The 110276-nt window shown below is 62.5% G+C and carries 120 protein-coding genes, 3 tRNA genes and 1 pseudogene (1 of these 124 running past the window's edge); 71 read left to right on the forward strand and 53 right to left on the reverse strand.

What is annotated here, in order from left to right; all coding sequences use genetic code 11:
- Window positions 1-140: 140 nt before the first annotated feature.
- The 4 genes from FHS54_RS00005 to FHS54_RS00020 are packed head-to-tail and all read right to left on the reverse strand — an operon-like array spanning window position 141 to window position 1634.
- Window positions 141-740: an SOS response-associated peptidase gene (locus tag FHS54_RS00005; RefSeq protein WP_167301754.1), complete on the reverse strand. Its 600-nt coding sequence runs from the start codon at window positions 738-740 to the stop codon at window positions 141-143.
- Window positions 741-748: 8 nt separating this feature from the next.
- On the reverse strand, window positions 749-1111 hold the full coding sequence (locus FHS54_RS00010) for a hypothetical protein (RefSeq protein ID WP_243855532.1): 363 nt from the start codon (window positions 1109-1111) through the stop codon (window positions 749-751).
- 4 nt (window positions 1112-1115) lie between these two features.
- Window positions 1116-1439, reverse strand: coding sequence for a hypothetical protein (locus FHS54_RS00015; RefSeq protein ID WP_167301755.1), 324 nt, complete (start codon window positions 1437-1439; stop codon window positions 1116-1118).
- Window positions 1440-1442: 3 nt separating this feature from the next.
- Window positions 1443-1634, reverse strand: a complete 192-nt coding sequence (locus FHS54_RS00020) for a hypothetical protein (protein ID WP_007683897.1) — start codon at window positions 1632-1634, stop codon at window positions 1443-1445.
- 212 nt (window positions 1635-1846) lie between these two features.
- Here FHS54_RS00020 and FHS54_RS00025 point away from each other — a divergent pair, with 212 nt between their 5' ends.
- Entirely contained in the window at window positions 1847-2044 is a 198-nt protein-coding gene (locus FHS54_RS00025) for a hypothetical protein (protein ID WP_167301756.1), read from the forward strand.
- A 632-nt stretch (window positions 2045-2676) separates the two neighbouring features.
- Here the strand turns inward: FHS54_RS00025 and FHS54_RS00030 are convergent.
- The 3 genes from FHS54_RS00030 to FHS54_RS00040 form a co-directional block, all read right to left on the reverse strand.
- Window positions 2677-3441, reverse strand: a complete 765-nt coding sequence (locus FHS54_RS00030; RefSeq protein ID WP_167301757.1) for a 3'-5' exonuclease family protein — start codon at window positions 3439-3441, stop codon at window positions 2677-2679.
- 174 nt (window positions 3442-3615) lie between these two features.
- Window positions 3616-4161: a hypothetical protein gene (locus tag FHS54_RS00035; protein ID WP_243855534.1), complete on the reverse strand. Its 546-nt coding sequence runs from the start codon at window positions 4159-4161 to the stop codon at window positions 3616-3618.
- Window positions 4162-4284: 123 nt separating this feature from the next.
- A complete protein-coding gene (locus FHS54_RS00040) occupies window positions 4285-5178 on the reverse strand; it encodes a 3'-5' exonuclease (protein ID WP_167301758.1) in 894 nt (297 codons plus the stop codon).
- 168 nt (window positions 5179-5346) lie between these two features.
- Between FHS54_RS00040 and FHS54_RS16490 the strand changes: the two genes are divergently transcribed.
- From FHS54_RS16490 to FHS54_RS00045, 3 genes are all read left to right on the forward strand, one after another.
- Window positions 5347-5481 (forward strand): hypothetical protein, encoded by a 135-nt coding sequence (locus FHS54_RS16490; protein WP_279589077.1) that lies wholly within the window; start codon window positions 5347-5349, stop codon window positions 5479-5481.
- 63 nt (window positions 5482-5544) lie between these two features.
- A complete protein-coding gene (locus tag FHS54_RS16495; RefSeq protein WP_279589078.1) occupies window positions 5545-5676 on the forward strand; it encodes a hypothetical protein in 132 nt (43 codons plus the stop codon).
- 109 nt (window positions 5677-5785) lie between these two features.
- Complete coding sequence (locus FHS54_RS00045) at window positions 5786-6283, forward strand: hypothetical protein (RefSeq protein ID WP_167301759.1); 498 nt, start codon at window positions 5786-5788, stop codon at window positions 6281-6283.
- 10 nt (window positions 6284-6293) lie between these two features.
- Here the strand turns inward: FHS54_RS00045 and FHS54_RS00050 are convergent, their stop codons facing one another.
- Complete coding sequence (locus tag FHS54_RS00050; protein WP_167301760.1) at window positions 6294-8768, reverse strand: MobA/MobL family protein; 2475 nt, start codon at window positions 8766-8768, stop codon at window positions 6294-6296.
- A gap of 287 nt (window positions 8769-9055) precedes the next feature.
- On the opposite strand from FHS54_RS00050, the gene FHS54_RS00055 reads away from it, so the two are divergent.
- The 4 genes and pseudogenes from FHS54_RS00055 to FHS54_RS16615 form a co-directional block, all read left to right on the forward strand.
- Complete coding sequence (locus FHS54_RS00055) at window positions 9056-9766, forward strand: BAR domain-containing protein (protein WP_167301761.1); 711 nt, start codon at window positions 9056-9058, stop codon at window positions 9764-9766.
- Entirely contained in the window at window positions 9763-10086 is a 324-nt protein-coding gene (locus FHS54_RS00060) for a hypothetical protein (protein ID WP_167301762.1), read from the forward strand. Before FHS54_RS00055 ends, FHS54_RS00060 begins: the two co-directional genes overlap by 4 nt.
- Window positions 10086-11834 carry a hypothetical protein gene (locus tag FHS54_RS00065; RefSeq protein WP_167301763.1) on the forward strand — a complete coding sequence of 583 codons (1749 nt, stop codon included), beginning with the start codon at window positions 10086-10088 and terminating at the stop codon, window positions 11832-11834. Before FHS54_RS00060 ends, FHS54_RS00065 begins: the two co-directional genes overlap by 1 nt.
- Window positions 11835-12062: 228 nt before the next feature.
- Window positions 12063-12473 (forward strand): annotated as a pseudogene (locus FHS54_RS16615) (recombinase family protein); the annotation flags it as partial.
- A gap of 84 nt (window positions 12474-12557) precedes the next feature.
- Here the strand turns inward: FHS54_RS16615 and FHS54_RS00075 are convergent.
- Complete coding sequence (locus FHS54_RS00075) at window positions 12558-12761, reverse strand: hypothetical protein (RefSeq protein WP_167301764.1); 204 nt, start codon at window positions 12759-12761, stop codon at window positions 12558-12560.
- Between FHS54_RS00075 and FHS54_RS16620 the strand changes: the two genes are divergently transcribed.
- Complete coding sequence (locus FHS54_RS16620) at window positions 12666-13712, forward strand: recombinase family protein (protein ID WP_425057294.1); 1047 nt, start codon at window positions 12666-12668, stop codon at window positions 13710-13712. The genes FHS54_RS00075 and FHS54_RS16620 overlap by 96 nt on opposite strands.
- Here FHS54_RS16620 and FHS54_RS00085 read toward each other — a convergent pair.
- The 5 genes from FHS54_RS00085 to FHS54_RS00105 form a co-directional block, all read right to left on the reverse strand.
- Window positions 13671-13747, reverse strand: a tRNA-Arg gene (locus tag FHS54_RS00085). The genes FHS54_RS16620 and FHS54_RS00085 overlap by 42 nt on opposite strands.
- A gap of 34 nt (window positions 13748-13781) precedes the next feature.
- Entirely contained in the window at window positions 13782-14258 is a 477-nt protein-coding gene (locus FHS54_RS00090; RefSeq protein WP_167301765.1) for a DUF1178 family protein, read from the reverse strand.
- Entirely contained in the window at window positions 14255-15085 is an 831-nt protein-coding gene (locus FHS54_RS00095; protein ID WP_167301766.1) for a carbon-nitrogen hydrolase family protein, read from the reverse strand. The genes FHS54_RS00090 and FHS54_RS00095 overlap by 4 nt, the downstream gene beginning before the upstream one ends.
- Window positions 15086-15090: 5 nt before the next feature.
- The gene (grxC, locus tag FHS54_RS00100) at window positions 15091-15348 is read right to left on the reverse strand and encodes a glutaredoxin 3 (protein WP_167301767.1); all 258 of its coding nucleotides are present in this window, start codon (window positions 15346-15348) and stop codon (window positions 15091-15093) included.
- 49 nt (window positions 15349-15397) lie between these two features.
- Window positions 15398-16147 (reverse strand): ComF family protein, encoded by a 750-nt coding sequence (locus FHS54_RS00105; protein WP_208404695.1) that lies wholly within the window; start codon window positions 16145-16147, stop codon window positions 15398-15400.
- Window positions 16148-16191: 44 nt separating this feature from the next.
- Between FHS54_RS00105 and FHS54_RS00110 the strand changes: the two genes are divergently transcribed.
- Window positions 16192-17040, forward strand: a complete 849-nt coding sequence (locus FHS54_RS00110; RefSeq protein ID WP_167301768.1) for a methyltransferase domain-containing protein — start codon at window positions 16192-16194, stop codon at window positions 17038-17040.
- 26 nt (window positions 17041-17066) lie between these two features.
- The gene (locus FHS54_RS00115; protein ID WP_167301769.1) at window positions 17067-17438 is read left to right on the forward strand and encodes a hypothetical protein; all 372 of its coding nucleotides are present in this window, start codon (window positions 17067-17069) and stop codon (window positions 17436-17438) included.
- A 53-nt stretch (window positions 17439-17491) separates the two neighbouring features.
- Here the strand turns inward: FHS54_RS00115 and FHS54_RS00120 are convergent, their stop codons facing one another.
- Both FHS54_RS00120 and FHS54_RS00125 read right to left on the reverse strand, forming a co-directional pair.
- Window positions 17492-18460, reverse strand: a complete 969-nt coding sequence (locus tag FHS54_RS00120) for a diacylglycerol/lipid kinase family protein (protein WP_167301770.1) — start codon at window positions 18458-18460, stop codon at window positions 17492-17494.
- Between the two features lie 6 nt (window positions 18461-18466).
- Window positions 18467-18958: a DUF2141 domain-containing protein gene (locus FHS54_RS00125; RefSeq protein WP_167301771.1), complete on the reverse strand. Its 492-nt coding sequence runs from the start codon at window positions 18956-18958 to the stop codon at window positions 18467-18469.
- Window positions 18959-19093: 135 nt separating this feature from the next.
- Here FHS54_RS00125 and lptF point away from each other — a divergent pair, with 135 nt between their 5' ends.
- On the forward strand, window positions 19094-20314 hold the full coding sequence (gene lptF, locus FHS54_RS00130; protein WP_167301772.1) for an LPS export ABC transporter permease LptF: 1221 nt from the start codon (window positions 19094-19096) through the stop codon (window positions 20312-20314).
- Window positions 20315-20319: 5 nt separating this feature from the next.
- The gene (gene lptG / locus FHS54_RS00135) at window positions 20320-21420 is read left to right on the forward strand and encodes an LPS export ABC transporter permease LptG (protein ID WP_167301773.1); all 1101 of its coding nucleotides are present in this window, start codon (window positions 20320-20322) and stop codon (window positions 21418-21420) included.
- Window positions 21421-21607: 187 nt separating this feature from the next.
- Here the strand turns inward: lptG and FHS54_RS00140 are convergent, their stop codons facing one another.
- Entirely contained in the window at window positions 21608-22675 is a 1068-nt protein-coding gene (locus tag FHS54_RS00140; protein ID WP_167301774.1) for a fatty acid desaturase family protein, read from the reverse strand.
- 129 nt (window positions 22676-22804) lie between these two features.
- On the opposite strand from FHS54_RS00140, the gene FHS54_RS00145 reads away from it, so the two are divergent.
- Window positions 22805-23962, forward strand: a complete 1158-nt coding sequence (locus FHS54_RS00145) for a GNAT family protein (RefSeq protein WP_167301775.1) — start codon at window positions 22805-22807, stop codon at window positions 23960-23962.
- Between the two features lie 19 nt (window positions 23963-23981).
- On the opposite strand, the gene FHS54_RS00150 is transcribed toward FHS54_RS00145, so the two are convergent.
- The gene (locus FHS54_RS00150) at window positions 23982-24884 is read right to left on the reverse strand and encodes a diacylglycerol/lipid kinase family protein (protein ID WP_167301776.1); all 903 of its coding nucleotides are present in this window, start codon (window positions 24882-24884) and stop codon (window positions 23982-23984) included.
- 72 nt (window positions 24885-24956) lie between these two features.
- Between FHS54_RS00150 and FHS54_RS00155 the strand changes: the two genes are divergently transcribed.
- A complete protein-coding gene (locus FHS54_RS00155; RefSeq protein ID WP_167301777.1) occupies window positions 24957-25841 on the forward strand; it encodes a metallophosphoesterase family protein in 885 nt (294 codons plus the stop codon).
- A 21-nt stretch (window positions 25842-25862) separates the two neighbouring features.
- Here FHS54_RS00155 and xth read toward each other — a convergent pair whose 3' ends face one another.
- From xth to FHS54_RS00185, 6 genes are all read right to left on the reverse strand, one after another.
- Window positions 25863-26636, reverse strand: a complete 774-nt coding sequence (xth, locus tag FHS54_RS00160; RefSeq protein ID WP_167301778.1) for an exodeoxyribonuclease III — start codon at window positions 26634-26636, stop codon at window positions 25863-25865.
- Between the two features lie 66 nt (window positions 26637-26702).
- Window positions 26703-27029 carry an iron-sulfur cluster insertion protein ErpA gene (gene erpA / locus FHS54_RS00165; protein ID WP_167301779.1) on the reverse strand — a complete coding sequence of 109 codons (327 nt, stop codon included), beginning with the start codon at window positions 27027-27029 and terminating at the stop codon, window positions 26703-26705.
- An 84-nt stretch (window positions 27030-27113) separates the two neighbouring features.
- Window positions 27114-27836, reverse strand: coding sequence for a M23 family metallopeptidase (locus FHS54_RS00170; RefSeq protein ID WP_167301780.1), 723 nt, complete (start codon window positions 27834-27836; stop codon window positions 27114-27116).
- 105 nt (window positions 27837-27941) lie between these two features.
- On the reverse strand, window positions 27942-28751 hold the full coding sequence (locus tag FHS54_RS00175; protein ID WP_167301781.1) for a ferritin-like domain-containing protein: 810 nt from the start codon (window positions 28749-28751) through the stop codon (window positions 27942-27944).
- Window positions 28748-29209, reverse strand: a complete 462-nt coding sequence (bcp, locus tag FHS54_RS00180) for a thioredoxin-dependent thiol peroxidase (protein ID WP_167302625.1) — start codon at window positions 29207-29209, stop codon at window positions 28748-28750. The genes FHS54_RS00175 and bcp overlap by 4 nt, the downstream gene beginning before the upstream one ends.
- A 2-nt stretch (window positions 29210-29211) precedes the next feature.
- Window positions 29212-31911, reverse strand: coding sequence for a bifunctional [glutamine synthetase] adenylyltransferase/[glutamine synthetase]-adenylyl-L-tyrosine phosphorylase (locus tag FHS54_RS00185; protein WP_208404696.1), 2700 nt, complete (start codon window positions 31909-31911; stop codon window positions 29212-29214).
- Between the two features lie 114 nt (window positions 31912-32025).
- Here FHS54_RS00185 and FHS54_RS00190 point away from each other — a divergent pair, with 114 nt between their 5' ends.
- Window positions 32026-32175, forward strand: a complete 150-nt coding sequence (locus tag FHS54_RS00190; protein WP_243855662.1) for a hypothetical protein — start codon at window positions 32026-32028, stop codon at window positions 32173-32175.
- On the opposite strand, the gene ypfJ is transcribed toward FHS54_RS00190, so the two are convergent.
- Window positions 32172-33095, reverse strand: coding sequence for a KPN_02809 family neutral zinc metallopeptidase (ypfJ, locus tag FHS54_RS00195; RefSeq protein ID WP_167301784.1), 924 nt, complete (start codon window positions 33093-33095; stop codon window positions 32172-32174). The two genes, FHS54_RS00190 and ypfJ, sit on opposite strands and share 4 nt — an antisense overlap.
- A gap of 146 nt (window positions 33096-33241) precedes the next feature.
- On the opposite strand from ypfJ, the gene FHS54_RS00200 reads away from it, so the two are divergent.
- From FHS54_RS00200 to FHS54_RS00215, 4 genes are all read left to right on the forward strand, one after another.
- Window positions 33242-34420: a DUF3734 domain-containing protein gene (locus FHS54_RS00200; RefSeq protein WP_167301785.1), complete on the forward strand. Its 1179-nt coding sequence runs from the start codon at window positions 33242-33244 to the stop codon at window positions 34418-34420.
- The gene (locus FHS54_RS00205) at window positions 34417-35208 is read left to right on the forward strand and encodes a 3-hydroxybutyrate dehydrogenase (protein ID WP_167301786.1); all 792 of its coding nucleotides are present in this window, start codon (window positions 34417-34419) and stop codon (window positions 35206-35208) included. Before FHS54_RS00200 ends, FHS54_RS00205 begins: the two co-directional genes overlap by 4 nt.
- 187 nt (window positions 35209-35395) lie before the next feature.
- A complete protein-coding gene (locus FHS54_RS00210) occupies window positions 35396-35950 on the forward strand; it encodes an opacity protein (protein ID WP_167301787.1) in 555 nt (184 codons plus the stop codon).
- A 152-nt stretch (window positions 35951-36102) separates the two neighbouring features.
- On the forward strand, window positions 36103-37455 hold the full coding sequence (locus FHS54_RS00215) for an amidohydrolase (protein WP_167301788.1): 1353 nt from the start codon (window positions 36103-36105) through the stop codon (window positions 37453-37455).
- A gap of 36 nt (window positions 37456-37491) precedes the next feature.
- Here the strand turns inward: FHS54_RS00215 and FHS54_RS00220 are convergent, their stop codons facing one another.
- The 4 genes from FHS54_RS00220 to FHS54_RS00235 all read right to left on the reverse strand — a co-directional run bounded on the left by FHS54_RS00220 (window position 37492) and on the right by FHS54_RS00235 (window position 40115).
- The gene (locus FHS54_RS00220; protein WP_167301789.1) at window positions 37492-38484 is read right to left on the reverse strand and encodes a nucleotidyltransferase domain-containing protein; all 993 of its coding nucleotides are present in this window, start codon (window positions 38482-38484) and stop codon (window positions 37492-37494) included.
- Complete coding sequence (locus tag FHS54_RS00225; RefSeq protein ID WP_167301790.1) at window positions 38481-39344, reverse strand: HprK-related kinase A; 864 nt, start codon at window positions 39342-39344, stop codon at window positions 38481-38483. The genes FHS54_RS00220 and FHS54_RS00225 overlap by 4 nt, the downstream gene beginning before the upstream one ends.
- Complete coding sequence (locus tag FHS54_RS00230; RefSeq protein WP_167301791.1) at window positions 39341-39628, reverse strand: HPr-rel-A system PqqD family peptide chaperone; 288 nt, start codon at window positions 39626-39628, stop codon at window positions 39341-39343. The genes FHS54_RS00225 and FHS54_RS00230 overlap by 4 nt, the downstream gene beginning before the upstream one ends.
- Window positions 39629-39689: 61 nt before the next feature.
- Window positions 39690-40115, reverse strand: a complete 426-nt coding sequence (locus FHS54_RS00235) for a hypothetical protein (RefSeq protein WP_208404697.1) — start codon at window positions 40113-40115, stop codon at window positions 39690-39692.
- Between the two features lie 98 nt (window positions 40116-40213).
- On the opposite strand from FHS54_RS00235, the gene FHS54_RS00240 reads away from it, so the two are divergent.
- From FHS54_RS00240 to phoB, 7 genes are all read left to right on the forward strand, one after another.
- Window positions 40214-41476 (forward strand): ATP-binding protein, encoded by a 1263-nt coding sequence (locus tag FHS54_RS00240; RefSeq protein ID WP_167301792.1) that lies wholly within the window; start codon window positions 40214-40216, stop codon window positions 41474-41476.
- 142 nt (window positions 41477-41618) lie between these two features.
- Window positions 41619-42674 carry a substrate-binding domain-containing protein gene (locus tag FHS54_RS00245; protein ID WP_167301793.1) on the forward strand — a complete coding sequence of 352 codons (1056 nt, stop codon included), beginning with the start codon at window positions 41619-41621 and terminating at the stop codon, window positions 42672-42674.
- A gap of 9 nt (window positions 42675-42683) precedes the next feature.
- The gene (pstC, locus tag FHS54_RS00250; RefSeq protein ID WP_167301794.1) at window positions 42684-44078 is read left to right on the forward strand and encodes a phosphate ABC transporter permease subunit PstC; all 1395 of its coding nucleotides are present in this window, start codon (window positions 42684-42686) and stop codon (window positions 44076-44078) included.
- On the forward strand, window positions 44075-45319 hold the full coding sequence (gene pstA / locus FHS54_RS00255) for a phosphate ABC transporter permease PstA (protein WP_167301795.1): 1245 nt from the start codon (window positions 44075-44077) through the stop codon (window positions 45317-45319). Before pstC ends, pstA begins: the two co-directional genes overlap by 4 nt.
- A 2-nt stretch (window positions 45320-45321) precedes the next feature.
- Window positions 45322-46116, forward strand: a complete 795-nt coding sequence (pstB, locus tag FHS54_RS00260; protein ID WP_167301796.1) for a phosphate ABC transporter ATP-binding protein PstB — start codon at window positions 45322-45324, stop codon at window positions 46114-46116.
- 18 nt (window positions 46117-46134) lie between these two features.
- Window positions 46135-46830, forward strand: coding sequence for a phosphate signaling complex protein PhoU (phoU, locus tag FHS54_RS00265; protein WP_167301797.1), 696 nt, complete (start codon window positions 46135-46137; stop codon window positions 46828-46830).
- Window positions 46831-46832: 2 nt separating this feature from the next.
- A complete protein-coding gene (gene phoB / locus FHS54_RS00270) occupies window positions 46833-47534 on the forward strand; it encodes a phosphate regulon transcriptional regulator PhoB (RefSeq protein ID WP_167301798.1) in 702 nt (233 codons plus the stop codon).
- A gap of 198 nt (window positions 47535-47732) precedes the next feature.
- Here the strand turns inward: phoB and FHS54_RS00275 are convergent, their stop codons facing one another.
- The 3 genes from FHS54_RS00275 to recR form a co-directional block, all read right to left on the reverse strand.
- Entirely contained in the window at window positions 47733-48167 is a 435-nt protein-coding gene (locus FHS54_RS00275) for a hypothetical protein (RefSeq protein WP_167301799.1), read from the reverse strand.
- Window positions 48168-48358: 191 nt separating this feature from the next.
- Window positions 48359-48889, reverse strand: coding sequence for a peptide deformylase (gene def, locus FHS54_RS00280; protein WP_167301800.1), 531 nt, complete (start codon window positions 48887-48889; stop codon window positions 48359-48361).
- A gap of 31 nt (window positions 48890-48920) precedes the next feature.
- Window positions 48921-49517: a recombination mediator RecR gene (gene recR / locus FHS54_RS00285; RefSeq protein WP_167301801.1), complete on the reverse strand. Its 597-nt coding sequence runs from the start codon at window positions 49515-49517 to the stop codon at window positions 48921-48923.
- Between the two features lie 54 nt (window positions 49518-49571).
- Here recR and fmt point away from each other — a divergent pair, with 54 nt between their 5' ends.
- Window positions 49572-50480 carry a methionyl-tRNA formyltransferase gene (fmt, locus tag FHS54_RS00290; RefSeq protein ID WP_167301802.1) on the forward strand — a complete coding sequence of 303 codons (909 nt, stop codon included), beginning with the start codon at window positions 49572-49574 and terminating at the stop codon, window positions 50478-50480.
- A gap of 102 nt (window positions 50481-50582) precedes the next feature.
- Window positions 50583-51338 (forward strand): tRNA pseudouridine(38-40) synthase TruA, encoded by a 756-nt coding sequence (gene truA / locus FHS54_RS00295; RefSeq protein ID WP_167301803.1) that lies wholly within the window; start codon window positions 50583-50585, stop codon window positions 51336-51338.
- Between the two features lie 84 nt (window positions 51339-51422).
- Here the strand turns inward: truA and FHS54_RS00300 are convergent, their stop codons facing one another.
- Complete coding sequence (locus FHS54_RS00300) at window positions 51423-52142, reverse strand: queuosine precursor transporter (protein ID WP_167301804.1); 720 nt, start codon at window positions 52140-52142, stop codon at window positions 51423-51425.
- 87 nt (window positions 52143-52229) lie between these two features.
- Between FHS54_RS00300 and FHS54_RS00305 the strand changes: the two genes are divergently transcribed.
- A tRNA-Arg gene (locus FHS54_RS00305) sits at window positions 52230-52306 on the forward strand.
- Window positions 52307-52346: 40 nt separating this feature from the next.
- Here the strand turns inward: FHS54_RS00305 and FHS54_RS00310 are convergent.
- Both FHS54_RS00310 and fsa read right to left on the reverse strand, forming a co-directional pair.
- The gene (locus tag FHS54_RS00310; protein WP_167301805.1) at window positions 52347-52697 is read right to left on the reverse strand and encodes an antibiotic biosynthesis monooxygenase family protein; all 351 of its coding nucleotides are present in this window, start codon (window positions 52695-52697) and stop codon (window positions 52347-52349) included.
- A gap of 132 nt (window positions 52698-52829) precedes the next feature.
- Window positions 52830-53483: a fructose-6-phosphate aldolase gene (gene fsa / locus FHS54_RS00315; protein ID WP_167301806.1), complete on the reverse strand. Its 654-nt coding sequence runs from the start codon at window positions 53481-53483 to the stop codon at window positions 52830-52832.
- Between the two features lie 139 nt (window positions 53484-53622).
- Between fsa and FHS54_RS00320 the strand changes: the two genes are divergently transcribed.
- The gene (locus FHS54_RS00320; RefSeq protein ID WP_167301807.1) at window positions 53623-54288 is read left to right on the forward strand and encodes a DUF2490 domain-containing protein; all 666 of its coding nucleotides are present in this window, start codon (window positions 53623-53625) and stop codon (window positions 54286-54288) included.
- Between the two features lie 51 nt (window positions 54289-54339).
- Complete coding sequence (locus FHS54_RS00325; RefSeq protein ID WP_167301808.1) at window positions 54340-56511, forward strand: primosomal protein N'; 2172 nt, start codon at window positions 54340-54342, stop codon at window positions 56509-56511.
- Between the two features lie 236 nt (window positions 56512-56747).
- On the opposite strand, the gene ada is transcribed toward FHS54_RS00325, so the two are convergent.
- Window positions 56748-57812, reverse strand: coding sequence for a bifunctional DNA-binding transcriptional regulator/O6-methylguanine-DNA methyltransferase Ada (ada, locus tag FHS54_RS00330; RefSeq protein WP_167301809.1), 1065 nt, complete (start codon window positions 57810-57812; stop codon window positions 56748-56750).
- A 104-nt stretch (window positions 57813-57916) separates the two neighbouring features.
- Here ada and FHS54_RS00335 point away from each other — a divergent pair, with 104 nt between their 5' ends.
- The 9 genes from FHS54_RS00335 to FHS54_RS00375 all read left to right on the forward strand — a co-directional run bounded on the left by FHS54_RS00335 (window position 57917) and on the right by FHS54_RS00375 (window position 68483).
- Window positions 57917-59464, forward strand: a complete 1548-nt coding sequence (locus FHS54_RS00335) for a S1C family serine protease (protein WP_167301810.1) — start codon at window positions 57917-57919, stop codon at window positions 59462-59464.
- Window positions 59465-59665: 201 nt separating this feature from the next.
- A complete protein-coding gene (locus FHS54_RS00340) occupies window positions 59666-60220 on the forward strand; it encodes a F0F1 ATP synthase subunit delta (protein ID WP_167302627.1) in 555 nt (184 codons plus the stop codon).
- Between the two features lie 31 nt (window positions 60221-60251).
- Window positions 60252-61781 carry a F0F1 ATP synthase subunit alpha gene (atpA, locus tag FHS54_RS00345; RefSeq protein WP_167301811.1) on the forward strand — a complete coding sequence of 510 codons (1530 nt, stop codon included), beginning with the start codon at window positions 60252-60254 and terminating at the stop codon, window positions 61779-61781.
- A gap of 114 nt (window positions 61782-61895) precedes the next feature.
- Complete coding sequence (locus FHS54_RS00350) at window positions 61896-62780, forward strand: F0F1 ATP synthase subunit gamma (protein ID WP_167301812.1); 885 nt, start codon at window positions 61896-61898, stop codon at window positions 62778-62780.
- Window positions 62781-62805: 25 nt separating this feature from the next.
- Window positions 62806-64251 carry a F0F1 ATP synthase subunit beta gene (atpD, locus tag FHS54_RS00355; protein WP_167301813.1) on the forward strand — a complete coding sequence of 482 codons (1446 nt, stop codon included), beginning with the start codon at window positions 62806-62808 and terminating at the stop codon, window positions 64249-64251.
- A gap of 155 nt (window positions 64252-64406) precedes the next feature.
- The gene (locus tag FHS54_RS00360; protein WP_167301814.1) at window positions 64407-64661 is read left to right on the forward strand and encodes an ATP synthase F1 subunit epsilon; all 255 of its coding nucleotides are present in this window, start codon (window positions 64407-64409) and stop codon (window positions 64659-64661) included.
- Window positions 64662-64908: 247 nt separating this feature from the next.
- Window positions 64909-66453, forward strand: coding sequence for a TadA family conjugal transfer-associated ATPase (locus FHS54_RS00365; protein WP_167301815.1), 1545 nt, complete (start codon window positions 64909-64911; stop codon window positions 66451-66453).
- 59 nt (window positions 66454-66512) lie between these two features.
- A complete protein-coding gene (locus FHS54_RS00370; protein ID WP_167301816.1) occupies window positions 66513-67331 on the forward strand; it encodes a class I SAM-dependent methyltransferase in 819 nt (272 codons plus the stop codon).
- 246 nt (window positions 67332-67577) lie between these two features.
- Window positions 67578-68483: a DMT family transporter gene (locus FHS54_RS00375; protein WP_167301817.1), complete on the forward strand. Its 906-nt coding sequence runs from the start codon at window positions 67578-67580 to the stop codon at window positions 68481-68483.
- Here the strand turns inward: FHS54_RS00375 and FHS54_RS00380 are convergent.
- A complete protein-coding gene (locus FHS54_RS00380) occupies window positions 68475-68906 on the reverse strand; it encodes an OsmC family peroxiredoxin (RefSeq protein ID WP_167301818.1) in 432 nt (143 codons plus the stop codon). The genes FHS54_RS00375 and FHS54_RS00380 overlap by 9 nt on opposite strands.
- A gap of 87 nt (window positions 68907-68993) precedes the next feature.
- Here FHS54_RS00380 and FHS54_RS00385 point away from each other — a divergent pair, with 87 nt between their 5' ends.
- The 11 genes from FHS54_RS00385 to FHS54_RS00435 all read left to right on the forward strand — a co-directional run bounded on the left by FHS54_RS00385 (window position 68994) and on the right by FHS54_RS00435 (window position 79555).
- Window positions 68994-69359, forward strand: a complete 366-nt coding sequence (locus FHS54_RS00385; RefSeq protein ID WP_167301819.1) for a PRC-barrel domain-containing protein — start codon at window positions 68994-68996, stop codon at window positions 69357-69359.
- 174 nt (window positions 69360-69533) lie between these two features.
- The gene (locus tag FHS54_RS00390; RefSeq protein WP_167301820.1) at window positions 69534-70202 is read left to right on the forward strand and encodes an RBBP9/YdeN family alpha/beta hydrolase; all 669 of its coding nucleotides are present in this window, start codon (window positions 69534-69536) and stop codon (window positions 70200-70202) included.
- Window positions 70203-70293: 91 nt separating this feature from the next.
- Window positions 70294-70485 (forward strand): YezD family protein, encoded by a 192-nt coding sequence (locus FHS54_RS00395; protein WP_167301821.1) that lies wholly within the window; start codon window positions 70294-70296, stop codon window positions 70483-70485.
- 171 nt (window positions 70486-70656) lie between these two features.
- The gene (locus FHS54_RS00400) at window positions 70657-73131 is read left to right on the forward strand and encodes a TonB-dependent receptor (RefSeq protein ID WP_167301822.1); all 2475 of its coding nucleotides are present in this window, start codon (window positions 70657-70659) and stop codon (window positions 73129-73131) included.
- A 114-nt stretch (window positions 73132-73245) separates the two neighbouring features.
- Window positions 73246-74118 carry a 3-methyl-2-oxobutanoate hydroxymethyltransferase gene (gene panB, locus FHS54_RS00405; RefSeq protein ID WP_167301823.1) on the forward strand — a complete coding sequence of 291 codons (873 nt, stop codon included), beginning with the start codon at window positions 73246-73248 and terminating at the stop codon, window positions 74116-74118.
- A 72-nt stretch (window positions 74119-74190) separates the two neighbouring features.
- Window positions 74191-74889 (forward strand): tetratricopeptide repeat protein, encoded by a 699-nt coding sequence (locus FHS54_RS00410; RefSeq protein WP_167301824.1) that lies wholly within the window; start codon window positions 74191-74193, stop codon window positions 74887-74889.
- 11 nt (window positions 74890-74900) lie between these two features.
- Window positions 74901-76250 carry an outer membrane protein assembly factor BamB family protein gene (locus FHS54_RS00415; protein WP_167301825.1) on the forward strand — a complete coding sequence of 450 codons (1350 nt, stop codon included), beginning with the start codon at window positions 74901-74903 and terminating at the stop codon, window positions 76248-76250.
- A gap of 146 nt (window positions 76251-76396) precedes the next feature.
- Window positions 76397-77767 carry a ribosome biogenesis GTPase Der gene (gene der, locus FHS54_RS00420; protein WP_167301826.1) on the forward strand — a complete coding sequence of 457 codons (1371 nt, stop codon included), beginning with the start codon at window positions 76397-76399 and terminating at the stop codon, window positions 77765-77767.
- Window positions 77754-77969, forward strand: a complete 216-nt coding sequence (locus FHS54_RS00425) for a sulfurtransferase TusA family protein (RefSeq protein ID WP_167301827.1) — start codon at window positions 77754-77756, stop codon at window positions 77967-77969. Before der ends, FHS54_RS00425 begins: the two co-directional genes overlap by 14 nt.
- 94 nt (window positions 77970-78063) lie before the next feature.
- Window positions 78064-78504: an Hpt domain-containing protein gene (locus tag FHS54_RS00430; RefSeq protein ID WP_167301828.1), complete on the forward strand. Its 441-nt coding sequence runs from the start codon at window positions 78064-78066 to the stop codon at window positions 78502-78504.
- A gap of 55 nt (window positions 78505-78559) precedes the next feature.
- Window positions 78560-79555 carry an LLM class flavin-dependent oxidoreductase gene (locus FHS54_RS00435; protein ID WP_167302628.1) on the forward strand — a complete coding sequence of 332 codons (996 nt, stop codon included), beginning with the start codon at window positions 78560-78562 and terminating at the stop codon, window positions 79553-79555.
- Window positions 79556-79561: 6 nt separating this feature from the next.
- Here FHS54_RS00435 and FHS54_RS00440 read toward each other — a convergent pair whose 3' ends face one another.
- On the reverse strand, window positions 79562-80629 hold the full coding sequence (locus tag FHS54_RS00440) for an acyltransferase family protein (RefSeq protein ID WP_208404699.1): 1068 nt from the start codon (window positions 80627-80629) through the stop codon (window positions 79562-79564).
- A 262-nt stretch (window positions 80630-80891) separates the two neighbouring features.
- Between FHS54_RS00440 and FHS54_RS00445 the strand changes: the two genes are divergently transcribed.
- Window positions 80892-82502: an ATP-binding protein gene (locus FHS54_RS00445; RefSeq protein WP_243855615.1), complete on the forward strand. Its 1611-nt coding sequence runs from the start codon at window positions 80892-80894 to the stop codon at window positions 82500-82502.
- A gap of 15 nt (window positions 82503-82517) precedes the next feature.
- On the opposite strand, the gene FHS54_RS00450 is transcribed toward FHS54_RS00445, so the two are convergent.
- The 5 genes from FHS54_RS00450 to FHS54_RS00470 are packed head-to-tail and all read right to left on the reverse strand — an operon-like array spanning window position 82518 to window position 89601.
- Window positions 82518-83960 (reverse strand): MATE family efflux transporter, encoded by a 1443-nt coding sequence (locus FHS54_RS00450; protein ID WP_341785915.1) that lies wholly within the window; start codon window positions 83958-83960, stop codon window positions 82518-82520.
- A gap of 39 nt (window positions 83961-83999) precedes the next feature.
- Entirely contained in the window at window positions 84000-86927 is a 2928-nt protein-coding gene (locus tag FHS54_RS00455; protein ID WP_167301831.1) for a valine--tRNA ligase, read from the reverse strand.
- A gap of 47 nt (window positions 86928-86974) precedes the next feature.
- Window positions 86975-87448: a PopZ family protein gene (locus FHS54_RS00460; protein ID WP_167301832.1), complete on the reverse strand. Its 474-nt coding sequence runs from the start codon at window positions 87446-87448 to the stop codon at window positions 86975-86977.
- A gap of 18 nt (window positions 87449-87466) precedes the next feature.
- A complete protein-coding gene (locus tag FHS54_RS00465) occupies window positions 87467-88954 on the reverse strand; it encodes a TolC family outer membrane protein (RefSeq protein WP_167301833.1) in 1488 nt (495 codons plus the stop codon).
- 14 nt (window positions 88955-88968) lie between these two features.
- On the reverse strand, window positions 88969-89601 hold the full coding sequence (locus FHS54_RS00470) for a protein-L-isoaspartate O-methyltransferase (protein ID WP_167301834.1): 633 nt from the start codon (window positions 89599-89601) through the stop codon (window positions 88969-88971).
- A gap of 190 nt (window positions 89602-89791) precedes the next feature.
- Between FHS54_RS00470 and FHS54_RS00475 the strand changes: the two genes are divergently transcribed.
- The 4 genes from FHS54_RS00475 (at window position 89792) to FHS54_RS00490 (ending at window position 91452) form a co-directional block, all read left to right on the forward strand.
- Window positions 89792-89865: transfer RNA gene (locus FHS54_RS00475), tRNA-Cys, on the forward strand.
- A gap of 120 nt (window positions 89866-89985) precedes the next feature.
- Window positions 89986-90309 carry a hypothetical protein gene (locus tag FHS54_RS00480; RefSeq protein ID WP_167301835.1) on the forward strand — a complete coding sequence of 108 codons (324 nt, stop codon included), beginning with the start codon at window positions 89986-89988 and terminating at the stop codon, window positions 90307-90309.
- Window positions 90310-90426: 117 nt separating this feature from the next.
- The gene (locus FHS54_RS00485) at window positions 90427-91101 is read left to right on the forward strand and encodes a glutathione S-transferase family protein (RefSeq protein WP_208404701.1); all 675 of its coding nucleotides are present in this window, start codon (window positions 90427-90429) and stop codon (window positions 91099-91101) included.
- A 60-nt stretch (window positions 91102-91161) separates the two neighbouring features.
- On the forward strand, window positions 91162-91452 hold the full coding sequence (locus FHS54_RS00490) for a hypothetical protein (RefSeq protein WP_167301836.1): 291 nt from the start codon (window positions 91162-91164) through the stop codon (window positions 91450-91452).
- A 40-nt stretch (window positions 91453-91492) separates the two neighbouring features.
- On the opposite strand, the gene FHS54_RS00495 is transcribed toward FHS54_RS00490, so the two are convergent.
- The 4 genes from FHS54_RS00495 to FHS54_RS00510 form a co-directional block, all read right to left on the reverse strand.
- Window positions 91493-91681, reverse strand: a complete 189-nt coding sequence (locus FHS54_RS00495) for a hypothetical protein (protein ID WP_167301837.1) — start codon at window positions 91679-91681, stop codon at window positions 91493-91495.
- 158 nt (window positions 91682-91839) lie between these two features.
- Window positions 91840-92388: a hypothetical protein gene (locus FHS54_RS00500; protein WP_167301838.1), complete on the reverse strand. Its 549-nt coding sequence runs from the start codon at window positions 92386-92388 to the stop codon at window positions 91840-91842.
- Window positions 92389-92621: 233 nt separating this feature from the next.
- A complete protein-coding gene (locus tag FHS54_RS00505; RefSeq protein WP_167301839.1) occupies window positions 92622-92873 on the reverse strand; it encodes a hypothetical protein in 252 nt (83 codons plus the stop codon).
- Window positions 92874-92973: 100 nt separating this feature from the next.
- Window positions 92974-93189 carry a hypothetical protein gene (locus FHS54_RS00510; protein ID WP_167301840.1) on the reverse strand — a complete coding sequence of 72 codons (216 nt, stop codon included), beginning with the start codon at window positions 93187-93189 and terminating at the stop codon, window positions 92974-92976.
- A 163-nt stretch (window positions 93190-93352) separates the two neighbouring features.
- Here FHS54_RS00510 and uvrA point away from each other — a divergent pair, with 163 nt between their 5' ends.
- The 10 genes from uvrA to FHS54_RS00555 all read left to right on the forward strand — a co-directional run bounded on the left by uvrA (window position 93353) and on the right by FHS54_RS00555 (window position 101629).
- Entirely contained in the window at window positions 93353-96331 is a 2979-nt protein-coding gene (uvrA, locus tag FHS54_RS00515; protein ID WP_167301841.1) for an excinuclease ABC subunit UvrA, read from the forward strand.
- 26 nt (window positions 96332-96357) lie between these two features.
- Complete coding sequence (locus FHS54_RS00520; protein ID WP_167301842.1) at window positions 96358-97986, forward strand: hypothetical protein; 1629 nt, start codon at window positions 96358-96360, stop codon at window positions 97984-97986.
- A 47-nt stretch (window positions 97987-98033) separates the two neighbouring features.
- Window positions 98034-98225 (forward strand): type II toxin-antitoxin system RelB family antitoxin, encoded by a 192-nt coding sequence (relB, locus tag FHS54_RS16375; RefSeq protein ID WP_243855538.1) that lies wholly within the window; start codon window positions 98034-98036, stop codon window positions 98223-98225.
- Complete coding sequence (locus FHS54_RS00525) at window positions 98177-98782, forward strand: hypothetical protein (protein ID WP_208404702.1); 606 nt, start codon at window positions 98177-98179, stop codon at window positions 98780-98782. Before relB ends, FHS54_RS00525 begins: the two co-directional genes overlap by 49 nt.
- Window positions 98760-98954, forward strand: coding sequence for a hypothetical protein (locus tag FHS54_RS00530; RefSeq protein WP_167301843.1), 195 nt, complete (start codon window positions 98760-98762; stop codon window positions 98952-98954). Before FHS54_RS00525 ends, FHS54_RS00530 begins: the two co-directional genes overlap by 23 nt.
- 96 nt (window positions 98955-99050) lie before the next feature.
- On the forward strand, window positions 99051-100049 hold the full coding sequence (locus FHS54_RS00535) for a hypothetical protein (RefSeq protein WP_167301844.1): 999 nt from the start codon (window positions 99051-99053) through the stop codon (window positions 100047-100049).
- 179 nt (window positions 100050-100228) lie between these two features.
- Window positions 100229-100441 (forward strand): cold-shock protein, encoded by a 213-nt coding sequence (locus FHS54_RS00540; RefSeq protein WP_167301845.1) that lies wholly within the window; start codon window positions 100229-100231, stop codon window positions 100439-100441.
- Window positions 100442-100511: 70 nt separating this feature from the next.
- Window positions 100512-100721 (forward strand): hypothetical protein, encoded by a 210-nt coding sequence (locus FHS54_RS00545; RefSeq protein ID WP_167301846.1) that lies wholly within the window; start codon window positions 100512-100514, stop codon window positions 100719-100721.
- Between the two features lie 153 nt (window positions 100722-100874).
- Window positions 100875-101090 carry a hypothetical protein gene (locus tag FHS54_RS00550; RefSeq protein WP_167301847.1) on the forward strand — a complete coding sequence of 72 codons (216 nt, stop codon included), beginning with the start codon at window positions 100875-100877 and terminating at the stop codon, window positions 101088-101090.
- A 197-nt stretch (window positions 101091-101287) separates the two neighbouring features.
- Entirely contained in the window at window positions 101288-101629 is a 342-nt protein-coding gene (locus tag FHS54_RS00555; RefSeq protein WP_167301848.1) for a glycine zipper 2TM domain-containing protein, read from the forward strand.
- Window positions 101630-101683: 54 nt separating this feature from the next.
- Here FHS54_RS00555 and FHS54_RS00560 read toward each other — a convergent pair whose 3' ends face one another.
- From FHS54_RS00560 to FHS54_RS00580, 5 genes are all read right to left on the reverse strand, one after another.
- Window positions 101684-102613 (reverse strand): electron transfer flavoprotein subunit alpha/FixB family protein, encoded by a 930-nt coding sequence (locus FHS54_RS00560; RefSeq protein WP_167301849.1) that lies wholly within the window; start codon window positions 102611-102613, stop codon window positions 101684-101686.
- A gap of 108 nt (window positions 102614-102721) precedes the next feature.
- Window positions 102722-103471 (reverse strand): electron transfer flavoprotein subunit beta/FixA family protein, encoded by a 750-nt coding sequence (locus tag FHS54_RS00565; protein WP_167301850.1) that lies wholly within the window; start codon window positions 103469-103471, stop codon window positions 102722-102724.
- A 111-nt stretch (window positions 103472-103582) separates the two neighbouring features.
- On the reverse strand, window positions 103583-104782 hold the full coding sequence (gene sucC / locus FHS54_RS00570) for an ADP-forming succinate--CoA ligase subunit beta (RefSeq protein ID WP_167301851.1): 1200 nt from the start codon (window positions 104780-104782) through the stop codon (window positions 103583-103585).
- Window positions 104783-104922: 140 nt separating this feature from the next.
- Window positions 104923-105255 carry a hypothetical protein gene (locus FHS54_RS00575; RefSeq protein WP_167301852.1) on the reverse strand — a complete coding sequence of 111 codons (333 nt, stop codon included), beginning with the start codon at window positions 105253-105255 and terminating at the stop codon, window positions 104923-104925.
- An 87-nt stretch (window positions 105256-105342) separates the two neighbouring features.
- The gene (locus FHS54_RS00580; protein ID WP_167301853.1) at window positions 105343-105522 is read right to left on the reverse strand and encodes a hypothetical protein; all 180 of its coding nucleotides are present in this window, start codon (window positions 105520-105522) and stop codon (window positions 105343-105345) included.
- Between the two features lie 337 nt (window positions 105523-105859).
- Here FHS54_RS00580 and FHS54_RS00585 point away from each other — a divergent pair, with 337 nt between their 5' ends.
- The 4 genes from FHS54_RS00585 (at window position 105860) to FHS54_RS00600 (ending at window position 110027) form a co-directional block, all read left to right on the forward strand.
- Window positions 105860-107245, forward strand: coding sequence for a glycosyl transferase family protein (locus FHS54_RS00585; protein WP_167302632.1), 1386 nt, complete (start codon window positions 105860-105862; stop codon window positions 107243-107245).
- Window positions 107246-107759: 514 nt separating this feature from the next.
- Window positions 107760-108293 carry a hypothetical protein gene (locus FHS54_RS16380; RefSeq protein WP_243855540.1) on the forward strand — a complete coding sequence of 178 codons (534 nt, stop codon included), beginning with the start codon at window positions 107760-107762 and terminating at the stop codon, window positions 108291-108293.
- Between the two features lie 58 nt (window positions 108294-108351).
- A complete protein-coding gene (locus FHS54_RS00595; RefSeq protein ID WP_167301855.1) occupies window positions 108352-109266 on the forward strand; it encodes a sulfite exporter TauE/SafE family protein in 915 nt (304 codons plus the stop codon).
- Entirely contained in the window at window positions 109263-110027 is a 765-nt protein-coding gene (locus FHS54_RS00600) for a TIGR02186 family protein (RefSeq protein ID WP_208404703.1), read from the forward strand. The genes FHS54_RS00595 and FHS54_RS00600 overlap by 4 nt, the downstream gene beginning before the upstream one ends.
- Window positions 110028-110049: 22 nt before the next feature.
- Here the strand turns inward: FHS54_RS00600 and FHS54_RS00605 are convergent, their stop codons facing one another.
- Window positions 110050-110276, reverse strand: the 3' portion of a protein-coding gene (locus tag FHS54_RS00605; RefSeq protein WP_167301856.1) for a DUF488 domain-containing protein. 205 nt of this gene lie beyond the right edge of the window; 227 of the gene's 432 nt are visible here — the last part of the coding sequence; its start codon lies beyond the right edge, outside the window — the gene reads right to left on this strand; the stop codon is at window positions 110050-110052.

A 110276-nucleotide genomic window follows, 5' to 3' on the forward strand; every position in this document is an offset into this window, starting at 1 on the left:
GAGCGAGGCGAGTCCTCCGGCGATGCCGATGATGGCGAAGCTTGCCAGCATGACAGGCGAACGGGGCGCCTTTTTGCGGCGGCGGAATTTGACGACATTAGACATTGGATGGGATTAGGGCCTTAGCTTCGTTACGTAAATCAAACGTCACCGACGGCCATCAGCTGACTGGGGTAGGCGCAGGCGAGCGACAGCGCATCGTCAAGATCCGCCTGAAGCCAACGATCATAGTCCTCCGGGTGAAGGATGACAGGACAGGCTTTGGGATGGATCGCGCCGACCACGTGGGTGGCAGCATCGCCATCATATCCGCAGGTCAGGAAGGAGTATACCGGGACGCTTTCTGTTGGCCGCCAAATTCCAGCGAAGGCGAAAACCGGTTGGCTGGGGACGCGAAACCAGAAGGGCTTCTTCTTGCCTGTGTCGGGCATCGGCTCGACCGACCATTCCTGGAACTCAGTGACCGGCACCAGGCAGCGCCGAGTCGGATTGGCCAATGCGGATTTCCAGATCGGGCTGGTGTAGTTACGCACGTTGGTGACGGGCCGACCCTGAAACGGAAATCCCCAGCTCATCGCCGACAAAATGCGCTGGCCTTCCTGCTCCCGCACAACATGGCCGGGCTTGCTCGGAGCGACATAATCCTTTTCGACCGCGATCTGGTCGGCTGGATCAGGAAGCGCGCCGAACAGACGGGCAAGCTCTTCGGCGCTGCTCCGGGCTTTATAAAGATTGCACATGGTCGCTCCTAATTGAGCTTGGTCGGCATCACCCCCAACATATCCAGCAGCTGACTGCCTGTCCTGTCCTCGCCATCGTGCAGGATCGTGGCAAATCCGCCGATCAGCTTGCCAAAATGTTCACCCGCCAGGCGGATGTCGCGCGGCGTTCGCTTGGACATGTCGGCGGTGATCAGCATGGCGATACCCATAGCGAGCGCTTCGGCCAGCATCGGCATCGCGATGGAGGCATGGCCTTCCTTCACCTCGCGCGAACCCATGGCATAGGTAACAGCCTGAAGGGCCACCTGCGCACAGACATGGCGATATTCCCCGGGTGACAGATTGTCGGGAATGTCGAACAGTTCTTCTGGGACAGCTTTGTAGCTCATGATCCTATCCTCTGAAGCGGTTCACCGCGCGCTTCCATTCCCGCTCATCCGGCAGTGGAAAGCAATAGCGCGGTGTCTCTCTGCTTGTTTCGATGACAGCTGGACGCACCTTCCGGCCGTGCCGTTCCATACAGGCCTTGCAGTAGAAGCGTCGCCTGGCGTCCCGGAAGTCATCGCTCCAGCCTTTCCGTTGAAACTTCCACCAAAGCCCGTGAGCGTCAAAGAATTCCTCGCTGCCGCATTGGCAGGCAACCCTCACCGAATAGTGCCAGGCCGCGCCTTCGAAGATGCAAGTCGCCACCTTCAGCCCATCGCGATAGCGGGCCATGAATCACAACAGCGCGCCTTGCTCGACCGGCTGAAAATAGCGGGCAGCGGCGATGGCGTTGCGATAGTGGACGGTTTGAAGGCGCTCAGCCTCATCGAAGGGCACCGGCGTCCATTCCGACGAGGGATATACGGTGTCGTAGATCGCCTTGGCCGCACTGCGAAGTGGCGCCTGATTGGGGGTCTGCTCTGCCATCGCAGAATCACCTTTCCTACACGAGAACAAATGTGGAACATGCCTCACAGGAAAGGAGTCGGCAATGATGAATATCGATGGCGCGTTCCTGATGGGCGTGGCGGCAATTCTAACGAGCGTGGCAAACTTATGGAGAGCGGCGCGGTCTGGTGGGGCGGAGGAACCTTGGCATGGCTCATGCGCTCATCTCAGGCAAATTGGAGAAACGACGAATGAGAAATCTGATCGGAACAGCAGTTGGAGCAGCGATCGACCGGCGGGACGGTGACAGCGGCGTGAAGGGAGCAATCCTTGGCTATGCGGCGTCGGGTGCGTTGAAGACCGTGGCAAAGCTGGGGCTGCTGGCGGCCGTCGCTGCTGGAGCCTACCGCTTGGTGCGCAAGTCAGACAAACCGCTGGCTACCTACTGACGCAGTCGCTGGCCGGGTCATTGCGCAGTCATGATCGCGACCTAATATTGGATCTGCCGCCTGTTCCCCTTGGGCGGTCCTGAACCTCGGCCTCGTCGTTGAGCTTGCTCCGACGGGGCCATTTTCTTTTCGAGCGACCAAATTGTCTAGGGGGATCATACCGAAAGAAGATCGACTATCAGATTGCGGCTCCACGCTCATAACTGGCTTGGAATACAATCCCCCAATGCGTTGTTTCAGGGAACGAGTACCCACGCAATGAATGCGCGGGCAGTCGTCACCATGAGCGGTGCTCCAACTCAGCCTGTGGTAGACCCATGACTGGCATCCATATTGCCCAAAGGAATTTCACTGGGTCTCGTTGATTGCCTGCCGGAGGTTGGTTCAAACGTCGCCCCGTCCAAGCCAAGGCAGTCTGTCGCCGCGGCATAGTCAGGCCTAACCGCCACGTCATTCGCGCAGGCGGACCCGCGCGAAGGCCAGGAACAGACGCGGCTCTATGCCGATTGCCTAGAGGCGGAGTCCGGCCAGCGCCCGGTGACGGGAGAGCACGCGTCTTCCCCACTCTTTCTCGAGGAACTAGGGAGGCAAGCAAGTCAATGACATGCAGGTGCTGCGCTGGGTCATCTTCGTTACGCCGCGCTTAAATAACTTTCCTCGACCAGTCCGATGAGCGTTGAACAGGACGTCGCAATCTTGTCAGTCATGCTGGCAGTCATATGCCCGTTGCGGCGGATCCAATCCAAAACGGCGATCATCATTGTCGTCGGCTGAAGGCACGCCTGCCCCTGCGTCCTTAGCCATGCCAGCATAACGATCCCTACCAGTGCGGCGTCCAGTTCTACATGCGCCCGCACCTCCTGCCATTGATCGGCGGTCCGCGGAAAATCGACCCGCGCTTTTGTATCGAGCAGATCGACAGGCAATCCCAAGCGCAAAGCCACCTCGGCCATATGATGCCAGGTTTTGCCACCGCCCTTCAGCACGAGACCGACATCGGTATGCGGATGCAGCGCGGACCTCGAAAAGGAACGCCGCTCGATGAATTGGGACGGCAGGACGATACCATGTTGCATGGCAGCTGCCAGAAGCAGGGGAACATCGGCGGCAATGCTGCCATAGCCAACTGCTACGCGGTCCGGCCGGGCCCTAAGGTGATCGAAAAGCCCGGACACCACCGCCTCCTCGTCTCCATGGTCATGCTCCGTCCAGCTGTGGACGGCGTCGCACGAAATCTGCCCATTGTCGGTTAGGGTAAGGTCGAGGGCAGCGGCAGCGAAAATGCGTTTCGAGCCCAAGCGGTGATGTGGCTGCACTTTGGGATCGATGCGACGATAGGCCTCGTGCAGATCTTCATCCCAAGCGGATTCAGTGTCAAAGAACGTAAAGGCGGCCATAATGGACTGCTCCAGATGCGCCGAAGGCCGCACAGGGGCGGCCTTCGGCATAATAAAAAGAGTGGCAAGCGGAATGCGAAACGGCCTTGCCGCATCGTCAGCGGAAGTCGATGGCCGTCTTGCGATGGGGCAGGTGGCGTCCAGTTCCCACCAATAAAGTTGAGGCGGTGCGGTTTAGGCGAACTGGACCACGGTCTCGACCAGCGTCACAGGCTCGACGATTTCACCGCCTGTCGGCACCCACATGTTGTCAGCGAGCAAGACGTCATCCATTTGCGCCGCAGTCGCGCGGATGCGCTTGAGGGCGAGCTTCCTTCCCCGACCGATACTCTTGGGCTTGCCTGCGATACGCGCCATCGAACCACGCGCATCCACAGCAAACTGTTCGTCCCCGCGCGTGGAGACGAAGATGATGGGCGCTGCCTCATCCGCAGCAAACGGCACGCAGCGGTCAAAGACGTCCACCGTCAGCATCTGCCGGTGGACGATTGTGAACCCATCTGGCTCGACGGATGTGGCGTTGGCCCAGCTGCTGTAGACCGCGTCCTTGCGCAGGGTTTGCACGATCCGCGCCAGCTCCATGCCGGCCTCGAAGTCCATCGTCCTGCCGGCACAGAATAGGATAGCGTCATTGGCCGGCTTGAACAGCGGCCAGCCCATCTCGCGGCGGACTGCCAGCATGAAGTTCTGACGGCGCAGTTGTATCATCGTTATATTCATTTTTGCATTCCTTCTGTTGGTGACGGCCCGTGGACCGGAGCCTTTTTTCCGCTCTCCCCGGAGGCTCATTTCTTCTCTCTTCGATGGTGGATGGCGCGCCGCTATGCGGCGCGCCAAAGGCGATCAGCGATGGCGCTGCCGCCATGTGATGGCGCGTGCGCGTGGCGATGGTCCCCACGGCGTCACCGCCCGGCCCAACCAAAGGCGTTCGGCCTCCACCTGGTCTGGCTGTAGTTCGATCCACCAGACCTTTGCCTGTGCGTCCCAGCCATAGCCGCGGGCTTTGAGCTCGAAGCGCTTCTCGAACGGCGCGCCAGTCGCTTCGACCCGGACTGTCTCCCGCTCCGCGTTGGCAAGCAGCCGGCCCATCACCGTGCCGCCATCCGACAGCCGGTGCGCAAGCAGGTGGATGAGCGCGATCACGTCAGCCATCGCCCGATGCGCTTCGCTGAAAAACCCAATCTGCATGAGCAGATGCCCGAGCGATCGGCCGTCGAGCCCCGCATCAACCAGCCAGTCGAAATCGCGCGCGCTGCAGGCCCAGGCGATCTCGGCCGTGGCCGGCAGCAGGTGACGCAGGAACGCCGCGTCGAACTGGCAGTTGTGGGCAACGCACACGTCCACGTCGGACAGCACCCCCTGGACCTTGTCCAAGTCGAACGTCAGCCCCGCGACATGGGCATCGGTGAGCCCCGTCAGTCGGCTGATGCGCTCCGGGATCGGCATGCCGGGATCGCGCAGCGCCTGTGCCTCCCGCTCGATACCGACGATCTCGCCGCGCCCGTCGACCAGCAACACCACATAGGCAAGGTCGATGATCTCGTCATGCAGCGGATCGGTGCCGGTGGTCTCGGTGTCGATGACGGCGACCCGCCGGATTTCACCGTGTGGCGCGTCGCCGACCGGGATGTCGGCAAGGTCGCCGACCTTGCGCAGGATGCGGATGTCCCAGTCGCCGGTGTCTTGGCGGGAAGGTTGGCTGCCGGTGCTTTCGCCTGCTGGATTGTAGATGGTCATAGTCGATACTCCTGTTGGACCGACCGGGACGAGAAGAAGGCTTTTCCTCTCTATCACCCCGATCGCAAGAGCCCTTCAGGGTCCGGCCGTTTCCAATGCGACTGCATGCCAATGCATTCCGGCGTGCACGTAAGCAGTTCCTTAACGCGGTAGTGCCAAGTCACGGCCATGACCGATGATGATATGGACCGGCTGGACGACGCGCGCACATGGCTGGGGCCGACCCTTCTGGGCGCCTTCTATCTCGTGGAGGAGATGGCCCGGCTGCCAGACTGCGCGATCTTCCCGGCCGGGCAGTGGTAGCTACCTCAAGCGCCTGCCGACGATACGGAGCAGCTCGAGTGCTTCTGCACGCAGTTCCGGGCTGTGATGTTCAAGCACGGCATGCTCTCTATCCTCGCCTTTCTGAACCTCGCCGGCTCGCAGTATGCCAACGCGTTCGGCCGCCACGCGGAAATCGAGCGGCTGATCGACATCTGGCGGCCGCTGAACGACTAGGGCCGCTCTCCGCGTTCTGCGGATCGCGGCCTTCAACAGCACAAGACAGTCACTGAGCCGGTGGCGCGGAGTTTCGCGCCATCGGTCCCCTGGCGCGCGAGGACGAACCATGACCCATGAAGACCGCGAAATGCTCGAGACCGGATATCACCATATCGGCCCTGTCCTCCGCAGTGCGCTGCCGCTCTTGAAAGACATGCCCAGGGTTCCAGTCTGTGCAGCATGCCCCGCCGCCCAATGGTATAAGTTCGGTGACAACCTGCTGGAATGTCACTGCACCGAATTCCGATCGGTCATGTATGAGCGAGGCAGCAAAGTCGTCATCGACTGTGATGCGCGGCGGTATCTGATCTCCGGCAAGCCGCCGCATCCGGATCCCGACGTGACGCGCCCCGCGGTCCTCGATGCGCCTGCAGCACAGCGCAAGGTCGCCGAGCAATCGCTCTGCGAAAGCTGTCCCGCTTCACGCTGGTATCGCTTCGCTGACGAGACCCTCGGCAGCTACTGCACACAATATCGTGGCAGGATGTTCGGCGCGGGGCGCGACGAGGTGAAAGCCTGCGACGCGCGCGAGGATGAGATCGCGCGGATAGGCAGCGATGACTAATCAGATGCTATCATCGTTCTGTATCGCGTCCCAATCGCGTGGGGTCGAAGCGTGGCCCCTGCGCCGGCTGCCTGCGGATATTTTCAGGCGCGCTCCCCGTGCCGTCAAACGACCTGCCGGGCCGAGCCAGCCCGCGGTCGTCGCGCTGTTGCGCCACGTCCCAGTCCCGCATTGCGCGTTCACGGACCGTGCGCACTGCAGCCCAGTCCGATGGGGGCGGAACGGCCTCGACCGCAACCTCTCGTCGTTCATCATCCTGGCACTTCCTCGTCGATACAGTTTGCGCCAGCGCAAGGGATGCAGACGATACCAAGACCTCACGGCCAAGCGATGCAATCCGTTCCGCCTCGACGCGTTGCCGGGCACGTTCGCGCTGCCGGGCAGCATCCTGCTCGCGATCCCGGCGGATCCGCTCGCCCAAGGCGTCGATACACGACTGCCGATCCATGGCTCGGATGAGCGCCGACTGTGCCTCAGTCATGCGCGAGAGATCGAGCATGACCTTCCCGTCGCGAGTGGCATACGGCGGACGCTCGGCCTCAAGCAACAAGCGCCGGGCTTCCTGCCGATCGTCTACCACACGCATTTCCTGATATCCGGCAAGGGTGGCCCGGACATTGGCGAGCGACGTAGCGATCGACGTGTGATGAGCGCGGCGGGATGCGTCATGCATGCCCTTGCCGCGCATCTTTGCAGCTATAGTCCGGATGGCTGCAGCCGTGGCAGAGCGCACCGGAAGGCGCACGCACGACGCAGGCTCAGCCATGCGCGCTGGGATAGCCCGAGCAGCCTTCGCAATGCGATCGATAGCGACCGTAACCTGGACCAATGTGTGCCAACGCGATCCATCAAGCGACACCTTGGCCCGCTCCGCAATGCGGCGCACCAACACGTGAATCGCAACGACACCGCGTCTATCGCTGGCGGTCCGCTCGCGCTGTGCAAGCAAATGCTCAAGTCGTGCAGCGGCATCCCGCTGTCCCTGGATACGGCCCTTGATGGTGCGAACCCAGGTCAAGGTCGCTATACGTCTAGTTTCCACAAGATCGTGATGCTGGCGACGGGCAGCCATCGCGCGCCCGATGGCGAGAATCGATGCGGCCTTTTCCCGTTGTTCGGCATTGACTGCCCTCACAGGGCTGTCCGTCATCCCCGCGACAATCTTACGCGACCGCGCCGCGACAGCCGTTGCAGCAGATATGGACGTCATCCCGATACGTCCGTCGAGGCCACGGCCGACCGCCTTGATGTGATCGCGGATCTGTCCGACATGCCGCGACACTTCAACGATGCGGCGCCGCTGGTCGATCACCTTCAGGCTGGCCCCGGTGAAATCCATGAGCCGCTCGGTCAGGCGAGCGACATGGGCGGTGTCGTCCGCAACCCGCGCCGCCTCGTTGCGTTCAACGATCCGGGCGTTTTGCTCGATCACGGCGACTGCCTCGCCGCGATCATGCGCAGCCATGCGCTCAGGACCAACGTGCGCCTGGCGCTCGGCATTCAGCCCACGCTCCTGATAGCTCTGATGCGTGAACCTCATTTCCAGCTCAGCCTTGCGGCAAGCCCGATTCATATGCGCTGCCGCCTCAGCGCGGAGACGCTTCAGGCCAGCCTCATCGGTAAGGCCGTTCACTTTCTCCTGTGCGATCGCCCACTGATGATCGCCGATGCGTTCGCACGGGCGCGTCGAGAAGCAGACATGGGCGTGATAATTGCGCTCGTCACCGCTTTCGTCCGGCCTGTGGACGGCCGCGACCCAAGGCAGCCCCAGGCGCCCGATGTTACGCTCGCAGAAGTCCCTCACGAGATCATGCCGCTGGGCAGGCGTCAGTTGATGCGGGAGGTTCCAGACGATGCGATACTGGACCTTTGCATTGGCGCGGTAGCCTTCTTCCACAGCCTCCAGGGCGCGCCAGCAGGCAGCAATTTCCTCGACGGTTTTGCCCATGTTGGTGAGCGACACGGCATTCTGATCGACGCCATCAGTTTCCAGCGCCGCTTCGCGCAGGATGTAGATGACATGGTCTGCCGATATTCCAGGTCGCCATTTCTTCGATTTCAGCCCCATGTATCGCACGCGGAGATAAAGCGCGACGCGGCCACGCCCATCAACCAGTGGCGCCTTATATTTGCGAATGGCGCGCGGCTGCACCTGAGCCTTGCGGGCTGCACGGCCAGGCGTGCCCGACCTTCTCTTAGCATCCGTCCTCTGGGGCGCAGCTTCGCGCGCACGCGGCATGCGAATGTGGAGCGCCTTGCCCCAGGCGCTGGACATCGACCGCTCGACCTCCTGTTCAGCGCCGGCATGATCGATGGCGCCCCGTCTTGCACGCAACTTGCGCAATACCTCGCACCTCCGCCGCGCCCCTTCAATCGTGCGGTCAGTGGCCAGCATCCGCCGTGCGGTGCGATCGCCCGCCATGAAGATGCGGCAGATCGCAGCGTCCGCTTGCGCCCAGATTTCTGTTTCCGTCTTCAGCAGCACGCCATGCTGTCCTTTGCGCCGCATGCATGGGGGGTGGGATCATCGAGCAAAAGCGAGGTTGACCGGGGTCAACGTTTCTTTCGCATTCCCACCCCCCACTGCCTTCCTTCCTGTCTGGAACTGGTTTGGCGTGTTCGCTTCAAATGGTCTGCGGGCCATACTCGTCCTTGCGCGGTCGCGGCGGCCGTCGGCGCCCTACCGGGCAGACGATCTGGAGTAATCCCCGCAGCCACATCCAGCCAGATCGCGATGATGACCATGTTCGACACCGAGCATGGAGAATGAGAATGGATTTCAACTCAGAAGAGCTTCGCCGTCGCCGCGCCTTCGAAGGTGCTCGCGACGCCAAGGCAAAGGCCGACGCAAGGGCAGCGCAGGCCAGGCAGAAGGTCCGGGCCGCCAAGGCCCGCCTAAACGCGACCACGCGCAGCGAGCAGTGGCACCGGATGAGCCTTGGCTGGCTCGACCGCGAGGCTGGGTACACGGGTGAGATGGCATCGGCGCGCGTCTATCTGCGCACCCTCCCGATCCGTGAATATGTCGAGTTGCTGTCGCCCTATGCCGACAAAATGCCGGACTCCACCACCAACATCCAGATGGAGGCGACGGCGGTACGCGATAATCTCGACGTCTGGACGAAGAAGGGTGATGCGCTCCTCCTCGAACGCGCGAAGGCCGACTATGCCGTCGAATGCGCCAGCTTCGACGAATGGGAGCGCGACAATCCGGACAAGGGCGGCTGGCGCGGACAGAAATCGACCCGGGCGCAGTGGCTCCTCATGCTGCGCACCGCCGACGCGCTGGCTGTCGCCCCGCCTAAGAGCGCCAATCGCGGTGAAGCGCATGACTGGCTGCGGGCGCACGGCGGCAACCTCCGTCTCGCTGCCGCCAACAGGGGCACTACCGACGACATGCCGCCCGCTCTGGATCACCCTGACGATACTGGTGCTCCTGCTCCCAGCATTGACGCCGCTCAGGACGGGGGAGAGATATCGTGAGCGGGGTGCTCGACACGCCGCGCACGGTGACGATCGGCGGCCGCACGGAGACGTTCCGCAATTACGCGCACCTCGCCGAGCGGGCGGACATCTTCATCGAGGCAATTCAGAGGATGGAGGCGGGGATGAGTGCCGGTGGGTCGAGCGACGACTGGGCAAGGCTCGCTGACGCTGCCGAGGCGGTGGAGCAGATTTGCAACATCCAGACCGAGTGGCTCGCCGAACATGATGCGCAGATCGCGGCGGCCATCGAGCAGGTCCGCCGCGACATTCGTGATCTCCCCCTCTCATCCAACACCGTCGAGACCGGAGAACAATAGTGGGCTTTATCGGCGACATCGAGACTGCATTGCACATGGCCGGGATCGCTCATACGAGCGGCCCCGGTTCGCCGCTCCGGCGCGGCTGGGATTATTGGATCCCTGACAAGCCTGAGATGCGCCGGCTCCAGGCGACGGATGGCCGCGGTATCGCGCGCACGCCGCATCCCCATATCCTGCACAACGAACGGCTGCCTGATGGAGCCAGCCCCATTCTCGATGTCGATATGGACGGCATGGCCCTGCACGGCGGTATCTGGCGGCAATGCCTGATCCGGCCGGGCGATGCCAATGCCAACAATCGTGTTGATCCGTTTGCGGTCAGCGCCATCACCGCCTTCTGCAGCCGCGCAGACCGGTTGGTTGCTCTCATCGGTCACCAGCCGCGTGATCTCGCGCTTTATCTCGTGGACGTCAAAAAGCGCGACAAGAAACTCTTCAGGTTGCTGCTCGCCAAGGATTTCCAGGGTGCGCTGGCGCATAATTATGGCGTGCTGAACGACCCATGGCCGGCCTCGGTCCAACGCCTGTGGCAAGGACGGGAGCGGGATTATCTTCCGCCGTTCCTTGTCGCGGCGCTTTATGCCGAACTACCCCGCGCTGCGATGAATCAGGCCGGCCTGATCGAGATGTCGGTGGATGGCGAGACATTGACCATCAAGCGTATGGCCGACCGCCTACCTATGGCCGGCTCCGAATTGGAGCCAATGGCCATTCAACGCCTGATCGACCATCTTCCGTTTCAGTCCTTCGCATTGGATGTGCCGGATGAGTTACGCGCAGAAGGCAGTCTTTCAGCGGCTTGCGATTGGATTCAGACTGAGGCTGCCCATGCTGCGCTGGTGCACGGCGTCCACAACGCCATCGACATGCGACCCAGTTCGCCAGCGGAAGCCAAACACCTGCAGACATTGTTCATGCGGCATCCGACGTCTGCCAAGATGCATCGAAAGGGTCATGGCGAAGCGTTTCCACGATACGATGCCGTCTCCTTCTGGGGACTGACATGGCGCAAGAACGCGGCGGTCCGCTTGTTGGAGATCGCGACGACGGCGCGACAGTGGAACCGCATGCGCCGGTCCCACGGTCCTGATCTTGGCGCCATGCCACGTCATCTTCTCGCCAAGGCGATTGCGGTCATCAGCTATGGCTGGGTCGCAGAACAGGATCGGCGCGTGGCATTGTCAGTGCTTGGGGAGATGCTCTCGAAGGAAGTAAAGGCTGAACTCGGCTTTGAAAAGTGGCACCCGTTCGCGGCTGGCCCGATGGCCATTGATGACCATCTGGGCGCACGGTCTGGAGAAGACATGCTCGGCGAAGCTGAAGCATTGCTCCCCGCGCTCCCGCAGCCTTTTGAATATGGCTACACCGCGCGAAGCCAGGCAGAACTATGGCTGAATAACCATGGCGATGACATTGAGCAGTATGACCGGCTTCAAACCATGGCTCTTGAGCAGCATGCGCTTGCGACCGCCAGGCTATCCCAAACTTCTATTGGACAAGCTGCGCGCGTGCCGGACAATGTCGTCACGCTGATCGGACGGGAATATGGTATCGCGCCAAAGTCCGAACACGGGCAACCGGGCCACAACCAGCCGCCGATCCCGCCGATGACGGATGATCCCGATGCCGCCAGGGCGGCGCAGCTTATAGGCCAGCAGATTTCTGCGCTATCGACCGAACCGATACATGCGAAGCATATCCGCGATCGGCAGAAGCGCATCAGGAAGGACCGCAAAAGCGAGTAACCCCCGCAGCCTCCATATGGTGATCCTGCGATGCCCGGCTGATGAGCCGGGACAAGCCCTCTTCCAGGCGTAACGCAAAACACCGTTCCAGGGTGGACCACACCCAGGAGCCGTTGGGGCTTGTCAGCGCCCGGTTCGATGATTCATGGTCGACCCTTGAGGATGAGGCAACCCTGATCGACCGTTTGTTCGGAGCAGACATTGCCTCTCTTTTTGGAGATTCTGATCATGGCCGGTGATGGGTTAGAGGGAAAACGCGTCGTCATCTACGCACGCGTGTCAACATCTCGCCAAGAGAAGAACGATCTTTCGTTGCCGGACCAGATTGGAACAAACGAGCGCTGGATCGAAGACAATGGCGCGATCCAGACCCGGACCTACTCCGAATTCGGCAGCGCGATGGACGACAGTCGTCCTAAATTCCAGGAAATGATCGCATGGGCTGAGAGTGAGGAGCATCCAGTCGATATCGTCCTCGTGCATTCACTCTCGCGCCTGTTCCGCAACGCCCTCCACTTCATGCAATATCGTGATCGGCTGCGCTGCCGGAAGGTCAGGATCGTCTCCGTCACTCAGAATTTCGGCGATGATCCCGCGTCCGACATGGCTATCGGCATGCTGGCTATTTCTGACGAATACCATTCCGCTGAGAACGCCAAGCATGTGAAGCGGACGATGATCGCAAATGCAGCGGCAGGCTTTTGGAACGGGCAGACGCCCCCACTAGGTTTCCGCACCTACGCAGTGCCCCAGCCGCGCGGCAAGGATCGCACGAAGCTCGAACACGATCCCGAAACCGTTAATCTCGTCCGCTATATGTTCAAGACCTATCTGGAGGGCACGGCTGACGGTCCCGTAGGTGTTACAACGCTTGCCGCACACCTCAACCAACGCGGCGAACGCATCGGCGGCAAGAAGTTCAGCCACTCCAGGGTCCACGATATCCTCACTAACACCGCTTACATCGGCTACGTTCTCTATAACCGGCGCTGCTCACGAACCGGCGAGTTGAGGCCCGAAACAGAGTGGATCCCCATCCCGGTGCCGCCCGTCGTCAGCGAAGAGACATTCTACGCTGTCCGCAAGCAGATGGCAGATCGCGATCCGAAAATGGGAGTCGATGCGGAGAAGACAAATACCAGCCTCCTCACCAAACGCGCTGTCTGTGGCTGTGGAGGAGATGGTTGCGGATCAACGATGGGAGCCCGCACCGGTAAATCCGGCAACCACAGCTATTATGCCTGCTTGGGCAGGGCGAATAAGGGATCGACGAAATGCCCAGGCAGATGGGTTCCGAGAATGGAGCTCGATACGATCGTCACTGAAGCCGTGGCCGACCATCTCACGCAGCCCGAACGGCTGAACGCACTTCTCCAGACCTGGCTTGATCGCTCTGCCAGTGCAGTGACAGAGCGTAAGGCGGAGTTGAAACGCTTACGCGCGCGCGTCACAGCATTGGATGGCGAAAGCGCGCTGGTGATCAAGCTCGTGCGCAACAAGACCTTCAGTCCAGACGATCCTCACATTGCCAGTGAGATCGCCAACATCCGAGCTCAGCGAATCAGCGCTCAAGCCGATATTGATGTTATTGAACGCCAGCTCGAGGCTGGGGATCGCCGCATCACACCGGAGATCATCGCCAACTTCGGCGATCTCCTTCGGCGGAAGCTGCGGGGTCCAGACCCGCAGGCGCGTCGCGAATATGTCCAGCTTCTGGTTGAACGCGTCGAAGTGGGAAACCGGGCGATCCGTATCACCGGTAAAAATACCGCCCTAGAAAGGGCAGTCATCGCATCTCAAAACTCGGGCGCTGCGGTGCCCAAAGCTGACCGGAAATGGTGCACCCGACGGGATTCGAACCCATGGCCCTCAGATTAGGAATCTGATGCTCTATCCTGCTGAGCTACGGGTGCCCGCGGACGGCTCTATTCTGCGCGAGCCGCGTGGTCAATTCTTCGCTTCGGGCGGGACGACCGGAAATGGCAAAGCCGCCACGTCCACCCCCTCGGCGATCAGGGCGCGGGCTTCTTCGGGGGCTACTTCGCCATGGATGCTGGTGCTGTCCTGCTCGCCATAATGCATCGCGCGCGCCTGTTCGGCAAAGCCGCGCCCGACCCATTTCGATCCCTCCAGCACCTTGGCCTGCGCCTGCGCCAGATTGACCATCAATTCCCGCATGCGCGCTTCATCGCCGGTGACAGCGACTGCGGTAGGTTGATCCTGCGGCTCACGGGCGACGGGGGTGCGGCTGTTACCCTTGCGCGGGACGGCGGGTGCCATCAGCGCCTTTGCCACCTGGGTATCACCACATAGTGGGCAGACAAGCAGGCCACGCGCCACCTGATCCTCATAATCGGCGCTGGATCCGAACCAAGCTTCGAACACATGGCCTTGGGCGCTGCACTTCAAATCGAAAACTATCACGACACTATCACGTCCTGAGCTATGGTCCGCCGGTTGGCGAGCGCGGGTACTTTCGCGCGGACATCCTCTATGCGGCCAAAATCGATTTCGGCAAGGACCATGCCCGATTCCGTCCCCATGTCCAGCAACACGTCGCCCCATGGATCGACGATCAGGCTATGGCCATAGGTTTCGCGCCCATCGGCGTGGCGACCGGTCTGCGCGGCGGCGATGACGAAGCATCCGGCCTCGATCGCGCGCGCGCGCAACAATATGTGCCAGTGGGCCTGCCCCGTCGGTACGGTGAAGGCGGCAGGCATCAACAGCACCGACGCTCCCGCGTTGGTCAGTGCGCGGTAAAGGTCGGGAAAGCGCATGTCGTAACAGACGGTCATCCCCATGCGCGCCCAGGGCGTGTCGACCGCCACCACCCTGTCGCCGGGGCCATAGACAGCGGATTCCCGCCAGCGTTCGCCCGTATCCAGATCGACATCGAACAGGTGGATCTTGTCATATCGCGCACGGACCTGTCCTGCGGCGTCGATCATGAAGCTGCGATTGGTCCACCGCCCGTCGGCCCGTTCATCCTTGAGCGGCAGCGATCCTATATGCACCCACAGGCCATGTTTCGCCGCCGCCTCTCGCACCCGCGCCAGCACGAGGTCATCCGCTTCGGACTTCAGGGTCCCCGCCGCGCGCTGCCGGTCACGGTCCAGATAGCCTGCCATTTCGGGCGTGAAGACCATATCCGCACCCTCTCCCGCTGCCCGTGCGATCATGTCCGTCATCGCATCGGCATTGGCGGCGGGATCGATCCCGCTCGTCATCTGGAAGATCGCGGCGCGCATCGGGTTCACATGCCCAGCAGAGGGTCTAGCTGACCCCGCCGGTCCAGCGCCGCCATGTCGTCGCTACCGCCGATATGCCGTCCATCGATGAAAATCTGGGGCACCGTGGTCCCGCCATTGGCGCGTTCCAGCATCTCCGTGCGCTTTGGCCCGCCCATCGTGATGTCATATTCTTCAAAGCCGACGCCCTTGCCCTGGAGCAGCGCCTTGGCCCGCGCGCAATAGCCGCACCACGCCTTGGTATAGATTTCGACTTTCGCCATAGGTTTCAAAACTCCTTGCCGGCTGAAATTGTGGCTGGGCGCAGCTTTGTCAATCGGTCGCCTCTTCCCGGCCTGGCAAGGCGCGCGTCCAGCATAGAAGGTGAACGCTGGACGCTCCGCCGCGTTTCAAAGCGCGGGAGCAGGCGGCAGCCGTCGCACCGCTGGTATGCACGTCGTCGACCAATATGACGCTCCGCCCCTTGAACCTGTGCCCTTGCGCCAGCCCGAAAGCGCCGCGCACCATCTTTGCCCGCTGCCGGGGGTCAGCCCCGCGCAATGGCTGCGTCGCACGGATGCGCAGCAGGCCATGCTTGTCGACATCCAGCCCCATCAACCGGCCAAGATGGTCGGCGATCAGCGCCGACTGGTTGAACCCCCGCCACCATAATCGCCAGCGATGCAGCGGCACCGGCACGATCAGCGGAGGCGGATCGCTGACGCGGACATGCCGCGCCATGTGCCGCGCGATCAGCCGGGACAGGCCGATGCGCCGCCCATATTTCAGCCGCAGCGCCACTTTGCGCGCCACGTCATCATAGGCCAGCACCGCGCGAGCACTATCGAAAGGCGGCGGATCGGCGAGGCATGAACCACAAGTGCCGCCGTCGCCCATGTCATGGTCGAACGGCAGGCCGCAGCGTACGCAGCACGGCTCGCCCAGAAACCGCATTGCGCTCCAGCAATTGAGGCAAAAGGCATCGTCGGCATCCACGATCACCCCACAGCCCGGACAGCGCGGCGGCAGGGCATAGTCGATGACGGGACGCGATACGCGCTTGAGAAAGGTCGGGAATGGCATGATCTCCCTTGTTCCCGCTCGGTCGGCGATGCACAAGGCTTGCCATGACCCAACCCGACATATTCGACCGCGCTTTAAGGGCGAGACGCCGGGACCGGATGATGGACGGGTTTACCGATCATGACTTCCTCTATCGCGCGATGCTGGATGAGCTGCTGGATCGGCTGGCCGACGTAAAGCGCGACCTTCCCGAAGTGCTGCTGATCGGCTGTCCCGATGGCAGCGGCCGGGCAGCACTGGAAGCGATGGGCAAGCGCGTCACCTGTGCCGACCCCGGCTTTACCGCCGCCCGCAATCAGGGCGGCGTGCAGGTGGACGAAGACGCCCTGCCCTTTGCCGACGACAGTTTCGATCTGGTGATCGCCTGCGGAACGCTGGACAGCGTCAACGACCTTCCCGGCGCGCTGATCCTGATGCGCCGCATCCTGCGTCCTGACGGGTTGATGCTGGCGGCCTTCACCGGCGCGGGCACCCTGCCCCGCCTGCGCGCCGCGCTGATGGCGGGCGAAGGCGACCGCCCCGCCCAGCACATCCACCCGCAGGTCGATGTCCGCGCCGCCGGGGACCTTTTGGGCCGCGCGGGTTACGCCATGCCGGTCGCGGACGGCGAGACGCTCACCGTGCGCTATGGCGATATGTTACGCCTGATGCACGACCTGCGCGGAATGGGTGCGGGCAATGTGCTGACATCGCAGCCACCCGCCCTGCGGCGCGACGCGCTCATCGGCGCGGCTGAGCATTTCGCCGCCGCCGCCGACAGCGACGGGCGCACCGCCGAACAGATGGCGATAATATATCTGAGCGGGTGGAAACCCCACCCAAGCCAAGCCCAACCCGCCCGTCGTGGCAGTGCAACAGTATCGCTGGCGGAGGCGCTCAAGCCGAAAGGGTGACGTTGAAGAAAGGAACAGACGGTCGCATGTCGGAAGATAAGTTCCAGATCATAACAGGGCAAAGGCCCAAGTCGGTACGCATCATCTTTAGAGGCTTCTGGGATGACGGGACCATGCAGAGCTATCTAGCCGCTCTGCGGCAGCACACCGCCACGTCCGCAGACGCCGTGCCATTCGACAAGGTTCTGCTGGATATGCGGGAATGCACTGTTCAGTGTCAGTCCGTGATGGAGGGTTTTGCGAAGATCGTCTCAAAGCGCACCCCTCACATCATCGAATATGGCATTCTGTTGCCGCAATCCCCGCTCCTGAAGCTGCAGGCGAAAAGGTTGATGCAGCAGACATCATCCCAGTTTTTCGAAGAAGAAGAACGCGCCTTCCAATGGCTGGAATCGTAAAGGGCGGGACAGTCCCGCAGATGCTAGCAATCTGAGCCGAACCGATACAGGCTTCAGGCCGCCAGTCGCAGGAACGGCACCGGCTGGGTGGAACGCAATATAATGGGTTTGCCCTCCGACGCCTGGAACAATTCGCCGTCCAGGATGACGCTGCTATGGTCGCCCTCGATACGGATGATGTCGCCCTGTTCCAGATGAATGCCCTGCATCTTCGCCTTGCCCACGCGACGGGTGACGCTGGCCCAGCCCAGCCGCAGCAGGGAGGAAAGATTCTGGTCGACGGCCATGAGCTTCATGTTGCCGCGCCGACTATCGCCCGGCTGCACCCCCAGTAGCAGCCGTTCCAGCGTGGTGACGATCAGCACGGCGAACCGGCCCGCAAGCTGGCCGTCGCGGATCAGCGAAATGCGTACCGGGCGGCTCGACTGGGGCAGAAACCGCGCCCTGATGCCAAAGATCAGCGTGGCCAGCACCGCCAGCACCGTCAGGAAATGACTAAGGCCGTTGGACAGGCCCAGCGGATAGATGCGGTTGCGGCAATAAAGCATGTAATCGGCCAGGCCCGCGCCGCCCAGGAACATGCCCAGCACGGGCCGCGTGTCCGCGCCTCCGTCAGACAAGGCGATCAATTCCCGCGCGACGACATGATCATCCACGCCCGCCTTGGCGATCTGGACGATGCGTTCCAGCGCCTTGATGGGATCGCCGTGGATGCCCAGGTCAAGCGCGATCAGGTTGGTCTTGCCATTGGGAAGCACCGCGATAGGCGGGACGCGACCCTTGAAATGTTCACCCTGATATAGCTCCGTCAATGCCGCCTGAACGGTGCCGTCGCCGCCATTGATGACGATAACCACCGGATCGACGCGGGCGATGGTCTGCAACGCCCTGCCGATCTGGTCGACATGCTCCACTTCATAGTGGAAAATGTCAGGATTGCTGGCGCAGTAACTGCGCACGCGCGGCAGGCTCTGCCGGTTGCCCGTGGATTTGGGATTGGACAGGAGCGCGACGCGGACCATCTATTATCACATATATTGGAGGTTGATGGTGATGCGCGTCACACCCGGCCCGACCCGGACGGCGGCCTTTTCGACCGACGGCTTTCCCAGGTTGAAGATGCTGATCGACGGATTGTTGGAAAACCCGCCGCCATCGCGCGAAATGTCCGTCTTGCCGTTGCCGTTGCGATCATGACGCACAGCGATGCCATATCGTCCCGCTTCCGGCACGGGCATGCAGAAACGCATGGCCCCGTTGCTAGGCTGGACGACGGTATCGATCCGATTGAGCCAGGCACCCTTGGCAAGCCAGGCATTTTTCGTGGCAGGGTAGGTTTGGACGCGCACCTTGCCCGTCGGCGCAGCGAAGCCACGCACATCGACCAGCACGGCTGGCCCCTTGGCCGACACGCCGCAAAGATCAAGGTCGTTATTGATTTTCTGCCCATGGGCCATTGCGGGGGTGATGGCGAGCAATGCCACCGGTAACAGACCCACCGAAACTTTGAACATGACCATCCGACTCCGTGAAGCTATAGCCGCCCGATGACATCGGACGGCGAGCCCCTGTTCGCCCCGCAAACTTGTTTCCGTGGTTTCAGCTATGGGCGGGGTTTGCGGCCAAATCATGGTGATGGGACGACCACATAGAGAATGCTGACCGCCACTGATCGATATCTAGGCCGCCTGATCGCCCTGCCGATGCTCGGCACGCTGGTGATCTCCGCGATGCTGCTCGTGCTAGACAAGATGCTCAGCCTGTTCGACTTCGTGGCGGCCGAAGGCGGCCCGGTGAGCGTCGTGTGGCGCATGCTGGCCAACATGATGCCGGAATATCTGTCACTGGGCATCCCGATCGGCCTGATGCTGGGCATCTTGCTGGCCTTCCGCAAACTGGCCCTGTCATCGGAACTGGACGTGATGCGGGGGGTGGGCCTGTCCTATGGCCGCCTGCTGCGCGTGCCTTATATGTATGCGATCGCGCTGGCGCTGCTCAATTTCGGCATCGTCGGGTTCGTCCAGCCGCTGTCTCGTCATGCCTATGAAGCGTTGCGTTTCGAACTGCGATCGGGCGCGCTGGGCGCGTCGATCAAGGTTGGCGAATTCACCAGCCTGGGCAAGCGGATGACCCTGCGGATCGAACGCAGCCTGGATGGCGGGCGCAACCTCCAGGGCATTTTCGTGCGGGCCGTGGGCAAGGATGGGCAGACCGTGGCCGTGACCGCAGCGCAGGGCAGCTTCCTGGCCACCGACGATCCCGACACCATCATCTTCCGCCTGCGCGACGGGGTGTTGGTGAACGACGCGCCCAAATATCATTCGCCGCGCATATTGTCCTTTTCCAGCCATGATCTGCCCATCGACCTGCCTCAGATCGAACGCTTCCGCGGTCGCAATGTCGACCGGGAAAAAACCATCATCGAACTGGCGAAGCTGGGCCACGACCCGACCGTCAAGCCTAAGCTGCGCAACGAAATCCGCGCAAACTTCCATTTCCGCATGGTCGAAGTGGCGATGATGATGTTGCTGCCGCTCGCCGCGCTGGCCTTTGCCATTCCACCGAAAAGGTCGACGTCCGCGCTGGGCGTGTTCCTGTCGATCGTCTTCATCGTGACCTATCACAAGATCAACGAATATGGACAAGGCGTGGGCGCGCTGGGCCGGATCGATCCGATCATCGCGCTGTGGGTGCCGTTCCTGCTGACCGCATGCCTGATCCTGTGGATGTATCACGTCGTCGCGCATCGTCCGGGCGGTCAGCCGATCGGCGCGCTGGAATATGCCTTTGCCCAATTCGGCAAGCAGATCGGCAAGGTCCTGCGCCTTGGGCGGCGGCGGCGTAAGCCTGATCTTGCGGCGGAAGGGATTACCTAAAGTCCATGCAGTTCGACTTCTTCCCCTCCCGCCAGCTCAGCTGGTATATGGCGCGCCTGTTCTTCACCCGCACCTTCGCGGTGCTGGCGCTGCTCGTCGTCGTGCTCCAGACGCTGGATCTACTGGGCGAATCCAACGACGTCCTCGCCTATGCGGGCAATGGGGACGCGCAGCTCTGGCATTATGTCAGCCTGCGCGCTCCGCAGATCATCGCGCGCTTCCTGCCCTTTTCGGTCCTGCTCGGCACGCTCATCATGCTCGCCACGCTCAACCAGAACAGCGAAATCATATCGATGAAGGCAGCCGGGCTTTCGGCGCATCAGATTCTAGCGCCGCTGGTCACATCGGCGCTGGTTGTCGCGCTGATCAGCTTCGCCTTCAACGAACGGATCGTGGCACGATCGACCGCGCGGCTCAGCGCATGGCAGGCGGTGGATTACGGCCCGCTACCGCGCGACAGCGGGATCAAGACCGGACCATGGGTGCGCGACGGCAATAATCTGGTGACAGCCGCCATCGTCGCCGGGCGCGGCACGGCGGTGCAGTTGCGCAAGGTGGAAATCTTCAACCGGGTGAACAACGGCCTGGTCACCATCGTCCAGGCCCCCAAGGGCCGCTATGACGCCGCGACCAAAAGCTGGGTGCTGGAGGATGCGCGCCAGTTCGACGTGGCGCGCGGCACGGAACGACAGGTCGGCACGGTCCGCTTTGGGCGGGACATCCGGCCCGACCAATTCACCCTGGCCAGGGTCGATCCTGATGCCATGACCTTTGGCGAACTGCGCGCCGCCATTACCGATCTGCGGGATGCAGGCCGCCCCACGGCGGAACTGGAAGGAAGCCTCTGGCACAAGGTGTCGGGGCCGCTGTCCGCGCTGCTGATGCCCATATTGGGGTCGGTCGCGGCGTTCGGGCTCGCCCGGTCCGGCCAGCTATTCTTGCGCGCCGTCATCGGCATGGCGCTGGGCTTCGCCTATTTCGTGGCCGACAATTTCTCGCTCGCCATGGGCAATCTGGGCGCTTACCCGCCCTTCCTGGCGGCATGGGCGCCCTTTTTCCTGTTCCTGCTGGTCGGCGAAACCGTCCTGTTCCGCACGGAAGAGTGAGGCTTCGGAGGCCTCCCATCCACAGCCTGACCCAAAGCAACGAGCGTTAAATCAAGAACATTTCTCCCGTTCGGCCTCAGCCTGTCGAAGGGCCTTACTTCTTCATGCCTCACACGCCAGAAGGAAAGATAAGCGCGTCGACAGGCTCAGCACGAACGAGAATGTTGCCTATTAACCAAGCTCCGCTCTACCGCTTCACCATCGTGCTCCGGGCGATCTTGCCCACCAGCGGCCACATTCCGGCATAGTTGCCGCCCCGATAGGGCGACTGTTCGTCCAGCGTCGCCATCAACCGGGCATGCGCCTTGCCCAGCGCATGATAGGGAACGCTGGGCAGCAAATGGTGCAACGCATGATAACGCAGGCCGACCGGTGCCCAGATGGCGGCGAGCGGCGATGGCGGCGGCACGTTCACCGAATCCAGATATTGCGCCGTCACCGTCATGGCGTCACCGTCATTTTCCCAAAGATGCGCGACCAGGGTGCGCAACTGGTTGATGACGGTCATGCTGGAATGCACGGCCATGTAGATCAGCAGCGGCTTCCACCCCAGGAACAGGGGGCTGGCGACCAGCATCAGCGCGAACAGGCACGCGCCTGCCTCCTGCCAGAACCATTGCCGCCTGAACTCACCTTCCGGCGCGCGGCGGCGATAGGCGGGGTTGATCGACAGGGCCGAATATTGTTCCCGGACCATCCGACGCAGCGGCGGCACAATGATGCCGAGCGGCGTCAGCACGGCGTAGCGCAGGATCAGCCCCACGGGCGCAAGCGACGCGACGATGATGAACAGCGGCAGCGACCATGGCTTCATCAGCGCCAAGGGCAGATATTCCGGGTCATCCGCCGTGCCGTATCGGGTGCGCGCATGATGCTGGGTATGCACCCCTTCATACATGAAGGACGGGATCATCAGCGGGATGCCCACCATCAGGTTCCAGGCCAGCCGAAAACCGGGCAAGGCACCCTTGCGGATATGGGTCAGTTCGTGAATGAAGCTCGCCGCGCGATACAGTGCCAGCATGGCAACCAGGCCGCTTGCCAGCGCCAGAACGGTGCTGTCGGCCAATATGGCGGTCGCCAATCCCGCATAGCCGACCAACGCCGACGCCAGCATGTCGGGCCAGTAAATGGCCGGATCTGCCTTGGAATATTCGCGCGTCAACTCAGCGGCGGCGCGCAGCATCGTCGCATCGTCGGGAATGGCTTTGCGATTGCCCGACGCGCTCGCAATGATGGGATCATGCACAGTCATGCCGCGCTCCTATAATCCAATTGCGCTGAGATCGTGGCAGTAAAATGACGCTTTCGCCTTTGTGACAGCCCGATTGACAATCGCGAGCCAAGCGGCGAACTGCTCCCATCTCTTAGCGAAAGCTCCACCGTGGCCCATTCCGAACTGGTGATTACCCCCGTCGCTTCCAAGGAAGATCGCAAGGCCTTTGTCGATCTGCCCTGGCATATCTACGCGGATGATCCCCATTGGGTGCCGCCGTTGAAAAACGAAGTGCGGGCGCTGATCACGCCGGGCAAGAACCCGTTTTTCAGCCATGCAGAGGCGCAATATTTCCTCGCTCGCCGCAATGGGCAGGTGGTAGGCCGGGTGTCTGCCCATATCGACCATATCGCGCTGAGCCAACCTGCCGAACAGGGCATGGGTCCGGGCACTGGCAATTTCGGCCTGTTCGAAGCGGAGGACGCGGAAACGGGCGCGGCTTTGATCGAAGCTGCCGAAAACTGGCTACGGTCCAAGGGCATGTCCCGCGTGCTCGGCCCCATATCATTGTCGATCTGGGAAGAGCCGGGCTTGCTCATCGACGGTTTCGACCACCCGCCCACGGTTATGATGGGCCATGCCAAGCCCAGCTACCAGCCAATGATCGAAGGCGCGGGCTATCGACCGGTCAAGCAGCTGAAAACCTATGATCTGGGCATCACCACCCCCTTCCCCCCTCTAATCCAGCGGATCATTGCTTCGGGTGAAAAAAGCGATCGCATCCGCATTCGCAAAGTGGACAAGAGCAGGTTCGATACAGAGGCCGCGATCATCCTTGGCATCCTGAATGACGCATGGGGCCGCAACTGGGGCTTTGTGCCGATCACGGACGAAGAAGTCGCTCATTTCGGCAAGCAGTTGAAGCCCATCGTTTTCGAAGACCTCATAATGATTGCCGAACTGGACGACGAACCTGTCGCCTTCATGATGACCCTGCCCGACCTTAATGAAGCGACCGCGCCGCTTAACGGATCGCTATTTCCCTTTGGCTGGGCAAAGCTGCTCTGGTGGCTGCGCAAGCCCAAGGTGCGCACGATGCGCGTGCCGTTGATGGGCGTCGTCCAGCGACTTCAGTCGTCCCGCCTCGCCAGCCAGCTCGCTTTCATGATGATCGAACGAATTCGGCTCGCCGCGATTTCCCGCTATGGCGCGACCCGCAGCGAGATCGGTTGGGTGCTGGACGACAATCAGGGCATGAACGCCATAGCCGACGCCATCGGCAGCAAGGTGAACAAGGTCTATCAGATCTACGAAAAGGACCTCTGACGCCGCCAGCCGCGCGCGATCAGACAGTGTTTTGACGCGGCACCGCGACATCGATTGCGCCCGCCGCCACCTGCGCCATGGCGGGCGTGGCCGCCAGCACCTCGCCATCGATTGAGATACGCTGGCGGGGACGCGTTTCGATGCGAAAGGATTTTCCGCGAAATTCCTCCGTATGGGCATCCCGATCCCGCAGCTTGAAGAATTTCGCATACCAGTCCCACGCCAAACGCGCATGGCTTCTGCCCACCACCGCCTGGACCACCAGATCGCCGCTGTCGACATCGGCGTGATCCGACAGTTCGACCCCACCATGATAGGCGCCGTTGAGGATTCTCACCTCCGTCGACCACATGCGTTTTTCCTGCACGCCATCGTCTATGGTCAGCCGGAACGCGCGAAACCCGACAGAACATTTGACCGCCCAGACCAGATAACCCACCCGCCCCAGATAGCGTTTGAGCTTGGCCGGCACCGTCCGTCCGATCATAGGCGACAGGCCCAGCGATGCGGCATTCACGAAATAATCCCGGTCAATCATGCCCAGGTCGATCCGCCGCCGCCGCCCCGACGCGATCACCTCTATCGCGCCGTCAATATCCAGTGGAATGCCCAACGTGCGGGCGAAACTGTTCGCCGTTCCCAGCGGCAAGACCCCAAACACGCACCCCTTCCCCACCAGTTCATCGACCGTCCCCGACAGCGACCCGTCTCCCCCGCCCACAATCACCATCGGCGCGCCTGACTGCACGGCCTGACGTACGCTGGCCTGCAACTTGTCGGGATCGGTCACGGCCTCCGCCATCATCAACCTGACCCCCGCGTTCTCCAGCTTTTGCTTTGCTTCCTCGAACAGCGCCTCGCCCCTGCGGCTATGGACATTGACGATAAGGGCGGCCTCACGCGGCAGGGAGTTTGTTTCCATGCCTCAACAACACGCCAACCGCCGGTCGGCTCCCGCGCGAAACAATATCGCGCGCGCACTCGTTGAAAGATCATGGCTCGCATCGCTCATCTATCCGACATCCATTTCGGCGCGCATGACCCCAAAATTGTGTCCGCGACCGAAGCCTGGCTCCAGCAGGCCCAACCGGACCTGGTGATCATCAGCGGCGACCTGACCCAACGGGCGCGCGTGCAACAGTTTCGCGACGCGTCCGCCTGGCTCAACCGGCTGCGCGCGGCGGGCATGCGATTGCTGGTCATTCCCGGCAATCATGACGTGCCGCTCTATGATGTCATTCGCCGCTTCGGCGCGCCACTGCGGCGCTACAAACGCTATATCAGCAATGACCTCTGCCCCTGGTATGAAGATGATGAAGTGGCGATCCTCGGCCTCAACACCGCCCGATCGCTGACGATCAAGGATGGCCGCATCAACCATGACCAGATGCAGCTTCTGCGCGAATGCTTCGCTCCGGTTGCGCCCGAAAAAACACGCATTCTCGTGACTCATCATCCGCTCTTCGCCATGCCGATCGGCAGGGGGAATGAGTTGAGCGAAGCAGTGGGTCGGCATGAAGACGCCGTGGCCACCGCTTGTCAGGCAGGCATCCACATCGCCCTGGCGGGTCATTTTCACCGTACCTATGCGCAGGCCGCGCAAAAAATGGTCGCGGACGCAGGCGGCGCGCTGGTCATTCAGGCGGGCACGGCAACCTCAATCCGTCTGCGCAATGCCGAACCGCAAAGTTTCAACTGGCTGCACGTCCATCATAATGACAGGATTGAGCTGCAAGTCGTGGCCTGGGACGGCGCGAGCTTTCAGCGCGGCGACCATGTCGCCTACAGCCGGGACGGAGCAGCATGGGAAGCGAACGAGATCGCCGCCGACCCTGCCGCGCGCAAGCGTATCCCGCTGGCGAAAATGGCGCAGGCATGAGGCGGCAATAGCCGCGAACTGCTACCCGGCCAGCTCCACCCAAGTCGGCGCATGATCGCTCGCCTTCTCCCTGCCGCGAAAGTCCTTGTCGACCTGCGCATCGATCAGGCGGTCGGCAGCCGCCGGGCTTAACAGCAGATGGTCGATCCGAAAGCCCGCATCGCGCGGCCAGGCATTCATCTGATAATCCCAGAATGTCCAAACGCCACCAGCCGGATGCTTGCTGAGGATCGCATCGGTCCAGCCGTCGCCCAGGATGCGGCGATAGGCGGCGCGGCTTTCCGGCTGCATCAGCGCGTCGTCCGCCATCGCCTTGACCGAATAGACATCCTTGTCGCGCGGGATGACATTATAATCGCCCGCCAGGATGGCAGGCACTTCTTCGGCCCAAATCTGCTGGGCGCGATCACGCAATCGCTTCATCCACCGCAGCTTGTAATCGAATTTCGGCCCCGGCTGCGGATTGCCGTTGGGCAGGTAGATGCTGGCGACCCGCACGCCCTTCACATCGGCTTCGATATAGCGGCTATGTTCATCCTCCGGCTCGCCGTCCAGGCCACGTCGGACTTCCACCGGCGTTTCGCCCCGCGCCAGGATCGCGACGCCGTTAAATCCCTTCTGCCCGTGCCAGATCACCCCATAGCCCGCATCCTCGATATCCTTCACCGGGAAGGTTTCGTCGGATGTCTTGATCTCCTGAAGGCAGGCGACGTCCGGCTGCGTTTCGCTCAGCCACTCGATCAAGCGCGGCAGGCGCGCCTTGATGCCGTTGATATTGTAGGTGGCGATACGCATGGGACAGCTTCTCCTCACGCGCATCCCTAAAGAGAAGAGCGCCGCTTCGACAAGGGCGAGCCGCGATTAAATCGAAAAGCTGGACCCGCAACCGCAACCAGCGGTCGCGTTGGGATTCGTCACCTTGAACGCCGCGCCGCCCAGGTCGGATACAAAATCGACCGCCGCCCCGCGCACCAGGTCCAGGCTGACATCATCCACGACCAGGGTTACGCCATCCCGCTCAACGCTGATATCGTCGGCCTCGACCGTGTCGGCCAGCCCGAAACGATATTGGAAACCCGAACAACCGCCGCCCTCCACCGCAAGGCGCAGGATCGCGGGCTTGCCCTGTTTCGTGGCAATCGCCGCAACGCGGGCAGCGGCGGAAGGGGTGAGATCAATGTCGGCCATGACGCCTAGATAGGGTCAAGCAAAAGGCCCGGCAAGCCATGACGCGCCGGGCCTTATGAAAGGACATGAAGAAAAGCCGACGGATCAGTCCGCTGCATGTTCCTGAATGTTGGTCGGGCCACCCATGGCGATCGGCGGCTTGGTGTTCATCGCCACCAGATAATCCGGTCCGGCGACGAAGGGGATCGGATTGACGGCCTGGCCATCGACCCGCACTTCATAATGAAGGTGGCTGCCGGTCGAACGGCCGGTCGAACCCATCAGGCCGATCAGCTGACCGCGACGCACATAGCTGTTCGCCGCAACGATCAGCTTCGACATATGGCCGTAACGCGTTTCCATACCGCTGCCGTGCGAAATCTGGACCAGATTGCCATAGCCGCTGGCCCATCCGGCGCGGCTGACGATGCCGTCGGCGGTCGCGTAGATCGGCGTGCCCACCGGGCCGGGGATATCGACGCCCTTATGCATCCGCGTGCGGCCATTGAACGGATCGGACCGCGCGCCGAAGTTCGACGTCAGCGAAAGCTTCTCAACCGGACGGCCCGAAGGAATATAATTGGCCTGCTTCGCTTCGCCATCAAGCCGCTGCAGGCTGGAAAACAGGTTGGAAAAACCAATGTCCGCCGGGCCAAGCGGGCTGGCGTTGATTTCGGAGGCGTCGCCGTAGGGATCATCCTCGACGCTCTTGGCCTGCACCGGCGCAGTGGCGCACAGCATCCCTGCCAGACCTGCCGCACCCGCCATTTTGAAAGCGGACCGGAACCATAGCGCCCGGCGCGCATTGACTAAATATCGAACCAACATTGCGACCCCGACTATCCACCGAAGGCTGTAGCCTTATCGGTGCTCCCCGTGTGACCAAATGCGACCTGAAGCCGCCCCCGTGACATTAAAAGGTCAAATTGCGGCTCATTGTGCAAGCGCTCCGTAATATTCCAGCGTTAAACCGGCTTGTCGACGCGCTGAGTCGTTGAACGGTGGCTTCAGGCTGCCCCGAAAATGGCGTTTTACAAGCATTTGGTAACCTTTTGCGGGGTTCAGGCCCACTCTGTTCGCCGCATGATTGAACCATGTCGTCCCGGCGGCGACATGCCGAATTTCATCCTGCATGATGCGTCGCAGCATCCGCCCCGACACCTCGTCCCCCACCTGTTCGAACCGCTCCACCATCGCCGGGGTGATGTCCAGCGCCCGCGCCTCCAGCACCATCGGCACGATGGCCAGCCGCGCCATCGCATCATGCGCCGTTTCCGTCGCTGCCTGCCACAGCCCGTCATGCGCGGGCAATTCTCCGTAACCACTGCCCATCTGCCGCAATCGTCGGTCCAGCAACGCAAAGTGCATGGCTTCTTCCGCCCCCACCCGCATCCAGTCATCGGTAAAGGCGCGGGGGAATTGCCCGCCGAAGCGGCCAACCAGATCGAACGCCAGATCGATGGCGACAAATTCGATATGCGCCAAAGCATGCAGCATCGCGATCCGGGTCCGTTCCGAACCCATCTTGCCCCGCCGTGGCATCTGGTTGGGCGGCAGGAGCATCGGCTTTTCGGGCCGCGCTGGCCGGTCAGGCATGGTCACGTCAAAGCGATGGGCGATCCGCCCCGTCGCCCAATCACGCGCGACAGAACGTGCCGCCATCACCTTGCGCCAGGGATCGGCAGTGCGCAGGACATTGGCGCAGCCCGCGCTCACGCAGTCGGTCGGCGGAGGCAGGCTCAAAGCGCCTTCGCTGCCTCCAGCACCTCGGCGGCATGTCCCTTCACCTTCACCTGAGGCCAGACGCGCGCCGCTTTGCCGCTGGCGTCGAACAGGAAGGTAGCGCGCGCAATGCCCATATATTTGCGGCCATAGAGCGACTTTTCCACCCATGTGCCAAATGCTTCGCACACATCGCCCGGCTCGTCGGACGCCAGCGTGACAGTCAGGCCATATTTGTCCGCAAACTTCTTGAGCTTGGCGGGTTTGTCCTTCGATATGCCGACGACAGGCACGCCGATTGCGGCGAAATCGCCCGCCAATTCGGTAAAATCCTTCGCTTCATTGGTGCAGCCGGGCGTATCCGCCTTGGGATAGAAATAGACGACCACCGGCGCGCCCTTATATCGCGACAGGTTGAAATCAGCGCCGTCCGCATCCTTCAGCGCCACTTCGGGCAGGGCATCCCCGGATTCCAGCATCGTCATTCCTCCTCAAAGCGCGCGGCCACCGCCGCCCAGGCATCGCGCACGCCTTGCCGGGCCTTGGCATAGCTTTCAAGCAGCGCCTCCCAACTTTCCACGCCGCATGCCCGTGCAACCACAGGCCGCGTCGCCTCCGGTGGCTCCGTCGATCCGGGGGACACGAGCCGCGACACGACCAGAAAGCGCGTGATCAGGTCATGCGCGTCGATCAGCCCGGCAGGCAGATGGCCTGCCGCCGCCAATTGCGCCAGCGCCGCCCGCAGGTCAGGGTCGAACGCCATATTGTGCTGAAACTGCGTGACATGGATCAGGAACTCCAGGTCGACCAGCCCGCCCGGCACCAGCTTGACGTCCAGCTCGCCCGACGGCGGCTTATGCTTGGCGATGTCGCTGCGCATCTTCACGGCGCTGCGGGCAAGCTCGTCCGCGTCGCGGGGCCGTTCCAGCGTTTCGGCCAGGATCGCGCTCAACGCCGCTCGTCCTTCGTCAGACCCGAAAACCGGCCGCGCCCGTGTCAGCGCCAGATGCTCCCACGCCCAAGCTTCCTCCCGCTGATAGCGGGCAAAGCTGTCCAGACTGACCGCCAACAACCCTTGCGCACCGGAAGGGCGCAACCGCGTATCGACTTCATACAGCCGCCCGGCGGCGGTCTGCACCGACAGCGCGTTGGTGATGCGCTGGCCCAGCCGGTTGAAATATTGCGTCGCGCCCAGCGGCTTGGCCCCATCGGATTCCGTCTGGAAATCGCCAGTGAACAGAAACACCAGATCCAGGTCGGACGCGTGGGTCAGCACCCCTCCGCCCAGCCGACCCAGCGCCAATATCAGCATTTCGCCGCCCGGCACCTTGCCATGCGCAGCCTCGAATTCCGTGACGGTCGCGCTGGCCAACGCCTCGATCGCCGCCTCCGCCACGCGGGAATAGCCCTGCCCGGCTTCCAGCGGGTCGCCGCCCCGGATGATCTGTGCGCCCAGTGCAAAGCGGCGGTCGTTCACCCGCTGGCGCACGCGATCGAGCAGCTCCTGATAATCCTCCCCCGCCTCCAATTGCGCGAACTGGCTGGCGAGCACCTCTATCGACGGCGGCGGGTCGAATGCCGACGTGTCGATCAGCCCGTCGAGCAATTCAGCCCGCCGTCCCAGCGCATCAGCCAGGGTCGGGGCGTGGCTCAAAAGCTCCGCCAGCAATTCAACCAGCCCTGGTCGCGCCGCCAGCAGCTTGAAAAAATTGATCGCGCTGGGCAGCCGCCCGATCAGGTCGTCCAGCCGGTTGAGCGCCCGCCCGCTGTCAGGCGCATGGGCAAGCGCGCGCATCAGCCCCGGCAACAAGTCTTCCAGCGCCTCCCGCGAAGGTCCGCTCCTCAACGCCCGGATCGTGCCGCTGCGCCAGCGGGCGATGCGCGCCACGGGCGTCTGCGGATCGGCAAAGCCCATCTCCGCCAACTGCACCGTCAGCCGATCCTCATCATGCGACAACGCCTCATCCTTGGTCGCGGGGGTCAGCTTGTCATAATTGCCGCCCACCCATTCGACATGCGGACGCAACAGGTCCAGCAGGGCAGCGCCATCCGCCACGCCGTGCAGGCGCGCGACATTGTCCATCGCCTCGGCTGTCTTGGGCAATTCATGCGTCTGGCGATCTTCGACCATCTGCAGCCGATGCTCGACCGTTCGGAACAGCACATAGGCCTCGTCCAGCCGCCGGGCATCCTCCGGCTCCAGCACCCCCGCCCCGGTCAGCGCGCGCAGAGCCTCGCGCGTGTTGCCGGACCGCAATGCCGGGTCGCGTCCGCCATGGATCAGCTGATGCACCTGCGCGAAAAATTCGACTTCCCTGATACCGCCCCGACCGCGTTTCAGGTCATAGCCCGGACCAAAGGCCTGCCCCTGCGCATAATGATCGCGGATGCGGCGCGAAATATCGACAATCGCGTCAATCGCGCCGAAATCCAGGCTCCGCCGCCAGACGAAAGGCCGGATTTGCTGCATGAAATAATCGCCCAGCGCTAGGTCGCCCGCCGCCGGACGGGCGCGGATGAAGGCGGCCTGCTCCCATCCCATTGCCGTGGATTCATAATAGCCGATCGCGGCCTCCACCGGCAGCGCAATGGGCGTCGCTTCAGGCGACGGACGCAGTCGCAGGTCGACGCGAAAAACATAACCATCGCCATCGCGGGCGTTCAGCAACTCGCTGACCCGCCGACCGATCCTGACCGCCGCATCCGCCACATCTTCCCTTTCGCCATGCGGCAGCCGGGTGGGATCGTAGAGGAGGATGGGATCGATGTCGGACGAATAGTTGAGTTCGCGGCTGCCATGCTTGCCCAGCGCCAGCACGACGAACCCTTCCGCCGGAGCATCGGGATAACGTTCGGCAAAGGCCGCCGCCAGCGCCTCCTCCAGCGCCTGGTCGGCAAAATCGGACAAGGTGCGCGTCACCCGGTCAAGGTCCCAGGCACCCGAAAGGTCGGCGGCTGCGGTCACCAGCGCCAATGCCCCCTTGCGCCGCCGCAGTGACCGGGCAACGCCGTCGCCTTCATCCGCCACTGCATGCGCCGCCGTCAGCGCCGCGTCGAAATCACCCGTCGCCAGCAGATCGACCAGCGCTGGAAAACGGTCCATCTGCCGGGAAAGAAATGACGAATGCCCCTGCATCCGCGCTGCCACCGCCGTCCAGTCCGTCACTCGCGTCTCTCCCATCGGTCCGCCCGCTATCGCGCTACCACAATAGGAACGCCAGCAACTTTTCCCAATCCTGGCCGTTATAGGGTCATGGAAATGCCGAGAAAATCGTTGAGAGGTTCGGCTGAGGAAGTGAATTCTTCCGGTCGTGCCGTCATGACGGTCGGGCTGCCACAGCCTTATGAAGGCGTAGGCAATGCGTTGCGCGCGACTTTCACCGCGCGCCGCGACAATGTTCCCGATGACATGATGGACCTGCTCAGAAAGCTGGATCGCTCCTAACCGGGCGAACGTCCACCTTTCCTTCCCGCCGCGCCCGCCGCAGCGCCCGTCGCAGCGAAAGTGTCGCATTGTGCAGGATCACCGCTCTCCAGCCCCTTGTTCAGCCATTGCATCCGCTCCGTGCTGCTCCCGTGCGTAAAGCTTTCCGGCACCGGGCGACGTCCCGCGGCCTTTTGCAGCGTATCGTCGCCAATGGCCTGCGCGGCGGTCATGCCTTCTTCCAGATCGCCCGCTTCCATCAGGCCGGTGCGCCTCGCCCAGACCCCGGCATAGCAGTCCGCCTGCAATTCCACCTGCACCTGCAACGCATTGCCGTCCGCTTCGCTCACCGCGCGCTGGCGTTGGTTCACCTCTGCCAACGTGCCCTGCAGGTCCTGCACATGATGCCCGACCTCATGCGCGATGACATAGGCCTGCGCAAAATCTCCTGGCGCGCCAAAGCGCTGCCGCAATTCGGTGAAGAAATCGGTGTCGAGGTAGACCTTCTGGTCGTTGGGGCAGTAAAATGGCCCCATGGCGCTTTGCGCCGCGCCACAGCCTGACGCCCCGTTCTGGGAATAGAAAGACAGGACGGTTGGCCGATATTGTTGACCGGCCTCCTTATAGATCTGGTCCCAAACACGCTCGGTCGATCCCAGCACCCGCAGGGACCAGCGCTGGATGTCGGTCAGTTTCTGCGGGTCGCGGCTGACCGATACATTCTGCTGAACGGGCCCGCCTCCGCCGCCCAGCAGGCTCAGCGGATTAACGCCCATTACCGCCAATATGATGAGCACAACGACAATGCCGCCACAGCCAAAGCGGCTGCCGATAAAGGGCAGCAACATGCCCAATCCGCCACCAAGCCCGCCGCCAAATCCCCCCGCGCGGCCGTCCTGAACTTCAAAGTTCGAACTTTCCCGCTCATCGTCCAGCCGCATGTCGTCCTCCCTGTTCCTACCCTGACTAGCCGCTTTGGCAGCAGGTTGGAACGGCTTCGATACGGGGTTGGTTGCCTCGCCCCTTTATCAATAATCGCACGGCATCAGTTGGAATGCGGCTGAGATTGTTTATATTGCACTGCGACATGGCCGACATAGACCCCCACATCCGCCGGCGCGGCAGCACGCCGCTCCCCCTGCCTCGCGAAGTCGCCTTGCTGTTGCAGGGCGGCGGCGCGCTCGGCTCCTTCCAGGCGGGGGTTTATGAGCGGCTGGACCTTCTGGGCATCGACATCAGCTGGGTCGCGGGCATTTCCATCGGCGCGGTCAATGCGGCGATCATCGCGGGCAACCTCCCGCACCGGCGGATCAGTCGGCTCAAGAAATTCTGGCTGACGGTGTCGGGCGGGATGCCCAATGTCGTTCTGCCCGAAATCGACCATATTCGCGAAGCTGCCCATCTGATGGCAGCGGGAACGGTCGCGACCTTTGGCGTGCCCGGCATGTTCCGCCCCCGCCTCTGGCCTTCGATGCTGATGCCGGAAGGGTCGCCGGGCGCGATCAGCTTTTATGACAGCGCGCCGCTCAAGGACACGCTCAACGCCTGCGTCGACTGGGACCTTCTGAACGATGGCCCGGTTCGCCTGTCGGTGGGCGCAGTCGATGTGGAAAGCGGCAACTTCGCATATTGGGACACGCGCGGCCCGAATGGGAAAACCCGCATCGACGCCCGCCACATCATGGCGTCCGGGGCGCTACCGCCCGGCCTGCCTCCCGTGGAAATAGATGGCCGCTGGTATTGGGACGGCGGCATCGTATCCAACACGCCGCTGGCGCATGTGCTGGACCATCAGAGCGAGGACATGCTCGTCTTCCAGGTGGACCTCTTCCCCGCCGCAGGGCCCAAGCCGCAGCAGATGACCGACGTCTATTCGCGGACGAAGGACATCCAATATTCCAGCCGCACGCGCCAGGTGACGGACCAATATCTACGCCTGCGCCGGGAACATCGCGCCATCGCCGCGCTGCTCGAAAAACTGCCCCCCGACCTTCAGGACGATCCTGACGCGGTTCGCCTGCGTCAATGCCTGGACCGGGGTTCGGTCAACATCGTCCACCTCATCTACCGCAGCCGCGCATGGGAAAGCGGGGCGCGCGACTTCGAATTTTCCCGCGCGACCATGCTCGACCACTGGAGCCAGGGGCGCGACGCAGTGCAGGAAGTCATGCACAAGGGCGACCTGATCGCACGCAACATATTGAACGGAAAAAGCGCCACCTTCGACCTCGACGCGCCCGATCATCTCAAGGAGAAAAATGCATGAGCAAGTCCCTCGCCGGAAAGACCGCCCTCATCACGGGCTCCACGTCCGGCATTGGACTTGCCTATGCGAAGCTGCTGGCTGACCAGGGCGCGAACATCGTCATCAACGGCTTTGGCGACCCCGCCGCCATCGAACGGGAACGGCAGGCGCTGGAGCAGGCAAGCGGGGCCAAGGCGCTCTACAGCGGCCATGACCTCACCAAACCCGCCGAGATCGAAGCGATGATGACCGAAGCCGCCAATGCCTTTGGCGGCGTCGACATATTGATCAACAACGCCGGAATGCAGCATGTCGCCCCCATCGAGGATTTCCCCGTCGAAAAATGGGACCTCATCATCTCGCTCAACCTGACGAGCGCGTTCCATACATCCCGGCTGGCCGTCCCCTATATGAAGTCGCAAAAATGGGGCCGCATCATCCAGACGGCGAGCGCCCATTCGCTAACGGCATCCCCGTTCAAAAGCGCCTATGTGACCGCCAAGCATGGCCTGGGCGGGTTGACCAAGACGCTGGCGCTGGAGCTTGCCACCTTCGGCATCACGGCCAATTGCATATCGCCCGGCTATGTCTGGACCCCGTTGGTCGAAAACCAGATTCCCGATACGATGAAGGCGCGAAACATGACGCGCGAGCAAGTGATGAACGATGTCCTGCTCGCTGGCCAACCGACCAAACAGTTTGTGACGGTCGATCAGGTTGCGGCCATGGCGCTGTTCCTGTGCAGCGATGCCGCCGCCAACATCACCGGCGCGAACATGACGATCGACGGGGGCTGGACCGCCCAATAGGGCCCGCGCTACCGCCATTTTGCGGCGGCGCACCATTCACGTCACGCGACCCTCAGCCGCTCATTTTTATTGTGGCAAATTTATCACGGTTTGAAGCATTTGTTTTCTGGCGGGAAACCATCCTTCCCGCGCTCGGTTCTCCCTCCCGAAGCTTTCATATTTCGAAGCAGACAAGAGGGAGTTACCCATGAAGAAGTTTCTTTTCGCAGCCGCAATGATGGCGGCGCTTCCGTCCGTTGCCTATGCCCAGGAAGAAACCGCGCCTGACGGCACTCCTGCATTCGGCGTCGAACCCTATGTCGGCATCCTGGGCGGCTGGCACAGTTTCGACCGTGGGTCGGAATTCGGCAGCGTTCCCGGCGAAACCATCATGAGCGGCGCAATCGTCAGCGGCGTTGCGGGTGTAAACGTGCCGCTCGGCCCCGTCTTCGTCGGTGTCGAAGGCAATGTCGCGAAGGGCTGGGCCGACATCGATTGGGAATATGGCGTGAAGGGCCGCTTCGGCGCCCGTGCAGGCGATAGCGGCATGATCTTCGCTTCCGCTGGCTATCAGTGGGTCAATGGCAAGCAGGGCTGGCCGAACAAGAAGGACTGGATGTACGGCGTCGGCGTGGAAGTCGGCCCCAAGGACATCGGCCTGGGCGGCATCACCGGCAACAGCGGCATTCGTCTGCGCTTCCAGACCGAAACCTATGATTTCGACAGCTTCCGCCCGACGGCGGGTGTGATTTTCCACTTCTGATCACTCCCATAGCGATCAGAGAAAGGCGTCCGTCTCACGACGGGCGCCTTTTTTTTCGTGACGTCAACGCAGAGCACACTCGGCAAAATTCCCTTAAATTCTCGCGCCGATGACCCTATGCTGCTCCCTTGTAAATCGGAGCTTGTAACATCATGCGTCATGCATTGACGGCCTTGGTCGCTGCTTCCAGCCTTTCATCCCCCTCCCTGGCGCAGACGTCGCCCGGAGCAGTCGACGCTTCCGCGCAGCCCAACGAAATCGCCGCCACCATCGCCAGCGACATGGATGGGCTGATGTCGCTCTATCGCGACCTTCACGCCAATCCCGAACTGTCGGAGCAGGAAAGCGCCACCGCCGCCAAACTCGCGCGACGGCTAAAGGCGATGAAGTTCGATGTGACCGAAAAGGTCGGAGGCACCGGCGTCGTCGCCGTCATGAAAAATGGCAGTGGGCCGGTCCTTCTGGTCCGCGCGGACATGGACGGCCTGCCCGTCACCGAACAGACCGGCCTCCCCTTCGCTTCGAAAGTCAGGACCAAGACCGCCGAAGGCGTGGAAACCGGCGTCATGCATGCGTGCGGCCATGACACGCACATGACCGCCTTTATCGAAACCGCGCGTCTGCTGTCATCGATGAAGGACCGCTGGAAAGGCACTCTGGTCATGATCCTCCAGCCTGCGGAGGAAGTTGGCCGGGGCGCGCGGTTGATGCTGGAAGACGGCCTCTACACGCGCTTCCCGCGCCCGACCCACGCACTGGCTTTTCACGATGCCGCCAATCTGGAAGCGGGCAAGATCGGTTATACGCCGGGCTATGCGCTCGCCAATGTCGATAGCGTCGACATAGTGGTGCGCGGCACCGGCGGGCATGGTGCCTATCCGCAGACCGCGCGCGATCCCATCGTGCTGGGCGCGCGGATCGTGTCGTCGCTCCAGACGCTGGTCAGCCGGGAACAGGACCCGCTGGACCCGGCTGTCGTGACGGTCGGCAGCTTCATGGGCGGGGCCAAGCACAATATCATCCCCGATGAAGCCAAGCTGCTGCTCACCGTGCGAAGCTATTCGGACGACACCCGCGAACGGCTGATCCGGGGCATAGAACGCATCGCGCGCGGCGAAGCGATCGCGGCTGGCATGCCCGACGACCGGATGCCCGTCGTGACCGTCAAGGATGAATTCACCCCCGCCGCCTACAATCCGCCCGCCTTCGCCAATCAGATGGCGGACAGGCTAAAGGCCCATTTCCCCGACGGCGCGGTCATGGAGGTGAAATCGTCCATGGGTGGCGAGGATTTCGGCCGCTATTATCGGGCGGACAAGAGCATCAACAGCTTCATTTTCTGGGTCGGCGGCGTCCCGGCGGACCAGATGGCCAAGGCCGCCGCCGGTCAAGCCACCCTCCCCTCGCTGCACAGCCCTTTCTGGGCACCCCAGGCCGACAAGGTCATCGCCACCGCAAGTGAGGCGATGACCGTGCTCGCGCTCGACATATTGAAAAGGGACTGAACCCAAGGAAACCGCGCAAGCCGCAGTTGCGCAAAGCTAAGCGGGCCGATGCCCCTTGCGCCATTTCGTCAGCAAATGCCGCGCCAGCATCAACGGCGGCATCCGCAGCCAGTGCGATCGCAGATAGAATCCGAAACGCAGCAGCTTGCGCGTCTCTCGTCCCCAACCATCCCGCGCGAGCAGCCGCCGGAGGACAAGGCGATCCCACATCCCCACTCGCCCCCGACCCGTGCCATAAAGCCCATCCGCCAACCGCCGCGCCTGCCGCACCTGCGCAGCGATGCCATGTCGCTCGGCGCGGGCGGCCAGCTTGGCCGGATCAGCGTCGGCCAGCAGGCAATATATGTCCCACAGGTTGCGCAGACCCCCCGCTAAATCCCCATCAGCCAACAGATGCGCCACCGCATGACAGACGCGGTCTTCGGCGGACAGCATATATAATCGTTCGGTAATGGGAACCGCATCCGCCAGCATCGCGTCCGCATCGGGCCTTGGCCGTGCGGTCAGCGGCAATATGGTATGATGAACGTCGATCATCCGATCCCGCTCGCGATGGATCAGCGGCGGCAATTCATGCATCCACTGTCGGTAATAGGCGTCGTCATAGGGGTCTTCCTTGACCCATTCCCATCCCGCCGCGATCAGGCGTTGCTCCACATCGTCCATGCCCGCACGCGGCACCAATATGTCGAGGTCGCCGATAAAGCGCCCATCGCCCGCACGCAGCCCAGCCGCGACATAAGCGGTCCCCTTCATCAGCACGACCGGCCCGTCGAAATCGGCCAGCGCCAACGCCGCTCGATCCGCTTCCCACAACGCCTGCCGCGCCTCCCGCTCCGCATCCCGCCGCGCATCGGCCAGGATCGGGCGCACAGCGTCCGGCACTGCGCCCTCATCAACACGCACCGCCAACGTACCGATCAGCCGCTCCGCGCGCGCCGCCGCGATCAGGGCGTTCCACCCTGCGGCATTCAGCGCCGCGACCGACGCGGGATCGCGCAGCGCCCGCACCAGCAAGGCCGCGCTCATGCCCGCTCCTCCCACAATGCTTCGATCATGGCGATGGCGTCGTCGCCCGACGGGAAATCGATGGCATGCGCCGGAACGCGCTGGACCAACCGGCTCAGCGCCAGAAATCCAGCTTCCCCCAATGCCACATAATTGGTCGACGCCTGGGTCAGCCGCATGAACACTTCCGCCTGTCCAACGTCCCGCCTATCGGCTGCATGGCCAAAGCGCGGGAAGAGCAGCAGGGCAGGTTGCCCCCCCTCCTCCATCCGATCGATCGCGCCGCCGCGCGGCACCAGATGGCGGATGTCGCCCTTCGCCGTATTGGCCAGCAAAGGCCCCATCCGGTCGGGCGGCACCTCGGCGGACAGCACGTCGATGGCCCCGTTCTTGAGCGACACCAGCCGGGGAAAGGGAAATATCTGCCCCGTCGCCAGATCCAGCAGCGCGAACTCATCGCCCATCAGCCGCCAGCCTCTTTCGCCCAATTGCGCCGCCAGGGTGGATTTGCCCGACCCGGACTCGCCCGTCATCACCAGCACGCGCCCGTCCTTTTCGACGCTTGACGCATGGATCAGCAGATGCCGCCGCCAGCCGAGCGCCATTTGCAGGTTCATCCCCATTTCCGCCGCCAGCAGGCCGTGGCGCAGGCTCATCGGCGCGGCTTCGGCCAGGCCATGGTCGCCGGTGATAAAGATCGACGGTCGCAGCCACTGCCGCAGCGGCCCCGCAGGCTCCAGCCGCACGCTGAAGTCGGCAATGCCGCCCGGCAACATCGGATAGGCGGCATACAGGCTCGCCAGACGGTCGATCGGATCGCGCCAGGCCGACCCGATCCGAAATGTCGCCGGACCGATCTTCAGGGTGATCTGATGCCTCACAGGCGGCGCGCCAGCCCCAGCGCCGTCAATTCGGCCAGATGCGCATCGATCACGGCGATCACGCTATCCGCGTCGCCCAGATCATAATGATCGGCCAGCCGGTCATGAACCTGCGCCGCGGTGCGTGGAACCGCTTCGTCCAAAGCGTCCAATATCTCCGGCACCGGGCTGATCACCATATGCGTCTGGCCGGACGTGCGGTGATATAGCAGGGTGAAGTCATCCAGCGCGCAGGCCGCAATCGCGTCACGTTCTTCCCGGCAATAGCGGCATTTGGCGGTCACGACCCTGCTTTCGATCCGTGGTGTTTCGCCACCGCTTTACAGCAGAGGCGTAAGCAGGTGCCTAACGCGGCATTTGCAACGAAGCAAAGCAGGTAAATCCGCTCGTCCCGGACTGGAGACGCCGGATATAGTTCATATAGGCCTGATTCTGTTGGTAACTGGTGCCGGGCAGCGGTCGTCCACGCATCGCCTGCTTCACCTGCTCACCGGTAAATCCGCGCCCCGTCCCCGGAAAAGCGCCCGGCGTTCCGGCAGGCACGACTTGCCCGTTGGGGGCGATATAATTGGCCGCCCGCGCCTGATCTGGAACGTTGATGGTGCAATTAAGGACCGAAGCCGCCGTGTTGGCCAGCGCCGGGCGAATGGAAACGATAGCCGACGCAGCCACCGCCCCGCCCATCAGCAACTGGCGGCGCGACGATACGCCCTGGTCGAAACCTTCCTCCTGGGAAGTCTCATTGGAATGTTCCGGCCCTTGCTCGCTCATATCTTCCTGATCCGCTATCGCCCTTGCCAAACCGTAAAGATTGCACGCTATTACCCCAGCCATCGCAGCAAGTGCGACGAGAATCCAGCGTAGTAACCATGAATCGACTGACAATTTCCCAGATCATTGCCTCACTGGCGGTATTGCTGCTGGCCACTGGCGGCGTTCTGATGATGGGCGTATCGCCGCTGGCCGTGGCCTTACCGGCGCTTGCCGGACTGGCCGTGTTGCTGATCACGTCACGCGGAGGCCCGTCCATTGCCGAGGCCCCCGCGATGGCCGAACCGGCAGAAGCCCCCGACATCGCCGCCCACCCCGACTTCTCCAGCCTGTTGGAAGGCATTTCCGACCCCCTCCTGTTGATAGAACGCGGCAGGATATTGCGGGCCAACAGCGCGGCGCAACGGCTGCTGGGCACGCATATAGAGGGGGAGGATGCGCGCATCGCCATCCGCCACCCCGCCGCGGCGGAAAGGCTGGCGAATCAATCGCCCATGTCCGAACCGGCGATGGTCGAACTGGTGGGCCTGGGCACGCGTGAACAACGCTGGCAGATGCGAATCGCGCCGCTGGGTGATCCCGCTCAGGTGCGGCGGCTGGTGCATCTGGCCGATCATAGCGGGGCTTATGCGGCGGAACGGATGCGGGTCGATTTCGTCGCCAATGCCAGCCATGAATTGCGGACCCCCCTTGCGGGCATATTGGGGTTCATCGAAACGCTGGCCGATCCCGACCTTGGCCGCGACACCGAAACACGCCAACGCTTCCTCAAGATCATGGAGGGCGAAGCCCGGCGAATGCAGCGTCTGATAGAGGATCTCCTGTCGCTCTCCCGGATCGAGGCGGAAAAATATCGCGTCCCCGACAGCGAAGTCGACCTATCCGAACTGGTGACAGAGGTGGTCAGCGTTTTCCGCGCCAGCCACGACGATCGCGGGCGCGACGTTGAAATGGACGTCACCTCGTGCCTGCCCCCTGTGCAGGGGGACCGGGCGCAGCTGTCGCAACTGCTCCACAACCTTATCGGCAATTCGGTGAAATATGGCCGCCCCGGCACCCCCATCCGCGTGACGCTGGACGAAGGGCCCAGCGGCATGTCGCGCATTTCCGTCGCCGATCAGGGCGAAGGGATCGGCCCCGATCACCTCCACCGGCTGACCGAACGTTTCTACCGCGTCGATTCGGGCCGCAGCCGGGCGATGGGCGGGACTGGCCTGGGCCTGGCCATCGTCAAACATATCGTTGAACGGCATCGCGGGCGGCTGGATATCAGCAGCACGCTGGGCAAAGGCACCACCGTATCGGTCCTGCTGCCGCGCGGCGCGGAGAAGGAAAAATTTCCGGCTTCGGCCACTGAGTGAAGGGCGCATAAAAAACGGCATTCGGGACAATGTCATAAAAATGCAATTGGACTGTCACAAAGGCGCGACGTACCGCGTTTATGCGCGTCCCCATGAAGGGGGCGGCGAAAGCGATCGCGGCCAGGATGATGGAGATTTTCCCGTGAAGCAATTCGCCTTGTTCGCCGCCACGGCTGCGGCTGCATTGACTCTCTCAGGCTGCGGCGATCAGGGCGCTGGCGGCGGCGGCGGAACCCGTGACCAGATCCGCGCGGTCGGTTCCTCGACCGTCTACCCCTTCTCCACCGCGATCGCCGAACTGTTCGTTCAGGGTAATCCGGGCATGAAGTCGCCGATCATCGAATCGACCGGCACCGGCGGCGGCATCAAGCTGTTCTGCCAGGGCGTCGGCGCTCAATTCCCCGATATCGCCAACGCATCGCGCCGCATGAAAAAGTCCGAATTCGACGATTGTCAGAAGAATGGCGTCAAGGACATCATCGAAGTCCAGATCGGCGTCGACGGCCTTGCCTTTGCAGAGGCGAAGGAGGGTCCGGGTCTGAAACTCACGCCCAAAATCGCCTATGAAGCGCTGGCGGCCAACCCCTATGGCAAGGGCCCGAACAAGGCCCAGACCTGGCAGGATGTCGACCCCAGCCTGCCTGCGGTCGCGATCTCCGTCTTCGGCCCGCCGTCGACCAGCGGCACCCGCGATTCGCTCGCCGAACTGATCCTGACGAAGGGTTGCGAAGCCGATCCGGCGATGAAGGCGCTCAAGGAAAAGAATGAGGACGAGTTCAAGGCAACCTGCACCCGCGTCCGCGAAGACGGCAAATATGTCGACTCTGGCGAAAACGACAATCTGATCGTTCAAAAGCTGGGGGCGAACCCCAAAGCGGTCGGCGTGTTCGGCTACAGCTTCCTTGAAGAAAACAAGAGCACGTTGAAGGACGTACCGATCAACGGCGTCGAAGCGACTTATGAAACCGTTTCCGCCGGCGAATATCCCGGCGCGCGCCCGCTCTACATCTATGTGAAGAAAGCGCATATGCAGGCCATTCCGGGCCTCCAGGCTTTCCTCAACACCTTCGCCGCCAATTGGGCACCCAATGGCGCATTGACCAAGCGTGGCATGGTCGCCGCGCCGGAGGATGCGCGGAACGCAAGCGCCCAGGCGGTCAAGTCGCTCGACGTGCTTGACGGTTCGAAGCTGAAATAAGCGGAAACGATGACAGGTCCTGCAATCTTCCTGCTGCTGGCAGGCCTTGGCGCAATCGCCTGGGTCAGCGCCCGCGCCCGTGCACTGCGGCTTCAAACCGCCGCGCGGGCGTCGGGACGGCGCGATGCCGTGCACAGCCTACCGGGCTATCATGGCTGGTACGTCGCGCTGTGGACACTGATCCCGGCTGCCATCTTCCTGGCCGCCTGGACGAACATAGCGCCGGGCCTTGTCACGCAGGACGTGCTGGCCAGCCCGGCTGCCCAGAACCTGCCCGCCGACGCCTTTTCACGGTCGGCCGTGCTGGCGGAGGCGCGCGCGATCGCGACCGGGCGGCAGACCGGCGCATTCAACCCGCTCTCGCAGGGCCTGGTCGAACCTTATCGTCAGGCCACCGAAAAATTCGGCTATGCCGGGGCCGCGCTCGCACTCGTCCTGGCTTTCGCCGGGGGGGCCTATGCCTTCACTCGCGTCCGCCCCGACTTCCGGGCGCGCACGCGGGTCGAACGGCTGGTGATGGCCGGGTTGTTGATCGCCTCGCTGTTGGCGATTATCACCACGCTGGGCATCGTTTCATCGCTGCTGTGGGAAAGTTTCCGCTTCTTCTCGATGGTCAATCCCATCGACTTCCTGTTCGGCACGAAGTGGAGCCCGCAATCAGCGGCCATGGGCTATGGCAATGAAGACGCGTTCGGCGCGGTGCCGCTTTTCTGGGGCACCATCTTCATCGGCGCGATCATCGCCATGGCCGTGGCCATCCCGCTCGGCCTGATGAGCGCCATCTATCTGACCCAATATGCCCGGCCAGCCGTGCGTAAATGGATGAAGCCGATCCTGGAGGTGCTCGCGGGCGTCCCCACCGTGGTCTACGGCTATTTCGCCGCGCTCACCATCGCCCCTGCCCTGCGCGACTTCGCGGTCAGCATCGGCATTCATGGCGCGTCGTCGGAAAGCGCCCTGGCCGCCGGCCTTGTCATGGGCGTCATGATCATCCCCTTCGTTTCCTCCATGGCCGACGACAGCATTGCCGCCGTGCCGCAATCCATGCGCGACGGCAGCCTGGCCATGGGTGCGACCACCAGCGAAACGATCCGCAAGGTGCTGATCCCCGCCGCCCTGCCCGGCGTCGTCGGCGGGGTGTTGCTGGCGGTCAGCCGCGCCATCGGTGAAACGATGATCGTGGTGATGGCCGCCGGTCTTGCCGCGAACCTCACCCTCAATCCCTTCGCCAGCGTGACGACCGTCACGACCCAGATCGTTCAGCTGCTGACCGGCGACCAGGAATTTGACAGCGCCAAGACGCTGGCCGCCTTCGCGCTGGGCCTTGTCCTGTTCGTCGTGACCCTGCTGCTCAACATCGTGGCCCTGCGGGTCGTGAAGAAATATCGCGAGGCTTACGAATGACAGCCAAACGCCTCCCCACCGACTGGAAATCGGACGCCATGCGCAAGCGGATCGCGCGGCGCTATGCCGCCGAACGCCGCTTCAAGGCTGCGGGCTTGTTCGCCGTGATGCTCTCCGCCGCCTTCCTCGCCTTCCTGCTGTTCAGCATGCTGGGCAACGGGCTGCGCGGCTTTAGCCAGACGGACATCGCGGTGAAGGTCAATTTCCCCGCGTCCCCCATCCTGCTCGACCCTGCCGCCATCACTGACGAGGCGCTGGCCAACGCCAATCTGCCGATGGTGACCGGCGAAGTGGTCAAAAAGGCGCTTGGCCCCGATGCCGGGGATTGGGTGTCCCCCGCCGCCTGGACGGTCCTGCGCGACGCGATAAAGGCTGACCCTGAAATCCTGTCGCGCACCGAAACGCTGACCCTGCCCGCTTCGACCGCCATCGACCTCGCCGCCAAGAGCGAGGGCACGCCCGAAGCCGAAGCCGCCGTCGAACGGCTCAAGAAAGCGGACTTGCTCTCGACCAGCTTCAATATCGGTTTCCTGACCGGCAGCGATGGCACCGATCCGACGCAGGCGGGCATCTGGGGCGCGTTCAAGGGGTCACTGCTGACGATGCTGGTGACGCTGGGGCTCAGCTTCCCCATCGGGGTCGCGACCGCCCTCTATCTGGAGGAATATGCGCGCAAGAACTGGCTGACCGACATTATCGAAGTGTCGATCAACAATCTGGCCGCCGTCCCTTCGATCATCTTCGGCCTGCTCGGCCTGTCGATCTTCCTCAACTTCCTGCATCTGCCACGTTCAGCCCCGCTGGTCGGCGGCATGACGCTGGCGCTCATGACCATGCCGGTCATCGTCATCGCAGGCCGCAACGCCATCAAATCGGTGCCGCCCAGCATCCGCGACGCGGCGCTCGGCATTGGCGCGTCGCCCGTGCAGGTGGTTTTCCACCACGTCCTGCCGCTGGCCCTGCCCGGCATCCTGACCGGCACGATCATCGGCATGGCCCGCGCTTTGGGGGAAACCGCGCCGCTGCTGATGATCGGCATGCGCGCCTTCATCGCGACCCCGCCGGGCGGGATCATCGACCCTGCGACCGTCCTGCCGGTGCAGATTTTCCTGTGGTCCGACGAAGTCTCAAAGGGCTTTGTCGAAAAGACCTCCGCCGCGATCATCGTCCTGCTGGCCTTCCTGCTCGCGATGAACGGCCTCGCCATCTACCTGCGCAACAAGTTCGAAAAACGGTGGTAACCATGATGCACGAACCACAAACGCTAAAAGCCGCCGATACGACGACCAAGATGACGGCCCGCGACGTCAAGGTATTCTACGGCGAAAAGCAGGCGATCAACGGCGTGTCGATCGATGTCGACATGGACAATGTCACCGCCTTCATCGGCCCGTCGGGCTGCGGCAAATCGACCTTCCTGCGCACGCTCAACCGCATGAACGACACGGTGGCGAGCGCGCGGGTAGAAGGGTCGATCACGCTCGACGGTGAGGATATCTATGCCTCCACCATGGACGTGGTGCAGCTGCGCGCCCGCGTCGGCATGGTGTTTCAAAAGCCCAATCCCTTCCCCAAGTCGATCTACGAAAATATCGCTTACGGCCCGCGCATCCACGGCCTCGCCAGTTCCAAGGCGGACCTGGACGTCGTCGTCGAAAAATCGCTGCGCCGCGCGGGTCTGTGGGAAGAAGTGAAGGACCGCCTGCACGACAGCGGCACCGCGCTTTCCGGTGGTCAACAGCAGCGGCTGTGCATCGGTCGCGCGATCGCGGTCGAACCGGAAGTCATCCTGATGGACGAACCCTGCTCGGCGCTGGACCCCATCGCCACCGCCAAGATCGAGGAGCTGATCCACGAACTGCGGGGCCGCTACGCCATCGTCATCGTCACCCACAATATGCAGCAGGCCGCCCGCGTGTCGCAACGCACCGCCTTCTTCCACCTGGGTGAACTGGTCGAATATGGCGTGACGTCGGACATCTTCACCAATCCCCGTCAGGAACGGACCAAGGATTACATCACCGGGCGCTACGGCTGATCGGATCGGAGAAAAGATATGGCTGAACATACGATCAAGGCGTTCGACCAGGAAATGGACAAGCTGCGCGGTCTGATCGCCGAAATGGGCGGTCGCGCGGAATCGGCGATTGAAAAGGCCATGCTGGCCCTGCAACGCCACGACAAGGAAATGGCGGCCCAGGTCGTCGCCGATGACAAGCGCATCGACGCCATCGAAGCCGAAGTCGAAAAGCTGGCGATCGAAATCATCGCCCTGCGCGCGCCGATGGCCAACGACCTGCGCGATGTCATCGCCGCGCTCAAGATCGTCAGCGTGGTCGAACGCATCGGCGACTATGCCAAGAATATCGCCAAGCGCGTGCCGATGGTCGCCACCAACCAGCGTATGCTGGAACCCGTTTCCCTGCTCCCGTCCATGGGACAGGTCGCGGCGGAAATGGTGCATGACGTGCTCAACGCCTTCGCCGCGCGTGACGCGGACTTGGCGCTGGCGGTGGTCGAACGCGACACGGTGGTGGACGACTTCTACAACAGCGTCTTCCGCGCGCTCGTCACCTTCATGGTCGAAAATCCCAAGACGATCAGCGAATGCGCGCATCTGCTGTTCGTGGCCAAGAATATCGAACGGATCGGCGACCACGCCACCAACGTCGCGGAAATGGTCTATTACGCCGCGACCGGCCAGACCCTGCCGGAGCGCGAGCGCGGCGGCACCCAGCCCCTGGAGGACTGACTATGGCGAGAGCCAAGATGCTTCTGGTCGAAGATGACGCGGCGCTCGCAGAACTTCTCATCTGGCATTTCAAGCGCGAGGATTTTGAGGTCGCGCACACCGTCGATGGCGAGGAAGCATTGCTTCTGGCGCAGGAAAATGTCCCCGACATCGTCCTGCTCGACTGGATGGTGGAAAGCCTGTCCGGCATCGAAGTCTGCCGCCGCCTGCGCCGCATGAACGGCACGGCCAATGTGCCGATCATCATGCTGACCGCGCGCGGCGAGGAGGAAGATCGGGTGCGCGGGCTGGAAACCGGCGCGGACGACTATGTGACCAAGCCCTTCTCTCCCCGCGAACTGGTCGCCCGCGTCGGCGCGGTGCTGCGCCGCGTTCGCCCGGCCCTGGCTGGCGAAACGCTGACCTTTGCGGACGTTGAGATGGACACGGTTGGCCACAAGGTCCGGCGGGGCGGACAAGTCGTCCCCCTCGGCCCCACCGAATTCCGCCTGCTCAAGCATTTCCTGGAACATCCCGGCTGGGTTTTCTCCCGCGAACGGCTGCTCGACAGCGTCTGGGGCCAGGATAGCGACATCGAACTGCGCACCGTCGACGTCCACATCCGCCGCCTGCGCAAGGCGATCAACGCCGACGGCAAATATCACGACATCATCCGCACCGTCCGCTCGGCGGGATATGCGCTGGATACGGACGGGGTGGGGTAACTTCGTCCGTCTCCTTATTGGGGGACAGAGATGGGGTGAGGGGATCAACGCCACCTTAGCTCCCTCGCCTGACTTCGCTCCGCTCGTCGCGCTTGCTCCTAAACGGGAGAAATACCTTAGCTGGGTGGTTTGCTGATGGCGGGTTTTAGAAAACAATGGTGACAAGCAGACGCTCGTACGAATACATTTTGGCTATGCTCACCCGAAGTTAAAGAACCCAGCGAGCTTGGCGTTCGGCACAATAATTGCTATTGCCTCGCCATTATTTATTATCCGGTAAAATGCTCCTGGCCGTTTTAACGCCCCCGGCAGGTCGCCTAATGGTGGACCGTCTGCACTGTTGCAGCCTCCAAAGGCAGACTCATAATACCTATGCGTGTTGGATTCATCTTCCATCGGGCTACTCCTCCAGCCATTTGGAGGCACCGCACTTACACGGCTATCCTTTTTCTCAACGCGGACCAGTCGTGTAGCGGCCCTGTCACTGATCTCAGCGACGAAAGCATCGCAGCCTTCACGCAATCCAAATTCACTACTAGCAAATAGCGTTCGCTTCACTTCCATCTCTGTTGGGAAGTACTTCTTCGGCCATGTTGGTTCTGTACATCCAGACAATGTGATTGCGACGGCCATAACGGCTAACATTCTCATTGTTCACCTGCTCGGAATTTCGGTGAAGGTTGGCTGACAATGCTTAACAAAGCTACTATCCCTTATTAACGGATCGCAGGCCGCTGTTGAAGGTTGTTAGCCGACACACCCGAATCACAAAAAACGCCCCGACTTCCCAGCCGGAGCGCCTACCTAACCCTCCTACAAAACCCTCAAGCCGCCTTGCGCGCCTTCACCAGCTTTTTCATCAGCATGTCGCGCTTCAACCGCGAAAGGTGGTCGATGAACAGCACGCCCTGCAGATGGTCGATCTCATGCTGGAGGCAGGTCGCCAGCAGCCCTTCCAGCTGCTCTTCATGGATGCGGCCTTCCCGGTCCATCCAACTTGCACGGATCGTCGCGGGACGCTCCACCTCGGCGAACTGGTCGGGCACCGACAGGCAGCCTTCATTATAGACCGACAGCTCTTCTGACCCGTCCAATATCTCAGGATTGATGAACACCATCGGCTTCTTCACCGCCGGTGCGTCCTCTTCATCCGATTCGGGTTCCTGCAGGTCCATCACCAGCACCCGCTTGGGCACGCCGACCTGAATGGCGGCCAGACCGATGCCCGGCGCGTCGTACATCGTCTCGAACATATCGTCGATCAGGCGTTGCAGATCGTCATCGATCGTCTCCACCGGAGACGAAATGGTACGCAGGCGCGGGTCAGGCGCCTCAAGGATCGGAAGAATGGCCATGACAGGGAAATAGCCTTTATGGCCGGGATTTTCAAGCGATCGGACGGCGCGCGCGCAGCGCCTGGGCCAGCGTGCCTTCATCCAGATAATCCAGCTCGCCCCCTACAGGCACGCCATGGGCCAGCTGGGTCAGCCGCACCGGGAAGCGCTCCAGCCGCTCCGCCAGATAATGGGCGGTCGTCTGCCCTTCCAGCGTGGCGTTCATCGCCAGCACGACCTCATCGATCCCGCCCGCCTCCACCCGCCTTACCAGCGCATCGACGGAAAGGTCTTCCGGTCGCACGCCTTCCAGCGCCGAAAGCCGACCGCCCAGCACATGAAATCGTCCAGGGAACAGGCGGGATTTATCCAGCGCCCACAGGTCCGCCACATCTTCGACCACGCACAGCGCGCGCGCGTCCCGCCGGGCATCAGAGCAGATGCCGCAAGGGTCGACCGTGTCGACATTTCCGCATATATGACAGGTCACCAGCCGATCGTTCACCGCATCGAGCGCGCGCAGCAGCGGTTCCAGCGCGCTTTCCCGTTTCTTGAGCAGGTGCAGCACCGCGCGCCGCGCGGAACGCGGGCCAAGACCGGGCAGACGGGACAGCGCCTGGGTCAGCGCATCGATCTCGGGAGAAGCCATGGAACTGAGATAGGGGCTTGCAAGTCCAGCACACAAGGGGTTTGAGAGGCGGCCATGCGTATAGTCTATATGGGAACCCCCGATTTCGCCGTTCCGGCTCTGGTCGCACTGGCCAAGGCGGGTCATGAAATCGTCGCGGTCTACAGCCAGCCGCCCCGCCCCGCCGGTCGTGGCAAGGCCCTGCGCCCGTCGCCCGTTCATGCCCAGGCGGACCGGATGGGCATCGACGTGCGCACCCCCGTCTCGCTGAAGGACGCCGAGGTGCAGGCCGCCTTCGCCGCGCTGAACGCCGATGTGGCGGTCGTCGCCGCCTATGGCCTGATCCTGCCCCGCGCCATTCTGGAAGCCCCCCGCCAGGGCTGCCTCAACATCCACGCGTCGCTCCTCCCCCGCTGGCGCGGCGCGGCACCGATCCAGCGCGCCATTCTGGCGGGCGACAATGTGACCGGCGTCACGATCATGGACATGGAGGCAGGGCTGGACACCGGCCCCATGCGCGCGAAACATGTCACTCCGATTGAGGGCAAGACCGCAGGCGCATTGACCGAAGAACTCGCCCAGGCGGGCGCTGAACTGATGGTCGAAGTGCTAGACGACCTCCCCGCTCACCCGCCCGTGCCTCAACCGCAGGACGGCGTCACCTACGCGTCAAAGGTCGACAAGGCCGAATCCCGCATCGATTTCACCCGCGACGCGCATCAGGTCGAACGGCTGATACGCGCCTTCAATCCCTTTCCCGGCGCTTTCTTCGAATATGGCGGAGAAAGATTCCGCATCCTTGCCGCCCATGTAGAGGAACTTGGCGGCCCGGCTGGGGAACTCATAGACAACAGCCTGCTCATCGGCTGCGGCCACGGCTCTATCCGCCCCACCCTGATCCAGCGCGCGGGCAAGGGCGCGATGTCGCCGGGCGAGCTTCTGCGCGGCTATGACATGTCAGCAGGATCGCGCGTCGATGCTTAGCTCCCTACAAAGCCCCTCCCTTTCAAGGGAGGGGTTGGGGTGGGTGCGAGCGCAGCGAGCGGGCACCGCGCCCTCTGCGCCCTCTCACTCCGGTCCAGTCCAATGACCCGCTTCGCCTTCACCGTGGAATTTGACGGCCGCCCCTTCATGGGCTGGCAACGGCAGGCGCACGGCCCCAGCGTGCAGCAGGCGCTGGAGGATGCCATCCATGCCGTCACCGGCGAGCGTGCGGTCATCCATGCGGCGGGGCGCACCGATGCGGGCGTCCACGGCCTCGCCATGCGCGCCCACGCCGACATAGAAAAGGCCATCGCGCCCTTCCGCCTGATGGAGGCGATCAACGCCCATCTGCGTCCGCATCCCGTCGCCATCATCGATTGCGAACGGGTGCCGGACGACTGGCATGCGCGCTTTTCCTGCACAGGCCGGTCCTATGTCTACCGCATCGCCAATCGCCGCGCGCCGCTCACCTTCGAACGCGGCCTCGTCTGGCGGGTCATCCAGCCGCTCGACACCGACGCGATGCAGCAGGCCGCGCAGCTATTGGTCGGACGTCATGACTTCACCACCTTCCGCTCGGCCCACTGCCAGGCCGAAAGCCCGCTAAAGTCGCTCGACCGGCTGGATGTCGAACGGCAGGGCGATCGCATCGCGATCCATGCGGAGGCGCGATCCTTCCTGCATCATCAGGTCCGGTCGATGGTCGGCTGCCTCGCGCTGGTCGGTATGGGCCGTTGGTCGATCGCCGACATGAAAGCGGCCCGCGACGCAAAGGACCGCGCCGCTTTAGGCCTCAACGCCCCGCCCGACGGCCTTTACTTCGTGCGAGCGCGCTACCCCTCCACCCGTTCGGGCTGAGCTTGTCGAAGCCCTCTACTTTTGGGAGCTGAAGTAAAGCCCTTGGACGGGCTCAGGGCGAACGGAGAAGATGATCTATTGCCCCTACAGCCGCGTCCGAAACGGCGTAAAATCCGTCCCCTCATCATATACATCCAGCCCCTCGGCCCGCTTCAACCTGTTCACGACCAGATAGGTCAGCGGCGTCAGCACCGCTTCCCAGCTCACCTTCAACAACCAGTTGGTGACCATGACGGTCAGAACCTGGGCGCTGCTCCACTGGCCGTAAAAGGCGAGCGGGTAAAAGATCAGGCTGTCGATCCCCTGTCCCACGATGGTCGACCCGATGGTGCGCATCCACAAATGCTTGCCCTGTGTCAGCAGCTTCATCTTCGCCAGCACGAAACTATTGGCAAACTCGCCCGCCCAGAAGGCGGCCAGCGAGGCAAAGACGATCCGCCAGGTACTGCCGAACACCGCCTCATAGGCTTTTTGATCGGGCCAGCCTTCCGCCGGTGGCAGTTGCACCACCACCCAGCTCATCAGCGCCATGAACAGCATCGCGCCGAACCCGGCCCACACGCAGCGCCGCGCACGGGCATAGCCATAGACTTCGGTCAGCACATCGCCCAGCACATAGCCCAGCGGAAAGAACAATATGCCCGCGCCAAAGGTAAAGCCCCAAAGGGTCGACAGCTTCGCCGCGCCGATCAGGTTGGACAGCAGCAATATGGCGACGAACGCCGCGATGAAAAAATCGAAATAGCGCATGGGCCGCTCAGAAAGCGCCTGCGCATCGATTTTCCGAACCCCCATTTCTGTCATGGGCGCCTTGCATATCGGGCCGCCGCGCAAATGCAATGCCACGCATGATTGCGCCACGCGACAAGCGCCGCTATCGCATCCCCGCACGGCCCCGTAGCTCAGCTGGATAGAGCATTCGCCTTCTAAGCGAATGGTCGCAGGTTCGAATCCTGCCGGGGTCGCCACCTGCCAACGCCGGGAAACCAGCCGAAATCGAAGCCGCCTCTATTCCCCATCCAGGGGGCTGTCGTCCGGCCGCCCGCGCAACAGCAGGTCGTCGGTCACGGTCATGGTAAAGATCGGGTCGGCATCGGCGGGCACTTCCGCAATCGCATCGACAAAGGCCGCGCGCGTCTCCGGCTCGTCATAGACCATCTTCTGGTCGAAAGCGACGCGCCAGGTCGCCTCGTCAGGCCATTCGGCATAGCCGACAAAGCGCCCATCCGCATCACGGTGCAACCGCGATCCATAGCTGCCGTATTTTTCCCGGATCAGGTCGGTTCCGCGCCGCCATGCCGCGCGGAACTGCTCTTCCTTCCCCGGATGCACCCGCCACCAATAGACCGCGACGAACATCTCACCTCTCCTTCAAGAGGGAAATGATGCGCAGGGGCAGAGGTTGCAATCACCGTGCTCCTGCGAAGGCAGGAGCCCAGTTCAGGTGGCAGGACTGGGTTCCTGCCTTCGCAGGAACACCTCGCTCTCGGATTAAAGAACCGACTGGCCGGTCTTTTCCCAATCCGCCAGGAAACCGGCGATGCCCTTGTCCGTCAGCACATGGTTGAACAGCGATTTGATGACCGAAGGCGGCGCGGTCATCACGTCCGCACCGATCTTGGCGCTTTCCAGAACGTGAATCGGGTGCCGCACGCTCGCCACCAGGATTTCCGTGTCGAACGAATAATTGTCGTAGATCAGGCGGATGTCGTCGATCAGCTTCATGCCGTCAAAGCCATTATCGTCATGCCGCCCAACGAAGGGCGAAATGAAGCTCGCCCCCGCCTTCGCCGCCAGCAGCGCCTGGTTGGCGGAAAAGCACAGCGTCACATTGACCATCGTGCCTTCGCTGGTCAGCGCCTTGCAGGTTTTCAGGCCGTCGATGGTCAACGGCACCTTGATGCAGACATTGCTTGCGATCTTCCGCAGAACGGCGGCTTCCTTCATCATCGTCTCATGATCGAGAGCGACGACTTCGGCGGAAACGGGGCCATCGACGATGCCGCAGATTTCCTCGACCACTTCGACGAACTTGCGGCCCGACTTGTGGATCAGCGACGGGTTGGTGGTGACACCGTCCAGCAGGCCGGTCGCGGCCAGCTCGCGGATTTCATTGGTGTCGGCGGTATCGACGAAGAACTTCATGGGTCTGCTCCGGGCGGGATATGCGAATCGCCTCCCCTTTAGCGGCTGATCCCCGGTTTAGCCATTATTGCCAGCGGCGGGCTTTACGGAAACAGCTCCGCAACATTATGACCGCCGCACCTTTCCTGAGGACCGTTGCATGATCGCCCTTGCCGCTGCCCGCCGCAGCCTCCTGCTTCTTGCCTTTCTCTCGCTGACCATCAGCCCGGTCGCCCGCGCCACGGAAGAAGAATCGCAGCTGTGGCTCGGCGCGTCCGCAACGATGAAGGCCAGCCCACGCGACATGGTCATCATCGACGTCGGCCATCGCTTTCGCAGGGACGAATCCAACGGCGATCAGCAGCTTGCCCGCATCGCGCTGGACCATAGCGTGGCAAAAAATGTCCAGATCGGCGGCGGCATCGCTTATTTCCATTCCGAACCGGAGCAGGAACTGCGCCTGTTCCAGCAGCTGACCGCCACCCACGGTATCTTGCAAAACCGCATCCGGCTGGAGCAGCGCTTCTTCGACACGGCGGACGAAGCAAGCTGGCGGCTGCGGCACCGCATTCAGGCAACGGTGCCGCTCGACTCCGCCAGGCGCTGGACACTGATTGCCGCGAACGAGCTATTCTTCCACCTCAACCGCGCCAAGCCGAGCGACAAGACCGGCGTGGCCGTCATGCGCCAACAGGCGGGCCTGCGCCATGCACTGGGCAAGGCGCTCGACGTGCAGCTTCTCTACATGCGTCAGCAGGGCTTACGCGACGACCGCCCCGACGCCGTCGTCCACGTCCCCTGGCTGACGCTCAACTGGAAGATCTGACGCGCGCAACATGGTTCTGCTTTCGCGCATGATGCTCTAGGGGTCACAGCCATGAGCTCCCGCGCCCGCGTCATCCTCCTCAACGCTGCCCTCGGCCCGCTCGACTATCGCGTGCCGCATGGCATGAACGTCAAGCCCGGCAGCATCGTCATTGCCCCGCTCGGCCCGCGCCAGCTTGTCGGCGTCGTGTGGGAAGAGGACGCCTTTCCCGATGTCGAAAGCGTCGGCGACAATCGCCTGCGCAACATCGTCGCTCCCGTCGATGCGCCGCCCGTGCCCGAAACGCTGCGCCGCCTGATCGAATGGACGGCGGACTATTATCTCGCCCCCATCGCCTCGGTCCTGCGCATGACGCTGGCGTCCATGTCGGCGCTGGAGGGCGCGCGCACCGTCATCGAATATCGCGCCACCGGCGACCTGCCCGACCGCATGACCGACCAGCGCACCCAGGCGATGGAGCGCATCGGCGATCGGCAGGGCCTGATCCGCGAGCTCGCCATGATCGGCGGGGTCAGCGACGCGGTGATTCGCGGCTTGGTGAAAGTCGGCGCTTTCGAACCGGTGGAAGTCAGCATCGACACGCCCTTCCCCCGCCCCGACCCCGACCATGCCCCGCCGCTGCTTTCCGACGGCCAGTCCGCGGCCGCCAGCCAGTTCACCCAGGCCGTCCACCAGCGCGACTTCGCCCCCTTCCTGCTCGACGGCGTCACCGGATCGGGCAAGACCGAAGTCTATTTCGAAGCCATCGCCGCCGCCATCCGCGAAGGCCGCCAGGTGCTGGTCCTCCTCCCCGAAATCGCGCTGACCGAACCTTTCCTCGAACGGTTCGAAAAGCGGTTCGGCACCGTCCCCATCAGCTGGCACAGCGGCCTGCGCCAAAGCGAGCGGCGCAGGGCATGGCGCGCCATCGCGTCGGGTGAAGCGGCGGTCGTCGTCGGCGCGCGATCCGCGCTGTTCCTGCCCTATCCCAATCTTGGCCTCATCGTCGTCGATGAAGCGCATGAAGCGAGCTTCAAGCAGGAAGATGGCGTTCATTATCACGCCCGCGACGTGGCGGTGATGCGCGGCCTCATGGAAAAATTCCCGGTCATCCTCGCGTCCGCCACGCCCGCCATAGAAACGCGCCATCAGGTGGAGCTGGGCCGCTATCGCGAAATCAAGCTCCCCTCCCGCTTCGGCGGCGCGGAAATGCCCGCGATCGAGGGCATCAACCTCCTGACCGACCCGCCCGAACGCGGACGCTGGATCGCCCCTCCACTGGTCCAGGCGATAGACGGCACGATGGAAAAGGGCGAACAGGCGCTGCTCTTCCTCAACCGGCGCGGCTATGCGCCGCTCACCCTGTGCCGCAGCTGCGGCTATCGCTTCCAATGCCCGAACTGCACCGCATGGATGGTAGAACACCGCCTGACACGGCGGCTCGCCTGCCACCATTGCGGCCATGTCGTCCCTTCCCCCCGTTTCTGCCCCGAATGCAAGGAAGAGGACACGCTGGTCGCCTGCGGCCCCGGCGTCGAACGCATCGCGGATGAGGTAAAGGCGCTTTGGCCACAGGCCCGCATCGCCATCGTCACCTCCGACACGCTCTGGTCCCCCGCGAAGGCAGCCGAATTCGTGAAGTCGGTGGAGGCGGGCGACGTCGACATCATCGTCGGCACCCAGCTCGTCACCAAAGGCTATCATTTCCCCAACCTCACCCTCGTCGGCGTGATCGACGCGGACCTGGGCCTGGAGGGCGGCGACCTGCGCGCGTCCGAACGCACCTTCCAGCAAATCGTGCAGGTCGCGGGCCGGGCCGGGCGCGGACAGAAACCGGGCCGCGTCTTCGTCCAGACCCGCATGCCCGAAGCCGAAGTCATCAAGGCGCTGATCGCCGCCGACCCAGAACGCTTCTATGAAGTGGAAACGGACAACCGCCGCCGCGCCAACGCCCCGCCCTTTGGTCGCTTCGCCGCGATCATCGTGTCCAGCGAAGATGCCGACGAAGCCGCGCAAGTCGCCCGCCTGATCGGCAAGTCCGCGCCCATGATCGACGGCATGCGCGTCTACGGCCCCGCCCCCGCGCCGCTTTCCGTCCTACGCGGCCGCCACCGCCACCGCCTGCTGATCCACGCCACCCGCCAGATCGACGTACAGGCCGCCATCCGCGAATGGCTGGGCAACCTGACCTGGAAATCCGGCACCCGCGTCGCCGTGGACGTGGACCCCTATAGCTTCATGTGATGGCCTAACTCCGGTGCGAGACGGCAAAGCTGACTGAACGCGCGACCAGAAACGGATGCGCCTGCTCCCCTCCCGCAGGCGGGAGGGGCCGGGGGTGGGCAGCCGCGTTAGCGGCGCTCTTTCCTAGCGGTTAGGGGTAGAAGCTCGCTTCGCTCCCGCCCACCCCTAACCCCTCCCGCCTGCGGGAGGGGAATGTCTCAAACCCACCCATAATAAACAATAACCGCCCTACCCTTTCACTCCCCTCTTTCGCGCTCCAACAACGCCTGCTTGCGCCCCAGCCCATAGGCATAGCCGCCCAGCGTCCCGTCGCTCCGCAGCACCCGATGGCACGGTATCACCACCGCCAGCACATTGTCCCCGCAGGCCGATCCCGCCGCGCGCACCGCGCCGGGCTTTCCGATCGCCGCTGCAATCTCGCGATAGCTGCGCGTCTCGCCCGCCGGTATCGCCCGCAGAGCGGCCCAGACTGCCTGCTGAAACGCTGTTCCGCACATATCAATCGGCAAATCCACCGGCTGCGTCGGGTCTTCGACCAACCTCACAACCTGCGCCGCCAGAGCCGAAAACGCTGCGTCGCCCGGCACGATCTCCGCATAGGGGAAGCGCCGCCGCAGTTCGCCTTCATCCTCGTCAAAGCTGATCCGGCACAGCCCCTTCGCCGTGGCGGCAACCAGCACCGGACCAAGGCTGGACCCCACCACCATATAGGAAATGGTCACGCCGCGCCCGCCATCCTTCCACGCGCTGGGGGTCATGCCCAAATGCCGCTGCGCATCGGCATAGGCCCGGCTCGGCGCATTATATCCCGCTTCATAGATGGCACTGGTCACGCTGCCGCCCTCTTCCTCCAGCGCTGTTTTCAACCGTTCCGCTCGCAAGGACCGCGCATAGGCAGCCGGGGTCAGGCCGGTTGCCCGCTTGAACAGCCGGTGGAAATGATGCGGCGCATATCCTGCATGCCCGGCAATCTCTTCCAGCGAAGGCGGCACCATGGCTGCGGCGATAAAGGCCTGCGCCGCCTCCACCGCCAACCGGTCCCGCCCGACCTCATCGGGCCTGCATCGCAGGCAGGCGCGGAACCCCGCCTGACGCGCCGCCGCCGGATCGGGCAGGAAGATCATATTCTCCCGCCGCGGATGGCGCGCCGCGCAACTGGGCTTGCAGTAAATGCCGGTGGTCAGCACCGCGCTCACAAAGCGTCCGTCCACCGCCCGGTCGCGGCGCAAAACCGCTTCCCAGCAGGCTTCATCATCCAGCGGCGGCTGGGTTGGGGCGGATATGTCGGTCATCTGGTTCATACATATGGAATAGCATGGCGGCTTGGGCCAGCCTTCCCGTCGCTTGCGGTCAAAGCATTTCCCCATTGCCTCCACAGGGGGTTAGCATATGAATGCGCCCGATCATGATCGCTATCCTCCGCCGCCTCTGCATCCTGCTTGCCCTCGCCTTGCCTGCAACGGCATCGGCGGAACAGCAGGATATCGCCGCCGCCGCACGCGGGGTCGTCCGCGTCGTCATTGTCGCGACCGACGGCAGCGAAGCCTATTTCGTCGGCCACGGCAGCGGTTTTGCCATCGCGCCGGACAAGGTGCTGACCAACGCCCATGTCGTCGAACTGACCCGCGAGGAAAAAAATCTCGTCATCGGCGTGATCCCGTCGGAAGGGCGTAAAAGCTATGGCGGCCGCGTCATCGCTTACTCGCCCGGCAATGACCTGGCGCTGATCCAGCTGGAGGAAGGCCACCTCCCCGTCAGCACCTTTTACGCCGGGGCCGTGGGCGATGGACAGCATGTCACCGCCATCGGCTATCCCGGCACGGTCGACCGGGCGCAGGGCCTGGGCCTCAAGGACATGATCGAACCGCTGGGCACGGTGAAGACCAGCGGCAATGTCTCGTCGGGCCGGTCCAGCCACAGCTTCGACACCGTCCTCCACACCGCCCCGCTCGCGGCGGGCAACAGCGGCGGCCCGTTGGTGGACGATTGTGGCCGGGTGCTGGGGGTCAACAGTTTCGGGTCGATATCCGACGGCAATGACGCGGAATTCGGATTCGCCGTTTCCTGGCGGGAAATCGCATCCTTCCTGCGTCAGGCGGGCGTATCGTCCCTCCACACGGTCGTGCCCTGCCGCTCGATGGCGGAAGCGGACGCTGCGGAGGCCATGCTGACCCAGCGGGAAGCGCAGCGGAGCGCACAGTCCGAACGCGCACAGGCGGACGCGCGTGAAGCCGCTCTCGACAAGGCGCGCCAGACCGCAGAGCGCGACGTCATCTCCGCCCGCGAAAATGCGATGGCGGGCGCAGCCGTCCTGCTCGCGCTCGCCGTGCTCGGGCTGGGCGCGGGCGGCCTGTTCTACAGTCAGCGCCGCGAACGGCACGCCACATGGGCGCTGGCGGGCGGCGGGGTGCTGCTGCTGGCGGCCATCGCCCTGTTCTTCTTGAAGCCCAGCTTTTCCAGCATCGACGACCGGGTAAAGCTGCCCGACGACAATCGGGTCACCGGCAACAGCGCCTATGCGTGGGAAGGCGACAATAGCTGCCAGATCGACCTCAACCGCAGCCGCCTGACCGTGTCGGAAGCGAACGACGTCCCCTTCAACTGGGTCGGCAGCGGCTGCGTCAACGGCGGCACCCAATATGTCAGCTCCGGCAATGATTGGGAGCGGGCGACCGTGCCGGAATCGGGCAACTTCATCACCCTCAGCCGCTTCGATCCCGCCACCGGCACATTGCGCGTCCAGCGCTGGCTGCCCGACAGCGAAACGATGGAAAAGGCGCGCGCCTTATCAAAAGACGTCCCGGCCAAGGGATGCGGCGCCAATCCAGACCGTCTCGCCAGCATCGCCAGCCTGCGATCCGACCTGTCGGCACTGCTGCCCGCCCAGCCTAATGAAAGGCTGGTCTATCATTGCCGCAAGGGGCGGCTGGCTCCGTCCGACCCACCGAACTGACCATTTCCGGCTCGCCAAAATGCACATTAAAAGGCCAGCAATTTTCCTGATCGGACGGAATCGCGTTCCATGGCTTGCATAGTCATAATCCCGCTGCTAACCGGCCCGGCGACAGGGGAACGGGACGGATAAAACCGCGCCCCTCTTTTTGCATGACCGGCAAATCAAGTGCCAGTGAACCCAACGGAGGACGGTAAGCGCGTGGAGACTACCGGCGGCATTCAGGCTAGCCTCAGCGGACGCTACGCGGTTGCGCTGTTTGATCTGGCTCGTGACGGCAACGCCCTCGACACCGTGGCGAACAGCCTCGGCGCGATCAAGGCGGCGATTGCCGAATCGGCTGATTTCAAAAGCCTCATCAACAATCCCGTGCTCAGCCGCGATGCGGCTGGCAAAACGATCGCAGCCGTCGCATCCTCTATGGGGATCGATCCGCTGACGACGAAGTTCCTCGGCGTCCTCGCCGAAAACCGCCGTCTGTCGCAGCTGCCTGCCGTTATTCGCGCCTATGAAACGCTGCTGTCGAATCACAAGGGCGAAGTTCGCGCCGAAGTGACCAGCGCCCATCCGCTCGATTCGGATCAGACAGCCGCCCTGCAAAAGAATCTGCGGGCGCGCGTCGGTCGCGATGTCGCGCTCGATGCAAAGGTCGATCCCGCAATTCTGGGTGGGCTGGTCGTCAAGATCGGCAGCCAGATGATCGATTCTTCTATCCGCACCCGTTTGAATAGTCTCGCCCACGCGATGAAAGGCTGAAAGCCCAAAAGGCTTCGATGAAAGGCTGAACATGGATATCAACGCCGCAGAAATTTCGAAGGTCATCAAGGACCAGATCGCCAATTTCGGCACCGAAGCGCAGGTGAGCGAAGTCGGTTCCGTGCTGACCGTGGGTGACGGCATCGCCCGCGTCCACGGCCTCGACAACGTCCAGGCGGGCGAAATGGTCGAATTCGCCAATGGCGTGCAGGGCATGGCGCTCAACCTGGAAGCCGACAATGTCGGCGTCGTGATCTTCGGCTCGGACGCCGAAATCAAGGAAGGCGATGTCGTCAAGCGCACCGGCACCATCGTCGACGTTCCCGTCGGCAAGGGCCTGCTGGGTCGCGTCGTTGACGGCCTGGGCAACCCCATCGATGGCAAGGGTCCGATCCAGTATACCGAGCGCAAGCGCGTTGAGGTCAAGGCTCCGGGCATCATCCCCCGCAAGTCGGTGCACGAACCCGTGCAGACCGGCCTGAAAGCCATCGACGCCCTCGTTCCCGTGGGCCGTGGCCAGCGCGAACTGATCATCGGTGACCGCCAGACCGGCAAGACCGCCGTCGCGATCGACACCTTCATCAACCAAAAGGCCGCCAACGCAGGCGATGATGAGAGCAAGAAGCTCTACTGCATCTACGTCGCCGTCGGCCAGAAGCGTTCGACCGTCGCACAGATCGTCAAGCAGCTCGAAGAAAATGGCGCGATGGAATATTCCATCGTCGTCGCCGCGACCGCTTCGGAACCGGCTCCGCTCCAGTATCTGGCGCCCTATACCGGCGTCACCATGGGCGAATTCTTCCGCGACAACGGCATGCACGCCGTCATCGTCTATGACGATCTGTCGAAGCAGGCCGTCGCCTATCGCCAGATGTCGCTGCTGCTGCGTCGTCCTCCGGGCCGCGAAGCCTATCCCGGCGACGTCTTCTATCTCCACAGCCGCCTGCTGGAGCGCGCTGCGAAGATGAATGACGCCAATGGCAATGGCTCGCTGACCGCGCTGCCGATCATCGAAACGCAGGCGGGCGACGTGTCGGCCTACATCCCGACCAACGTGATCTCGATCACCGACGGCCAGATCTTCCTTGAAACCAACCTCTTCTACCAGGGCATCCGTCCGGCCATTAACGTCGGCCTGTCGGTGTCGCGCGTCGGTTCCGCCGCGCAGACCAAGGCGATGAAGAAGGTTTCCGGCTCGATCAAGCTGGAGCTGGCCCAGTATCGCGAAATGGCGGCCTTCGCCCAGTTCGGTTCGGACCTCGACGCTTCGACGCAAAAGCTGCTGAACCGTGGCGCGCGCCTGACGGAACTGCTCAAGCAGGCCCAGTTCTCGCCGCTGCCGTTCGAAGAACAGACCGTGTCGATCTTCGCTGGCACCAACGGCTATCTCGACAACGTGCCCGTCAAGGACGTGACCCGTTACGAAGAACTGATGCTCGCCCATCTGCGCCACGACCATGCCGACGTGCTGGCCGCGATCCGCGACAGCAAGGATCTGGGTGATGAACCCAAGGCCAAGCTGAAGGCGGCGCTGGACAGCTTTGGCAAGACCTTCGCCTAATATTTAGCCGTCACCCCAGTGAAAGCTGGGGTCTCAGGCCGGATAGGTCCGACCTGACGGCCTGAGATGCCAGCCTTCGCTGGCATGACGGAACAGGATTGAACGAGACGTCAAATGGCAAGCCTCAAGGAACTGAAGATCCGCATCGGGTCGGTCAAATCGACCCAGAAGATCACCAAGGCGAAGCAGATGGTCGCCGCCGCGAAACTGCGCAAGGCGCAGGCCGCGGCTGAAGCCGCCCGCCCCTATTCCAGCCGCCTGGAAGCCGTCGTCGCCAGCCTCGCGTCCAAGATCGCTGGCGGTTCGGGTGAAGGCGCTTCCCCGCTGCTCGCGGGCACCGGCAAGGATGAGGTTCATCTGCTCGTCGTGGCCAACTCCGACCGTGGCCTTGCTGGCGCGTTCAACGCCAACATCGTCAAGGCCGCGCGCGCCAAGGCTCAGGAACTGATCGACGCGGGCAAGACCGTCCGCTTCTACCTCATCGGTCGCAAGGGCCGCCCGGTCATCAACCGTACCTTCCCCGGCATGATCGTCGCCCAGTTCGACACCACCGGCGCGAAAGAGCCGGGCTACGACCAGGCGCAGCAGATCGCGCACGAACTGACCGACATGTATCTGAACGGCAAGTTCGATGTCGCGCACCTCTTCTTCTCGCGCTTCAAATCGGCCCTCGCCCAGATCCCGACCGAACAGCAGATCATCCCGGTCAAGATCCCGGAAGACGCCGACCGCAACGCCATCGGCGCGACGGTTGAATATGAACCGAGCGAGGAAGCGATTCTCGACGACCTGCTGCCGCGCAACGTCACGGTCCAGATCTTCAAGGCGCTGCTGGAAAACAACGCGTCCGAACAGGGCGCATCGATGACCGCCATGGACAATGCGACCCGCAATGCCGGCGACCTCATCAACAAACTGACGATCCAGTATAACCGCAGCCGCCAGGCCGCGATCACCACCGAACTCGTCGAAATCATCTCGGGCGCCGAAGCCCTTTAAAGATCACGCACGCAAGGAAGCAGTCATGGCAACCACCAACAATGTAGGCCGCATCTCGCAGGTCATCGGCGCTGTCGTCGACGTGACCTTCCCCGATGCGCTCCCCGCAATTCTCTCGGCGCTGGAAACCAGCAACAACGGCCAGCGCCTGGTGCTGGAAGTCGCCCAGCATCTGGGTGAAAACACCGTCCGCACCATCGCGATGGACTCGACCGACGGTCTGACCCGTGGCCAGGAAGTGACCGACACCGGCGCGCAGATCCGCGTCCCCGTCGGCCCCGCGACGCTTGGCCGCATCCTGAACGTCATCGGTGAGCCGATCGACGAGCGTGGCCCGGTGGAAACCACCCTGTCCGCCCCCATCCATGCCAAGGCACCTGAGTTTGTCGACCAGTCGACCGAAAGCTCGATCCTGGTCACCGGCATCAAGGTCATCGACCTTCTCGCCCCTTACGCAAAGGGCGGCAAGATCGGCCTGTTCGGCGGCGCGGGCGTCGGCAAGACGGTTCTCATTCAGGAACTGATCAACAACATCGCAAAGGGCCATGGCGGCACCTCGGTCTTCGCTGGCGTCGGTGAACGGACTCGCGAAGGCAACGATCTCTATCACGAATTCCTCGACGCTGGCGTTATCGCCAAGGACGCCGATGGCAACGCGATCAGCGAAGGCTCCAAGGTTGCGCTGGTCTATGGCCAGATGAACGAGCCGCCGGGCGCCCGCGCACGCGTCGCCCTGTCGGGCCTCACCATCGCGGAATATTTCCGCGACCAGGAAGGCCAGGACGTGCTGTTCTTCGTCGACAACATCTTCCGCTTTACCCAGGCGGGCGCGGAAGTGTCGGCGCTGCTGGGCCGTATTCCTTCCGCCGTGGGCTATCAGCCGACGCTCGCGACCGACATGGGCGCGCTGCAGGAACGCATCACCTCGACCAACAAGGGTTCGATCACCTCGGTCCAGGCCGTGTACGTCCCCGCGGACGATTTGACCGATCCGGCGCCCGCGACCTCGTTCGCTCACTTGGACGCCACCACCGTTCTCAACCGCGCCATTTCGGAACTGGGCATCTATCCGGCGGTCGATCCGCTCGATTCGACCAGCCGCGTTCTGGAGCCCCGCGTCGTCGGTCAGGAACATTATGAAACCGCCCGCGCGGTTCAGTCGATCCTTCAGAAGTACAAGTCGCTGCAGGACATCATCGCGATCCTGGGCATGGACGAGCTGTCGGAAGAGGACAAGCTGACCGTCATGCGCGCCCGCAAGATCCAGAAGTTCCTGTCGCAGCCCTTCCACGTCGCCGAAGTCTTCACCGGCATCTCGGGCAAGTTCGTCCAGATCGAAGACACGGTGAAGTCGTTCAAGGCCGTGGTCGATGGTGAATATGACCATCTGCCCGAAAACGCCTTCTACATGGTCGGCGGCATCGACGAAGCCGTCGAAAAGGCAAAGAAGCTGGCTGCAGAAGCAGCGTAAGCTATACCAAGTCCCCCTCCCGCACGCGGGAGGGGTTAGGGGTGGGCCGCGAGCGACAGCGAGCTCCAACCTATCCCGAAGCGTTTGCAGGCGGTTGCTCGCGCAATCGCACCCACCCCCTGCCCCTCCCTTGAAAGGGAGGGGGGAGAAACTCGATGGCACTGCATTTCGAACTCGTGACCCCCGAAAAGCTCGTCCGTTCGGAAGAGGTCTATCAGGTCGTCGTCCCCGGCACCGATGGCGACTTCGGCGTGCTGGAAGGCCACGCGCCTTTCATGTCGACCGTTCGGGACGGCACGATCCAGATTTACGCCGCCGCAGGTTCGACGCCCGAAGTGATCCCGGTTCAGGGCGGCTTCGCGGAAGTCAATGAAAAGGGCCTGACCGTCCTTGCGGAACATGTCAGCTGACGACATCCCGTCCGACTATTCTCACCATAAGGTGAGATGAAAAAGGCCGCTTTCCGATGGGAAGGCGGCCTTTTTCCTTTTGCTCCCGGATCGGCAAGACCAGCCGACAGCCGCCCCGACGACGCGCGCGCCCCTTTCAGCGCCATTAGCCATTTGTCAAAGTTTCCGCCCTATTCACCATTGCAGCCAAATGAGATCGGCCCGTTTCTGGACGGCTGGGCTGATCCAAACATATCGGCGGAGAATTATGAGCGCGTTTGGACGGAAAAATGGACCGGCCGGTATCAAGCCGGGTTTTGGCGTGGCCCGCCCGATGCACAGCGGCGGCGGCAGCGGCAGCAGCGCCCCGCGTGAGGAAGCGCGTGGCGGCGATCAATTCCCGCCGCTCGACATGGCTCCCCTGCCCGCCGGCGAGCCTGTCGATCCGCTTTCCGCGCCAACCGGCCAGGTGCTGCGCAATGCCGACGCCATGCAGCGCCTGTCGGATCGCGCCAATGCCGAACATGTCGCCGACGCTGGCCCGCAGGGGTTTGAGGCATCGGTCCACAAGATCAAGGAACAGGTGCTCCCCCGCCTGCTCGAACGCGTCGACCCGGAAGCCGCCGCGACCCTCAGCAAGGATGAACTGGCGGAGGAATTCCGCCCGATCATCATGGAAGTGCTGGCGGAGCTGAAGCTCACGCTCAACCGCCGCGAACAATTCGCGCTGGAAAAGGTGCTGGTTGACGAGTTGCTCGGCCTCGGCCCGCTTGAGGAGCTTCTGGCCGACCCGGACGTCACCGACATCATGGTCAACGGCCCGGAACAGACCTACATCGAACGAAAGGGCAAGCTCCAGATCGCGCCGATCCAGTTCCGCGACGAAGAGCATCTGTTCCAGATCGCCCAGCGCATCGTGAACAAGGTCGGCCGCCGCGTCGATCAGACCACGCCGCTGGCCGACGCCCGCCTGCCCGACGGCTCCCGTGTCAACGTGATCGTGCCGCCGCTCAGCTTGCGCGGCACCGCCATCTCCATTCGTAAATTCTCGGCCAAACCGATCACCATCGACATGCTCGCCCAATGGGGCGCTATGAGCCAGAAGATGGCGACCGCGCTCAAGATCGCGGGGGCCTGCCGCTTCAATATCGTCATTTCGGGAGGCACCGGCTCGGGCAAGACCACCATGCTCAACGCCCTGTCAAAGATGATCGACCCGGGCGAGCGCGTGCTGACCATCGAAGACGCGGCGGAACTGCGCCTGCAACAGCCGCACTGGCTTCCCCTGGAAACCCGCCCGGCCAATCTGGAAGGCCAGGGCGCGATCACCATCGGCGACCTCGTCAAGAACGCCCTGCGTATGCGTCCCGACCGCATCATCCTGGGCGAAATTCGTGGCGCGGAATGTTTCGACCTGCTCGCCGCGATGAACACCGGCCATGACGGCTCCATGTGTACGCTTCACTCCAACAGCCCGCGCGAATGCCTTGGCCGTATGGAAAACATGATCCTGATGGGCGACATCAAGATCCCGAAGGAAGCCATTTCCAAACAGATCGCCGACTCGGTCGACCTGATCGTGCAGGTCAAACGCCTGCGCGACGGTTCGCGCCGGATCACCAACCTGACCGAAGTCATCGGCATGGAAGGCGACGTCATCGTCACCCAGGAACTGTTCAAGTTCGAATATCATGACGAGGACGAAAATGGCCGGATCGTGGGCGAATATCGCTCCATGGGCCTGCGCCCCTACACGCTGGACAAGGCGCGGCAATTCGGTTTCGACCAGCCATTCCTGGAAGCCTGCCTCTAACAGGTTGCGCGCAAGCGATATGAACGGCACATCGGACAGATCCCGACATGGAGAGTCCGATGAACCGCCTCATCCGCATCAGCATAATGTCCGCAGGACTTGCCCTGCCCCTGGCCCCCGCCACCGCCCAGCATGAAGGCCATGCCGATCATGCGGCCCATATGGCAGCCGATCCGATCGCGACCGCAACGGCATCCCCTTCCCGAACGCCCGCCAATGTGGCGCGCGACCCTTATCGCCACCCGGTTGAAACGCTGCGCTTCTTTGGTGTGACGCCGCAGCAGACGGTGGTGGAATATGCACCCAGCGGCGGCTGGTACACCGAAATTCTGGCACCGCTGCTCCGCGACAAGGGCAGCCTGATCGCGCTCCAGCCCAGCGGACGCTATCTGGACCGGTACAAAGGCTTCCTGGCAACCAGGCCCGATGCCTATGACAAGGTGAAACTGGTCGCTTTCCCCGAAGATGCCGCCACCATAACGGCGGGCAGCGTCGATACCGTCCTGACCTTCCGCAACGTGCATAATATGGTGATGTCGGGGACAGAGGCGTCGACCTTCAAGACCTTCTACAATGTCCTGAAACCCGGCGGCATCCTGGGCATTGTCGACCACCGCCTGCCGGAGGATCGCGACGCGGCCCTGGAAAAGAACAGCGGCTATCTCAAAACCTCCACCGTCCGCCGGATCGCTGAAGCCGCCGGTTTCGAATATGTTGGATCGTCGGCCATCAACGCCAATCCAAAGGATAGCGCGGACTGGCCCAAGGGCGTGTGGACCCTGCCGCCCACGCTCAGCCATGGAGACATGGACAAGGCGAAATATCAGGCCATTGGTGAGAGCGATCGCATGACCCTGAAATTCCGCAAGCCCCTCTAGCGCGACGAGCGTTAAATCGAAATCACTTCCCCCGTTCGCCCTGAGCCTGTCGAAGGGCTACTTCTTCAGGCCACCCGTCAGAAGGAAAGAGTAGGCAAGCTCCGACATTTGGACGCGGCAAGCGGTTCGTTCAAACAGCCCGAACGGGGTGATTTCGATTAACTGCACTCCGGCCTAAACACCGCCGCTCCCAATAAACGACAGCGGAGCGGTTGCGCAAATGCGCCGCCGCACTAAGGCAAGGCGATGTCCGCCGACCTGACCGATCCTCGCCCCCACAGGCCGTTGCTGGGCATGTCCCTGCGCCTGTTGGGGGTGGTGTGCGTGTCGATCATGTTCATCGCCGGGCGGACCGCCGATGCGCGCGGCGTCCATATTTTCGAAACCCTGTTCTACAGGCAGGCGCTGGCCGTGCCGGTCGTGCTCGGCTGGATCGCCATGACCACCGGCCTTGGCTCCATCCGCGTGCGCAGGATCGGGGCGCATGCCACCCGGATGGTCGTGGGCGTCACGGGCATGGCGCTCAACTTCCTGTCCTACATCCTGCTGCCCCCCGCCGAAGCTGTCACCATCGGCTTCACCATGCCCATTTTCGGCACCATATTGTCGGCCACCATCCTGAAGGAAAAGACCGGCATTCACCGCTGGGGCGCAGTATTGGTCGGCTTTCTGGGCGTGCTGGTGACGCAGCGGCCTGGCGCGGGCGCGCTATTTTCGCTGGGGGTGGTCGTCGCCATCGCCGCTGCTTTCATGACCGCCTGCGTCAGCCTGATCTTGCGGAGGCTCAGCCGCACCGAAGACCCCGGCACCATCGTCTTCTGGTTTACCTTCCTTTCGCTCCCGCCGCTGGGCCTTGGCGCGCTACTCTATGGCGGCGCGCACGACCCCGTCACCTGGGGGCTGCTGGCGTTGATCGGGATCAGCGGCGGCGTCGCGCAAATCTGCCTCACCGGCGCGCTGCGATGGGCACCGGTGTCGGTGGTATTGCCGATGGACTATTCCAGCATCCTTTGGATAGCGCTGTTTGGCCTGCTCATCGGGCAGGGATGGCCCCAGGCCGCCACCTGGATCGGCGCGGCGCTGATCACGGCAAGCGGCCTCTACATCGCGTGGAGAGAACATCTCCACGGTCGGCAACCGCCTTCAGCCTAGCAATTCCGCATCCAGGCCGATGTCTGCGTTCAACAGCTTCGACACTGGGCAATTCGCCTTGGCCTTCGCCGCCAGCTCCTGAAACCGATCGTCGTCAATCCCTGGAATCGACGCTTTCAAGGTCAGCTTGCTCGCGGTAATCGCAAAGCCATCCTCCCGCTTTTCCAGCGTGACGACGCCATTGGTCTCCATCTTCTCGGCGGTGAAACCCGCCTCGCCCAATATCATCGACAGCGCCATGGTGAAGCAGGACGCATGCGCCGCAGCGATCAATTCTTCCGGGTTGCTGCCCGGCACATCTTCAAAACGAGTGGCAAATCCGTAGGGATGCGCATCCAACGCACCGCTTTGCGTGGATATGGTGCCCTTGCCGTCCTTCAGCCCGCCGCTCCACACGGCTGATCCGCTGCGATTGATCTTCACCTTATCCTCCTATGTCGTTGGGAAAGGAACTCGGTCACGTCCGCCCGGTTTCATCATCATAGCCTAAAATCTTGGTGGAGAGTGACGATGACCGACGCAATGACCGAAAACCCTAGCGATCTGATCGCATCGGATCGCGTCGAAGGGACCGCCGTCTACAACCGCGAGGGCGAACGGCTGGGCCATATTTCCAACTTTATGGTGGACAAGCTGAGCGGCCAGGTCCGCTACGCCGTCCTTTCGTTCGGCGGCATATTGGGGCTGGGGCAGGATCATTATCCCCTGCCCTGGTCGATGCTGAACTATGAAACGGACAAGGGCGGCTATGTTGTCGACCTCAGCCGCGAAACGCTCGACAGCGCACCGAAGCATCTGCCGGGCGAACGCCCGGATTATACCGACGCCTATGGCCGCAGCGTGTTTCAATATTACGGCCTCATATATCCCTGGTGATAGACGGAAGCTGATCAAGGAATGGGCTCGGAAACCTCGCGTTTCCGGGCCCTTTTTCATAGCCGCGCGTTGACGCATCGGACTGCCCAGATTTCGCCACATTCTATCGCCGCACTATTGTCTACCTATGAAATAGAGTTACCGTGCCCTTCAACCAAGGACGAGGAGTTGACCATGGATCGATTCGGAAATCCGGGCGATGCCCGCCAGCCGGTGGTCTTGACCATACCGGGGCTCAACAATAGCGGCCCGGACCATTGGCAGACCCATTGGGAAAATAGCCGAGCAGACTGCCACCGGGTCGATTTGGGCAGTTGGGCCAGCCCGACCCGCAATAGCTGGGTGACACGGCTGGACGCGGCGATCCGGGAAGCGGACGGCCCGATCGTACTCGCGGCGCACAGCCTGGGCTGCCTCGCCGTCGCCTGGTGGGGTGCCTTGCAAAGTCAGGCTTATGGATGGCCGGTAACGGGTGCCTTGCTGGTCGCCCCACCCGATTGCGACCGCATGGAAACGCCGGAAACGGTCGGCGGATTTGGCCCCACGCCCCGCGCGCAGCTGCCATTTCCCTCCATCGTCGTGGCCAGCCGCAACGACCCCTATATCTTCTTTGAACGCGCTCACAGCATCAGCAAAAATTGGGGAAGCAGCTTCATCGACGCTGGCCTTTGCGGTCACATCAACGCCGACTCCTGCTTGGGCGACTGGACTTTTGGTCAGGCTTTGCTGGAAGGCTTGATCGACAATGCGCAGGACCATGCATCCGCCATGCGCCAAATGCGTCCAGCAAGCCTGCTCGCCCAGCAGGATCGCAGGATCGGCGCGATGCGGAACGTCGGCTGATCAGGCGGAGCGACAAGATGAGCTTGCACCGCCTATAATATTGCTTCTTTGTCTACTAATATGGTTGAGTTAAGAGGGCGTCGAGGTGCTTATGACTGAAAATCTCTCCATCGAACCCGCCTGCAATACCCGGCCCGTCGGGCAACGCCATGACATAGCCCTCAGCATCGAAAAGCTGCGGGACGTTCTGGAAGCGCTCCGTTTCGGGTCGGTCACCCTGACCGTCCACGACGCGCGCGTGGTGCAGATCGAAGTCACTGAAAAAACGCGCCTTACGGCCTGACCGGCTGCGGGCGAATAATCTGAATTGCAAACTCAGGCCGCCGGGCAGGCGGCGATGAAGGGCGGCAAGGGTGGCCGCCAACTGCCCGTTATCCTTTAGACCATCGGCTTTGACCGGATCACCGGAAAGGTCGCGATCAACATTTCACCGGACATCCGGAAGGGGAATCTTATGATTGCGCGTTTCCTGTTGCTCGCCACCGTGGCGAGCGCCTCCATCATTGCGTCCAGCGCCCATGCTGAAGATGCGGCTCAACCAGCGACCGATACAGCTGCCCAACCCACCAGCCCGCGCGGAGAGGTGATTATCGTCACCGCCCGCCGCCGCGCTGAAACCGCACAGCAAGTGCCGCTGGCAATCTCCGTCATCAGGGGCGACAGCATCGAAGCCACCGGCAACTTCAACGTGGTAAAGCTTCAACAGCTCGCGCCGACTTTGCAGGTTTACACCACCAATCCGCGCAATACGTCCGTCAATATCCGTGGCCTGGGGGTGCCGTTCGGGCTGACCAGCGACGGCTTTGAACAGGGCGTGGGCATTTATGTCGACGACGTCTATAACTCGCGCGTCGCCGCCGCGACCTTCGACTTCCTCGACGTCTCCCAGGTGGAAGTGCTGCGTGGCCCGCAAGGCACGCTCTATGGCAAGAACACGACCGCCGGCGCGATCAACATCACGACCAACCAGCCGACCTTCGATTTCGAAGGCCGCGCGGAACTGAGCGTGGGCAACCTCAACTACCGGCAGGCCAAGGCCGCCATTTCCGGCCCGCTGTCCGACACGGTCGCCGCCCGCCTTGCCGTCGCCGCCACCAGCCGCCGCGGCACGCTCTACAACCTCACCTCGCAGCGCTGGATCAACGAACAGGACAATCTGGGTCTTCGCGGCCAGCTGCTGTTCCAGCCCAACGATGATCTCAACATCACATTGTCGGGCGACTATAGCAGGCAGGACCCGGAATGCTGCGGCACCACCTTCGTCCGCGTTGGTCGCACGCAGCGTCCGCTGGCCCGTCAATATGATGCGATCATCGCGGCCATCAACGCCGCCAATCCGGGTCGCAACTATGCTGTCCCCAGTCGCAATCCCTATGATCGCCTGACCGACCTCGATTCCAGCCTGAATGCGGACAACAAGATCGGCGGCGTGTCGGCACGCGTGAAATGGGACATCGGCCCCGGTACGCTGACCTCTGTCACTGCCTGGCGTTTTTGGGACTGGAAGCCGGAAAACGACCGCGACTTCACTGGCCTGTCGGTAGTTTCCCGCTCGCAAAATCCGTCACAGCAGGACCAGTATAGCCAGGAATTCCGCTACAATTATGATGGCGAAAAGATCGACTTCGTGGCCGGTTTGTTCGGCTTCAAACAACGGATCGACACCCAGGGCACGGAACAGCAGGGCCTCGACGCAACGCGCTTCAGCCTGTCGCCATCCGTTGATCCAGCCAATCCCTATAACCGGCCAGAGGTGCTGGCTGGCCTGACCGCCAGCAACAGGCAATATCTCAAGAGCAGCAGCGCCGCGCTGTTCGGGCAGCTCAGCTGGCATGTGAACGACGCGCTGACCATTCAGCCAGGCGCTCGCCTGAATTATGATAAAAAGTCGGGCTTCTACCAGCGCGTCGTCACCAACGGTCAGGGGCAGGTCATTTCCTGCACACCCACCCCGCCGCCTGGCTCCGATCTGGCCGCCCAGTGCGGCGTATACCAGCCGCAGGTCAGCGCGCCGTCCGACAGCGCGTGGAATTTTACCTATGATCTCAACGTCAATTACAAGATCGCGCCCGACATTCTGGCCTATGCAACCTATGCCAAGAGCTTCAAGACGCTGGGCATCAACCAGAATGGCCTGCCTCTCAACGCCGACAATAGCGTCAATATCGACGCAGGCACGGTCAAGCCGGAGTCGGTCCACCACTATGAAATCGGCCTGAAAACCCAATTTTGGGATCGCCGCGCGACGTTCAACATCACCGCCTTCCGCACGGAGATCCAGAATTTCCAGGCGACGGTGAATGGCGGTCAGTTCGGCACGGTTCGTGGCTATCTCGCCAATGCGGAAAAGGTCCGGTCTCAGGGCATCGAAGCAGATTTCAAGGTCGTCACCAGCGACCGTTTCACCGCCTATGCGAATGCAGCCTACACCGACGCCAAATATAAGGCGTTCACCAACGCTCCGTGCCCGCCCGAATTGTCTGGCGGTCCGTCACAGCCCGCTGGCACGACCCCTGACTATTCGCAACCGGGCGTTCCGGGCGCGCCCAGTCCGCGCCAGTGCGACATCTCGGGCCAGGACCTGCCGGGCGTGTCCAAATGGGCTTTCTCCTACGGCGCGGAGTATAATATTCCCGTCACGCTGCTGGCGAAGAAAGGCCAGGTCTATCTGGGCGTCGACGGCAACTACCGGTCGCGTTGGAACTCGAATGCGTCGCCATCGCGCTACACGGAAGTGAAGGGCTATGCCCTCACCAACTTCCGCGCTGGCTTCCGTGGTGAAGGCTTCGATGTCTTCGGCTGGGTCCGCAACGCCTTTGACGTGGACTATATCGAAAATCTGCAGGTTGCGCCCGGCAATACGGGCCTGATCGCCGGTCAGGTTGGCGATCCACGGACATGGGGCGGAACGATCAAATTCTCCTTCTAACCGCCTCCCCCCCTGCGGGAGCGGCACAAGCCCGCCGCTCCCGCATTTTTCCTGTAAAGGTCCCACGCACCCCCCCGATTTGCGCGCCAAGGCCTGCTGGTCTAAAGCCGGGCCATGTCCACCACCTTTACCCTCGACACTTCCACCAGCCGCGCGAATCCGACGCCCGCGCCGATGAAGCGGCTGACCGTCCCCGCCATTCAACGGCGCAAGGTGGAAGGCCGGACGAACGAACCGCTGGTGATGCTCACGGCCTACACCGCGCGCCAGGCGCAGCTGCTCGACCCGCATTGCGACATGCTGCTGGTCGGCGATTCGCTGGGCCAGGTCATCTATGGCCTGCCCTCTACCCTTCCCGTCACGCTGGACATGATGATCGCCCATGGCGCCGCCGTCGTGCGCGGCAGCTATCATAGCGTTGTGCTGGTCGACATGCCCTTCGGCAGTTACGAAGCATCGCCCGCCCATGCCTTTACCAGCGCCAGCCGGGTCATGGCGGAAACCGGATGCGCCGCCGTAAAGCTGGAAGGCGGGCAGGCGATGGCGGAAACGATCAGCTTCCTCAGCCGCCGGGGCATCCCCGTCATGGCGCATGTCGGCCTCACCCCGCAGGCGGTGAACGCGCTGGGCGGCTATGGCGCGCGCGGCAAAAGCCAGGAAGAACATGCCCGCATCATGGACGATGCAAAGGCCGTGGCAAATGCCGGAGCCTTCGCCGTCGTGCTCGAAGGGGTGATGGAGGATCTGGCGATCGAGATTACCGACATGCTCGACATTCCGGTCATAGGCATCGGCGCATCCGCCCATTGCGACGGGCAGGTGCTGGTATCCGAAGACATGCTGGGCATGTTCGAACGCACGCCGCGCTTCGTCAAAGTCTATGAAAATATCGCCGGGACGATCAGCGGCGCGGCGGAACGCTACGCCGCAGAAGTGCGCAACCGCAGCTTTCCGACGCAAGATCAGGTCTATCGCCCCAAAAAGTGATTTGCGCTGGGCCACGGTCCCGCTATTGATCGCGCCTTCCGCCCGCCTTTTCTGACGTATCTGGAGACCGATGTGGCCCTGACGCCGCAAAATACCGAAGTTTTCATGCGCGAGGTCGATGAGGCCGTGCGGCATGATCAGCTGATCACCTTCTGGCAGCGCTTTGGCCGATGGATCGTCGCGCTCGTCATATTGGGGCTCGTGGCGTTTGGCGGCTGGCTCTATTGGCAGCATTACAGCAAAACCCAGTCGCAGGCCGTTTCGGAAGAAATGGACAAGGTGATCGTGACGGCAACCGGCGGCGGCACGCCCGACGCCAAACAGCTTGATGCGCTGACCAACGCCAACCAGCCTGGCTTCCGCGCTTCGGCGCTGCTGGTGAAAGCGGGCGTCGCTTCGAAAAAGGGCGATACCAAGACGGCGGTCGCCGCCTACAAGGCGATGGCTGCCGACACCTCGCTCGACGAGCCTTATCGCGATCTCGCCCTCATCCGGCAGACGGCGCTGGAATTTGAAACGCTCCAGCCGCAACAGGTGGTGGACAGGCTAAAGCCCCTCGCCGTGGAAGGCGCGCCCTGGTTCGGCAGCGCCGGTGAAATGGTCGCCATAGCCTATATGAAAATGCGCAAGCCCGACCTTGCCGGCCCGATGTTCGCGGCCATGGCAAAGGATGGCAGCGTGCCTCAGTCGATCCGTTCACGGGCGCGACAGATGGCTGGGCTATTGGGGGTGGACGCGGTCGATACTTCGGTCGGGCCGGGACAGGAATAACGGATAAGCGCATGGGGATGCACAGCATGACGAAATTTGCGGGGACGCGCCGCGCCCTGACTGTCGCCGCAATGGTTGCGCTGCTGGCGGGCTGCGGCATCATCGGCGGTAAAAAGGGCGGGCCAAAAACGCCGGTGGTCGGCAATCGCGTATCGATCCTGACCAATGAACAGGGCGTCGAAGTCGATCCGGCACTGGCCGACGTTCCGGTCTCGCTGCCCGAACCCGCCGTCAATCCCGACTGGTCGCAGCCCGGCGGCGGCCCTGCCAAGGCGATGGGCCATCTGGCGCTCAGCGCGTCGCCCAGCACGGCATGGACCACATCAATCGAAGGCAGCACGCCCCGCGCGCGTCTGGCCTCCGCCCCCGTCGTCGCCAATGGCAAACTATATGTCATCGATGCGGCTGCCCACGTCATCGCCTATGACGCCGCCAGCGGCGCGAAGCTGTGGCAGACCGCCCTGCCCGCCGAAGGCAGTGGCCGCGCGCTGTTCGGCGGCGGCGTCAGCATCGTCGATGACAAGGTTTTTGCCAGCACCGGCGTAGGCGACGTGGCGGCTCTCGACGCCTCAAACGGCTCCGTCCTGTGGAAAAAGCGTCCGGGCGGCCCGCTGCGCGGTGCGCCCACATTGGCGAACGGCCATGTCTATGTGATGGGCCAGGACAACCAGATCTTCGCCCTGAACCAGAGCGACGGCGCAGTGCAATGGACCGACAGCGGCACGCTGCAGGTCACCGGCGTCTTCGGCGTCGCTGCCCCCGCCGCGACCCAGGGCACGGTGATCGCTGGCTATAGTTCCGGCGAACTGACCGCCTATCGCTACGAAAATGGTCGCACCTTGTGGGGCGACGCCCTGTCGCGCACCAGCATCTCCACCGCCGTGGCTTCGCTGACCGATATTGATGCCGATCCAGTGATCGATCGTGGCCGCGTATTCGCCATCGGCCAGGGTGGCCGCATGGCATCCTATGAACTGGTCAGCGGCCAACGCCTGTGGGAAATCAACATCGCCGGCATTTCGACCCCCTGGGTCGTGGGCGAATGGGTCTTCGTCGTCACCAGCGACGCGAAACTGCTGTGCGTGGCGCGCGCCACCGGCAAGATCCGCTGGATCAGCCAGCTGCGCCGCTGGGAAAAGGAAAAGAAGAAGGCGAACAGCATCCGCTGGACCGGCCCGGTGCTGGCGGGCGGTCGCCTGATCCTGGTATCGACCCATGGCGACCTCAACTATGTCGATCCGGCAACCGGCGCGGTTCAGGCCAGCGTCGACATGGACCGATCCATGTCGCTTTCGCCGGTCGTCGCCAACAACATGCTGTATATTCTGGCGGATGACGGGCGACTGACTGCGCTTCGTTAACGCCTGCGTTGATGATAGATAATGTGCTCCTGCGCAGGCAGGAGCCCAGTTCCAACGCCAGGACTGGGCTCCTGCCTGCGCAGGAGCACTCATGTTTTTATGCCTGATGTGCGAACAGGCGACCAAAAAAAGGAAACGGGCCCACCATGCTGCCCACAGTTGCAATTGTAGGGCGGCCCAATGTGGGCAAGTCCACCCTCTTCAATCGCCTCGTCGGCAAGAAGCTGGCGTTGGTCGATGACCAGCCCGGCGTGACCCGTGACCGCCGTGAAGGCCAGGCGAACCTGCTGGGCGTCGATTTCACCATCATCGATACGGCTGGCTATGAGGATGAAGACGCGCAGACCCTGCCGGGTCGCATGCGGATGCAAACACAGGCCGCAGTCGAAAGCGCCGACCTCGCCTTGTTCATGGTCGATGCGCGGGCCGGCATTACCCCAATGGACGAGGAAATCGCCCGCTGGCTCCGTGAAGGCGACCTGCCGGTAGTGCTGGTCGCCAACAAGGCGGAAGGCAAGACCGCTGGAGACGGCGTCATGGAAGCGTACAGCCTGGGGCTGGGCGAACCGGTGCCCTTTTCCGCCGAACATGGGCAGGGCATGGTCGACCTGTTTCAGGCACTGCTTCCCTATATCGACCGTGAAGAGGAAGAAGAGGAAGAGGCCGAACTGGAGGAAGCGGACATTGAATCCGCACCCCTGAAACTGGCGATCGTCGGACGGCCCAATGCCGGGAAATCAACGCTGATCAATCGGCTTCTGGGCCAGAACCGCCTGCTGACCGGGCCTGAAGCGGGCATCACCCGCGACAGCATCGCCGTCGATTGGCAATGGACCGACGCAGACGGCAATGAACGCCCGGTCCGCCTGATCGACACCGCCGGCATGCGCAAGCGCGCCAAGGTGCAGGACAAGCTGGAAAAGCTCGCAGTCACCGACGGTCTCAACGCCGTCAATTTCGCCGAAGTCGTCGTGCTGCTGCTCGACGGGACACGCGGGCTGGAGGCGCAGGACCTTCGGATCGCGGACAAGGTGCTGGAGGAAGGACGCGCGCTCGTCATCGGTCTCAACAAATGGGACACGGTCGAACATGGCTCGGCCTTGTATCAGGGGATCAAGCAGGCGCTGTCCGACGGCCTTGCGCAGGTGCGTGGCGTTCCGATCATGACCGTGTCGGGCCTGACCGGCAAAGGGCTGGACGACCTGATCCGCGTCGCCTTCGAAACCCGCACCGCCTGGTCGCAACGCGTATCCACCGGCATCCTCAACCGCTGGTTCGAACGCGCGCTGGAGGCCAACCCGCCGCCCGCTCCCGGCGGCAAGCGCATCAAGCTGCGCTACATCACCCAGAACAAGACCCGGCCGCCGACCTTCGTGCTGTTCGGCACCCGCCTGGATGACCTGCCCGAAAGCTACCGTCGCTATCTGGTCAACGGCATCCGCAAGGAATTGGGGTTCGGCGCGGTGCCCGTGCGCCTGACGCTGCGCAGCGCCAAAAATCCCTATGCCACCAAATGACGTTCTTCATATCGACGCGCGCGGGATGAAATGCCCATGGCCGGCCCTGCGCGCGGCGCGGGCGATGCGGTCGGCGCGATCCGTGACGATCAGTGCGGATGATCCCATTGCGCCGGGCGAACTGAAGGCTCTGGCCGACCAGCATGGCTGGCGGTTCGCGACCCATGACGACCATCTTTTCGCGCTGGAACGTCAGCCCTGAAATATATCGGGCCTGGGTCCGTAATGATTTAACCGTTTAACCGCCTGTTTACGCACATCTCTTATCCTGCATTGAACTTCAGGGAGTGTCGCGAGTGCCGTATCAAGAAGCGGAACTGGTAAACTGGAACGAGCTTACGCGAACGAGGACGGAGCTGAGCAGCGCCTTTCTTCGTATCCTGGGCTATTTCCGGGAAGATGGCCCCAAAGCCATCAGCGCGATCGAACAGGCCATTCGTGAGCGTAATGCCGTCGCATTGGTGACCCCCGCCCATACATTGAAGGGTGAAGCGGCGCAGTTTGGCGCGAATCGCCTCAGCGCCATCGCCGAACACATCGAAACAGTGGCGCGCCGCTGCGTGGAAACACGGGAAGATCCCGACGAACTGATCGAAATCGTCGTGGCGCTGCGGCCCTGCTTCACCGAAACGCTGGCCTTGCTCGACCGCGACTCCAACCCGCTGGTGGCGCGGCGTCAGCCTGCTTTCGGTCGTCGCACCGACGGGGGACCGCAGGGTTTCGGACGAGCCGTCTGACCCGATCCACAATTTAGTATTGAAACGCAACGGATCACGCCCCCATATGCGGGCGATGATCCGTTTTTCCGTTCTGGACCTTGTCCCCGTCATCGAAGGAAGCGACGTTCGCGCCGCGCTCGGCCAATCCGCCGCCTTCGCCGCCCATGCCGAAGCATTGGGCTTTCACCGCTGCTGGGTCGCCGAACATCATGGCATGCCCGGCATCGCATCGGCAGCGACCTCCGTCGTGCTCGGCCATATCGGCGCGGCGACATCGCGCATCCGCATCGGCGCGGGCGGCATAATGCTGCCCAACCATGCGCCGCTGCTGATCGCGGAGCAGTTCGGCACGCTCGCCGCGCTGTTCCCCGGTCGGATCGACCTTGGCCTTGGCCGCGCGCCCGGATCGGACCAGCGCGTCGCTCAGGCCATGCGGCGCACTCTGTCCGGCGGCCCCGACGAATTTCCCCGCGACGTCATGGAATTGCAGGCCTATTTCGCTGGCGACGCCCGGCTGGGCTTTCAAGCGACGCCGGGCGCGGGCGAAGATGTGCAGCTGTGGATATTGGGGTCCAGCCTGTATGGCGCGCAACTGGCGGCGGCGCTGGGCCTGCCCTACGCCTTCGCATCCCATTTCGCGCCGGGTGCGCTGGAAGACGCGATTGCCGTCTATCGCCGCGATTTCCGCCCCTCCCCACAGCTGGAGCGCCCTTATGTCATGGCCGGCTATAATGTCTTCGCCGCCGACACCGCCGATGAAGCGCGCCTCATCGCCACTTCGATGCAACAGGCCTTTGTCCGCCTGCGCACCGGCCAGCCGGGCAAGCTGCAACCGCCGGTCGAAGGCTATTATGAAAGCCTCCCGCCCGGTGCCCAGGCGATGCTGGCCGATGTGCTGCGCGCCACCAGCATCGGTACCCAGGCCGATGTAGAGCGCGACTTGGCGAGCTTCATCGAAAGGACAGGCGTCGATGAGCTGATCATCGGCGGCCAGATCCATGATTTCGACGCCCGCAAACGCAGCCTGGAAATCGCAGCAGCCGCCGCACAAAGCGTCGCGGGCAGCTGAACGGACCTAAGCCGCCCGCAATCGCCCGCCGCTCAACACCGTCGCCAGGCCGGGCCACGCACGGTTCAACGTCGACCCCAGCAGCAGGACCGCTACCAGCACCAGCAACGGCTGCCCAATCAGATAGGCAGGGTAAAGCGGCGACCCCAGCTTACCGAACAACGCACCCAGCACAGGTCCCCCCAGCCAGATCAGGATGAGGTGCGAACAAAAAAGGAAGAAGGCAAAAGGCTCGATCCGCAACAGCATGCCGCGCACCGGCCCGCCCGCCAGCGCCCATGACAGACGCCAGAAACAGGTGGCGGCGGCGACCCGAACGGCCAGGTCCAGCATCCCGATACCCAGCCCGGTCCCCGGCATGACCTTCAACGAAAAATACAGCTGCACCGCCATCAGAATCGCGAACGGCGTAGCGGCCATCGGCCAGGAAAGCGCCGCAACCCGGCTGGCCAGCCCGCCACGCTGCGCCATCATGCCGATGACAAAGAAAAACAAAATCGCAGGCCGCATCAGGACCGGCGGCCCCCATCCCATCACCTGCGCCATCGCAGCCACGCCCGCCACCGCCGCCAGCGCCCTGCCCGGCATTCGGACCAGCAAGGGCGCGGCAACCATGCACAGGAACAGGTCGCGCAGGAATGGCATCTGCACGTTGATATCGGGGTTGCGGCTGACGATGAACAGCTCTTGGACGACCCATTCCAGCGACACCGGCACCGGCGCAGGCAGGTGCAACAGTAACGCCGTGCCCGACACGAACAGGATGGCGATGGCGTTCCACAACACCATGGGCAGCAATATGGTACGCGCCTTGCGCACGACATGGCGCGACCAGCTCAACGTCTGCGAAGACCCGCTGGCAAGCCAACCGGAAATGACGCCCAGCAGGGGCACGGCGCTGCGCCCGAAAATCTCCATCAGCAACCAGCGCAGATTTTCCTGCGGCGTGCCTCGCGCGATTTCCAGATCATGGCCGTTCAGGCCGGTCCACGCATGAACATAGACCACGCCTAAAATGCAGATGACGCGGGCGATGGAAATCGCATCGGATCGGCGCGCCGCGTCGGCAGTCATCAAGTCCTGCAATCAAATATCCCGTCCAGATGCCGCACCATCGGCGGCGCTTAACCGCGACGGGATATGGTCCTCCCGCCATTCGCGCCCCGCCAAATCGTTAAACAGAGCCGGGATCGCGCCGGATGGCCGGGATAAGCATATTCTTTACTACTATCAGGCTAGAAATTCGCGGGGCCGCCCGAATCTTTTCAGGCGGCGCAGGGGAGCGCACATGAGTCACATGCCAGCAGCAGCCGAATTTACCGAGGCGCAATCGCAGATGACAGCCACTCTGCCCACCGGCATTGGTGAGGTTTTCCAGATCGCCGGCTCCAGTTCCAAGGTGCTGATGGACGCGGCCAGCCTGCACGCGCTGGCGCAGGACAGCGACCCCTGCATCGCCATGGCGGGACAAGTGGGCAGCCAGCTCAAAATGCGCGTCGGGGCGACCTGGTTGATCGCCAGCGTGCGCTCGATGGCGCTCGACCGGCAGAATAGCGGCCTCATCATCGCCGACATCGACTTTCTGGGCGAAGGCGATCAGGAACAGGCGACAGGCCGCATCTGCCGTTTCCGTCGCGGCGTCACCCACTATCCCCCGCCCGGCACCGAAATTTTCCCGCTTTGCAGCGAAGACATGCGCCAGATCTACGCCGCCGATGATCGTCCCCATGTGCAGATCGGCACGGTTTTCCCCACGGCTGACACGCGCGCGGCACTCTATGTCGATGCCATGCTGGGCAAGCATTTCGCCCTGCTGGGGTCGACCGGCACCGGCAAATCCACCAGCGCCGCGCTGATCCTGCACCGCATCTGCGACCTGTCGCCCGAAGGGCATATCGTCATGATCGACCCGCATGGCGAATATGGCGCGGCCTTTGCGGATAATGGCGCGGTGTTCGACATCGGCAACCTGGCCCTGCCCTATTGGCTGATGAATTTCGAAGAACATTGCGAAGTGTTCGTCACCTCGTCCGGTTCGGACCGCACGGTCGATTGCGACATCCTCGCCAAATGCCTGCTCGCCGCCCGGCAAAAGAACCGGCTGGCGGAAAATCTGGGTCGGCTGACCGTCGATTCGCCCATCCCCTACCTGTTGTCCGACCTCACCAACATCCTTCAGAATGAGATGGGAAAGCTGGACAAGGGCACCGGCGCGCTCCCTTATATGCGGCTCAAGACCAAGATTGACGAGATGAAGACCGATCCGCGCTACAGCTTCATGTTTTCCGGCATGCTGGTCGCCGACACGATGCAGGACTTCATCGCCAAGATTTTTCGCATGCCTTCGAACGGCAAACCCATTTCCATCATCGACGTGTCGGCTATGCCGTCGGACATCACCTCCACCGTCGTGTCGGTGCTGTCGCGGCTGGTGTTCGACTATGCCATCTGGGCGCGCGACGAACCGCAACGCCCGCTGCTGCTGGTCTGTGAAGAAGCGCATCGCTACATCCCCAGCTCGACCACCGGAAACGGTCAGGCCGTCCGCCGCATCCTGGAACGGATCGCAAAGGAAGGCCGCAAATATGGCGTGTCGCTGGGCCTTATCACCCAGCGCCCGTCCGACCTTGCCGAAGGCGTGCTGTCGCAATGCGGCACCATCATTTCCATGCGCCTGAACAACGACCGGGATCAGGCCTTCGTGAAAGCGGCGATGCCCGAAGGCGCGCGCGGATTCCTCGATTCCATCCCCGCGCTCCGCAACCGAGAAGCGATTATCTGCGGCGAAGGCGTCGCCGTCCCCATTCGCGTGGCGCTCGACAATCTGGAGGAAGAACGTCGCCCCGCCTCCGGCGACCCCAGCTTTACGCAGCAATGGCGTCAGACCGGCGGAGAGGCCGATATATTGGATCGCACCATCACCCGCTGGCGCAGCCAGGGCCGCTGATCCCGCCCCGGCGGATCAGCCGACCGGCGCGATCCGGCCAGTCGCTTCCGCTTCGGAATTGACGCTTTCCATACATTCTTCCCGACTGGGCGGGATGACCAGCTTCTCCTTGCGCCATGCCCCGCCATAATAGGAATGCGCGGCCAGCACCAACGCGGTCAGCGATCCCGCCGGATAGCTCCACCACAATGCGTCGGCCCCCAGATAGGGATAGGCCAGCAGGTAAAATCCCAACCGCGCGCCGAACAGGGACAGGATCATGATGATCAACGGCCTGATCACCACGCCATTGGCGCGCATGATGCCGAAATAGATCATCGCCCCGCCGAACAGGATGAAGCTCCAGCTGGAAATCAGCTGCATGCGCCAGGCCAGCGGAATGGCCGCGCTGTCGCTGCCCAGGAACAACGCCAGCAACGGATGGTGAAACCACAGCATCAATGCCACCATCACCCCCGTGAAGGCGACCAGATAGGCAAGGCCATATCCCGTGATCTTGCCGATCCGGTCCCATCGCCCGGCCCCGATATTCTGCGCCGCCATGGCGCTGACCGCGCCACCAATGGCCATGGCGGGCATCTGTAGATAGGACCACAGCTGTTGCGCCGCGCCATAGGCCGCCGTCGCCAGCAATCCTTCACGATTGACCAGGCCGATCATCACCAGCCCCGCAATCGACGCGACGATCATCTGCAACCCCATGGGCAGCCCCTTGCCCACCAGCACCCGCAATTGCGGCATGGTGGGCCACAGATATCCCCATTCACCACCCCTCAACCGCAGCGGCAAATCGCGGCGATAGATGAAAAGGGTCAAGGATATAAAGCTGACGACGCCCGCAATGGCGGTGGCCGCCGCCGACCCCGCTATGCCCAATGCAGGCACGGGACCCAGGCCCAGGATCAGCACCGGGTTCAGCACCAGATCCAGTCCGACATTCAACAGCATGAAGTAAAAGGGCGTGCGCGCGTCACCCGTGCCGCGCACCCCCATGGTCATCATCACGCTCAGCAACGTGGCGGGCATGGAAACGAAAATGACGCGCAGATAGGCCAGCGCCATGTCGAACGCTTCGGGCGGCGTAGCCAAAAGGCGCAGCAGCGCGGGCGCGCCGATCCAGCCGGCGGCGGCAACCAGCAGCCCGAACAGGAAACAAAAGCCGATGGCCGAACCGAATGCGCGCCGGGCGGCGTCCATGTCCCTCGCTCCGGCTGCCTGGGCGATCAGCACCGTCGACGCCATGCCAAAGCCAAAGACGATGGAAAACATCAGGAACATGATCAGGTTGGCGTTGGCCGTCGCCGCCACCGCCTGCTCGCCCAGGAAACGGCCAACCCAGATGGTGTTGATCGACCCATTAAGCGACTGGAGGACGTTCGACCCCAAGGTAGGCAGGCCAAAGAGCAGCAGGGTCGACCCGATCGGCCCTTGCGTTAAATCCCTCTGGCCAACCGCCACTCTTATCCCCCTCCTTACCTATGATCCACAACTAGCGGATCAGGCGAGGCGGTCCAGAGCAGCCTTCAGTTTTTCCGCTTCCGCGGACTTTTCCGCATGATCTTCGCGCGCCTTGGCGACCGCTTCGGGCTTGGCCTTTTCGACAAAGGCGGGGTTGGACAAACGCCCCCCCAGCGCATCCCGCTCCTTTTCGGCAGCGGTCAACGCCTTGGCCAATCGCGCCTTTTCAGCCGCGATGTCGATCACGCCTTCCAGCGGCAGGATGAATGTCGCTTCGTCCACCACGATCTGCGCCGCACCGCCTGCAACGCTCTCGCCAAAAGCCAGGCTGTCGACCCGGCCCAGACGCGCCAGCGCCGCGCCCTGACGGTCGATACGGCGACGGGTTTCCTCCGACGCGTCATGAACGATGACGGGCAGCTTGGCGCCCGGCGGCACGTTCAATTCGGTGCGCGCTGTCCGCATCGCGCTGATCAGGCGGATCAGCCAGTCAATCTCGGCCTGCGCCTCGCTGTCCACGGCATACAGCGCCTGCGGCCAACGCGCGACGATCAGGTCGCCTTCGCGCGGCTGGGCGGAAGAGGCCATCGCATGCCATAACTCTTCGGTAATGAAGGGCATGAAGGGGTGGAGCATGACCAATATCTGGTCGAACGCCCATCCGGCGACGGCACGGGTTTCCTCGTCCATCTGGCCTTTGCTGAGTTCAATATACCAGTCGCAAAACTGGTCCCAGACGAAATGATAGATGGCGTTCGCCGCCGCGTCGAAACGCAGTTCGGTCATGGCGGTATCGATCGCCTGCACGGTCGAAACCGTCTCCGCGATGATCCAGCGGTTGACCGGTGCCTGCGCGGCGGGCGCTTCATGGGTGGACGACGCCCCGACGCCATTGGCCTGCAGGAAGCGCGCGGCATTCCACAGCTTCGTCGCAAAGTTGCGATAACCCTCGACCCGCTTCTCATCCATCTTCACGTCGCGGCCCTGGCTTTCCATGGCGCTCATGAAGAAGCGCAGCGCGTCCGCGCCGAACTTGTCGATCAGGCCCAGCGGATCGACCACATTGCCCTTGGACTTGGACATTTTCTGCCCATCCGCCGCGCGCACCAAACCATGCAGGTACAGCTTGCGCCACGGCACATCGCCCATAAACTCCATCCCCTGCATCGCCATCCGCGCATCCCAGAAAAACAGAATGTCGAACCCGGAAATCAGCAGGTCATTGGGATAATGGCGCTGCAGCAAACTATTGCTCCCCGCCCCTTCAGGGGAGGGGTTGGGGGTGGGGTCTTGCCCCAAGCGCTGCGCCTCGCCGTCTGGCCAACCCAACGTGCCAAACGGCCAAAGGGCCGACGAAAACCATGTATCGAGCACGTCAGGATCGCGCCAAATTGGAACGAAGCCACCCTGCAGGCTCTTGATACCCGCTGCTGCATTGGGAACAACTTCAAAGCGAGCCGTAGGATCGACACCGGGGTAATGTTTACGGGCTAGATCAATGGCTTCGGCCTCGGTTTCAGCAATAAAGGGATCACTAATTATATCAAAACTGTGATCGGACGAAGAAGTCGCGTTGGGATTCCATCCGGCAGGTTTTCCATCAACCGGATTAAATCCATACCATGCCGGTATCTGATGCCCCCACCAAAGCTGGCGCGACACGCACCAGGGCTGGATATTCTCCATCCAGTTGAAGAAGGTTTTTTCCCAGGTCTTGGGGACGATATCGATCCGCCCGTCGCGCACCGCCTGCATCGGCGCGACCGCCAGCTTTTCCGCATCGACATACCATTGATCGGTCAGCCAAGGCTCGATCACCACGCCGGACCTGTCGCCAAAGGGCGTCTGGATCGTACGCGGCTCGGCGTCGGACAGGACTTCCTCGCCATCCTTGTTCTTCGACACATGCGGCACCAGCATGCCCAGCGCCTTCATTTCCGCCACGACGAGTTCGCGCGCGCCATCGACGCCATCGCGCTTGAACCGGTGCAGCCCAACGAACCGTTCCGGGATCAAACCATCCACCGTTTGAACCACATTGGCGTCCGCATCGAACATGTTTAGCATCTCGCCAGCGCGGAATCCCGCCCGCTTGCCCACTTCAAAGTCGTTGAAATCATGCCCCGGGGTAATCTTGACCGCGCCTGATCCCAATTCCGGGTCGGCATATTCGTCCGCCACGATCTTGAACCGCCGCCCGGTGATCGGCTGCAATATGTCCTTGCCGATCACTTGCCTGTAGCGCGGATCGTCGGGATGCACGGCAACCGCCATGTCCGCCAGCATCGTTTCAGGCCGCGTCGTCGCGACAACGATATGGTCCGCGCCATCGGCCAGCTTCACGCCGTCCGCCAGCGGGTAACGGAAGTGCCAGAACCCACCCTTCACTTCCTGCGTCTCGACCTCCAGATCGGAAATCGCCGATCGGAAACGCGGGTCCCAATTCACCAGCCGCTTGTCGCGATACAGCAGCCCGCGCTTGTGCAGCTCGACAAAAACCTTGATGACCGCCTTCGAAAAGCCCTCATCCATGGTGAAGCGTTCATTCGCCCAATCCATCGAACAGCCCAGCCGCCGCAGCTGGCGCGTGATCGCCCCGCCGCTTTCGGCCTTCCATTCCCACACCTTCTCGATGAACTGTTCGCGGCTATAGTTGGTGCGCTTGTCCTGCTGCGCCTCCATCTGCCGTTCGACCACCATCTGCGTCGCGATGCCCGCATGGTCGGTGCCCACCACCCACAAGGCGTCCTTGCCCCGCAGCCGCTCGTACCGGATCACTATGTCCTGCAACGTATTGTCCAGCGCATGGCCGATATGCAGCGACCCCGTCACATTGGGCGGCGGGTTGACGATGGTGAAGGGTTCCGCGTCCGGCCGTTCCGGGCGGAACAGCCCATTCTGTTCCCAATGGGCGTACCAGCGGGCTTCGATTTCGGCGGGGTCGAATGTCTTGGGCAGTTCGGTCATGAACGCGCTTTAACGCCTGCGACACAAGGCGCAAGGCATCCGCCGCCCTAGCGAGCGGTGATGCGCGCAATTTCCTTGGCGACCATATCCTGCACCAGAGCAGGCAGCCGCGCGTCGAGCCATTCCTTGAGCATCGGCTTCAACATCGACCGGACCAGCCCGTCGAGCGTATTGTCATCGCCATCCCTGGGCGTCACGATCAGGGATGACAGCGCCGACAGCGAATGGCGCGCCGCAACCTCGCTTTCGACCGACAGGATGGAGCTATCCCCCTGCCCCGCCGGATCGGCAGTAGCGCGGGAAACTTCGGACGCGGGCGCAGACATCGGCTCTTCCACATCAACCTCGTCGGTCAGTTCCAGCACTTCTTCGACGGCGGGCTGTTCGGCCTGGGCCTGCTTTGCCTCGGCCCGGCCACGGCGCGACACAGTCTGCGCCGCTTCCTCGCCCTCTTCGGCGATGATCCGCTTGATGGACGAAAGGATGTCCTCCATCGAGGGTTCCTTGCTCAAATCGCCCACCTATTGTCCCCGATCATCCTAAGGTTGCTGCGCCAGGCCAGCTGGCACATTGGCATTTTGCGTCGGCGTGTCAACGGTTCGCGTCGCCTGGGGTTGCGGCGCGCGGTCAAAATCCCAATCGAACCATTTGTCATCGACCCGCTCATAATTGATCAACGGATCGTACAGCGCCCCCGTGTCAAAGCTCAGGTCGTCCGCTTCCGCATGCCCCATCGCCGCCAGCAGGCTGAACCCCGCGACATAGGCATTGCGCCGCGCGAACACCAATTGCACCTTGGCATTCAACGCTTCCTGTTCAGCGTTCAATATGTCCAGGATCGTGCGGCTGCCCACGGAATTTTCCGCCCGCACACCCTCCAGCGACAGGTCAGCCGCGTCCACCGCCTTCTGGTTGGACTGGATCGTCTGCAGCGACGCCTGCCAGCTGGCAAAGGCGGACCGCGTCTGCGCGATCACGCCGCGCTCGACCTCGATCTCCTGCTCCATCGCCTGCGACTGCAACGCCTGGCTCTGCCGCACCTGCGCCGCAGGCCGCCCGCCCTGATACAGCGGAATGGTCAGCTGCACGCCCGCCGCCGCCTGCTTGTTCACCTGCGGACCCGTCCCCGGATTGCCCTGCTGGTCCAGATAATCCTGCGTATTCAGGAAATTCGTATAACCAGCGGTCGAAAATGCGGACAGCTTGGGCATCGGCCCCGCCTTGGCGACACGCACATCATATCCCGCTGCCTCCCGCGCCTTGTTCGCTGCGGCGATGTCGGGATTGTCCCGCAGCGCCAATGCGACAGCATCGCCGGGGGAAGCAGGCAGGCCGGGCAAAGGCGGCGGCGGCTCCAGATCGACCGGAGCATCCCCCACCAGGGCGATGTAATTTTCCCGGCTGGTGATCAGATTGGCCTCTGCAATCTGCAAATCCGACCGGGCGAGCGCCAGCCGGGATTCGGACTGGGCCACATCTGTCCGGGTCAGGTCGCCGACCTCGAACCGATCGCTGCTCGCCTGCAAATTGACGTCCAGCACATTCACATTCGCCCGGTTGAGCGAGACGATGGCACTGTCGCGGATCACGTCCATATAGGCCCCGACCACCTGGGAAAAGACCGACGCCTCGGTCCCCCGCAAATTGGCGCGCCCCGCCTCCACGCGCGTTTTCGCGGCCTTGACCCCGTTGCGCACTGCACCGCCTGAATAGATCGGCACCGTCACCTGAGCGTTGGCGCTGACCGTCCGCTGCGGAGAGGTAAAGCTGATCGTCGGCTTCAATATGCTTTCGGAATAGCTGCCCGTCGCCTCCAGCGCAGGGCGCCCGTCCGCCTTGCGGATTGGCACATTCTCATCATTGGCGCGCTGTTCCGCCCGCGCGCCGGTCAATGTGGGATTGGACCGATAGGCCTTGGCCAATGCCCCCTGCAGGGTTTCCGCACCCGCCGCGACCGGCATGACGCAGGAGGCCAACAGCAAAAGCGTGATGGCGGAGCGCCCTGGAAAGACCTGCCTTGCCGTCATGAAACCCCGACCTGTCAGAAAATAAAACCTTCCGGCGCAGCGAAACCCGGCAAAACGACCATTTCCACGTCGGTCAGGCTGGTCAGCCCCAATATGCCATTGACCGCACGACCGCTGCACAGGCGGGTCACGCCGCGTTCGATTATGCCCGTCACGACGCGCGCGCCATCGGCCAGCTGCTTCACGATCGCGGCAGGCACCTGTTCCACCGCGCCGTCGATGAACAACAGGTCATAGGGCGCGCCATCGGCAGCGCCCCCGCTGAGCGGTCCGCGAAGGATCGCGCCGTCATAGCCCATGACCTCAGGTCCGCCCTCTTCCTCGACCGCAGTCACCTGCGCGCCCAGCGCCTTCAGCAGCGCGGCGCTATAACCAGTGGCCGCACCGATCAGCAGCACGCGATCGCCCGGCTCTACCTGCGCTTCTTTCAACAGGCGGCCCGTCGCCAGCGGCGGGTTGATCGCACGCCCGCCCCCCAGCGGGATTGCGCGGTCGATATAGGCCATGGCGCGCCGTTCGGCCGGAACGAAGTCCTCACGCGGCATCCGTGCCATCACGGCGACGACACGCTGATCATCGACTCCGCTCGTGCGCAGCTGGCTTTCGACCATGGCGGCCCGCATCGATGAAAAATTCTGCTCGGTCACGACATTTCCTCGATTGGCACAACTGTATTGCGAACGCAACACAGCACTGACATTATGGACCTCTAAATCAGCATGCAGGCAACGCCAAGCAGCTTTCCACGCCCTGACCCAAGAATCTTGGGCCAACCCGCGCTCCCCCACGCTTGACTTTGCGACGAAAGCCGCACATTTGCGGCGTCCCACTTGGCGAGGCCCGATGGCGGAGTGGTGACGCAGCGGACTGCAAATCCGTGCACGCCGGTTCGATTCCGGCTCGGGCCTCCAAAATCCTCTGGCTCGGCCATGCCGTGGGAAACCATACCCTCTCACAATTCGTCGCAATTCGATTGCCAAACCCCGCTCTGTCAGGCGAAAAGTCGGCGCAAATAAGGGGGTCGGATTTCCATGAAAGTTGGTCTGTTAGGTTGCGCGCTCGCTTTGGTCGCCGCACTCGTTCCGGCGGCGGCGATGGCCGACGATCCCCGCGACCCTACGATGCGCAGCGCAGCGGCAAAGGCGCGTGACCGCGCGATCATCAAACGGATGAACCAGCAGCAGCTCGCCTATGTCCGCGAACGCGATGCCCGCAACCGCCCGACCTACCGCGTGGCCGACGACGATCGCGAAACCTATGCGAACGCCCGCGCCGACTATGCCCGCGAAATGGCGGCCTGGCGTCGCGCAGTGGCGGCGTGCAACGCGGGCCGCTGGGAATATTGCGACAATTGATCCGGCGCGCGGCACGGGCTGCGCCGCCCCGACACTCTATTAACGGCCCGACACCCTATTAACGGATAGCGAAAGCCGCTCTCGACTTCCTTTCCCGCCCCCGTCTAAAGAGGGGGTATGATGAAGCTGTTTATCGGTAACAAGGCTTATTCCAGCTGGTCGCTGCGCGGCTGGCTGGCGTGCAAGCTCAGCGGCCTGCCGTTTGAGGAAGTCGTCGTCCCCCTCTATGACGAAGCTTGGGAAAAACGGCGCGAAGGGGACGAATTCGCCCCCTCGTCCGGCAAGGTGCCGATCCTGTGGGATGGCGACGATCTGGTCGTCTGGGACAGCCTGGCCATCATCGAATATCTGAATGAAAAGACCGGCGGCGACAAATTCTGGCCCGCCGACCCTGCGGCGCGAGCGATGGCGCGGTCGATGGCGGCGGAAATGCACTCCAGCTTCGCCGCCCTCCGGCGCGAGCACAGCATGAACATCCGCCAGATCTATGCCCCTGTCCCGCCGTCGGAGGGCGTGGCGCACGACATCAGCCGCATCATGGAGCTATGGGCGCAGGCCCGCGCCCGCCATGGCGGAGAGGGCGATTTTCTGTTCGGGGAATTTGGCGCCGTCGACGTGATGTTCGCGCCGGTCGTCACCCGCTTCATCACCTATCAACTCCCCGTCGCGCGCTTCGCCCAGGCCTATATGCAGGCGGTAGTCGCCCACCCGTGGATGCAGGAATGGATCGGCGAAGCACAAGCCGAAGAATGGGTCATCGACCGCTTCGAAGCCCCGCCCCTATCGGATTGATGCTGTCCGATTGAACCGGGCTTTGGATTTTGCCTGTCGATGCCCAGGGGGTCATTGCCGATGAAAGATATCCGCATCGCCAAATGGCTGCTGCCGCTTCTCGCCTTGTCGGCTGCTGCTTGTGACAGCCGTCCCGACCAGTGGGACGCCTTCATATATCCCGATCGGACTGACCTCACAAAGCATAGGGAAATCGAAGGCTTTAAAACCTTCGATCTTTGCCAGCAGGCGGCGATTGACCAACTTAGGACGCTGCCTGATCCTGACGGGGGCGATTATGAATGCGGATACAAGTGCGAGCCGCGCGCGGAACTGGACGGCATCAATGTATGCAAAGAAACCCGGAAATAATCAGGGTTCGCTGACTGCCCGATCCTGATGGCCTCGCCAATCACTTCGGCGCGGCACCTTTCTCCACCGGGGCCTTAACCCCCTTCTTCTCCTTATGCTCGCGAAGAAGCACATCCAGTTCAGCGATGCGCAGGCGCTCCGGCGTATCCTTGGCAAGGCCCTTCAACCGGCATGCGGCCCAAAGGCTCCTGCGTTCGGATTCCAACGCCTTCAGGTATAAATCGGCCATTTCGTCTCCATGCTTTGCGCTCCCATATAGGAGGGTGCGTCAGGATGCGACAGGCATGGAGCCAATTTCAAACTGAGACGGTCACCCCGCCCGCTGGCCAAGCGCCGGGGAGGCATGCGAAGCGCCCGCCCGCATGGGGCAGGCCGCTTGCAGAAAACTCAGTTCGCCTTGCTCATGTCGACCTTTTCCACCCATTCGGGATAAAAGGTCGGCTCGCGGTTCGACCAGCCGACCGCTGTCGCCGCCGCCTCGCTGATCGACTGGAGCAGCGCACGGCGCTTTTCGGGATGAAGGTGCGGCAGGCTCGCCGCCGCGCAGAACGCCCCCGGCAACCATGGCCTGGCCCCCGCCCCCAACAGCCGCTCATACAGGAAGCGATAGGCGGAAAAACTGCCCAGCCGGTCCTGCCCCAGATCGAAAGCGGAAATCGTCACCAGCGGGGCCATGAACGGCTCCATCTGGTCCAGCCCGCTATCGTCGGGCACCCGCGTCTTGATCTCGTCCAGCCGCCCATAAATGCGCGCCTGCGCGCGGATGCTGGCTTCCTCCACCATGTCGCGCGACCATAATATCATGGCGTCGCGGCGGTGGAGGCCGATGTCCAGCGAACGGCGAATATAGCGCTGCGTGGCAGACGGGAAACTGGCGAATTCACGCAGTTCCGCGAGTGTGACGGCCCCGTCAGCCGGTCTTGCATTGGTGCCCATGCTCTTGCCCTCCGACTTCAAGTCGATCAGCAGAGGATGCGCCCATCATGGTTACTGAATGCTTAAGCGCGAACCCTGCCGACCTTTACAAGGAATCATGTTTCCTTGTGCGGCGCAACATATAAATATGCGAAAGATGCGAATGATTTGGTCAGCGTGAGGCACGGCGGAACGACCGCCGGACCGGCCAAAAGCGGGGCTAAAGGGATAGCATCCCGCTTCTGGCCCGGCGCTCATTCGGCCCGCCGTTCCAGCACGGCGCCGATCATCTTGCGCCATATCGCGACATCGCCAGCCTCGGCCATGTCGGCGTCCGGCTCGCGCAATGTGTGCAGGATCGCATAGGCGTCATCCACATGCTCGCGCCAGCTGGCGTCCACCGCGCTCGACGCATGCGGGTCGTTTCCCTCGCCATTCAGGCTGAGTTGACGACCTGCCAGAACGCGGGCGATGCGTTCGATCGCGGGAGTGGCGGAAGTGGGCATAGAACAGGGTTCCTCTCTCCGTTGGAGGCGAACCATCCGGTCATGACACCGGACCGGCTCGACCTCTTCGCGATCATATCAGCATTAATGGAGCCGTCCATCAATCCTGCTTGCCTTCCCTATAACCCGACGAAGGAACCGGGTGGCCATCGTCGCCGGGCGTGGTCGCCGCCGGGGGATCGGACGCATCCATAGAATCCCTCAGCCCTTCCTCCAGCTTTTCTTCCGGCGTCATGGCATGGTCCTGGGCATCGGTCGGCCTTTCGTCATGCGCCTCTTCCCGGCTGTTGGGCCTGATATCGGTCTTGTTCGTCATCTCATTCTCCTCGCGCGGCCATTTATCGTCCTTCCGCGCTTGCCCTTATGAAACGGATAGTCCCGATGCCCGGTTCCGCCCGGCTTGCGGCCCGCCCTTACCGCGCCCATATCCGCGCGACGACGGCTTGCCCCTCAGGAACAAATCTGGAACAACACGCCCCATGAGTCTCACTACACTTTCCGTGCGCGGCGCGCGCGAGCACAACCTCAAGGGCGTGGACGTCGACCTCCCCCGCGACAGCCTGATCGTCATCACTGGCCTGTCGGGTTCGGGCAAGTCCTCCCTCGCCTTCGACACCATCTATGCAGAGGGTCAGCGCCGCTATGTGGAGTCCCTCTCCGCCTACGCCCGCCAGTTCCTTGAGATGATGCAGAAGCCCGACGTCGAACATATTGACGGCCTCTCCCCCGCCATCTCGATCGAGCAGAAGACGACGTCGCGCAACCCGCGCTCCACCGTCGCCACCGTCACCGAAATCTACGACTATATGCGCCTCCTCTGGGCGCGCGTCGGCATCCCTTATTCCCCCGCGACCGGAGAGCCGATCAGCGCACAGACCGTCAGCCAGATGGTCGACCGCGTGATGCAATTGCCGGAGGGCACCCGCTTCTACCTCCTCGCCCCCGTCGTCCGCAGCCGCAAGGGCGAGTACCGCAAGGAACTGCTGGAATGGCAGAAGGCAGGCTACACCCGCGTCCGCATCGACGGCGAAATGTACCTGATCGAAGACGCCCCCGCCCTCGACAAGAAATACAAGCATGACATCGAAGTCGTAGTCGACCGCCTGGCCGTGGACGCGGACATGTCCACCCGCCTGGCCGACAGCTTCGAACAGGCGCTAAAGCTCGCCGACGGCCTGGCCTATATCGACCTGGCCGACGGCACCGTCGTTCCCCCTCCCGCAAGCGGGAGGGGGCTAGGGGGTGGGCCCTCCAACGCCAGCATGGAAGAGCCCACCCCTAACCCCTCCCGCAAGCGGGAGGGGAACCTTAAGGGTGCCGCCATCCCGGAAAACCGCATAGTCTTCAGCGAAAAATTCGCCTGCCCCGTCAGCGGCTTCACCATCCCCGAAATCGAACCGCGCCTCTTCTCCTTCAACGCCCCGCAAGGCGCGTGCCCCGCCTGCGACGGCCTGGGCGAGCGGCAGGAGTTCGACCCCGAACTCGTCGTCCCCAACGAAGCCCTCACCCTCAAAAAGGGCGCGATCGTCCCCTGGGCCAAATCCAACCCGCCCAGCCCCTATTATATGCAAGTCCTCGGCTCCCTCGCGAAGGAGTTCGGCTTCACCCTGGACACGCCCTGGCAGGACCTCCCGCCAGAGGTAAAGCTCATCATCCTCCACGGCACCGGCGGCAAACCCGTCACGCTAAAGTTCGTAGACGGCAAAAAATCCTACGAGGTCAAGAAAGCCTTCGAAGGCGTCATCGGCAACCTCAACCGCCGCCTGCTCCAGACCGAATCCGCCTGGATGCGCGAGGAACTGAGCAAATACCAAACCGCCATGCCGTGTGAGACATGCCACGGCGCCCGCCTCAAACCCGAAGCCCGCGCGGTCAAGATCGCGGGCGAGGACATCTCCATGTCCACCCGCCGCTCGGTCGTGGACGCGCTCGGCTTCTTCTCCACCCTCCCCGCGCAGCTCACCGACCAGCAGAACCAGATCGCCAAGGCCATCCTCAAGGAAATTGTCGAGCGGCTCGGCTTCCTCAACAATGTCGGCCTCGACTATCTGAACCTCGACCGCACCAGCGGCACCCTGTCGGGCGGCGAATCCCAACGCATCCGCCTCGCCTCGCAGATCGGCAGCGGCCTGTCGGGCGTCCTCTACGTCCTCGACGAACCCAGCATCGGCCTGCACCAGCGCGACAATGACCGCCTGCTCATCACCTTGAAGCGCCTGCGCGACCTCGGCAACACCGTCATCGTCGTGGAACATGACGAAGACGCCATCCGCGCCGCCGACTATATCGTCGACATGGGCCCCGGCGCAGGCGTCCACGGCGGCCAGATCGTCGCGCAAGGCTCCCTGAACGAACTGCTCGCCCACCGCGACAGCCTGACCGCGGACTATCTCAACGGCACCCGCCGCATCGAAGTCCCGCCAAAGCGCCGCAAGGGCACCGGCAAGAAACTCACCGTCCACAACGCCCGCGCCAACAATCTGCAAAATGTCACCGCGTCGATCCCGCTCGGCACCTTCACCTGCATCACCGGCGTATCGGGATCGGGCAAGTCCAGCTTCACCATCGACACCCTCTACGCATCATCAGCGCGCCAGCTGAACGGCGCGCGCATCGTCGCAGGCCCGCATGACAAGGTCACCGGCCTTGAACATTGCGACAAGGTGATCGACATCGACCAATCGCCCATCGGTCGCACCCCCCGATCCAACCCGGCCACCTATACCGGGGCCTTCACCAACATCCGCGACTGGTTCGCGGGCCTCCCCGAAAGCCAGGCGCGCGGCTACAAGCCGGGCCGCTTCAGCTTCAATGTAAAGGGGGGTCGCTGCGAAGCCTGCACCGGCGACGGCCTGCTCAAGATTGAAATGCACTTCCTCCCCGACGTCTATGTCACCTGCGACGTCTGCCACGGAGCGCGCTACAATCGCGAAACGCTGGAGGTAAAGTTCAAGGGCCACAGCATCGCCGATGTGCTGAACATGACCGTCGAGGACGCGGTGGAATTCTTCAAGGCCGTCCCCCCCATCCGCGACAAGATGGCCATGCTCGCCGAAGTCGGCCTCGGCTACATAAAGGTCGGCCAGCAAGCCACGACCCTCTCCGGCGGCGAAGCCCAGCGCGTCAAACTCGCCAAGGAACTCGCCCGCCGAGCCACCGGCCAGACGCTCTACATATTGGACGAGCCCACCACCGGCCTCCATTTCGAAGACGTCCGCAAACTCCTCGAAGTCCTCCACGCCCTGGTCGAACAGGGCAACAGCGTGGTCGTGATCGAGCACAACCTGGACGTCATCAAGACCGCAGATTACATAATCGACATGGGACCAGAGGGCGGCGTCAAGGGCGGCGAAGTCGTCGCCGAAGGCACCCCGGAGAAGGTGGCGAAGAACGCCCGGAGCTTTACCGGGCGCTATCTCGCGCCGATGTTGGGGATGGAGGCTGTGGCGGCGGAGTAAGTGAATGATCGAAGGGGGAAGCGGTCTTGGAAAACGGAATTAAACTAGCCGAGGCGTTGGCATGGCCGGTTGCGGCGAGCATAATCGCTGTCGTCGCACTGATTATCGTTTGGAGGGTTACGAGTTCCGCTGGCGATTTGAGTTTCAACGTCAAAGATTGGTTCAAGCTCGACAGAAAAGCTTCGTCTGCAGCAAGCGAAATGAGAACTGAAATCGTCCCGATTCAGACAGAATCTATCGACGATACCCCTACGTCGGTTCAGACTCTTGCCGAAGTTGCTGAGGAGGACGTTTCGAAGAAGCGCGATTTGTTTTGGTTGTTTGATGACGCGGTTCAATTGGCCGAGAGTTTCGACCGATTTAAGGAGACCAGTTCATACCGAGACGACCCTGATTTTTGGGAAAGTCTGTATGTTGATCGCCGCCGAGAGCTTTCTTTGGGGGATGAAGGCCCGGAACTTCGTAACCTTGCCGATGCAAATGTCACATGGGTATGGCCGCTGATCTTCTTGATAAGGCGGTTTATGCGACTCCACGATGCCAATCGTGCAGAGCAAACACTTAATGAGGCGATAGCCCGCCACAACTCAGATAAGCATCACTGGGTTCTGCGCGAAGGAGTTAGCTTCTACAACGACCTCTTCGGCACCGAGCGCGCTTTGGAGTTTTGCCGCCGCCAGCTTATTTCAGGCACCACCGATCGAGAAACATCTGCGATGTTTGACAAGCTAGCGGAAGTTAGCGGTTCAGATGAAGACACATTCTCAAGAGCTATCTTAAGAGAAATTGTTGTTAACTATGATGCAAGCAACAAAAATGCGCTATTCAACTTAGCGTATTCATATGGCAATATTTCAGAGACGAAAATCATTGCTTACCAGCGATATGCCGAGCTTGGGACAGGCGATAAGAGGTGGCAAAGCTCACCAAATAATATGGGCGTAGCGATTGGAAACGCTGAAGAGTCAGTGCAGAACGAATACTTCGAACAAGCTCTAAAACTCGGCAGCGGAATCGCCGCGGCCAATTTGGCAAGGTCACTCGCTGAGAAGGGCTATGTCACGCGAGCAGAGATGATCCTCGAAGCCGTTGATGATAGTAGTTGCGACGCTGTTGATATGGCTGCACTCTTAGACGCACGATCTAAAGTATCTAACGCTCGAAGTACGTTAGAAAAGGCGCGGACTTCATTCGGGCAGCACGCCAAGGAGCAGGACCGAAAATATAGAGCGCTCCTTTTTGCCGCCTTTGATTTCTTCAAGGATCATGGGTCGGCCGAGAATGGCTCCTTCTGCTCAGATGACAAAACTTTCACCCTTGTCACAGATCCAGAGGGAGCGACTTGCACATACAAGCTGGGGGATATTACTCTCAGCGGACGCCTCGACAAGAAGCCATTATGCTATGAAGGTAGAATATCTGGAGGAAGTGGGGGAATCTTAAATTATACCTTTAAGCGGGTATTAATTCTCCAAGTTTCGCAGGATACCGTGCGGGCGATTATATGGAATGATGCCATCAAAGAGCAGGATGCTATGCGCATCGTGACGTTGGCGAAAGTTGAAAATATTGGAGCGAGTGCAACGGTTTTGCCGATGCTTACGGTGGATCAAGGCATAGCGGCGGCCTTATCCGGTTTTAGCGCGCAGCCATGAACAGGCACTACATTGGCACAGTAACTTCCTCCTGATACATTACCCTTATGACCAAACTCACCCCCATAGAGTCCGAGTTCGCGACGACCGAGGAAGCCGAGGCTTACGACGCCTGGTTCCGCGCGAAGGTTGAGGCAAGGTTGGCGGATACGGCACCCGGCATCCCACATGAAGAGGTCATGGCCGAACTTTGGGCGATCATAACCAGGCAGAAAACCGGATCGTCGCCACACCCGTGACCCCCTACCGCCCCGAATTCACCGCCGCGCTTGAAATCTTCGCGCGCATATGCGCCGCAATGGTCGAACGGGGCTTCACCCGCCCCATCCTCGTGGGCGGCGCGGCGGTGGAATTCTACAGCATGGGGTTTATCACGACCGGCGACTTCGATCTCTGCTCCCCAGCACAGGATACGCTGGAAGCAGAATTCCAGCGCCACGGTTTCGTCCGCCCATCAGGACCAGGACGCGCCACGCGCGGATGGGTCCATCCCGACCTTGGCCTTGGCTTCGAGGTCGTAGGTGACATGCCACTCGATGGATCAGTAACACGCGAACACATCGCCCTTGTCGAAGATTTTGACGACAGCCCGCCCTTTGCCATCATCTCGGTGGAAGACCTGATCGCCGACCGTATGGGGCAATATGCGTCCGGCACCGCCCGCGAGATGCTCGCCCAAGCCCAAACGCTGCTGCGCCTTCACCCGGACGCCAATATGGACTATCTTGAACAACGCGTCCGACATGAAACCGGCGGCGATTTTGGAGCTGAAGATGTCCTCGACCGACAAGATTGAAAACTGGCCGGGCCGCCGCATCGCCTTCAAGAGCTTCGCCACCGATCTCGCCCGCCGCCGCGCCGAACTCGGCATTACCGACGCCGACATACCCCGCAACAGCGGCACCCGCCGCACCGCCTCCAAGAAGGCACTGCTCAAAGCCATCAAGGACGCAGGCGGCAACTGGTAGCCCTTCCCACCACCGTTCCCATTTTGTTCTGTCCTACAACCCCCAACCTGTTATACCGTCCCGGCAAACCCTCCCATAAAAAGGAGCTTGCCGCCCATGTCCTACCACTTCGCCTCTCTCCCTCACGGCCTCCCCACCCCCGCGCAGCAAAGCCGCGCCGACGGCTGGAGCCCCGCGCGGCAGCGGCATTTCCTTGAAACCCTCGCCGCCACCGGCGTCATCACCACGGCCTGCGACGCCGTCCACATCTCGCCCCGCGCCGCCTATGCCTTGCGCATCCGCCGCGACGGCGCGGCCTTTCGCCTCGGCTGGGACGCGGCCATCCTCATCGCCCGCGCGCGCCTCGCCGACGATCTGCTCGCCCGCGCCCTCAACGGCCATGAGGAAGTGATCCGCAAGGACGCCGAAGCAGGCGAAATCACCCGCCACCGCCACGACAACCGCCTCGCCATGTCGATGCTCTCCCGCCTCGACCGCATGGCCGACAACCCGCCCGAAGGCTCCGACGCCGCGCTCGCCCGCGTCGTCGCGCAGGATTTCGCCGCCTATCTCGACATGCTCTGCCCGGAAGAGGAAGCGGACCGCCCCACCCTCACCCCCTCCACCGCGCCGGACATGGACGAAGACGCCCTGCCCGACGCAGACCTGCTCGACCCCACTTTCTCCGACAGCATCGAATCCACCGCCACCGCCCTCTCCCCCGGCGCGTCCGCCGCTTTGTTCATCGCCGCGCGCATGGGGCTGCATGACGGCAAAAAGGGTCAGGGCCACCCCTTCCATGAACGGTGTGAACTTCGCGCGCCGCCGGTCGATCGCATCACCCTTCCGCCCGACGAAGCCGCCGCCCGCCTGCGCGGCGCTTGGTGGGATGAAGAGCGGGAAACCTGGCGCACCGACTATCCCGCCCCACCCGGATTCGACGGCGAAGAGAGCGACGATATCTACGACATAGACTTTTATGAGCGCGACCTGACGCCCCAGGAAAGCGAAGCCCTCATCGCCTTGGCGAACGCCCAGCGCCGCCCCTATGAAGACGCCGCCGCATTTGCGCGGGACGCCTTTTTCGGCTTCGCCGCGCTGGAAGGATCGGGATGAAGGGCTCCCTCCAGGGGTGGCCGATTTGCTATTCTGGCCCCCGCCAGCTATATAGGCGCTGCTACAGTCGCAAATCGACGGTCTTTCGGCGCTTTGCGGCCCTAAACTCCTTCTTTCCCTGCCCCTCTAGCACCCGGTCCGTCCACACGGGACAGGCCGTACGAAAGAAGGAACTACCCATGAGCATCACTGGAACCGTCAAGTTTTTTAACGCCGACAAGGGCTATGGCTTCATCGCCCCCGACAATGGCGGCGCAGACGCGTTCGTTCACATCACCGCCGTTGAGCGCGCTGGTCTGACCACGCTGCGCGAAAAGGACCGCGTGTCCTACGATCTGGAAGAAGATCGTCGCGGCAAGATGGCAGCTGTGAATCTCCAGCACGCCGAATAACCGGTTGCGCTGATCGTCCGGGCGTCGTTTCAACGGTGCCCGGACGCTTCCCTCGAACAAGGAGCGCACTATGACTCATCCCGACTATCGCGGCCTCGCCGCCCAGGCTCGTAACGAAGCCAACGCCGCAACGCTCGCCAATGTCCGCGACCGCTGCCTCCGCTCCGAAGCCGGCTTCCTCGCCATGGCCGAACGCCAGGACCTCGCCGACCGCAACCGCGCCCGCCGCGAAGCCGCCAGCGCCGCCGCTGCTGCCGACGCCGACACCGAACTGGCCTGATCCGCCGGCCCTGATCCACTGGGCCTGATCATTCTGCCGGTCGTCCGGCGCACCCCGTCGCCTCCTCCTATTACGGCGGGAACCCAAAGGGCGGCCGCCCGTTACTCCTTCAAATTCCGCATCCCACGGCATTTGACCCAAGGAGTTTCCCACATGATCCGTACCCTCATCTTCGGCGCAATCGCTGGCTACGTCGGCAAGAAGCTCTATGACGAAGGCAAGCTGACCGAGTTCACGGACGACCTCAAGTCCCGCTATCAGCAGGTCCGCAGCGACATCTCCGACCGCTCGGCACGCACCAGCACCATGACCCCGCCCCGCACGTCGATGCCAAGCAACAGCGCATCAACGACCCCCTTGGCCAGCTAAAGCCTCACCCCTCTCCCAGCGGCTATCCCTCAGCCGCTGGCACCCGCCCGCCCGGCCCGCGCTTTTCCCCCCTTTAGCGCGGAACCGTTGGCGGGCGGCCTGGTCTCAACGCCACAAAAATCATCCATTCCGCTTACGCAACCTCCCGCCCTTCCAGGGGTTATCTCCCGCAAGGGGCGTCGAAAAAGGAGAGAAAAATGAAGCCCACCCCAATCCTCGCCGCCGCGTTGATGGCACTTCCGCTCATGGCCTGCACCAACGGCTACGGCGACCGCTACGGCTATAACCGCCCCGCAGGCGGCACCTATTCAGGCCGCCCCATCAGGGAAAATGATTATATCTACCGCGACGCAGACGGCCGCTATTATTGCAAGCGCGACGACGGCACCACCGGCACAATAGTCGGCGCAATTGCGGGGGGCGTATTGGGCAACATCATCGCGCCCGGCGGATCAAAAACGCTTGGCACCATAATCGGCGCAGGCGGCGGCGCCCTCGCCGGTCGTGCAATTGATCGCAACGACGTACGCTGCGAATAACAAAAAGGGCGCGGCCATCACAGCCGCGCCCTTCCCGTTTCTCCGAGCCGCGGCTTAAAGCTTGCTCGTCAATTCCGGAACCACCTTGAACAGATCGCCCACTAGACCGATGTCCGCAACCTGGAAGATCGGTGCATCCTCATCCTTGTTGATGGCGATGATGGTCTTGCTATCCTTCATCCCCGCCAGATGCTGGATCGCGCCGGAAATGCCGACAGCGATATAGACTTCCGGCGCGACGATCTTGCCGGTCTGCCCGACCTGATAGTCGTTGGGCACATAGCCGGCGTCAACGGCAGCACGCGAAGCACCAACCGCCGCGCCCAGCTTGTCCGCCAAGGGATAAATGACCTCTTCAAAGGTCTCGCCATCCTTCAACGCACGGCCACCCGACACGATGATCTTGGCCGAAGTCAGTTCCGGTCGCTCCTGCTTGGCGATCTCAGCACCGACGAAGGACGAAATGCCCTTGTCACCCGTCGAAGCAACAGCTTCCACCGCACCCGAACCGCCCTCACGGGCAGCCTTCTCAAAAGCGGTGCCGCGAACGGTAATGACCTTCTTCGCGTCCTTAGACTTGACCGTCGCGATCGCATTGCCCGCGTAGATCGGGCGTGTGAACGTGTCTTCGCTCTCAACAGAGAGAATGTCGCTGATCTGCATCACGTCCAGCAGAGCCGCGACGCGCGGCGCGATATTCTTGGCCGTACTGGTGGCCGGCGCGACGAAGGCGTCATGGCTACCCATCAGTTCAACGACCAGCGGCGCGACATTTTCGGCCAGCGCGTGACCGAAAGCCGCATCATCGGCGACATGGACCTTGCCCACGCCGGCAATCTTCGCGGCTGCTTCACCCACGCCGCCGACGCCAGCGCCAGCGACCAGCAGATGCACTTCACCCAGCTTCGCAGCGGCGGTGACGGCGGAAAGGGTCGCGTCCTTGACGGTGCCGCCCTCATGTTCAACCCATACCAGAGTCTTCATATTCTCGATCCTCTATCACCGTTCGCCCTGAGCTTGTCGAAGGGCCTTTCTTCTCTTGAAAGGAAGCAGGCTTCGACAGGCTCAGCCCGAACGGGCTTGGAATGATGGTCAGGCAGCGACGCCCAGAGCTTTCAGCTTCGCGACCAGTTCATCGACATCGGCCACCTTGACGCCAGCCGAGCGCTTGGCCGGTTCGACCACCTTCAGCGTCTCCAGACGGGCGCCGACGTCCACGCCATAATCAGCAGGCGTCTTGGTCGCGAGCGGCTTGCTCTTCGCCTTCATGATGTTGGGCAGCGACGCATAGCGCGGCTCGTTCAAACGCAGGTCGGTGGTGACGATCGCAGGGACGTTGAGCTTCACCGTCTCCAGGCCGCCATCGACTTCGCGGGTCACGCTGACCTTGTCGCCCTCAACCTCGACCTTCGACGCGAAGGTGCCCTGCGGCAGGTTCAGCAGCGCGGCCAGCATCTGGCCGGTCTGGTTGCTGTCGTCGTCGATGGCCTGCTTGCCCAGGATGATCAGGCCAGCGCCTTCCTCTTCCTGCACCTTGGCGAGCAGCTTGGCGACGCCCAGCGGTTCGACTTCATCATCCGTCTGGATCAGGATCGCGCGGTCTGCGCCCATCGCCAGCGCCGTGCGCAGCGTCTCCTGCGCCTTGGCGACGCCGATCGACACCGCCACGACCTCGGTCGCCACGCCCTTTTCCTTGCACCGGATGGCTTCCTCGACCGCGATCTCGTCGAACGGGTTCATGCTCATCTTGACGTTCGCCAGATCGACGCCCGTGCCGTCGGCCTTCACCCGCGGCTTCACATTATAGTCAATGACCCGCTTCACGGGCACAAGGATCTTCATCGCAACATCCTTTCGTTTTACGCCACAGCCCGCATATGCGGACAAGGACGCAGGCGGCCCTCAAAAGACCGCCTGCGCCCCATGTGTCTGTTCAAATGGCTGGAAAGTGCCTCAGGCTGCCTTCCTCACTTCCGCCACGATCTTCTTGGCTGCGTCGCCCAGGTCGTCCGCAGGGACGATGGCCAGGCCCGACGATGCCAGAATGTCCTTGCCCTGCTGGACGTTCGTGCCTTCCAGGCGGACGACCAACGGAACCGACAGATCAACTTCCTTGGCGGCGGCGACGATGCCCTCGGCAATGATGTCGCACTTCATGATGCCACCGAAAATGTTGACGAGGATACCCTTCACCGCCGGGTCCTTCAGAATGATCTTGAAGGCTGCGGTCACCTTCTCCTTGGAAGCGCCGCCACCGACGTCCAGGAAGTTGGCGGGGAATTCGCCGTTCAGCTTGATGATGTCCATCGTCGCCATGGCAAGGCCAGCGCCGTTGACCATGCAGCCGATGTTGCCATCCAGCTTGATGTAGGCGAGGTCATATTCGCTCGCTTCGACTTCCGCCGGATCTTCCTCGGTCAGGTCGCGCAGCTCGGCGATGTCCTTGTGGCGGAACATGGCGTTGCCGTCGAAGCCGACCTTGGCGTCGAGCACCAGCAGATTGCCCTGCTCGGTTAGAGCCAGCGGATTGACTTCGATCTGCTCTGCATCGGTGTCAAGGAACGCGGCGTAGAGCGAAGACGCGACCTTGGCGGCCTGCTTCGCCAAGTCCCCGGTCAGCCCCAGCGCGGCGGCGACCGAACGACCATGATGGGGCATGAAGCCAGTCGCGGGATCGACCGAGAAGCTGTGGATCTTCTCGGGCGTGGAATGAGCGACTTCCTCGATATCCATGCCGCCTTCGGTCGAAACGACGAAGGCGATGCGGCTGGTCGCGCGATCGACCAGCAGCGCAAGATAGAATTCCTTGGCGATATCGGCACCATCAGTGACATAGAGACGGTTGACCTGCTTGCCCGCATCGCCGGTCTGGATGGTAACCAGCGTATTGCCCAGCATGTCGGTGGCGTGCGCCTTCACCTCATCCAGGTTGAATGCCAGGCGGACACCGCCCTTCGCTTCAGGGGCCAGTTCCTTGAACTTGCCCTTGCCGCGACCGCCCGCATGGATCTGCGACTTCACAACATAGAGCGGCCCGGGCAGCTTCTTGGCGGCTTCGACGGCTTCTTCAACTGTGAAGGCGGCGTGGCCGGCAGCAATCGGCGCGCCATATTTCGCCAGAAGTTCCTTGGCCTGATATTCGTGAATGTTCATGGGCCCGGCCCCGTCCTTTCGCTGCAAAGCTGTTCTGGCGGCTAAAGCACATGGCCATCCGGGACTCCAGCATCATTTCGCAAATTCACTTTGCAAAATTGCCAAATCGATTTTGACTTGCGCAGTCGATTGTTGCGAAATCACCCTAGCAGGGTGCAGGCTATGGCCGCTTTGCTGGTCACGACGAATATCTCGGGATCCTCCAGCGCTCGCAGCTTGCGGAGGAAACGGTCGACGGTCAGCTCTTCCATGTGTGAGTTGCGGAGCGAGGCGAGTGACTGGATCCGCCGAAGCTGCGGCAGGCTAAGCCGGTCGACCATCCTTTCCGCCATACAACTGGCAGTGGCTGGGGGAAGCCCGGCATCCATCAGGCCGGCGCGCACCCGCGCTTCCGGCGACAGCGTGGCACACGAATTAAGGAAAAGCATAGCGGGGAGCAGGTGGCCAAGGCCACAAATCAATCGACCTGTCATGCCCCGCTCATGACTCCGAGTGCCTGAACGCAGGATAAACGATTGAGAAACAGATCGTCACAGATTCCGCTAGGGACATCAGCGAATTCAGTGGGCCAAATTCACCAGCTTGGCGTTTTCGCGCCGATAGGCATCGATCTGATCGGAATAGCCACGTGCGAGGCTTTCATAAGCGACCCTTCCCTGTTGAGAACGGCTCAATTGAGCCCGGATCAGAGAGACCTGCTGCCTGCGCAGTAGGTAATTGACATCCTTTTCTCCGGTCATTCACTCCCTCCTATCTTATCGTTCAAAGACACTGGTGGGGGGCCGCGACCCTTGACGAGTCGTCTTTCCGATAATGACCATAGCAGCCGTTCCAAGCGCTAGCGACTCGCTCTGGCGCACTGAAGGAGCATTCCAACGGAAAATCCGGCGTCGGAATTGGCCAAATTTTTGTCGTCATAAGCTGGACACAACCCGGCCATTCAGGCCGTGCATGCCGGCTGGTGCATTTAGGATGGTCAGAACAACCTTTTGGCTTTGCAAGGAAAAATTCAAAAAGATGATTGAAATCAAGACCGCGTGATGGCAACCGCGCAACTTGATCAGGGGGCGGTTGACGATGGGGGAAATGCTGGTCGCCACTCTGGCGATCATTCATCATGAAATCCTGCTGTTCGCGGTCGTGGGCCTGACCTTGGGCGGGATCGACGATTTTATAGTGGATGCGGTTTTCCTGTGTCGGCGCGGGTGGCGCAATCTTACTGTCTATTCCCGGTATGCCCGTATGACCACGGCAACGCTTCCCGCATCACCGAACCCTGGCCGGATCGCCATCTTCATCCCGGCCTGGCGCGAGGCGGATGTGATCGGCCCGATGCTCCGCAATGCCCTGGCGCAATGGAAAATAGGACAATATCTCATTTTTATCGGCGTTTATCCGAATGACGATGCCACTTTAAATGTTGTTGCGCAGATCGCCGAAAATGAACCGCGCCTCACCCTCTGCGTCAATGAAAAGCCCGGCCCCACAACGAAGGCTGACTGCCTGAATCTGTTGTGGCGCGCCATGTTGAAGGAAGAAGGCCGCACGGGCTGCCGTTTCAAGGCGATTGCCCTCCACGACGCGGAAGATGTGGTTCATGCCGACGAAATCCGCCTGTTCGACATGATGATCGACCGGTTTCCCTTGGTGCAACTGCCGGTCCTCCCCCTTCCCGGACAAGGCGGATGGTGGTCGCGAGCGATCGCCAATCATTACTGTGATGAGTTTGCCGAGAGCCACGGAAAGTCTTTGACTGTTCGCGAAGCGATGGGCGCGTCCATGCCGTCCGCCGGAGTGGCTTGCGCCTTTGCCCGCGACACTTTGGAGAAGTTGTTCGATCCGGCCAATGGCGGCCCTTTCGATCCCATTTCCCTGACCGAAGATTATGAGGTGGGCCTGCGCATCGCCGACATGGGCGGTCGCGGCGTTTTCGTCCGCATGCGCGACATTGATGGGCAGTTGGTTGCCACGCGGGAGTATTTTCCTGACAGCCTGCGCGCCGCAGTTCGGCAGAAGGCTCGTTGGATCATCGGAATTTCGCTCGCAGGGTGGGACCGGATGGGATGGGGCGACGGGCCGACGGAATGGTGGATGCGGATCCGGGATCGGCGCGCGGCCCTGGCCGCCTTCATTCTGTTTGCCGCTTACATCGCATTTCTCCTTTGGTGCATTCTGCATGTCGGCGCTTGGTTCGGTCTGGGGCGCGCCTATCGGCCTTCCCCCACCGTCGAACTGCTGCTCTGGACCAATTTTGCGTTCCTGTCCTGGCGCGTCATCATGCGCGTGGTCTTCGTCAGCCGGGAATATGGCTGGCGCTATGGGCTGGGGGCGATTCCCCGCACCTTCCTGGCCAATTTAATCTCCCTGTTCGCCGCCCGGCGCGCCGTTTCCCGCTATCTCGATTCGCTGTTTGGCAAATCACTGGTTTGGGAAAAGACGCAGCACCGCTTCCCACCAATGTAAGATTCGCATGAGAAGCAGCTCTAGCGGACGCCCGGTTCGCTTCTTTATCCTGCTGATGAGCAGCTGGGCTGTCGTCCGGCTATTCAGCGGGATGACGGAGGGGCCGGCCCCGCCTGCCCGGCCTGCGCCGCGTAAACCGCCTCCATTCTTTGCCGGGACAGCCTGGACATTCCAGCATACAGCGGCGCGTGAAGCGGCCCCTCTTCTTCATCAACGGCCTCACTCTGTTTCGCTGGGCGCACCAGCGCCAAAGCCGAAGAGGGCGCAGAACCGACCTTTTCTGCCCATTCCAGAGGCAACTCAAAACAATTCTTTAGCGTATCACGACACCCGCCCAGGCAATGACGTGACCTCTCGGCCCACCCTTCCACCCATCATTTTGGCGACATTCCCAAATCCTGGCCGAAATACCCCATGGCAGGGCAGCGCGTGGATGCTGTGGCGCGAAGGCAGTTCCCCGCCAGCGGATGCGATACCCGTCGGACGACTGGGCGGATCGCAGGCGGGCATGCGAATGGACTATGATCTCACGCCCAGCGCGCCGGGCCGCGCCGCCCTTTACGGGCGCTTCAGCGCCGCGTTGAACAACCCCGCCTCGCCTGAAGCGGCCTTGGGCGTCAGTTGGCAGCCTGTCAGGACAATCATGATCACCTTTGCCGCAGAACGCAGGATCGCGGTCGGCAACGGTGCGCGAAACGCCAATGCCCTGTTGGCGGTCGGCGGCTTTGGACCAACGCAGCTTCTCCCCGGACTGGAGGGCGAGGCCTATGTCCAGGGCGGCGTGGTCGGATTTCGCGCACGGGATCTGTTTGCTGACGGCAAGTTGTCGCTACTCACCCCGATTGCGAAGTCGCCGCTCAAACTGGGTGCCAGCGTTTCGGGAGGAGCACAGCCGACTGTAGAACGGCTGGATATAGGCCCGGAACTACAAATGCGCCTGCCGCTACCGCGCATGGCCGCCCGCATGAGCGTAGAATGGCGGGCCCGCGTCGCAGGCCGCGCAGCGCCGCCATCGGGCCTGGCCGTCACGCTGGGCGCTGATTTTTAATCATCTAACGCACCGCCGCCTTTATCTCGCCGCGCATTGGGCTTAACTCCATGGCTCAATGGATCTTTACCTGCCTGTCGCCAACTTGTCGGTCAATGCGCTGGTGATCATCGCCCTGGGCGGCGTGGTCGGCCTTTTGTCGGGCATGTTCGGCGTGGGCGGCGGCTTTTTGACGACGCCGCTGCTCATCTTCTACGGCATCCCACCGACGGTAGCCGCGGCTTCCGCAGCGAGTCAGGTGACCGGCGCAAGCGTCTCCGGCGTCTTTACCCACATGGCGCGCGGTACGGTGGACGTCCGCATGGGCGCGGTCCTGACCGCGGGCGGCGTTGTCGGAGCGGTCATCGGCGTTTTCCTGTTCCGCCTGTTTCAGGCGCTGGGCCAGATCGACACCATGATCGGCATCCTATACGTGCTGATGCTGGGCGGCATCGGCATGCTGATGGCGAAGGAATCCATTCAGGCGCTGGTCGCGCTCAAGACGGGAAAGCGCCTCGCAGCGCGCAAGCGGCGTCATCATCCACTCGTCGCAGCTCTACCGATGCGTTGGCGTTTCTACCGTTCAGGCCTTTATATTTCTCCCTTGGCGCCGCTGCTGCTCGGCATGGCAACTGGCATCCTCACCATGTTGCTGGGCGTCGGCGGCGGCTTCATTCTGGTTCCCGCCATGCTTTACCTTCTGGGGATGACGACCCAATCGGTGGTGGGCACATCGCTGTTCCAGATCCTGTTCGTTACGATGGCGACGACCATGATGCACGCCCTGACGACAAAGGCGGTCGACCTGGTGCTCGCCATGCTATTGCTGATCGGCAGCGTCACGGGCGCGCAGATCGGCACGCGCATTTCCATGACGGTGCGGCCCGAATATCTGCGGATTCTTTTGGCCGCTATCGTCCTTCTGGTGGCCGCCCGCATGGCGTTGGGCCTGGGGTTCCGGCCGGACGAAATCTACACGGTTGAAGTCCGTTGAACCGCCGCGCGCGTCGGCTGCTGCTCGCGCCTGCCCTGCTGCTTTTGAGCGCCGCGGACCAGCCCATATTGGTCCCCGACGTATCCCAGCGCGAGGTGGAAATTCAGTACAGCTTCACCGGCGCGGACCTGCTGCTGTTTGGAGCCATCGTCTATCCTGACGGGCGGCAACCCAAAAAGCCCGCCGATATTCTGGTTGTCCTGAAAGGTCCCGACCAGTCGATCACCATGCGTGAAAAGCAGAAGGTGGCGGGCATCTGGATCAATGCCGACACGGCCCGCTTCCGCTCCGCCCCCAGTTTCTACGCGATGGCTTCTTCCCGGCCAATCGAACAGGTCGTGGACCAGCGCACCGCCGCTATCTACGAAATGGGCGTGGAAAAGCTCCAGCTTTCCCCCTCCTCCCTCAATGAAAGCGCGGAGCTCGACCGGTTCCAGGCGGGGCTGATCGACCTTCGCGAACGCGCTGGGCTGTATGTCGAGCGCGCAGGCACGGTGGAAATCACAGAAGGCGTTCTGTATCGCGCCCGCCTGCCATTATCGGCGCGGGTCATCGTGGGCGACTATACCGCAGAAACCTTCCTGGTGCAGGATGGCCGCGTAGTGGCCGCTGCTGTCCGGGACATCACCATCCGCAAATCCGGCTTTGAACAGTTCATGGCGGTAGCGGCGGAGGAATGGCCCTTCCTCTATGGTCTGGCCGCCATAGCGCTGGCGGTTGGCATGGGCTGGGCCGCCGGAGCGATTGCGCGCCGGTTCTGAGCGTCAGGCCGCTGCACAATCCTCAGGGGTTGAGGTCGACACGCTCATCCGTCGCAAAGAGCATTTCCAGCAAAAGCGACCGATGGCAGGCGCTTGCCTCCCGCTCAAAGCACAGGAGGGCCGTCGGCCGCTCAGCCGCCATCTCGCGAAGCTGCTCCGACTGGACCAGCGCCTCAGGCAGATCGAGCTGCGCCGCATAAATCTCCCGCAGCTTCGCATGGTCGCCCTTGCGCGCAGCCTCCCGGCCCG

The organism is Sphingobium vermicomposti, assembly GCF_011762025.1.
GTDB classification, from domain to species: Bacteria; Pseudomonadota; Alphaproteobacteria; order Sphingomonadales; family Sphingomonadaceae; genus Sphingobium; species Sphingobium vermicomposti.

What these genes read in the sequence shown, in the direction of transcription:
- FHS54_RS00490 (WP_167301836.1), top strand. Translation starts at nt 91,162, where the DNA reads ATGAAAGATATCCGCATCGCCAAATGGCTGCTGCCGCTTCTCGCCTTG.
- FHS54_RS00105 (WP_208404695.1), bottom strand. Translation starts at nt 16,147, where the DNA reads ATGCCATTCCCGACCTTTCTCAAGCGCGTATCGCGTCCCGTCATCGAC.
- FHS54_RS00560 (WP_167301849.1), bottom strand. Translation starts at nt 102,613, where the DNA reads ATGAAGACTCTGGTATGGGTTGAACATGAGGGCGGCACCGTCAAGGAC.
- FHS54_RS00155 (WP_167301777.1), top strand. Translation starts at nt 24,957, where the DNA reads ATGGCTCGCATCGCTCATCTATCCGACATCCATTTCGGCGCGCATGAC.
- FHS54_RS00390 (WP_167301820.1), top strand. Translation starts at nt 69,534, where the DNA reads ATGGATCGATTCGGAAATCCGGGCGATGCCCGCCAGCCGGTGGTCTTG.
- phoB (WP_167301798.1), top strand. Translation starts at nt 46,833, where the DNA reads ATGGCGAGAGCCAAGATGCTTCTGGTCGAAGATGACGCGGCGCTCGCA.
- FHS54_RS00030 (WP_167301757.1), bottom strand. Translation starts at nt 3,441, where the DNA reads ATGGCCGCCTTTACGTTCTTTGACACTGAATCCGCTTGGGATGAAGAT.
- grxC (WP_167301767.1), bottom strand. Translation starts at nt 15,348, where the DNA reads ATGGCGAAAGTCGAAATCTATACCAAGGCGTGGTGCGGCTATTGCGCG.
- FHS54_RS00210 (WP_167301787.1), top strand. Translation starts at nt 35,396, where the DNA reads ATGAAGAAGTTTCTTTTCGCAGCCGCAATGATGGCGGCGCTTCCGTCC.
- FHS54_RS00425 (WP_167301827.1), top strand. Translation starts at nt 77,754, where the DNA reads ATGCCACCAAATGACGTTCTTCATATCGACGCGCGCGGGATGAAATGC.
- FHS54_RS00585 (WP_167302632.1), top strand. Translation starts at nt 105,860, where the DNA reads ATGGGGGAAATGCTGGTCGCCACTCTGGCGATCATTCATCATGAAATC.
- FHS54_RS00235 (WP_208404697.1), bottom strand. Translation starts at nt 40,115, where the DNA reads ATGAGCGAGCAAGGGCCGGAACATTCCAATGAGACTTCCCAGGAGGAA.
- FHS54_RS00325 (WP_167301808.1), top strand. Translation starts at nt 54,340, where the DNA reads ATGAGCTCCCGCGCCCGCGTCATCCTCCTCAACGCTGCCCTCGGCCCG.
- FHS54_RS00465 (WP_167301833.1), bottom strand. Translation starts at nt 88,954, where the DNA reads ATGACGGCAAGGCAGGTCTTTCCAGGGCGCTCCGCCATCACGCTTTTG.
- FHS54_RS00395 (WP_167301821.1), top strand. Translation starts at nt 70,294, where the DNA reads ATGACTGAAAATCTCTCCATCGAACCCGCCTGCAATACCCGGCCCGTC.
- FHS54_RS00200 (WP_167301785.1), top strand. Translation starts at nt 33,242, where the DNA reads ATGGCCGACATAGACCCCCACATCCGCCGGCGCGGCAGCACGCCGCTC.
- FHS54_RS00125 (WP_167301771.1), bottom strand. Translation starts at nt 18,958, where the DNA reads ATGGTCATGTTCAAAGTTTCGGTGGGTCTGTTACCGGTGGCATTGCTC.
- FHS54_RS00550 (WP_167301847.1), top strand. Translation starts at nt 100,875, where the DNA reads ATGATCCGTACCCTCATCTTCGGCGCAATCGCTGGCTACGTCGGCAAG.
- FHS54_RS00320 (WP_167301807.1), top strand. Translation starts at nt 53,623, where the DNA reads ATGATCGCCCTTGCCGCTGCCCGCCGCAGCCTCCTGCTTCTTGCCTTT.
- FHS54_RS16380 (WP_243855540.1), top strand. Translation starts at nt 107,760, where the DNA reads ATGGACTATGATCTCACGCCCAGCGCGCCGGGCCGCGCCGCCCTTTAC.
- FHS54_RS00510 (WP_167301840.1), bottom strand. Translation starts at nt 93,189, where the DNA reads ATGACGAACAAGACCGATATCAGGCCCAACAGCCGGGAAGAGGCGCAT.
- FHS54_RS00010 (WP_243855532.1), bottom strand. Translation starts at nt 1,111, where the DNA reads ATGAGCTACAAAGCTGTCCCAGAAGAACTGTTCGACATTCCCGACAAT.
- bcp (WP_167302625.1), bottom strand. Translation starts at nt 29,209, where the DNA reads ATGCTGGAATCCGGGGATGCCCTGCCCGAAGTGGCGCTGAAGGATGCG.
- truA (WP_167301803.1), top strand. Translation starts at nt 50,583, where the DNA reads ATGACCCGCTTCGCCTTCACCGTGGAATTTGACGGCCGCCCCTTCATG.
- lptG (WP_167301773.1), top strand. Translation starts at nt 20,320, where the DNA reads ATGCAGTTCGACTTCTTCCCCTCCCGCCAGCTCAGCTGGTATATGGCG.
- FHS54_RS00455 (WP_167301831.1), bottom strand. Translation starts at nt 86,927, where the DNA reads ATGACCGAACTGCCCAAGACATTCGACCCCGCCGAAATCGAAGCCCGC.
- FHS54_RS00400 (WP_167301822.1), top strand. Translation starts at nt 70,657, where the DNA reads ATGATTGCGCGTTTCCTGTTGCTCGCCACCGTGGCGAGCGCCTCCATC.
- FHS54_RS00240 (WP_167301792.1), top strand. Translation starts at nt 40,214, where the DNA reads ATGAATCGACTGACAATTTCCCAGATCATTGCCTCACTGGCGGTATTG.
- ypfJ (WP_167301784.1), bottom strand. Translation starts at nt 33,095, where the DNA reads ATGCGGCTGGACGATGAGCGGGAAAGTTCGAACTTTGAAGTTCAGGAC.
- pstC (WP_167301794.1), top strand. Translation starts at nt 42,684, where the DNA reads ATGACAGGTCCTGCAATCTTCCTGCTGCTGGCAGGCCTTGGCGCAATC.
- FHS54_RS00055 (WP_167301761.1), top strand. Translation starts at nt 9,056, where the DNA reads ATGGATTTCAACTCAGAAGAGCTTCGCCGTCGCCGCGCCTTCGAAGGT.
- der (WP_167301826.1), top strand. Translation starts at nt 76,397, where the DNA reads ATGCTGCCCACAGTTGCAATTGTAGGGCGGCCCAATGTGGGCAAGTCC.
- FHS54_RS00015 (WP_167301755.1), bottom strand. Translation starts at nt 1,439, where the DNA reads ATGGCCCGCTATCGCGATGGGCTGAAGGTGGCGACTTGCATCTTCGAA.
- phoU (WP_167301797.1), top strand. Translation starts at nt 46,135, where the DNA reads ATGGCTGAACATACGATCAAGGCGTTCGACCAGGAAATGGACAAGCTG.
- atpA (WP_167301811.1), top strand. Translation starts at nt 60,252, where the DNA reads ATGGATATCAACGCCGCAGAAATTTCGAAGGTCATCAAGGACCAGATC.
- FHS54_RS00120 (WP_167301770.1), bottom strand. Translation starts at nt 18,460, where the DNA reads ATGGTCCGCGTCGCGCTCCTGTCCAATCCCAAATCCACGGGCAACCGG.
- FHS54_RS00580 (WP_167301853.1), bottom strand. Translation starts at nt 105,522, where the DNA reads ATGACCGGAGAAAAGGATGTCAATTACCTACTGCGCAGGCAGCAGGTC.
- recR (WP_167301801.1), bottom strand. Translation starts at nt 49,517, where the DNA reads ATGGCTTCTCCCGAGATCGATGCGCTGACCCAGGCGCTGTCCCGTCTG.
- FHS54_RS00215 (WP_167301788.1), top strand. Translation starts at nt 36,103, where the DNA reads ATGCGTCATGCATTGACGGCCTTGGTCGCTGCTTCCAGCCTTTCATCC.
- FHS54_RS00150 (WP_167301776.1), bottom strand. Translation starts at nt 24,884, where the DNA reads ATGGAAACAAACTCCCTGCCGCGTGAGGCCGCCCTTATCGTCAATGTC.
- FHS54_RS00020 (WP_007683897.1), bottom strand. Translation starts at nt 1,634, where the DNA reads ATGGCAGAGCAGACCCCCAATCAGGCGCCACTTCGCAGTGCGGCCAAG.
- FHS54_RS00205 (WP_167301786.1), top strand. Translation starts at nt 34,417, where the DNA reads ATGAGCAAGTCCCTCGCCGGAAAGACCGCCCTCATCACGGGCTCCACG.
- FHS54_RS00555 (WP_167301848.1), top strand. Translation starts at nt 101,288, where the DNA reads ATGAAGCCCACCCCAATCCTCGCCGCCGCGTTGATGGCACTTCCGCTC.
- FHS54_RS00310 (WP_167301805.1), bottom strand. Translation starts at nt 52,697, where the DNA reads ATGTTCGTCGCGGTCTATTGGTGGCGGGTGCATCCGGGGAAGGAAGAG.
- FHS54_RS00005 (WP_167301754.1), bottom strand. Translation starts at nt 740, where the DNA reads ATGTGCAATCTTTATAAAGCCCGGAGCAGCGCCGAAGAGCTTGCCCGT.
- ada (WP_167301809.1), bottom strand. Translation starts at nt 57,812, where the DNA reads ATGAACCAGATGACCGACATATCCGCCCCAACCCAGCCGCCGCTGGAT.
- FHS54_RS00220 (WP_167301789.1), bottom strand. Translation starts at nt 38,484, where the DNA reads ATGAGCGCGGCCTTGCTGGTGCGGGCGCTGCGCGATCCCGCGTCGGTC.
- FHS54_RS00445 (WP_243855615.1), top strand. Translation starts at nt 80,892, where the DNA reads ATGACAGCCACTCTGCCCACCGGCATTGGTGAGGTTTTCCAGATCGCC.
- FHS54_RS16490 (WP_279589077.1), top strand. Translation starts at nt 5,347, where the DNA reads ATGACCGATGATGATATGGACCGGCTGGACGACGCGCGCACATGGCTG.
- pstB (WP_167301796.1), top strand. Translation starts at nt 45,322, where the DNA reads ATGATGCACGAACCACAAACGCTAAAAGCCGCCGATACGACGACCAAG.
- FHS54_RS00095 (WP_167301766.1), bottom strand. Translation starts at nt 15,085, where the DNA reads ATGCGCGCCGCGATCTTCCAGATGACGAGCGGGATCGATCCCGCCGCC.
- fmt (WP_167301802.1), top strand. Translation starts at nt 49,572, where the DNA reads ATGCGTATAGTCTATATGGGAACCCCCGATTTCGCCGTTCCGGCTCTG.
- FHS54_RS00365 (WP_167301815.1), top strand. Translation starts at nt 64,909, where the DNA reads ATGAGCGCGTTTGGACGGAAAAATGGACCGGCCGGTATCAAGCCGGGT.
- FHS54_RS00540 (WP_167301845.1), top strand. Translation starts at nt 100,229, where the DNA reads ATGAGCATCACTGGAACCGTCAAGTTTTTTAACGCCGACAAGGGCTAT.
- fsa (WP_167301806.1), bottom strand. Translation starts at nt 53,483, where the DNA reads ATGAAGTTCTTCGTCGATACCGCCGACACCAATGAAATCCGCGAGCTG.
- FHS54_RS00495 (WP_167301837.1), bottom strand. Translation starts at nt 91,681, where the DNA reads ATGGCCGATTTATACCTGAAGGCGTTGGAATCCGAACGCAGGAGCCTT.
- FHS54_RS00350 (WP_167301812.1), top strand. Translation starts at nt 61,896, where the DNA reads ATGGCAAGCCTCAAGGAACTGAAGATCCGCATCGGGTCGGTCAAATCG.
- FHS54_RS00335 (WP_167301810.1), top strand. Translation starts at nt 57,917, where the DNA reads ATGATCGCTATCCTCCGCCGCCTCTGCATCCTGCTTGCCCTCGCCTTG.
- FHS54_RS00535 (WP_167301844.1), top strand. Translation starts at nt 99,051, where the DNA reads ATGTCCTACCACTTCGCCTCTCTCCCTCACGGCCTCCCCACCCCCGCG.
- sucC (WP_167301851.1), bottom strand. Translation starts at nt 104,782, where the DNA reads ATGAACATTCACGAATATCAGGCCAAGGAACTTCTGGCGAAATATGGC.
- FHS54_RS00185 (WP_208404696.1), bottom strand. Translation starts at nt 31,911, where the DNA reads ATGGGAGAGACGCGAGTGACGGACTGGACGGCGGTGGCAGCGCGGATG.
- FHS54_RS00035 (WP_243855534.1), bottom strand. Translation starts at nt 4,161, where the DNA reads ATGAATATAACGATGATACAACTGCGCCGTCAGAACTTCATGCTGGCA.
- FHS54_RS00170 (WP_167301780.1), bottom strand. Translation starts at nt 27,836, where the DNA reads ATGTTGGTTCGATATTTAGTCAATGCGCGCCGGGCGCTATGGTTCCGG.
- xth (WP_167301778.1), bottom strand. Translation starts at nt 26,636, where the DNA reads ATGCGTATCGCCACCTACAATATCAACGGCATCAAGGCGCGCCTGCCG.
- FHS54_RS00115 (WP_167301769.1), top strand. Translation starts at nt 17,067, where the DNA reads ATGTCGGAAGATAAGTTCCAGATCATAACAGGGCAAAGGCCCAAGTCG.
- FHS54_RS00440 (WP_208404699.1), bottom strand. Translation starts at nt 80,629, where the DNA reads ATGACTGCCGACGCGGCGCGCCGATCCGATGCGATTTCCATCGCCCGC.
- FHS54_RS00360 (WP_167301814.1), top strand. Translation starts at nt 64,407, where the DNA reads ATGGCACTGCATTTCGAACTCGTGACCCCCGAAAAGCTCGTCCGTTCG.
- FHS54_RS00375 (WP_167301817.1), top strand. Translation starts at nt 67,578, where the DNA reads ATGTCCGCCGACCTGACCGATCCTCGCCCCCACAGGCCGTTGCTGGGC.
- FHS54_RS00300 (WP_167301804.1), bottom strand. Translation starts at nt 52,142, where the DNA reads ATGACAGAAATGGGGGTTCGGAAAATCGATGCGCAGGCGCTTTCTGAG.
- FHS54_RS00505 (WP_167301839.1), bottom strand. Translation starts at nt 92,873, where the DNA reads ATGCCCACTTCCGCCACTCCCGCGATCGAACGCATCGCCCGCGTTCTG.
- def (WP_167301800.1), bottom strand. Translation starts at nt 48,889, where the DNA reads ATGGCCATTCTTCCGATCCTTGAGGCGCCTGACCCGCGCCTGCGTACC.
- FHS54_RS00435 (WP_167302628.1), top strand. Translation starts at nt 78,560, where the DNA reads ATGATCCGTTTTTCCGTTCTGGACCTTGTCCCCGTCATCGAAGGAAGC.
- FHS54_RS00530 (WP_167301843.1), top strand. Translation starts at nt 98,760, where the DNA reads ATGTCCTCGACCGACAAGATTGAAAACTGGCCGGGCCGCCGCATCGCC.
- FHS54_RS00275 (WP_167301799.1), bottom strand. Translation starts at nt 48,167, where the DNA reads ATGGCCGTCGCAATCACATTGTCTGGATGTACAGAACCAACATGGCCG.
- FHS54_RS00370 (WP_167301816.1), top strand. Translation starts at nt 66,513, where the DNA reads ATGAACCGCCTCATCCGCATCAGCATAATGTCCGCAGGACTTGCCCTG.
- FHS54_RS00025 (WP_167301756.1), top strand. Translation starts at nt 1,847, where the DNA reads ATGAGAAATCTGATCGGAACAGCAGTTGGAGCAGCGATCGACCGGCGG.
- FHS54_RS00040 (WP_167301758.1), bottom strand. Translation starts at nt 5,178, where the DNA reads ATGACCATCTACAATCCAGCAGGCGAAAGCACCGGCAGCCAACCTTCC.
- FHS54_RS00415 (WP_167301825.1), top strand. Translation starts at nt 74,901, where the DNA reads ATGGGGATGCACAGCATGACGAAATTTGCGGGGACGCGCCGCGCCCTG.
- FHS54_RS00565 (WP_167301850.1), bottom strand. Translation starts at nt 103,471, where the DNA reads ATGAAGATCCTTGTGCCCGTGAAGCGGGTCATTGACTATAATGTGAAG.
- FHS54_RS00045 (WP_167301759.1), top strand. Translation starts at nt 5,786, where the DNA reads ATGACCCATGAAGACCGCGAAATGCTCGAGACCGGATATCACCATATC.
- FHS54_RS00595 (WP_167301855.1), top strand. Translation starts at nt 108,352, where the DNA reads ATGGATCTTTACCTGCCTGTCGCCAACTTGTCGGTCAATGCGCTGGTG.
- FHS54_RS00575 (WP_167301852.1), bottom strand. Translation starts at nt 105,255, where the DNA reads ATGACAGGTCGATTGATTTGTGGCCTTGGCCACCTGCTCCCCGCTATG.
- atpD (WP_167301813.1), top strand. Translation starts at nt 62,806, where the DNA reads ATGGCAACCACCAACAATGTAGGCCGCATCTCGCAGGTCATCGGCGCT.
- relB (WP_243855538.1), top strand. Translation starts at nt 98,034, where the DNA reads ATGACCAAACTCACCCCCATAGAGTCCGAGTTCGCGACGACCGAGGAA.
- FHS54_RS00545 (WP_167301846.1), top strand. Translation starts at nt 100,512, where the DNA reads ATGACTCATCCCGACTATCGCGGCCTCGCCGCCCAGGCTCGTAACGAA.
- FHS54_RS00485 (WP_208404701.1), top strand. Translation starts at nt 90,427, where the DNA reads ATGATGAAGCTGTTTATCGGTAACAAGGCTTATTCCAGCTGGTCGCTG.
- uvrA (WP_167301841.1), top strand. Translation starts at nt 93,353, where the DNA reads ATGAGTCTCACTACACTTTCCGTGCGCGGCGCGCGCGAGCACAACCTC.
- FHS54_RS00385 (WP_167301819.1), top strand. Translation starts at nt 68,994, where the DNA reads ATGACCGACGCAATGACCGAAAACCCTAGCGATCTGATCGCATCGGAT.
- lptF (WP_167301772.1), top strand. Translation starts at nt 19,094, where the DNA reads ATGCTGACCGCCACTGATCGATATCTAGGCCGCCTGATCGCCCTGCCG.
- erpA (WP_167301779.1), bottom strand. Translation starts at nt 27,029, where the DNA reads ATGGCCGACATTGATCTCACCCCTTCCGCCGCTGCCCGCGTTGCGGCG.
- panB (WP_167301823.1), top strand. Translation starts at nt 73,246, where the DNA reads ATGTCCACCACCTTTACCCTCGACACTTCCACCAGCCGCGCGAATCCG.
- pstA (WP_167301795.1), top strand. Translation starts at nt 44,075, where the DNA reads ATGACAGCCAAACGCCTCCCCACCGACTGGAAATCGGACGCCATGCGC.
- FHS54_RS00140 (WP_167301774.1), bottom strand. Translation starts at nt 22,675, where the DNA reads ATGACTGTGCATGATCCCATCATTGCGAGCGCGTCGGGCAATCGCAAA.
- FHS54_RS00110 (WP_167301768.1), top strand. Translation starts at nt 16,192, where the DNA reads ATGACCCAACCCGACATATTCGACCGCGCTTTAAGGGCGAGACGCCGG.
- FHS54_RS00480 (WP_167301835.1), top strand. Translation starts at nt 89,986, where the DNA reads ATGAAAGTTGGTCTGTTAGGTTGCGCGCTCGCTTTGGTCGCCGCACTC.
- FHS54_RS00500 (WP_167301838.1), bottom strand. Translation starts at nt 92,388, where the DNA reads ATGGGCACCAATGCAAGACCGGCTGACGGGGCCGTCACACTCGCGGAA.